Annotated in this window: 73 protein-coding genes and 3 tRNA genes; 29 read left to right on the top strand and 47 right to left on the bottom strand. The window is 55.5% G+C overall.

Annotated features, from left to right (window positions below):
- Positions 1–26 precede the first annotated feature (26 nt).
- The 19 genes from GPK89_RS11210 to GPK89_RS11120 form a co-directional block, all read right to left on the bottom strand.
- Positions 27–233, bottom strand: coding sequence for an antitoxin PHD (locus GPK89_RS11210; protein WP_215693191.1), 207 nt, complete (start codon positions 231–233; stop codon positions 27–29).
- A gap of 64 nt (positions 234–297) precedes the next feature.
- The gene (locus tag GPK89_RS11205; RefSeq protein ID WP_215693189.1) at positions 298–1,017 is read right to left on the bottom strand and encodes a CAP domain-containing protein; all 720 of its coding nucleotides are present in this window, start codon (positions 1,015–1,017) and stop codon (positions 298–300) included.
- Positions 1,018–1,086: 69 nt separating this feature from the next.
- Positions 1,087–5,964 (bottom strand): N-6 DNA methylase, encoded by a 4,878-nt coding sequence (locus tag GPK89_RS11200; RefSeq protein WP_252261648.1) that lies wholly within the window; start codon positions 5,962–5,964, stop codon positions 1,087–1,089.
- Positions 5,965–7,496: 1,532 nt separating this feature from the next.
- Positions 7,497–7,775 carry a TnpV protein gene (locus GPK89_RS11195; protein ID WP_252261647.1) on the bottom strand — a complete coding sequence of 93 codons (279 nt, stop codon included), beginning with the start codon at positions 7,773–7,775 and terminating at the stop codon, positions 7,497–7,499.
- Between the two features lie 875 nt (positions 7,776–8,650).
- Positions 8,651–9,226 carry a YodL domain-containing protein gene (locus GPK89_RS11190; RefSeq protein ID WP_215693185.1) on the bottom strand — a complete coding sequence of 192 codons (576 nt, stop codon included), beginning with the start codon at positions 9,224–9,226 and terminating at the stop codon, positions 8,651–8,653.
- A complete protein-coding gene (locus tag GPK89_RS11185; RefSeq protein WP_215693183.1) occupies positions 9,226–9,630 on the bottom strand; it encodes a DUF3846 domain-containing protein in 405 nt (134 codons plus the stop codon). The genes GPK89_RS11190 and GPK89_RS11185 overlap by 1 nt, the downstream gene beginning before the upstream one ends.
- Before the next feature lie 12 nt (positions 9,631–9,642).
- A complete protein-coding gene (locus tag GPK89_RS11180) occupies positions 9,643–10,587 on the bottom strand; it encodes a ParB/RepB/Spo0J family partition protein (RefSeq protein WP_215693181.1) in 945 nt (314 codons plus the stop codon).
- Positions 10,544–11,350, bottom strand: coding sequence for a ParA family protein (locus GPK89_RS11175; RefSeq protein WP_215693179.1), 807 nt, complete (start codon positions 11,348–11,350; stop codon positions 10,544–10,546). The genes GPK89_RS11180 and GPK89_RS11175 overlap by 44 nt, the downstream gene beginning before the upstream one ends.
- Positions 11,351–11,361: 11 nt before the next feature.
- Entirely contained in the window at positions 11,362–12,297 is a 936-nt protein-coding gene (locus GPK89_RS11170) for a DUF3991 and TOPRIM domain-containing protein (RefSeq protein WP_215693178.1), read from the bottom strand.
- 707 nt (positions 12,298–13,004) lie between these two features.
- The gene (locus GPK89_RS11165; RefSeq protein ID WP_215693176.1) at positions 13,005–13,181 is read right to left on the bottom strand and encodes a hypothetical protein; all 177 of its coding nucleotides are present in this window, start codon (positions 13,179–13,181) and stop codon (positions 13,005–13,007) included.
- A 31-nt stretch (positions 13,182–13,212) separates the two neighbouring features.
- The gene (locus tag GPK89_RS11160; RefSeq protein ID WP_215693174.1) at positions 13,213–16,059 is read right to left on the bottom strand and encodes an ATP-binding protein; all 2,847 of its coding nucleotides are present in this window, start codon (positions 16,057–16,059) and stop codon (positions 13,213–13,215) included.
- Between the two features lie 575 nt (positions 16,060–16,634).
- Positions 16,635–17,423 (bottom strand): TPM domain-containing protein, encoded by a 789-nt coding sequence (locus tag GPK89_RS11155; RefSeq protein WP_215693172.1) that lies wholly within the window; start codon positions 17,421–17,423, stop codon positions 16,635–16,637.
- A gap of 16 nt (positions 17,424–17,439) precedes the next feature.
- Positions 17,440–18,516, bottom strand: a complete 1,077-nt coding sequence (locus GPK89_RS11150) for a Trm112 family protein (protein WP_215693170.1) — start codon at positions 18,514–18,516, stop codon at positions 17,440–17,442.
- A complete protein-coding gene (locus tag GPK89_RS11145) occupies positions 18,516–19,004 on the bottom strand; it encodes a hypothetical protein (protein WP_215693168.1) in 489 nt (162 codons plus the stop codon). The genes GPK89_RS11150 and GPK89_RS11145 overlap by 1 nt, the downstream gene beginning before the upstream one ends.
- Entirely contained in the window at positions 19,004–20,326 is a 1,323-nt protein-coding gene (locus GPK89_RS11140) for an SPFH domain-containing protein (protein WP_215693166.1), read from the bottom strand. The genes GPK89_RS11145 and GPK89_RS11140 overlap by 1 nt, the downstream gene beginning before the upstream one ends.
- A 63-nt stretch (positions 20,327–20,389) precedes the next feature.
- On the bottom strand, positions 20,390–22,150 hold the full coding sequence (locus GPK89_RS11135; protein WP_215693164.1) for a zinc ribbon domain-containing protein: 1,761 nt from the start codon (positions 22,148–22,150) through the stop codon (positions 20,390–20,392).
- A 218-nt stretch (positions 22,151–22,368) separates the two neighbouring features.
- Positions 22,369–23,997 carry a hypothetical protein gene (locus tag GPK89_RS11130; RefSeq protein WP_215693162.1) on the bottom strand — a complete coding sequence of 543 codons (1,629 nt, stop codon included), beginning with the start codon at positions 23,995–23,997 and terminating at the stop codon, positions 22,369–22,371.
- A gap of 48 nt (positions 23,998–24,045) precedes the next feature.
- Complete coding sequence (locus tag GPK89_RS11125) at positions 24,046–24,774, bottom strand: hypothetical protein (protein ID WP_215693160.1); 729 nt, start codon at positions 24,772–24,774, stop codon at positions 24,046–24,048.
- 17 nt (positions 24,775–24,791) lie between these two features.
- Positions 24,792–24,998, bottom strand: a complete 207-nt coding sequence (locus GPK89_RS11120; RefSeq protein WP_215693158.1) for a hypothetical protein — start codon at positions 24,996–24,998, stop codon at positions 24,792–24,794.
- Positions 24,999–25,330: 332 nt separating this feature from the next.
- On the opposite strand from GPK89_RS11120, the gene GPK89_RS11115 reads away from it, so the two are divergent.
- The 4 genes from GPK89_RS11115 (at position 25,331) to GPK89_RS11100 (ending at position 29,388) form a co-directional block, all read left to right on the top strand.
- Positions 25,331–26,977 (top strand): hypothetical protein, encoded by a 1,647-nt coding sequence (locus GPK89_RS11115; RefSeq protein ID WP_215693156.1) that lies wholly within the window; start codon positions 25,331–25,333, stop codon positions 26,975–26,977.
- Positions 26,974–27,960 carry a sensor histidine kinase gene (locus tag GPK89_RS11110; RefSeq protein WP_215693154.1) on the top strand — a complete coding sequence of 329 codons (987 nt, stop codon included), beginning with the start codon at positions 26,974–26,976 and terminating at the stop codon, positions 27,958–27,960. The genes GPK89_RS11115 and GPK89_RS11110 overlap by 4 nt, the downstream gene beginning before the upstream one ends.
- Positions 27,938–28,567, top strand: a complete 630-nt coding sequence (locus tag GPK89_RS11105) for a response regulator transcription factor (RefSeq protein WP_215693152.1) — start codon at positions 27,938–27,940, stop codon at positions 28,565–28,567. The genes GPK89_RS11110 and GPK89_RS11105 overlap by 23 nt, the downstream gene beginning before the upstream one ends.
- Before the next feature lie 302 nt (positions 28,568–28,869).
- Positions 28,870–29,388 (top strand): flavodoxin, encoded by a 519-nt coding sequence (locus tag GPK89_RS11100; protein ID WP_215693150.1) that lies wholly within the window; start codon positions 28,870–28,872, stop codon positions 29,386–29,388.
- A 70-nt stretch (positions 29,389–29,458) separates the two neighbouring features.
- On the opposite strand, the gene GPK89_RS11095 is transcribed toward GPK89_RS11100, so the two are convergent.
- Complete coding sequence (locus tag GPK89_RS11095) at positions 29,459–30,061, bottom strand: HD domain-containing protein (RefSeq protein WP_215693148.1); 603 nt, start codon at positions 30,059–30,061, stop codon at positions 29,459–29,461.
- Between the two features lie 7 nt (positions 30,062–30,068).
- A complete protein-coding gene (locus tag GPK89_RS11090) occupies positions 30,069–30,290 on the bottom strand; it encodes a YdbC family protein (protein WP_215693147.1) in 222 nt (73 codons plus the stop codon).
- Positions 30,291–30,490: 200 nt separating this feature from the next.
- On the opposite strand from GPK89_RS11090, the gene GPK89_RS11085 reads away from it, so the two are divergent.
- The 3 genes from GPK89_RS11085 (at position 30,491) to GPK89_RS11075 (ending at position 31,098) form a co-directional block, all read left to right on the top strand.
- Positions 30,491–30,567: transfer RNA gene (locus tag GPK89_RS11085), tRNA-Asn, on the top strand.
- Positions 30,568–30,607: 40 nt separating this feature from the next.
- Positions 30,608–30,683, top strand: a tRNA-Gly gene (locus GPK89_RS11080).
- Between the two features lie 338 nt (positions 30,684–31,021).
- Positions 31,022–31,098 (top strand) — tRNA-Asn (locus tag GPK89_RS11075).
- Positions 31,099–31,181: 83 nt separating this feature from the next.
- On the opposite strand, the gene GPK89_RS11070 is transcribed toward GPK89_RS11075, so the two are convergent.
- Both GPK89_RS11070 and GPK89_RS11065 read right to left on the bottom strand, forming a co-directional pair.
- A complete protein-coding gene (locus GPK89_RS11070; RefSeq protein ID WP_215693145.1) occupies positions 31,182–31,715 on the bottom strand; it encodes a TIGR00730 family Rossman fold protein in 534 nt (177 codons plus the stop codon).
- 10 nt (positions 31,716–31,725) lie between these two features.
- Positions 31,726–32,259, bottom strand: a complete 534-nt coding sequence (locus GPK89_RS11065; protein ID WP_215693144.1) for a prolyl-tRNA synthetase associated domain-containing protein — start codon at positions 32,257–32,259, stop codon at positions 31,726–31,728.
- 277 nt (positions 32,260–32,536) lie between these two features.
- Between GPK89_RS11065 and sufC the strand changes: the two genes are divergently transcribed.
- The 8 genes from sufC (at position 32,537) to GPK89_RS11025 (ending at position 42,643) form a co-directional block, all read left to right on the top strand.
- Positions 32,537–33,295 (top strand): Fe-S cluster assembly ATPase SufC, encoded by a 759-nt coding sequence (gene sufC / locus GPK89_RS11060; protein WP_215693143.1) that lies wholly within the window; start codon positions 32,537–32,539, stop codon positions 33,293–33,295.
- Entirely contained in the window at positions 33,292–34,710 is a 1,419-nt protein-coding gene (gene sufB, locus GPK89_RS11055) for a Fe-S cluster assembly protein SufB (RefSeq protein ID WP_215693142.1), read from the top strand. Before sufC ends, sufB begins: the two co-directional genes overlap by 4 nt.
- A 181-nt stretch (positions 34,711–34,891) precedes the next feature.
- Positions 34,892–35,974, top strand: coding sequence for a SufB/SufD family protein (locus GPK89_RS11050; protein WP_215693141.1), 1,083 nt, complete (start codon positions 34,892–34,894; stop codon positions 35,972–35,974).
- Positions 35,958–37,169: an aminotransferase class V-fold PLP-dependent enzyme gene (locus GPK89_RS11045; RefSeq protein ID WP_215693140.1), complete on the top strand. Its 1,212-nt coding sequence runs from the start codon at positions 35,958–35,960 to the stop codon at positions 37,167–37,169. Before GPK89_RS11050 ends, GPK89_RS11045 begins: the two co-directional genes overlap by 17 nt.
- On the top strand, positions 37,166–37,627 hold the full coding sequence (gene sufU / locus GPK89_RS11040; RefSeq protein WP_215693138.1) for a Fe-S cluster assembly sulfur transfer protein SufU: 462 nt from the start codon (positions 37,166–37,168) through the stop codon (positions 37,625–37,627). Before GPK89_RS11045 ends, sufU begins: the two co-directional genes overlap by 4 nt.
- 185 nt (positions 37,628–37,812) lie before the next feature.
- On the top strand, positions 37,813–39,663 hold the full coding sequence (gene asnB, locus GPK89_RS11035; protein ID WP_215693136.1) for an asparagine synthase (glutamine-hydrolyzing): 1,851 nt from the start codon (positions 37,813–37,815) through the stop codon (positions 39,661–39,663).
- Positions 39,664–39,724: 61 nt separating this feature from the next.
- Complete coding sequence (locus GPK89_RS11030; RefSeq protein ID WP_215693133.1) at positions 39,725–40,951, top strand: ATP-grasp domain-containing protein; 1,227 nt, start codon at positions 39,725–39,727, stop codon at positions 40,949–40,951.
- A gap of 231 nt (positions 40,952–41,182) precedes the next feature.
- Positions 41,183–42,643: a UDP-N-acetylmuramoyl-L-alanyl-D-glutamate--2,6-diaminopimelate ligase gene (locus GPK89_RS11025; protein ID WP_215693131.1), complete on the top strand. Its 1,461-nt coding sequence runs from the start codon at positions 41,183–41,185 to the stop codon at positions 42,641–42,643.
- A 179-nt stretch (positions 42,644–42,822) separates the two neighbouring features.
- On the opposite strand, the gene GPK89_RS11020 is transcribed toward GPK89_RS11025, so the two are convergent.
- The 3 genes from GPK89_RS11020 to acpP form a co-directional block, all read right to left on the bottom strand.
- Complete coding sequence (locus GPK89_RS11020; protein ID WP_215693129.1) at positions 42,823–43,911, bottom strand: hypothetical protein; 1,089 nt, start codon at positions 43,909–43,911, stop codon at positions 42,823–42,825.
- Positions 43,912–44,060: 149 nt separating this feature from the next.
- A complete protein-coding gene (gene proS, locus GPK89_RS11015; RefSeq protein WP_215693127.1) occupies positions 44,061–45,500 on the bottom strand; it encodes a proline--tRNA ligase in 1,440 nt (479 codons plus the stop codon).
- Between the two features lie 57 nt (positions 45,501–45,557).
- A complete protein-coding gene (acpP, locus tag GPK89_RS11010; RefSeq protein WP_215693125.1) occupies positions 45,558–45,794 on the bottom strand; it encodes an acyl carrier protein in 237 nt (78 codons plus the stop codon).
- A 121-nt stretch (positions 45,795–45,915) separates the two neighbouring features.
- On the opposite strand from acpP, the gene dapF reads away from it, so the two are divergent.
- Positions 45,916–46,794, top strand: a complete 879-nt coding sequence (gene dapF / locus GPK89_RS11005) for a diaminopimelate epimerase (RefSeq protein ID WP_346344853.1) — start codon at positions 45,916–45,918, stop codon at positions 46,792–46,794.
- A gap of 52 nt (positions 46,795–46,846) precedes the next feature.
- Entirely contained in the window at positions 46,847–47,230 is a 384-nt protein-coding gene (locus tag GPK89_RS11000; RefSeq protein WP_215693121.1) for a metal-dependent transcriptional regulator, read from the top strand.
- A 54-nt stretch (positions 47,231–47,284) separates the two neighbouring features.
- On the opposite strand, the gene GPK89_RS10995 is transcribed toward GPK89_RS11000, so the two are convergent.
- Positions 47,285–48,463, bottom strand: coding sequence for a DUF6709 family protein (locus GPK89_RS10995; protein ID WP_215693119.1), 1,179 nt, complete (start codon positions 48,461–48,463; stop codon positions 47,285–47,287).
- A 125-nt stretch (positions 48,464–48,588) separates the two neighbouring features.
- Here GPK89_RS10995 and GPK89_RS10990 point away from each other — a divergent pair, with 125 nt between their 5' ends.
- Positions 48,589–48,924: a helix-turn-helix transcriptional regulator gene (locus tag GPK89_RS10990; protein ID WP_346344854.1), complete on the top strand. Its 336-nt coding sequence runs from the start codon at positions 48,589–48,591 to the stop codon at positions 48,922–48,924.
- 469 nt (positions 48,925–49,393) lie between these two features.
- Here GPK89_RS10990 and GPK89_RS10985 read toward each other — a convergent pair whose 3' ends face one another.
- The 3 genes from GPK89_RS10985 to GPK89_RS10975 form a co-directional block, all read right to left on the bottom strand.
- Positions 49,394–49,951, bottom strand: a complete 558-nt coding sequence (locus tag GPK89_RS10985; RefSeq protein ID WP_215693115.1) for a recombinase family protein — start codon at positions 49,949–49,951, stop codon at positions 49,394–49,396.
- A gap of 215 nt (positions 49,952–50,166) precedes the next feature.
- On the bottom strand, positions 50,167–50,463 hold the full coding sequence (locus tag GPK89_RS10980) for a hypothetical protein (RefSeq protein WP_215693113.1): 297 nt from the start codon (positions 50,461–50,463) through the stop codon (positions 50,167–50,169).
- A 15-nt stretch (positions 50,464–50,478) separates the two neighbouring features.
- The gene (locus GPK89_RS10975; RefSeq protein ID WP_215693112.1) at positions 50,479–50,619 is read right to left on the bottom strand and encodes a hypothetical protein; all 141 of its coding nucleotides are present in this window, start codon (positions 50,617–50,619) and stop codon (positions 50,479–50,481) included.
- Positions 50,620–50,984: 365 nt separating this feature from the next.
- Here GPK89_RS10975 and GPK89_RS10970 point away from each other — a divergent pair, with 365 nt between their 5' ends.
- Entirely contained in the window at positions 50,985–51,200 is a 216-nt protein-coding gene (locus GPK89_RS10970) for a helix-turn-helix domain-containing protein (protein WP_215693110.1), read from the top strand.
- A 65-nt stretch (positions 51,201–51,265) separates the two neighbouring features.
- Here GPK89_RS10970 and GPK89_RS10965 read toward each other — a convergent pair whose 3' ends face one another.
- The 4 genes from GPK89_RS10965 to gap form a co-directional block, all read right to left on the bottom strand.
- Positions 51,266–51,715: a hypothetical protein gene (locus GPK89_RS10965; protein ID WP_215693108.1), complete on the bottom strand. Its 450-nt coding sequence runs from the start codon at positions 51,713–51,715 to the stop codon at positions 51,266–51,268.
- Between the two features lie 379 nt (positions 51,716–52,094).
- Positions 52,095–53,363, bottom strand: a complete 1,269-nt coding sequence (locus tag GPK89_RS10960) for a DEAD/DEAH box helicase family protein (RefSeq protein ID WP_215693106.1) — start codon at positions 53,361–53,363, stop codon at positions 52,095–52,097.
- Positions 53,364–53,784: 421 nt separating this feature from the next.
- Entirely contained in the window at positions 53,785–54,690 is a 906-nt protein-coding gene (locus GPK89_RS10955; protein ID WP_215693104.1) for a tyrosine-type recombinase/integrase, read from the bottom strand.
- Positions 54,691–54,889: 199 nt separating this feature from the next.
- Complete coding sequence (gap, locus tag GPK89_RS10950) at positions 54,890–55,918, bottom strand: type I glyceraldehyde-3-phosphate dehydrogenase (RefSeq protein WP_215693102.1); 1,029 nt, start codon at positions 55,916–55,918, stop codon at positions 54,890–54,892.
- A 236-nt stretch (positions 55,919–56,154) separates the two neighbouring features.
- Between gap and GPK89_RS10945 the strand changes: the two genes are divergently transcribed.
- Positions 56,155–56,733, top strand: a complete 579-nt coding sequence (locus GPK89_RS10945) for a hypothetical protein (RefSeq protein WP_215693100.1) — start codon at positions 56,155–56,157, stop codon at positions 56,731–56,733.
- A gap of 154 nt (positions 56,734–56,887) precedes the next feature.
- Here GPK89_RS10945 and GPK89_RS10940 read toward each other — a convergent pair whose 3' ends face one another.
- Entirely contained in the window at positions 56,888–57,712 is an 825-nt protein-coding gene (locus tag GPK89_RS10940; protein ID WP_215693098.1) for a hypothetical protein, read from the bottom strand.
- Positions 57,713–57,824: 112 nt separating this feature from the next.
- Between GPK89_RS10940 and GPK89_RS10935 the strand changes: the two genes are divergently transcribed.
- Positions 57,825–58,907, top strand: coding sequence for a SpoIID/LytB domain-containing protein (locus GPK89_RS10935; RefSeq protein WP_215693096.1), 1,083 nt, complete (start codon positions 57,825–57,827; stop codon positions 58,905–58,907).
- A gap of 134 nt (positions 58,908–59,041) precedes the next feature.
- On the opposite strand, the gene GPK89_RS10930 is transcribed toward GPK89_RS10935, so the two are convergent.
- The 4 genes from GPK89_RS10930 to GPK89_RS10915 form a co-directional block, all read right to left on the bottom strand.
- Positions 59,042–60,211, bottom strand: coding sequence for a DUF4179 domain-containing protein (locus GPK89_RS10930; RefSeq protein ID WP_215693094.1), 1,170 nt, complete (start codon positions 60,209–60,211; stop codon positions 59,042–59,044).
- Positions 60,204–60,758 carry an RNA polymerase sigma factor gene (locus GPK89_RS10925; RefSeq protein WP_215693092.1) on the bottom strand — a complete coding sequence of 185 codons (555 nt, stop codon included), beginning with the start codon at positions 60,756–60,758 and terminating at the stop codon, positions 60,204–60,206. The genes GPK89_RS10930 and GPK89_RS10925 overlap by 8 nt, the downstream gene beginning before the upstream one ends.
- Positions 60,759–61,035: 277 nt before the next feature.
- Entirely contained in the window at positions 61,036–62,472 is a 1,437-nt protein-coding gene (locus GPK89_RS10920; RefSeq protein ID WP_215693090.1) for a sensor histidine kinase, read from the bottom strand.
- Positions 62,469–63,158 (bottom strand): response regulator transcription factor, encoded by a 690-nt coding sequence (locus tag GPK89_RS10915; RefSeq protein WP_215693088.1) that lies wholly within the window; start codon positions 63,156–63,158, stop codon positions 62,469–62,471. The genes GPK89_RS10920 and GPK89_RS10915 overlap by 4 nt, the downstream gene beginning before the upstream one ends.
- Positions 63,159–63,467: 309 nt before the next feature.
- On the opposite strand from GPK89_RS10915, the gene ychF reads away from it, so the two are divergent.
- Entirely contained in the window at positions 63,468–64,598 is a 1,131-nt protein-coding gene (ychF, locus tag GPK89_RS10910; RefSeq protein WP_215693086.1) for a redox-regulated ATPase YchF, read from the top strand.
- 13 nt (positions 64,599–64,611) lie between these two features.
- Entirely contained in the window at positions 64,612–65,295 is a 684-nt protein-coding gene (locus tag GPK89_RS10905; RefSeq protein WP_215693084.1) for a 5'-methylthioadenosine/adenosylhomocysteine nucleosidase, read from the top strand.
- Between the two features lie 181 nt (positions 65,296–65,476).
- On the opposite strand, the gene GPK89_RS10900 is transcribed toward GPK89_RS10905, so the two are convergent.
- On the bottom strand, positions 65,477–66,664 hold the full coding sequence (locus GPK89_RS10900) for a DEAD/DEAH box helicase (RefSeq protein WP_215693082.1): 1,188 nt from the start codon (positions 66,662–66,664) through the stop codon (positions 65,477–65,479).
- Between the two features lie 95 nt (positions 66,665–66,759).
- Positions 66,760–67,344: an RICIN domain-containing protein gene (locus GPK89_RS10895; protein ID WP_215693080.1), complete on the bottom strand. Its 585-nt coding sequence runs from the start codon at positions 67,342–67,344 to the stop codon at positions 66,760–66,762.
- Between the two features lie 254 nt (positions 67,345–67,598).
- On the opposite strand from GPK89_RS10895, the gene GPK89_RS10890 reads away from it, so the two are divergent.
- The 5 genes from GPK89_RS10890 to GPK89_RS10870 all read left to right on the top strand — a co-directional run bounded on the left by GPK89_RS10890 (position 67,599) and on the right by GPK89_RS10870 (position 73,065).
- Positions 67,599–68,003, top strand: a complete 405-nt coding sequence (locus GPK89_RS10890) for a methylglyoxal synthase (protein ID WP_215693078.1) — start codon at positions 67,599–67,601, stop codon at positions 68,001–68,003.
- A gap of 536 nt (positions 68,004–68,539) precedes the next feature.
- The gene (locus GPK89_RS10885; protein WP_215693076.1) at positions 68,540–68,920 is read left to right on the top strand and encodes a TnsA endonuclease N-terminal domain-containing protein; all 381 of its coding nucleotides are present in this window, start codon (positions 68,540–68,542) and stop codon (positions 68,918–68,920) included.
- On the top strand, positions 68,917–70,794 hold the full coding sequence (locus tag GPK89_RS10880; protein WP_215693074.1) for an integrase catalytic domain-containing protein: 1,878 nt from the start codon (positions 68,917–68,919) through the stop codon (positions 70,792–70,794). Before GPK89_RS10885 ends, GPK89_RS10880 begins: the two co-directional genes overlap by 4 nt.
- Positions 70,784–72,061, top strand: coding sequence for an ATP-binding protein (locus GPK89_RS10875; protein ID WP_215693072.1), 1,278 nt, complete (start codon positions 70,784–70,786; stop codon positions 72,059–72,061). The genes GPK89_RS10880 and GPK89_RS10875 overlap by 11 nt, the downstream gene beginning before the upstream one ends.
- Positions 72,058–73,065, top strand: a complete 1,008-nt coding sequence (locus tag GPK89_RS10870) for a TniQ family protein (protein ID WP_215693070.1) — start codon at positions 72,058–72,060, stop codon at positions 73,063–73,065. The genes GPK89_RS10875 and GPK89_RS10870 overlap by 4 nt, the downstream gene beginning before the upstream one ends.
- 8 nt (positions 73,066–73,073) lie before the next feature.
- On the opposite strand, the gene GPK89_RS10865 is transcribed toward GPK89_RS10870, so the two are convergent.
- The 6 genes from GPK89_RS10865 to GPK89_RS10840 all read right to left on the bottom strand — a co-directional run bounded on the left by GPK89_RS10865 (position 73,074) and on the right by GPK89_RS10840 (position 81,181).
- Entirely contained in the window at positions 73,074–74,030 is a 957-nt protein-coding gene (locus tag GPK89_RS10865) for a replication/maintenance protein RepL (protein ID WP_215693068.1), read from the bottom strand.
- 640 nt (positions 74,031–74,670) lie between these two features.
- The gene (locus GPK89_RS10860; protein WP_215693066.1) at positions 74,671–77,700 is read right to left on the bottom strand and encodes a CAP domain-containing protein; all 3,030 of its coding nucleotides are present in this window, start codon (positions 77,698–77,700) and stop codon (positions 74,671–74,673) included.
- A gap of 326 nt (positions 77,701–78,026) precedes the next feature.
- Positions 78,027–79,361 carry a type IV secretory system conjugative DNA transfer family protein gene (locus GPK89_RS10855; RefSeq protein ID WP_215693064.1) on the bottom strand — a complete coding sequence of 445 codons (1,335 nt, stop codon included), beginning with the start codon at positions 79,359–79,361 and terminating at the stop codon, positions 78,027–78,029.
- A 10-nt stretch (positions 79,362–79,371) separates the two neighbouring features.
- On the bottom strand, positions 79,372–80,037 hold the full coding sequence (locus GPK89_RS10850) for a plasmid recombination protein (protein ID WP_215693062.1): 666 nt from the start codon (positions 80,035–80,037) through the stop codon (positions 79,372–79,374).
- Positions 80,038–80,291: 254 nt separating this feature from the next.
- Positions 80,292–80,609 (bottom strand): hypothetical protein, encoded by a 318-nt coding sequence (locus tag GPK89_RS10845; protein WP_215693060.1) that lies wholly within the window; start codon positions 80,607–80,609, stop codon positions 80,292–80,294.
- Positions 80,609–81,181, bottom strand: a complete 573-nt coding sequence (locus GPK89_RS10840; protein ID WP_252261640.1) for a recombinase family protein — start codon at positions 81,179–81,181, stop codon at positions 80,609–80,611. The genes GPK89_RS10845 and GPK89_RS10840 overlap by 1 nt, the downstream gene beginning before the upstream one ends.
- 430 nt (positions 81,182–81,611) lie before the next feature.
- Here GPK89_RS10840 and GPK89_RS10835 point away from each other — a divergent pair, with 430 nt between their 5' ends.
- Positions 81,612–82,283: a SprT-like domain-containing protein gene (locus GPK89_RS10835; RefSeq protein ID WP_215693057.1), complete on the top strand. Its 672-nt coding sequence runs from the start codon at positions 81,612–81,614 to the stop codon at positions 82,281–82,283.
- The last annotated feature ends 459 nt before the right edge of the window (positions 82,284–82,742 follow it).

Genomic DNA, 82,742 nt, shown 5'->3' with positions numbered 1-82,742 from the left:
GGCTTGGGTGACATGAATGTTGTATTTCATCTGCGCTCCCTGCGGTGGCGCAAATCAGCCATAACATCGGCAAAGGGGCGCGTGTTCCCGGCTTCCACGTCGGCAAGACCCTCTTGCAGCTTGTCGCCCTTACCGTTTTTGGTAATAAAGACCGGCTCGTTGTAGGCATGGCAGTAAGAGGAAATGTCATTGTAGTTGTTTCTCAGATCTGCGCTGGAACGAATGTTCGGCATAGATAGCACCTCTCTTTCATACAGAAATTATATCATAATTTCTGTATGAAAACAAGTAGGAGTTTTAGTTGAAGGTGACAGTCCAGTAGGTATACTGCCCCTCGGCGGTGGAGCAAAACCAACAGGCCACACCCATGCTCGTAAAGCTGGCGTTGGTGATGTTGGCATAGTGGGCAGGACTGTTCTGCCAATAGCTGCATACGCTGCTGGCTGAGCCGATAGGACCGGCTGCGCAGATTTCGCTGCGGGTGGTCATGCCGCTGTGGTCGAACGCACCGCCCGCGACAAAACTTTCGCAGCGGGCATCTGCCGCTGCGCTCAGCCCGCCGTCCATTGCCAGCGGGGAAAGTCCCGCCGCCGCACGGATGGCGTTGATGTTCTCCTGCACGGCCCAATACGCAGAATCGGAACTGTCGATGCTCCACCATTGCTCCGTACCGGCTGCAAGGTTGAACGGCACCGCACCATAACTCATACTAACCTGTGCCGGAGTGGCGGCTACGGTTTCCTCCACCGGGGCTTGCGTGGGTTCTGCGGTGGGGACTGCCGTAGGCTCTGCTGTCGGCGCGGGCGTGGGGGCCTGTGTCGGTTCGGGTGTCGGCGCAGGGGTTGCTGTCTGCGCAGGTTCGGCGGTTGCAGCAGCTTCCACCGGCCGCGCAGTTTCTTCGGTGGCCGGTGAGATTTCCACCAGTGCAGCCGGTTCAGCCGCAAGAGTTTCATCCGCTGCCGCTGCACACCCGGACAGCGCCAATACTATGCCCAATGCAACAATAGATTTTTTCATAAAAACTACTCCTTTCATCCTTGGGGTGGTCGCGTATACGATTGGTCTTTCTGCCTTTAATCATAAAATTTATCGTTCCTCCTGTCCACGCTGTCGATTGTCGGTCTGACACTGTTGTTCCGGCTCGGTATCGGTCACAATGTCTTTGTCGTTCATGTTCAGCAGTCCCTCCAGCACCGCAAGACGCTTACTCTTTTCAGTCAGTTCCGTTGCCTGTGGAAATGACCGCTTGACTTCTTCCTCGGCGCTGGCAAGCTGCTGTTCCAACTGGATTTGCATATTGCGGGTCTTTTCAATGCTCGGTTCAATACCATTTGCCAAATTGGAAAGGCGTGTCAGATTGCCTAGCACATCAGCTCCCAGCTGAGTGCTATATGTACCAGAGCCAACCAACCTTGCATGGTATTCGTTGCCAAAAGGTAGATGTTGGATTTGCAGTTCCATACCCTTGAAATACCCGATAGGTACGGGCTTTTCGCTATTCAGTGCCAAGCCCAGCAGACCTAACAGGGCTTTCCCCGCAGGTTCTTTTTCGTAGTAAACTTTCTTTTCCAACTGGATACAGAAAACATCTTTGCCGTCCGCATCCACTACGGAGTGTTCCTTTACGGTGGCGGCGTCTACCGTGGCATTTTCAATCTGTTCTTTGCATTTTCGGATTTCAGCCGGGAAACCGATGGCAATTTTATTCTCCAGTTCATACCGTTGGCTGTCATGGGCAGCTTTCAGTGTTTTAAGACGGGTCAACTGCACGTCCAAGTCCATCTTTTCCTTGATAAGCGGATTGCCAGCCGCCAATGCTTTTACCTCGGCATAGGACAGTGCAGCCTCGTCCATATCATTGCAGCTGCGAGCAGGAGATTTTGAGGTCATGATCTGCCCGATGAATTTTTGCTTATTCTCGATAAGCTGCCACGAGTAGGCATCAAATGTACCTTCGGTGACATAACGGAAAACATAGACCTCCTTATTTTCATTGCCCTGTCGTAATATTCTGCCCTCACGCTGCTCAATATCAGATGGCCGCCACGGCACATCCAGATGGTGCAGCGCCACAAGACGCTGTTGCACATTGGTGCCAGCTCCCATTTTGGCCGTGCTGCCCATCAGCACACGAACTGCACCGCTGCGAACTTTTCCGAAAAGTTCCGTCTTGCGGGCATCGGTGTTTGCTTCATGGATGAAGGCAATTTCTGTTTCGGGGATTCCGCGTTCGATCAGCTTTGCTTTCATGTCATCGTAGACATTGAAAACGCCAGCCTTGGGCGTGGACAGATCGCAGAAAACAAGCTGCGCACTGCGTTGGGGCATGGTCTGCTCCCATATCTCATAAATTTTGCCCACACAGATATTGACCTTGCTGTCAGGATCATCGGGCAAGTCGGGGTCGATCAAGCGCTGATCCAGCGCCAATTTGCGTCCGTCGTTGGTGATCTTCAGCATATTGTCCTCATAGGGCTTTACCATTTTATTGCGGATTTTGTCGGCCCGTTCGCCCAATTCCGCTACCATCTGTTTTTGTATTTCAGAGGGCTTTAGCTGGATGTTGGTCGGCTTGCCGCCCACAAGGGCAGGGACAGGCAGTTTCAGCATATCTGCTGTTTGAATGTCAGCGCATTCCTTGAACATTGCCATAAGTTCCGGCAGATTGAAAAAACGAGCAAAGCGCGTTTTTGTGCGGTAGCCGGTTCCCTCCGGCGCAAGTTCGATGGCTGTGACGGTTTCGCCAAAGGTGGCCGCCCAACTGTCAAAGTTTGCAAGGCCGTTGCGTTCCAAGGTGTACTGCTGCAAATAGCGCTGCATGGTATACAGCTCGGTCATGCTGTTGGAAATGGGGGTGCCCGTGGCAAACGTTACGCCCCGCGCCCCGGTGATTTCATCAAGGTACTGGCACTTCATAAACAGGTCACTGGCCTTCTGGCTCTCGGTGGTGCTGATACCCGCGATGTTGTGCATCTTTGTAACGGTCATGAGGTTCTTGAAATTGTGTGCTTCATCGACCATGAGGGAGTCTGCACCCAGTTCCTCAAAAGTCACCACATCATCCCGCTTCGGGGCGTCCAGCAAATTTGACAGCTTGGTTTTCAACTGCTTTTTCTTACTTTCCAACTGCTTGACGGTCAGACGGCTGTCGCTGTTGTCCATGCTCTCCAACTGCATCTCCAGTTCGTCAATTTGCTTGCGGATAAACTCGGCTTTTCTGGCATCGGAAAGTGGAATCTTTTCAAACTGGCTGTGACCGATTACCACAATGTCATAGTTGCCGGTGGCAATTTTGGCGCAAAACCGCTTGCGGTTCGTTTTTTCAAAATCACGCTGCGTTGTGACTAAAATGTTTGCGTTGGGATACAGTTTCAGTGCTTCACTGGCAAACTGGCCTGTCAGATGGTTTGGCACGGCAACAAGCGTTTTACTGCACAGGCCCAGCCGCTTTTTTTCCATTGCGGCGGCAACCATTTCGTAAGTTTTACCCGCGCCAACCACATGGGCCAGCAAGGTGTTGTGGCCGTACAGGATGTGGGCAATGGCATTGCGCTGGTGGGGCCGCAGTGCGATTTCCGGGTTCATGCCGAAAAACTGGATGTGGCTGCCGTCGTACTCACGGGGGCGGATGCAGTTGAACTTTTCATTGTACAGCGCTACCAAACTTTCCCGGCGTTCACGGTCCTTGAAAATCCAGTCTTTAAAAGCATCTTCTATCATCCGCTGCTTGGCCTGTGCTTCTTCGGTGGCAGGACCATTGAGTTTATGCTGCTCCTTGCCGTTTTCGTCATAGATTGTATCGTAAATTTTGGTGGCCCGCAGGTTGAGTGCGTTCTCCAACAAATGATAGCCGTTGATACGTTTTGTGCCGTAGGTGTTCGTGACGCGGATATTATCGTTGCCCTGGCTCTTGTTGGAAATATACCAGTTATTCAGGTATTCATTGTAACGGACAGCTATTTTTTGTTCGCGGTAGGTTGACTGAAAAAGTTCATCGGCAAACTGCTTGATGATTTCCGGCCCGATCCATGTGACACCCAACCGAACCGTTATTTCGCCCGCCGTCAAGTCCTTGGGCTGCACCTGTTCCAACGCTTCTACATTGATGCGGAACGCCGGGTCTTGGTCGGCTGCAACATGAGCAATACGCAGCTTTTCGCGTACATTGCCGGATAAATACTCATCCGCCATAAGGTAAACAGGGCTGCCGTCCTCCTGTTTGCGGAAAGGCTCTACAAAAATAACGCCCGCCAGTTCCTTAGCAAGCGTCGCTTCATCTTTCCCGGTAAGGTGCATCATGTAGGGCATATCGACCTTGGCACGTTCCCCGATGCTCAGTGCCAGAGCGTCCGATGCCGTGTCGGCGTGGTCGGGTATCTGTGCAGAGCGAATAGTTCTCTTGGTGAACATATCCGACTTGCTGATAAAGTTTCCTTTTTCATCGACATTTTCCAGTGAACACAGCAAATAGTAGCTGCTGTCATCCCGGAAAGACAACTCCGCGCTGCGGCTGTTGATTAGGCCGTGCTTGGCGCGGAAGGCATTATACTGGCGGTTAAGCTGGGCTTGCAGACGGTGGATTTCCTCGTCCGACAAGTCCTGCAACTGCGCATCGATCAGAGAGCGGGTGGTATCGCGCAGTTCCACCAGTTTGCGGATACGCTCGGCAGAGGCTGCGTTGGGATTACACTCCCGCATGACTGCGCCTTCGCGGTAATAGATTTTATCGTCCTTTACCGTGTAGCTGAAATTACGCACAAAGGGATCGGCATCAATGTACTTGGTGTCCTCGCCGCTTTCCTCCTGTATGGAAATTTCGGCTTTTGTCAGCGTGGCGGTCAAGTGCTGCATAGCAGTGTCGATTTGCGTTTCCAGCAACGGCTTTCCGAAACGGTCCACCGCATCGGGGTCTATTGGCTGGCAGGTGGAAGTCGGGCCATACGGACCGGCGACTATCTCCATTCTGCCGCAAATCATTTCAGGGTGCTCCACAAAGTAGCGGTTCATGGTGATGCCGTTGGCATCTTCTGCAAGGTGCAGCCAAGGCTCGTCCTGCTGGCGCAGCGTATCGCGCTTTTGCAGAAAAATTACATCCGTCATAATTTTAGTGCCGCTGCCCTTGAACGCATTGTTGGGCAAGCGCACCGCACCGATCAGGTCGCAGCGCTCGGCAATGTACTTGCGGGCGCGGTCATCCTTTTTGTCCAATGTGCCGCTGGAGGTGATGAACGCCATGATGCCGCCGGTGCGCAGCTTGTCGATGCTCTTGGCAAAGAAATAGTCGTGAATGGGAAAATGCAGCCGGTTATACTGCGGGTCATTGACTTGGAAATTGCCGAAAGGGACATTGCCAATAACGCAGTCAAAATAGTTGTCGGGGAGAAGCGCATTTTCATAGCCGGTTACTTGGATATTGGCCTTTTGATATAGCTGCTTGGAGATGCGACCTGTGATGCTGTCCAATTCTACGCCGTAGAATTTGGCATCACTGCTGCCAAAATGTCCGTGTGCGAGAAATGCGCCTGTGCCCATGCTGGGTTCCAGGATTTTGCCGCCCTTTACGCCGAAGCGCTCCAGTGCGCGGTAGATGGGGTGGATAACGGTGGCGGGGGTATAAAACGCCGTCAGGGTGCTGCTGCGGGCAGCTTCATACTCAGATTCAGACAATGCTGCTTTCAGCTGGCTGTACTCGTTCGACCATGCACTTTTGTTCGGGTCGAACGCATCCGAAAGCCCGCCCCAGCCCGTGTACTGCGCTAAAATTCTCTGTTCATCCTCAAAAGCAGGGCTGCCGCCGTTCGCTACGCGCTGCTCAATTTCTTTCAGCTTTTGGATAGCGGCAATGTTGGCTGCAAACTTTTCGCGCGGTGCTGTCGGCAGGTTGTCCAGATAAGGGGCTTCATAGGTAATGGGTTCGCGGTGGTAAGGTTCATCTTCTGCCGAAAGCCGTTCTGCGTCCGCCATAACCTGCGCCACAAAGGGGTTGGGTTCTTCGATGACTTCGCCCACGATGGGTTCGGCAGTTTCTTCCGGCTGCTCTTGGCGGCTTGGAACTTCCGGGGCGGATAGTGCTGCATTTTTGGGGTTGGCCGCAAGCAGCCGCGCAAATTCTTCATGGCTGACGGCACGGCCTACCAGCGGGAAACTTTCATCCCGCAGATGAATGTTTTCTCTGCCGATTTCCTCGACGGTAAAGGGTCTGGCATCTTCCAGATAAACCGTACTGCCGATAGTTACAGGTGATTTTTCGACTTTTCTTGTAGTCGGATGATGCTTTTCAAACTCTGCTTCGGCGGTATTGATAAAATCCGAGAAGGCGCTGTTTTCAATGCCCTGCGCAGCAAGCTCGTGGTTATCTTGGAAGTAGTCGATATGGACAATGTTACCGTCAACCTCATAGCGGATTTCGTTCCGCAGAAGATTGGCATACACTTGGATCTCGTGCTCATCGTCCTCGGTGGTAGAGTAAGCAAACTCCACGCGGGTCAAGTCGGAGAAATTCGGCTCGTTTAGCCCCTCATTCTCGCAGAAATCCGCGATAGCGTGTTTTGCATGAGCGAGTGCGGCATCGTTCGCTGCACGAGCGGCTTGCTGTTCTGCTGCCCATGCCTGATAGGTAGCTTTTTCGGCATCGGTCAGATACTGGTCGTTGTAAACCAAAAGCCGTAGGCGTTGGGCAACCTCTTTCCACTTCAAAACGCGGCGATACTCGCCGTCCTCTGTACGTCGGGTGATCTCAAGATTTTTGCCCATGTGGTCAAGAAAGCCATGCCCACCATCACGGAAGATCCATGTGCCGCCGCCGATGCCGTATTCTTTTTTCAGCCAGCGGGCTTGATCTTCCTCGATAGGAAGTACCTGTGCAGAGAGATATTGCTGAATGCGAAATTTGCTATCTTCAAACCCGCCGCCTTTGCACAGTGCATCGGTAATGTCCTGCTCGGAAATATACTTGCCGGATGCGTCAATGATGGGCTTGTTCCACTTTTTGGCTTCTGCCGCAAGGTCGATATTTTTTGCTTGCTGCTCATGGCTCGGCAGCCCTGCCTTTTCAGAATCTTCGGGAGTAAGAGTAAGCTGCTCCATCTGCTGCTGCACGGGTGCTGCCTTGATGGGAACCATCAGACGCCCTTGCTCGATAAGGTCAGCAATCTTTGCGGCAACAGCATCCCATGTCAGATTGACCTGTGCTGTTTTGGTAAGATAGTTGCCCTCCCAAAGTTCAAGGTACATATCATGCCGGATAAAACCCACGGTATGGTCATCCACGAACAAATATGTATAAATTTGCTTGTAACAGTGCTTGCAAAAGGCGCTGCGCTCGGCAAGGTCGGGATGCTCATTGAAATATTCCAGAATAGCCGCATTGTCGGCACGGCTGGAGGAGTCCTTCGCCAGCAAGCCTAGAATCAGTTCATCGCTCAGCGGCGGCAAATCAGAAATGGGCACAGAAAAAGCGGAGGGCGTGGTATCGCTCTCCGCTTGGGGTTCTTGTGTTACAGGCTGTAAATCTGCTGCATCGCCAGTTCCTCGGCTTGGGCCTGCAAGGCGTTCATCCACTGCGTCCAGCCCATCGGGTCGGTCTGCCGGTTCGGGGCGGTGCTCTGCTGCATCAGCGTCTGCATCGTCTGTTCGATTTGCCGATGTACTGCGTTGTCCATCTCCACCAGATGCGGGTACAGCGTTCCCTCCAGCATCATCTCGTCGAACACCATCGGCGCGTTCTCCAGCAGGAATTTCCGCCGCAGGCTGCCGTACTTGCCGATTTCCGGCATCGGCGGCTCGTTCAGCGTCAGCGCCGGGATTTGGTAGCCGTTCACCATCATGTACTCCATTGTTGACCTCCTTGTCATCGGTAGTTTTCTCTTGCTTGCCTCCATAATAGCGGACTTTTTCGGCGCGTGCAACACTGTCGATTTCTCTCGTGATGCTGCCGATCTGCTGCATGAGAGGCCGTGCCGCCTGTTGGCAAGCGCTGCCCAAACACAGAGCAATGCGGTTTGTGTCAAACTGGTTCACAGACTCAAGGGCAGACAGGTCCAGCCGCGCAGTATCCACGCCGCACCGCAGCGCGGCCATATACAGACAGCTTTGGGTGATAAGCTGTAAAAATTGCTGCCGCTGTTCGTCCGGCTTGGCCCACTGTAAGCTGCTGCCGTCTATGGCTTTTCCCAGTGCGGTTGTGAACATGGCGCTGCGCTGGGCAACGCAGGATGTAGAGAGCATGAGTAGGGCGCTCTGGATGCTGTCGGCGTGATTATCCGCTACGATTTTATCCCAAACAGGCCGCCAGTTCTGGTCTGTAATGACCCACGGCAGCGCTTCGGGAATCTCTGCGCGGGGGATGGTATCGGAAATGTCAAACAGATACCGCAGCCGGGAAGAATTGGCGCGAGTGTCAAATACCGCGATACCGTGTGCGCCGCGCTTGACCCAGCGACCCGCATTATTATTCCAGTAAGCTATGTCGGCCACGGCTGTGGCGGTGGGGCTTTGCTCGTGAATCAAAAGCTGGTTCGGGAAACTATAATTATAAGCAATGGCCGCTGTCCGCAAAAATGCTTTCCAGCAGTCACTGCTCTCCGTGACGGCTTGCAGTTGCTTTTTGGCAAGCGCACGGATATTTTCGTATTTTGCCATAGGCTGCTCCTTATCGCTCGTGCTGTTCTGCTTTTGACGGTGTGGCATTTTCAAGTTCCGGCAACAAGTTATCTACCTGCTTATACCCAATCGGCTGAACATAAAAAGCGTGTGTCTCGTTATCTTTGTGTGTCACAATAATATCGCTGACAGAGACGGAACGCATAGTTTTGGCGTTTGGACGGTCATCCCGATTATGCCGTGAATAAATGCTGTCCAGCGTTTCCCAACGCTCCATCTGCCCCTTGTACACGAGTTCGTAGTCCTTTGCTCCGGCAGCGAGCCTAGCAGGAGAATACTCCATAAAAACAAGGTCTCGCCTGTTAGTTTGATAGATTTCATAAGGGATTTGCACTCGCTTTTCGCTGCGAAATCCCCACGGAAAATAGGTGTCTGAATCAAATTGGAGTGGCTCATCCAGTTCATCTGAGAATACAACCGGTGTCACTGGCCGCCCACAATCCAAGGAATCCAGAATTTCATCCTTGAATTTTTCCACGCTTGTGTAAGGAACGATTTCACCGATCATCCCGCCCGCACCGAGATATTCGATGTAGCCGACTACTTTATCTGTCTTTTCTTCCATTATCTTTCCAACCTTTCCCAAAAAGATAGTTTGTTCCCGTAGCGTTCATCCTGCGGGCGTACCTTTGCGGCGGGCAGTTCACCGCTTGCCATATCTTCGACTTGCGGTAGAAAAAGTAGACGGCTGTATCGGTCTGCTTGGTCTTTGGATAAGCCCACGACTTTATCACCATTTAGCCCGCAGATGAGAAATCGCCCGCGCACGGTAATTCCCTCGTCATTGACCTGTCTGTTATATTTCAGTCGGCTTTGGGCTTTGCTGCATATCAGCCCGATGCGAGGTGTGCCAAACGGTTTTAGAATTTGGCTTTCACCCTCGATTACCTCGGAAACCGCAGTCGCCGCACTGGAAAAACCCGCTTGATAAGGGCAGTAGCTGGGTTCAACAACTAATAATCTCGTCATCGGTGTCCCCCCTCATCTGCTGCCGTGCTGGTGGGCGCGGGCATAGTTTTCCAGCAGTTTTACGATAACCTGCTGCATCTGGTCGCTCGTAAATCCTTTGGGAAAATAGCGCTCAACTTTAGCAACTGGAATCATAAGCTGCGGGTCACGCGGCTTTACACTTGGCGGTTTGGCGGCCATAATATGCTGGATTTTTTCTAGTGTCAGTACGCTTTCCTTGCTGGCCTCCTTGAGTTTTTGTGCTTGTGACAGTGAGGGAGTACAGCCCTCGGATTCCATGTAAGAGAGGAAGTCCTCTTGTTCTTCGGGGGTAAGGTAGCTAAGTTCTACGGCGGGAGTGGTTTTTAGCTTGCCATCATCCACCATTTTCATAAGTTCGGGGGTGAGTTTGTTCAGACGGATGAAGCGCTCCACTTGGCGGCTACTGTCACCGGCAGTTTCGCCAATGATTTGCGTACTTCGGTTTCCAGAAAAATGTGCGCCAAGTTGGCGCACATTTTCTTTTGACGGTCTACCGAGCTTTCTGTTGATTGCCTCCAGCTTCATTTGGTAAGCCTTGGCCTTTTCGCTCGGTAGAATATGTTCCCGCTGACAGTTGCTATCAACCATCAGAATAATAGCAGTATCGTCGTCCATATCACGTACAATGCAGGGCATAGTTTCCACGCCCGCCCGCTGGCTGGCATGACAGCGGCGGTGGCCCGCTACAATTTCATACCCACCATCTTTCCGAGGGCGGACAATGGCAGGGGTCATAACGCCGTATTCTTTTATACTGTCCACCATTTTGTCCATTTCGTCATCGTCACGGACTTGAAAAGGGTGATTCCGAAAGGGATGCAGTTCCGTCAGCGGCAAAATTTGAATTTTCTCCAGCTTTGCATCCTGCCTCTCCTGCTCACTCGAAAACAGATTATCGAGCGAGGGCAGATTGATGTTGCTGCCGTACTCTCTCATTTTCCGTCACCTCCTTGGCAAGCGCTTTGTATGCCATACTGGCTGGCCCGTTGGCATCGTAGGTCAGCACGCTATGTGTACTGGCAGCGCTTTCTGCCGTGCGCGTACTGACCGGGATTTCTGCACGGTAAATTTTCAGCGCGTGACCGTAGGCGCTGCGCAAGGCAGCACATACATCTTTGGATAGGTTGGTGCGCTTGTCCACCATCGTCAGCACAATGCCGTCAATATCCAGCCGGGGATTGATACGGCGCTTTACTTGGTTGACGGATTTGAACAGGGACACCAGACCTTTGAGGGCGAAATGCTGCGCCTGCACAGGAATCAATACCCTGTCAGCCGCAACAAGCGATGCTACGGTGATGATGCCCAGCGAGGGCATACAGTCGATCAGGCAGTAATCATATTTGTCCTTGAACGGCTCCAGTGCCTGTTCCATGATTTTCTCGTGCGCCATAACGTTTACAAGGCTCACTTCCATATCAGACAGACCAATGTCGGAAGGAATGAAATCCACCTTTTCTTCATGGTGAATTACCACTTCTGGCGGCTTTTCGTCCTTGATAACGGATTCCATTAGGTCGCTGATTGTTGCGCCGTTTTCGGTGCCCTCATAGCCGAGATAGCTGCTCAAATCGCCCTGCGGGTCGGCGTCCACCAACAGCACCTTGTAGCCCATAGCCGCCAGTGCTGTGCCGAGGTTTACTGTGGTGGTCGTTTTGCCCACACCGCCTTTTTGGTTTGCAACTGCAATAGTTTTCATGTTCCGCTCCTTTACCGTTCCATGCTGATAAGTCTACGAGCCGCCAGCAGATAGTCGTTATAATCCTTGCCTATGGCCGGGGGCGCGTCCTGTACGATATATCCGCGTTCTGCAAGCTGTTTCGCAACAATTTTTGTGAAGTTTCGTCCGGGGTCGTCACGGTCAAAGCAAAGCGACACGCGCTTTACTTCGGGATGCTGCTGCAAAAAGTAGTCAATCGGCTGATGGTTCAACCCGCCCAGCGCCAAGTAGTGGACGCTGCGCCACGGGGAATCGTGTTTGTACTGCCGCAGCGTTGCGCCGGACATGGCATCAATGGGGGCTTCGTAGATTTCCACGGTATCGCAGTTTTCTGATTCGGCGGGAATCAGAAAGCCATACTGTTTTTGGCTGCCCGCGACATCTCCGCGAAAGCTGCCTTGACAGCCGCGCTGAAAAGCAGAGCGCGGTACGCCGTTTTCATCTTTGCCCACAAAAACGCAGTTGCGGTAGTTGCCGCGCGTAGTTTGGTATAGGATTCCACTACCCACACAGTAGCGCAGCACTTTCGGGCTGATGCCACGGTGCATCAGATAGGCCGTTGCAGCTTCGGCGTTCCTGTCCGCAGGCGGCAGCACAAAGGGGCGGGATGTCTGCTGCTGCACAGGTGCTGCCTTGGCCGTCTGAACAGAGACCGGCATCGGTGTCATTTCGTTCAGCAACCGTACCGCTGAGACAAAATCCATGCCCTCGACCTTTACCAGATAGTCGAGTGCATTGTTGCCACCCTTGCTCTGCGAAAACCAGTGAAACAGCCCATTTGCGGGCGTGATAACAAGGCTGCTGTGCGTCTTGGTGCAATACTCCTTGTCCGTTTTGCGAACCAGTTCGCCGGGGTGATAGGTTTGAAGATACTGCATCACGCTGATACGCCGCGCAGCTTCGATATTTTTCTGATATTTGCCCATGATGACCTCCGATTTTTGAAATAAAAAAGCACCTTGCCTGTGGACAGGTAAGATGCTTATAAGAACCGATATTCTCTTTTTCAGTTGGCTGTTTCTTCAGCCAGCTGGAGAGGGGGTGTGGGGGAGAGGAACGCGCCGCGCCCTATTCCTATAAAAAGATATAGTTTCCCCTTGGATGGTTGATATGATGTGACATAGTGGCAGAATGGCATTTCTTAAATAATAGCGGGTCGCCAAACCGTTAGATAGTAAAAAAATGTCCGCTATTGGGTACTGCCGTTTTTTATGTGCCTCTACTTTCCGAATGCGTTGTTTTTTGTCTGCCATTTTTGAAAGATTGTCCACAAAGCGAGAATGATTTCTCAACTACGTTGGTCTGCCAGATTTCCAATCGTAAGTACGTCCGAAAATCAAAAATTATATCGTGGATGGGTGCTTTTTCACTAAAAAAGGCAGGAAATAAGTTCCTTGAAATTCCTAAAAAATCCACCAAGTTCTTCTCACTTGGGCCGACTCAAAATCCGTTGGTGGTGACACCGTATGGGTTCGACCCCCATCACCGGCATTCCTTATACCTAAGCCTTTTAGCGGCTTAGGTATTTTTTGTGTGGCAGACAAGATTTAGGCTTGTCTGCCATTTTGTCTGCCACTTTTACCCCAAATGGCAGACAAAACGGATTCAATCTCCGCTGGGCTTGTCGGTTCTCTCAAGCAATTTTTTGCTTGGGAGATTTCTTTTTTTCGGGAAGTCCGCCAAGGTTGATTTTGCTGGCAACCATGTTCGCGGCTTCCATTTTGCTGTCCACGTCGATGTGGGCGTAAATGTTGGCCGTAGTGGAAAAGCTGGAATGCCCCAGCCACAGCTGTACATCGTCTGGGGTCACAAGATGCCGGCACCGTAACCTTCTGTCCGCATCAAAGGTATTTCCGCAGGGTCGGCACAAGAACGCTCATATCGATTGGCTTTGCGATATGGTCGTTCATCCCGGCGTCCAGCGCCACCTGTTTATCTTCGGAAAATGCATTTGCCGTCATAGCGACAATGGGGATATTCGCTTTTGGGGGATCGTCCATTCTACGTATCACTTTTGTCGCATCGTAGCCGTTCATCACGGGCATCTGGACGTCCATAAGAATCAACTGATAGGTTCCGTCCGCAGCTTTTTCCAGCATATCCACACATTCCACGCCGTCTTTTGCGCGATCTACCGTACAGCCTTCTTCCTGCAATAGCTCGGTGGCGATCTCCGCGTTGAGGTCGTTGTCCTCGGTCAGCAGGATCCTAGTACCGCATAGGCACTTTTGGTTCGAAGGATTGATCTCTCGTTTCGCCTGTGTTTCATCCTCGGACGCAATGCGGCAGGGAACGGTCACGGTAAACTTGGAGCCGACACCGATTTTGCTCTCCACCTCCACGGTGCCGCCCATCAGCCCGACCAGCTTTTTCACGATGCCCATCCCGATGCCGCTGCCTTCCACCTTGCTGACGGTGGACGTGCGTTCTCGTTCAAATGGCTCAAAGATACGCTCCTGGAACTCCTGCGACATGCCGATGCCGTTATCGGCAACCGTGACCACCATATCGCACCAGCCCTCTTTTTCGCCGGGCTTCTGCGCAGCATCGCAGCGGATCGTGCCGCCGTTTCCCGTGTATTTGACGGCGTTGCTGACAAGGTTTGTGCAGACCTCGGTCAGGTGCGGAACATCCGCATAGATATACGGGTGCAGCAGGTGCGTTGTCACTGTAAGCGTCTGCCCCTTGCTGTCTGCCTGATTCTGGAACATCGCAATGCAATTGCGGAAATCCTTCTCGACATCCGAAACCGAATACTCCATCTCCGTCTTATCGTTCTCGATGCGGGCAAGGTCCAGCACATTGTTCAGCAGCATCAGCAGGTTCTGTCCGCACACCTGGATGTTCTCCATGTATTTTTCCAGCTTGGCAGGCTTGTCCGAATGTCGGGCGGCAAGGTCTGCGTAGCCGATAATCGCGTTCATGGGCGTGCGGATGTCATGCGACATATTGAACAGGAAGGTGGATTTGGCGCGGTTCGCGCTCTCCGCTTTTTCCGCCGCGATCTGCAATTTTTCATTCAGCTCCTGCGTGTCGTTGGCGGCTTTCCTTGCGGCAGCTTCGGCTTTGCGCGCCTTTTGAAGCAGCTTCAGGATCATAAGTAGGATTACTGCCACAAAAATGCTGCTGACCAGCAGGACCATGAAGAAGTTGTCCCTTATAAACTCGCCAAGGGTAACCTTCCGCGCGGCGCTTTTGTACATCGCCAGCGCGCCGGTAAGCATATTGGCCGGCATCGCCTTGATCGTTTTGTTCAGGATGGACAGCAGGATGCCGTTTCCGCTGTTGACCGCAAAGCAGGATTTGGCAGGATTTGGCAGCGGAACGCTGTAAAAGTCGTATTCCTTGCTGTAATTTTCCTGGCTGCTGACCCCTGTGACAAAGCAGTCCGCCTGTCCGTCCTTGACCAGCTTTGCCGCATCCTCCGGTGTGGCGCAGTCCACGATCTCCCACTGCGGATAATAAACCGCAAGGTACCTTGTCAGGGAGAGCTTGTTTTGGGGAACGGCAACGCGGTTCGCTTGATTTTCGTTAAAGTGCTGTTTGTTCGTGACCGCCATCATATTGGAGGTCCACGTTGTGTTGGTGCAGGCAACGCGATACTCTTCCGCCAGATTGGGACTCTGGTCGAAATGGAAAACCATGTCGATCTCGCCTGATTTCAGCGCACCCAGTTCCGCTTCTTTGCTGTCATACCCGACCATCTGGAATTCCAGTTCCTGATTTCCCAGACAATCCTTGGCAAACTGAATATAGTCCGTGATTGTCCCGGTAATCTCCCCGGTGGCAGGGTCACAGGTGCTGACGCCGCTGTCACCCGTCAGAAAGCCCATCCTGATCGCACCGTGCTCTTTGAGCCACGCCTTTTCCTCTCCCGTAAGGATCGGGGTATAATCCATCGAGAAATACCTTTTATAGAGATCCGCCGTATAAAAAGGATCAGCATCCTCCAACACGCGCATCGCATTGTCCAGTTCTTCCTTGATATCCGCACGGTCTTTGTTGATTGCATAGTAGATGTCGGAGCTTCCCACGCAGGTTATAGTCGAGATGCCAAGGTCCGCCCAGAAGGATTCTTCCAGCGAAACAAAGCAGTCGATCTCATGGTTTGCCAGCTTTTGCTTCACATCCTCTTTGTTGGCGATGTTGACGTGCTGCGTTTTCAGGTCGTATTTTTCTTCCCATTCGGTCAGCATAACCTCCGGCTCGGTTCCCATCGGAACGCCGATCTTTTTGCCGTTCAGCGTTTTGTAATCGGAAGCGGAGATATCTGCGCGCGAAAGATCGGCGTAGAGGTAATCTTTTTCCTCCCCCATCGGCTCGTCCGAAAACAGCATCTCCTCGGTGCGGTCCGGCGTATAGGAAATATCGCCCATAATGTCGATTTCGCCGTTTTTGAGTTTTTCAAAGCAGTCTGACCAGTCGCAGGTCACATACTCGAGCTGCCAGCCTGTATAGCCGGATAAGGTCTGCAGCAATTCGTAGCCGTAGCCCTTTCTTATGCCCTTCTCGTTGACATAGTTGAAGGTGTCCCCAAACGAGCCGACACGGACGACCTTTGCAGGGGCGGTTTCTGCGGCAGCCTTCACAGGGAGCGCGGCTGGCAGCAACAGCAGCAGGCACAGCATCGCACAGATGCTTTTCCATGTCGGGGTCTGCATGGCTTTGCACGTTCCGGAGTTTTTCATTCTTTTCCATCTTTCTCCGCTGATTTCAGGGAGAGCATGGAAGCACCATCCCCGTCAGGTTGTCAGCAGCGTCTTTGAACAGTTTATACCTATGAGTATAATATGTATTATAGCATTGCCGCAAAATCGTTTCAAGATTTTTTTCGTTATTTCGTTATGCAGATATAGAATTATAACGAACGGTTGAGCCGGTAGGATAAGCAAGTTCTTAAAGGATACCTTATCGGCAAAGCCCCAACAAAGGATTGCGAGCAAGCATCTTTCATCTTCATTACCTGCCCTGCCGTTACCGCTTGGGAGAGCAGGTCTTTGATTTTGGCTGCGATATAATGAACGGGGGCTGTTGCACATCCCCCAAAAAAGAAAGACCGAAGTAAAAGCCCAAAAAGGGCTTTACAACTTCAGTCTTTTGCTTTAAGTTAACAGTTGTGAAAAAAGAGACTCAAAAGCAAGAACAGCATATCGAAATTTTGGAAAAAGGTCAACAGTTAAAATTTCGGATGCCAACAGAAATAAGAATATCGAAACACAACGCGCTCTATCAGGCAAGCATCCAGCTTGAGGAACTGTATGGTTTAGAATTTTCCGCCCGAGCTTCCGCCGAAGCCGTCGCTGTCGGTACTCGAGCCGCTCGAACTGTCGTCCTTGACCTTGACGGGGTCGTATTTTTCAGTCTCGGTGGTGTGGGTGTAGGTGTCCTCCACCACGGACAGGGCCAGACCCTCGGCGGGCATATAGGCGTTGGCGTGCGTCTGCTCGTTGGCAGTTTTCATCTGCGCATAGAAGATGCCGCAGACGATGCCGGCTGCAACCAGCGGGATGACAAACACAAACACCCACTTGACCCACCCCTTGGCGGGGTCGTTGCCGCTGTCCAGCGGTGCACCCTTTTCGGCATAGAAATCCAGCGTGTCAGCGCACATTTCTATGTAGGTGTCGGAGGCCTTGTAATACGATCCGTCCGAGAGCATCGGCACGATCTTATCCTCGATCTGTGCAATGCGGTAGTCGGTAAAGGCGGTCACACCGCCGCCGTAGGTGATGGTAACATAATCACGGGAATCCAGCGCAATCAGGAACAGGATGCCGCTTTTGCCGTCGCCGTAGCCAAGGTCATAGTTGCGGTACCAGTCCTTGGCAAACTCGCGCACGTTCTGCCCGCCGATGTCAGACACCGTCAGCAGGTAGACGTTGACACCGTGTCCGGCACTGGCGTCCTGTGCCTTTTGTTCCAATTCAGCGGTCGCTTCGGGTTTGAACAGCTCGTAGGTGTCCATCACCAGCGGCATTTCGGCAAACGCCGGCACGGCACAGAGCAAGCACAGCACCAGTGCCGTAAGCAGAGAAAACAGTTTCTTTTTCATACTCTGTTTCCCCCTTTCAAAGCAGGAATGCAAGCAGGATCATCAGCGGAACACTGATGCCCGCGAACCAGGCGGCTACCTTTCGCTTATCAACTGGCAGATCGCCGACCAGCTTGCCAGTCTGCCCATTCATAGCGAACAGATAGTCCTTGCCCTGCCACTTGGTGTGCAGCATCCAGACGGGCAGCAGCGCGTAGTGCTTGGCGGTGTAATCAATGCTGATGTTCTCGCTCAGGGTGCTTACACTGTTGTAGCCGGTAATGCTGGCCGAAAGCTCGCTGCTGACCGAATTCTGCATACGGCTGTGGGCGCGGGCCTGGCAGGTGTCGGCGTCCTCGTCGTATTTGTCGGCCATATAGCCCGGCAGGAATGCTGTCGAGAAGGGCTGGAAGGCGCGGTAGTCATACGGCTCAATGGCGTCCATGTGGCCGTTGGGCATCTTGGTCGAGCCGTCCACCGGAACGCCCATGAACTGCGTGGTACCGGCGCGGCGGACATCATAGTGCTTGGTCGTGGTGATGACGTAATCGCCGCTGCGGTGGCTGGAGCTGGTCGTGGCTTCATATAGGCCCGAGCCGGAGGCGTTGGCATCGAACAGCCAGAACGGGACATACACGCCCTTGATCTCCTCGATATGGTTCTGCGAGGAGAAGGCATTGGGCAGGAAACGCTTCCCGCGATAGTATTTTTTCAGCGCGGCCTTGGCGGCGTTCTTATCCAGCACAAACGGCAGGACAAGCTCAGGCCGCTGCATACCGCTGAACTGCCCCGCAATGACCGTTGGGTTGCCGCAGTACGGGCAGCTTGTCGCGGCGGTCGTCTCGTCACAGATCAGTTCTGCGCCGCAGGACGGGCAGGAATAGCTGCGCAGCCCGGCGGCCTCGTTTTCGCTCCAGACGGAGTCGGGCGGCGGTGCCTGTTTACTCTGTGCCGCGGTTTCGGCAGCGGCTTCTTTTTCAGCATAGAGCGCTTCGATCTCAGCAGTATCGTAGCTGCTGCCGCAGAAGTCACACACCAGCTTTCCGCTGGCACCGTCAAAGTGAAGCGGACCGGTACAGGCAGGGCATTGGTAGTTGGTAAGCTGCGTTGCCATTATGCGTCACCTCTCTTTCCTTCGGTTTGCAGCTGCCCTGCCAGATCCTCCAAAAAATCACGCAGGGCGCTGCGCGTATTGCCATCGGCATCCAGATAACGGTAGATGATCTCGTCATCCGGGGCTTTGTAAATCAGGCAAACGCTATTTAACGTTTCATCGGTAATAAATAAGCCAGGAGAATTTTTCTTTTCGTCCGGCAGGCTTTCCAGCCCCAGCTTTTCTGCCAGAGCCAGGGCTTCTTGCCAATGGGTGTCCTCAACAGGGATATTTTCCAGTTCCACCCATTCATCACCCTTGTAATTGCAGCTGAAAAGGCAGCCGCCAGCCGGGTCGTTTCTTATGCTGAACCCATAGGTGTCGTCATAGCACATACCGGAATAACTGATGCTGATACCGGTCAGTGTGCCGGGCGGTGCTTTTTTACAGCCGGACATTGTCAGAAAAGCGGCTGCGGCGCAAAGCACCGCAGCAATTTTTTTGCGCATCACTGGCCAAACGGCTTACCGCACTCCGGGCAGAACTTGGGCGGATGGGCCGGGTCAACCGGGGTCCAACCACACTGGCTGCACTTGGCGGGGGCCGGTGCTGGCTTGGGGTTGCCGCAGTTGCAGCAGAACTTACCGGTGTTGGAGGTGCCGCAGCTGCATACCCAGCTGCCGGCTGCGGGTGTCGGGGCAGGCTTGGGGCTGCCGCAGTTGGCGCAGAATTTTCCGGTGTTGCCGGTCTGGCCGCAGCTGCAGGTCCAGCCTGCGGGAGCGGCTGCCGGGGCCGGGGCGGGCTGTGCGGCGGCCTGCTGCTGGGCGCCCATCTGGTACAGGTTCTGGGCGTTCATACCGCCCGCCGCACCGGCCATATTCATGCCCATAAAGGCCATGGCGGGGCCTGCGCCCTGATTGCCGGCTGCGGTCTGCATGGCGCTGGCCTGTGCGCCGACAAGATGCGCAGCGGCGCGGGTCGGGTCCATAAAGGCTGCGTTGCGCTGCATTTCCTTGAGCATCTGCTCGTCTTCCTCGCTGGCCTTCACGCTGGAAACACCGAAGGATACGATCTCAATGCCGCGCAGCTTGCCCCACTTGGCAGAGAGCACTTCGTTGAGGGCCTCGGCAAGCTCCATCGTATGGCCGGGCAGTGCGGAATAGCGGATGCCCATATCGCTGATCTTGGCAAAGGCGGGCTGCAGGGCGGTCATCAGCTCGGATTTCAGCTGCCCGTCGATTTCATCGCGGGTGTAGCCTTCTTCCACATTTCCGCAGACATTGGTGTAGAACAAAATGGGGTTGGTGATGCGGTAGCTGTACTCACCGAAGCAGCGGATGGCAATGTCGATGTCGATGCCGGCGCGCTGATCCACCACGCGGAAGGGCACCGGGCTGGGCGTGCCGTATTTGTTGCCCACCAGCTCCTTGGTGTTGAAGTAGTAGATACGCTGATCCATCGGGGCCTCGCCGCCGAAGGTAAAGCGCTTGCCGATGTTCTGGAACACTGCGCCGATCGAGTCGGACAGGTCGCCGCTGAAGAGCGAGGGGGCGCTGCCGGTATCGTAGGTGTACTCACCCGGCTCGGCGCACATATCCACGACCTTGCCCTGCTCGACGATCATGGCACACTGGCCGTCGGCAACGGCCACGATCGAGCCGTTTGTAATGATGTTGTCGCTGCCCTTTGTGTTGGCGCTGCGTCCGCTCTGGCGTTTCCAGCCGCGGGTAGCCAACAGGTCAGCCGGCATGGCTTCACAATAAAAGTATTCCTTCCACTGGTCGGCCATAACGCCGCCAGCAGCGCCCATTGCAGCTCTGATAAGTCCCATAATGATCCTCCTATGTCAGGGGCGGGCAGGGCCCGCCCCATTTTGTACAGATAAATCAAGTCGTTATTTGTTGGCCAAGGCGGCCTTGTACTCCTCATAGCGGGGCGGCAGCTCTTCGAGCTCCTCGTTCCACTCGGTGCCGTCCAGCCTCATGTAGAAGCTGACCGCACAGGCCGTACCGTCCTCGCCCTCGTAGTCATACATGAACAGCGAGATGCTGTCGTCATACGGGTACAGGTTGAACTTATACGCATCGCTCTCGGTTATGTTCTGGTCAAGCACCCAGTCGTAGCCGTCCAGGATAGGCTCGATATGGTCATCATAGACATTGACCCACATCGTGATGACCGGGTCATCGGGCATACCGTCACGGTAAACCTCAAAGTAGTGGCTGCCGTCCTCGCTCTCACCGATGTAGCCCCAGCAATCGTAGGTGTCGGTGTCAAAGTAGTCGCGGTTCGGTACATTCTTGTAGTTTTCCATCCGGAACCAGCCGTACCAGTTGGTGTTGCCCAAATCAGCGTAGGTGTTGCCGTCGTCGTAGGTGTAGGGCGGGTCAGGCTCATCCGGGCCGTCGGTGCTGTCGATCAAGCCGTCGCCGTCATATTCGTCATCGCCGCCGTCCAGCAAATCGGGGTCAACTTCAGGCTTGGTGTCGCTGCGCTTAAAGACCATGGTCATACCGTCATACTCAATGGTCAGCAGGTCACCCTCGCGGGTGTAGGTCATGGCCGGGGTATCGGGGTCGGTCAGCGCGTAGAAGTTGCCGTCCTTCCATTGGAAGGTGACAAAATCCTCCATGTAGGTTTCGCCGGTGCCGTCCGCACGCAGCTCAATGTAGAAGTCCTCCATATCGACGAGGGCAAGCTCCTCCTTGGAGAGGGTGTACTCGCTGTCGGAGGCGGATTCCAGCACATAGATGCCCACATCGATATCGCTGCCTGCGGTGGTGCCCTGGGTCATGTTGTCACCGTCCAGAGGCTGCTGCATGGTGCTGCCGGACTTGACGAAGTAGAGCGTCACGCCCTGTCCCTGTACATCGTTCAGGGTCAGAATTTCGTCTTGCAGGGTGCCGGTGCAGCTCAGGCCGCCGCAATCCAGCTGGAAGGCCCCGCCGTTCAGCGTCCACTTGCCATAGGACTTGGTGCCGTCCACCGTTACAACGCACTTGCCCTTGTCATTTAGGTCCATCAGGAACCCGCTGCCGAAAGCATCCTCGACCTGCGTCACGGAGCCACCAACCTCGGCGTAGGCTGCTTCCCAGGTGCCCTGATTCGGGTCACTGGCGTTCGGCTTGCCGGTGCGGATGGAGCCGCTGATCATTGTTACGATGATCATAAGCAGGAATACCACCGGGATGGCGATCAGGATTATCCGCTTGGGGGACATTGGTGCGCGGGGGCGCTTGGGCTTGCCGCCGGGGGCCACATTGCCGTAAGGGTTACCGCCCGTGCCGCCGGGTGGCGGCGGCGTGACAGCATGGGGAGCATCCGGGGGTGTGTTTCTGGCGTAAAGCGGTGCGCCTGCGCCGGTCTGCGGCGGTGTGCCGGGCGCATTGCCTGCGTAAGGATTCGCTGCGTTCGTCTGGGGCTGCGGGGCGGCAGGTGCGCCGCCTGCATAGGGATTGCCGCCGCTTGCCTGCGGCTGCGGGGGCGTCTGTACAGGCTGCGGGGGTTGCGGCACAGCCTGGGTAGGCTGAACCGGGGGCTGGGGCACAGCTGCGGGCTGTGCGGCGGGCTGCGGTACGGATACTTTTGCACCGCAATTCTCGCAGAATTTAGTACCGGGCTTTAACTCGGCACCACATTGCGTACATGTTGCCATAGTGTCTGCCTCCTTTTATAAAGTAATATTTTAGCGCAATACCGCATAATTCTAAGTGCCGATACGGCGAGCGAGGTGCGGCAGCTGCTAAGCCAAAAGCGCAGATAATACTGGATGTCTTATCAAGCATTTTGGCAACGCAGATGCCGTACCGCAGCCGCCGAAGCGGTGCTTAAGCCGCTAGGCGGGAATTGTGCGATGTTGCCTTAGAACCTTGCTTATTCCTGTGTCATTTCAAACCATACAGATTCCTGCTGCGGCAGGTTCAGAAGTGATTCCCCACCGATGTGCATTACATTGACGCCGCCGTAATCAGCGGGCATCATAGCCAGCGTTTCGCGCTGTGTACGCCCTGAATCCATACGGAACAGCGAAACGGAGCAGATCCAGCCGCGGTCATCCATACCAAGGTAGGAGATGCTGCTGTCCCATGTGGCCGGAATCCTCTGGCCGTTGGTGTATGCGCCGGTATAGAAGTTCGGCTGATCCTCGCAGATTTCAAACCAGGTGCCGGTCTCCTCACTCACAAAGGAGCCGACCATGCTCGGGATGCTCAGCGGGGCAGTGTTCCAGACAGCCTCCATCAGGTTGAATTTTTCGTTATCGCGGGAAACGCCGTACACGGTCGTGTACTCGGCTCCGTACTCCGCATCGTAGGCCGTGCCGGTCTCAAACCGGACAATTCCGTTGATGCCGAAGAGCGGACCGCCGTTGACCATGGTGCCGCACTGTGCGCCGCTGATGACATCAATGTATTCGACATTGCCGTTCTCGGTCAGAAGGAAAACATAGGGGGCGTAGTCCTGCCCGATGCTGGTCATCAGCATCTTTATATAGTCGCCGTAGCAGCCGCTGACCGCAAACTCGGTCTTGTCGCCCAACTCGTACCATTCCTTCATGGTCTGATAGGTCATAGCGCCGTCAGGGGTAACATAGTCGGTCAGGGCGCGTACCGTAACCTCTCCTGCGGCAGTCACATCGCAGGTAAACCATTCATCCTGCCCGTGCAGGATCTGGCCGCTGGCCTGCCGCTTGTCGGGGTAAACATCTATGTCCGTCCACATCATGCCAGCCCCGGCAAGGGTGTACATCGGCACGGTGACGATAAGACCGCCTGTGTAGTAGGGGTAGACGGCAAAGTAGGTAAATACATCGCTCAGCCCGTTCAGGCTCTGTGTGCGCATCTTGCAAAGCTCGGATGCGTAGGTGGGGTCGTCGCTGCCGTAGTAGGTATCGAAATGCTGGGCCACGGCGCGCTGCAGTGCTTTTAAGGTCAGGTCGTTGTCGGTGTAGCCAAGGTACTCGAGCATTTCGATGTTGGAAAGTTCCTTGCCGGTTTCAAAGTTATAGTGGTAGGTGCCTACATCGCGGTTGTACATTGTGTCAACGCTTGTGATCTGCAGGCTCAATACCGGGCCGGTCCAGGTGCTTATCCAGATGATGTAGCTTGTGTCGATAAAATCATTGCGGGAGCGGGCGTCCTCGGCGCGCTCTACCAGATAGCCGAAGCGGTAGCCGATCATCTCGTTGATGTTCTTTGCGCCCTCGGTGTCATCATCGATCTGCGGGACCTCGTAAAAGTAGGTGTCCTTGTTTCCGTTTGGGTCGGTGTAGCTGAATTCCACATCATACAGCGTAGCGATGCGGGAATCATCAAACCTGCGGGATGGCTGCGGCTTTTGCGGGGTCTCCTCCGTAGCTTCCACATTTTCAGCGGAGGTCTCGCTCACAGCACTTGCGGCCGGTTCGGTCGATTCGGTCGGCTCGGGCCGCTTGCTGTCCTGTGCGCAGCCTGCCGCCGACAGCAGCATCGCCGCCGCCAATAGTACGGCACAGCGTCTTTTCATGGTTGGTTCACCCGCCTTTCGGTTGAGAGTGCAGTAACCTGCCTGTGCTTAGCCAAAGGTGATGCTGTTCAGCACGGTGTCGCCCTCGGTGCCGGGGTCAATGTCCACACCGGAGATCTTGATGGCCAGCCAGCCGCCGGTGGGCATCTCGCCGTAGTATTCCGTCCACCACATACCTACGTTTTTGTAGGTGCGTCCGGCCATCTCCACGCCGCCGATGGTGCGCGGGGTAAGCTCCTCCACGTTTTCAAAGTTGTCGTAATAGTAGTTGATCTTGTCCAGACCGCTTTTCAGTTCAAAGGTTATGCGCGGGTCACCGGAGAAGATATGGCTGGGGTCATCGGTCGGGAACAGCTTGAGATCCCCGAAACTGGTCGAGGCGGACTTGTACCAGCCCTGGTCGGGGCAGGTCACGTTGAGCACCAGCGTAAAGTCCGTGCCGAATGCCTCCAGGGTCTGGGTGTTCAGGCCAGCGGCCGATGGATAATCGGGATTGTCCGCGGGAGCGGAAGCAGGGGCCGGTTCGGCGGTGGCTTCCGGCTCCGGCTCTGCAGCAGGCTCCGATGCAGGTTCGGATGCAGGCTCGGATGCCGCGTCGGTCTTGGGTTCTGCCGGGGTCTCCGTCTGGGGTTCAACGGCGGGTTCGGCGGCCTGCGCTTTCAGGTCGGATAAGCCGGAATTGACCTCTTGGGTTACATCTCCCTTGGAGCAACCGGCCAAAGCCATAAGCATCATGGCTGCCAATGCGGCAGCGAGCGTTCGTTGTACTTTTTTCATAGCTGTCCTCCTTTTGGTCATAAAGTGTCCATCATAGCACTCAGATAGGCAGGCGAGACGGAAGCGTAGACGAAATCATCGACAATGTGATCCTTTTTTGCCAGGCACACGGCGGTGGCCAGTTCGGGATATTCGGCCTCATCCACAAGCAGTACCGTTTTGCAGTGCGGGCATACATCCCGCAGGTCGTTTGCCAGCAGCAGTCTGTCCTGCAGGAACGGCATAGCTTTACAATATCCTTTGTCTTAGGGCCAGCGTTTTGCACCTGGAAGTCCGGCCTGCCCTGTTTCAGTGCCATTGTCAATGCGCTCGTCATCACAGAGTATTGCGCGTCCAAAACGATCCTCCGCACGGCGCAGCCCTCCTTCCCTGCAAAGAATACGATTTGTCACCTTCATCATACAAGAATCGGACGATTTTTGCCCCCACCATTTGGATAGTTTTTTGATCTTTTCTCCGCTTTTTTTCAGCACTATTGCAAAAAAGTGCAGATTGCGTCATAATGATATTGGAAAGAAACTGACGGGTGATCTCCCCTTTGGAAAGGACAGGCGCTATGACAAAGGTACGGCTTGGGAATCTGTGTTTAGCCGCTGCGGTTGCAGGGGTGATTCTCTGCGCTGTCCTGATGCGGGCATTTTATATGCCGTATTCCGGCTTTTGGCGCACGGTGCTGTATAATATTCTGATCTTTTCCTGGGCGGTATCGGTCTGGTGGCGTATCCTGCATGCACAGACCCGCCGCTGCCTGCTGGGCGCTGCCGCCCTGATGCTGTTTTGGCTGGATATCCGCCTGATCCGCTATGACTTTGCCCAGACACCGGAGATGCTGCGGCGATTGTGGTATGCGTACTATATCCCGATGCTGCTGATTCCGACCCTTGCACTTTATACGCTTTTCTTTTTGGATCGGGGGCAGTCCGCCCCGCTGTACAAGTACCGGTACATGATTTTTGTATTCCCGGTGGTGCTGTTCAGCCTCGTGCTGACAAACGACTGCCATCAGCTTGCGTTTGCGTTCCCACCCGGGCAGGAGGTACTGGGCAGCCCCGATTACACCTATCGGTTCGTATATTACCTCTGTCTTCTGTGGATATTTTCCTGTGCCGTGTTCACGGTGGTGTACCTTGTACGGCGCTGCCGTATTCCGCATACAAAGCGCATCCTCTGGCTGCCGCTTGTGCCGATTTTTTTTGCCACGCTCTATGCTTTACTGTACAAGCATATTTTGAATGTGCCGTGGATGCACGCTATCGCCGGTGATATGACCGTGGTGCAATGCCTTACCTTTACAGCGACCTTTGAGGCGTGCATCCGGTGCGGGCTTATCCAATCCAACATGGGATATGCCACGCTGTTTGAGGTATCCATGGCCAAGGGTCTGATCACGGACCGGGCGTTTGTGCCTGTGCAATGCTCCATGCAGGCAGCGCCGCTCCGCGAGGAGCAGCTGCGTCAGGCGCTCACCGGCAGTGTCCAGTTGGACGCCACGACCCAGCTTCACGGCCACCCGATCCGGAAAGGGTATGTTTTCTGGCAGGAGGACATCACCGAATTGGTGGCACTGCTGGAGCAGCTGCGCCTCACGCAGGAGGAATTGCATGACATCGGGGACATCATACAGGCGGAAACAGCCCAGAAGGCACAATGGCTGAAGCTGAGCGAGCAGAACCGGCTGTATGACAAAATCGAGACCGTCACAGCCCGCCAGCTGGCACGGATACAGGAATACCTGATTGCACTCAAAGCCACAGACGATGTCGATGCCGCCCGCCGGCTGCTGAAGCACATCGTCATTTTGGGGACCTATATCAAGCGGCGCAGCAACCTTGTTTTTGTCTGCGACAAGGCGGAGGACATCGACACCACGGAGCTGCGGCTGAGCCTGTTTGAATCGGCCGAGAGCCTGCGCCTGAGTGACATACGCTGCGCCGTGCAGATTGCCGACACAGCAAAGATTTCCCCCGCGTCCGCCGTGGCGATCTATGACGCCTTTGAAGCCATCATAGAAGCGACTCTGCCGGGATTGCAGGAGATCCTTTTCTGCGCCGAGCATACGGCGCAGGGCTGGGGGCTGCGCTGCAGCGTTCAATGCACCGATGCGCCCGCTGCGCTGCCCGGCCTGCCGCAGATGCAACTTGAACGGGATGATGACGGGCTTTTGTATTTCACAATGTTTCCGGCAGAAGGAGGCAGCCTATGATTTCCCGAATCTCCCGCAATGCTGTCAAGGAAGGCTTTGACACGCTGCCGGCGGCCATCTGCTACTTTGACCGCAACGGTCTGCTTCGCCTGATCAATCACAGGATGCAGGAAATCTCCGCAGTCCTCTGCGGCCGGGATCTGCAGACCCTTACGGACCTGGAGCAGGCGCTGCACAGTCCCGGCGGCGGTGTGCGGCTGCGAGATGAGGCCGCCCGCATCTACGCATTCCCGGACGGAACGGTATATCATTTCACGGTGCGCCCTGTTCAGGACAAATACGGCATACCGTACACCGAGGTGATGGCCACCGATGTCACCCAGCTGGCTGCATTGCATGCTGCACTGCAGCAGGAAAACGAGCGCCTTGCCGATGCGAACCGCCGCGCAAAGCGCTTATATGACAATATGCCCGACATTGTGCGGGAGGAAGAAATCCTGAAGATGAAGATGCGAGTGCATGACGACATCGGCCATACCCTGCTTGCCGCACGGCGCGCACTGCGGCATGAACATGATCTTGCCCGGATCAAGAGCGAAGCTGCAAAGTGGGAAAGTTCCATTTCCCTGCTATGCCGCACCCGGCAGGAGAATGCTGCTGAGGACCCGCTGAGCTATATGCAAAGGCGGGCGGCTGTTCTGGGCGCAGCCGTACAGCTGCGCGGTGCATACCCTCCGGCACGCGCCACCCGCGAGCTCTACGCACTGATCCTGCGGGAGTGTACCTCCAACGCTGTGCGGCATGCGGGCGCCACGGAATTGTACGCCGACTCCGAGCATCGGCCGCAGGAATGGCACCTTTGCATCACGAACAACGGCGCACCGCCCAAGGCGAAGATAAAGGAAGGCGGCGGGCTTTCCTCACTCCGCCGCCGTATTGAAAAAGCAGAGGGTACAGTAACCGTACACTCCCTGCCTGTGTTTGTTCTGGAAGTCACCCTGCCCGATAAGGAGAGCACTTATGATACGCGTTATGATCGTTGAGGACCAAAAGCTGGTCCGGAGCCTGCTTGAAAGCTATATTCAGAACGAGGACGGGTATCAGCTTGCTGTGTCTATCCCCGGCGCTGCAGAGGCTCCGATCCTGTGCGATACCGAGGACATCGACCTTGTGCTGATGGATGTGCAGACCGAACACCGCGAAAACGGTCTGGCCGCCGCCAAAAAGATACGAAAAGCGCACCCGGAAATCAAGATCGTGGTGGCGACCTCGCTTATTGACACACAGGTTTTAGCCCGCGCCAAGGCCGTGGGCGCGGACAGCCTGTGGTATAAGGACGGCGATGAAGGGACCCTGATGCAGGTCGTGCGCCGCACGATGGCGGGGGAGCATATCTTCCCCGATGCACCGCCCAGCGTGGAGATCGGCACCGCCATGAGCGCAGAGTTCACCAAAGGCGAGATGAAGGTCTTGCGCTGTCTTGTGCGCGGGCTGTCCTATAACGAGATTGCAAAAGAACTCGGCATCGAGCCATCCACCGTGAAGTACCACGTCATCAATATGCTGCAAAAGACAAACTTAGAGAATAAGCTCCAACTTGCCATCGCCGCCACCGAAGCCAAATTGGTGGTGGAGTTGGCAGAGGAGTAATTTATATTCCGGTTATCCCTTTTACTCAGGTAGAAATGGCAACCAGCAGCGAAACCAGGCGTTCAAACAAATTCATGTTTCTACGGTTACCACTTTACCTTGTCACCCGCGCCGTAACGCTCGGCCTGGCCGCCCACAAGAAAAACCGTTCCTGATACCGCATAAAAACAGCGCCGCGCAGGCTTTTTCGGGCCTGCGCGGCGTTTTGTCTGCCGGGGCGTAAAATTTTGCATTTACCCCTTGCACTTAAAGTTGCCTTTCATGGTATACTGTCGTATAGAATTCAACGGAGGTGCTGTTTTATGTCTAAAATTCTGGTTGCTTATTTCTCCCGCGCGGGCGAAAACTACTTTGGCGGCGCAATCAAAAGCGTGGCCGTCGGCAATACCGAGATCTGCGCCGACCTTATCAAGCAGGCTTTCCCCGACGCCGACCTGTTCAAAATTGAAATGGCAGCGCCTTACGCGGACAACTACCGCAAATGCGTCAGCCAGGTCACCGCAGACATGATGCTGCACAAGCGCCCGGCGCTGACCGCCCTGCCCGAGAGCATTGCGGCCTACGACGCCATTGTGCTGGGCTACCCCAACTACTGCGGCACCATCCCCATGGCGGTGGCGACCTTTTTGGAGGCGTTCGACTTTACCGGCAAAAAGCTGCTGCCCTACTGCACCAACGAGGGCAGCGGCATGGGCCGCAGCGAGAAAGACCTGCGCAAGCTCTGCCCCACAGCAGTAATTGCCCCGGGCCTTGCCATCACCGGCAGCGCGGCGGCGCAGTCCCAAGCCGCGCTGGTCGGGTGGATGCAGGAAAATTTGTAACCTCCCTGCGGGGCGTCGGGGGACGCCGCAAAAAAACCAGGGCACAGACTGCATCGTCTGTGCCCTGGTTTTATTTGTTTTTCGGGTGACCGTTTTCTACTTCGCTGGTGCCCTGCTCCATCAGGTAGGTGGCGGTCAGGTCCGCAATGTGCAGCTTGACCGCCAGCGGGTAGGTGTTGTAGGCTTCGCTGACAGCAAAGCAGCCGCCGCGCGCGGCATCGTCAAAGCCGCCCATGTGCCAGCGGATGGCAATAGCCTCGGCGGTTTTTAGCCGCATAAAATGCTCGATGAGGTAGACACTCTTCTCGCCGTGGCCGTAGGGCAGCTGATCCGCCACCTGGTAAAACGGGACCTTCTCCCACTGGCCGGTGGCGTCGTTTTTGACATTGCGGGTGCTGACCTTATAGAAGTTTGCCTTGCACAGGTCGTGCAGCAGGCCGCAGATGGCGTAGCTCTCGGCGTTCTCGCCCTCGGTGTAGAAGTGCTGCATCATTGCGTTGTACACGTTGATGCTGTGCATGACCAGGCCGCACTTGCACGCGCCGTGGAACCGGGTGGAGGCAGGCGCGGTGAAAAAGTCGGTGGTTTCCAGCCAGTTCAGCAGCCGGTCCGCACCGGGGCGGGTGATGTTTTTGTTGTAGATCTCCACAAATTCAGCGTGGTAGTCCTGCATACGAACCTCACAGTTCCATGTCGTCCAGAATGCCCTTCAGCGTTTTCAGCTCATCCTCGGTCAGGCTGATTCCCTTTGCCATGCGGCTGCCGTCCGGGGACCAGTCGCGGATATCGTACTTCGGCGGGTTGCCGTTCCAGCTGACCATATTCAGCTGACGCTCCCAGCCGCGGGCGTTGGTGGAAAGAACGGCGATGCGTTCGGTAACTTCATAGGTAAATTCTGCCATGATACAGACTCCTTTTATAAATGATGTTGCAAGCTCCATCATAGACGATTCTGCCCAAAAATGCAAGTGTAAAATCTGCCTGCCCCGCCGGGTCCGCTGCGCAAAAAGTTTTTTGCAAAAAAATTGGCAAAACCTGTTGACAAACGCCCCGTAGATGGCTATAATAATTAGCGTCGCCTGACGGCGGCGCAAAGCGTTATTGCCCCATAGCTCAGTTGGTTAGAGCACCTGACTGTTAATCAGGGTGTCGTCCGTTCAAGTCGGACTGGGGCAGCCAACAAAAAAATCACCGAACAAATTTTCGGTGATTTTTTTATGCGGCCGTAGCTCATCTGGTAGAGCGCCACCTTGCCAAGGTGGAGGTAGCGAGTTCGAGCCTCGTCGGCCGCTCCAAACAGAACCGGTTGAAACGAAAGTTTCAGCCGGTTTTTTGCTTTTCTTCATAAAAACGCTAAAGCATTGCATTTTCTACCCTGGTGGTGCGGTATAATCAGGAGAACTGCTATGCGTACCATCCTTCCCATCAACGACGGTTGCCCCTCGCCTTTCCCAAGGGTGAGCGCCCGGCTTACTAAAATCAAAAAGTAAGCTCCTTTGCGGGCCGGTGCAGGCATTGGCCCCCTATAACGGCTCGCGAGATCCTACGATATTTTTCAACTTTTTCGGTTTTGCTATTGACAATGGCTTTTGATACCGCTATAATAATAAAGTCGTCTGACAAAGCTGAATATTGCCCCATAGCTCAGTTGGTTAGAGCACCTGACTGTTAATCAGGGTGTCGTCCGTTCAAGTCGGACTGGGGCAGCCATTGACCTTGAAGCGTATGCTTCAAGGTTTTTGTTTTATGTGCAGCGAAACGCCGGGGCGGATATTCCCATCCGCCCCGGCTGTTTATGCCTGTAAAATTGTCTTGATTTCCGCTAAATTATCCGCAAAGCTGATTCCCTGCTGGCGTTCGGGGCTGGAAAGCCCCATGGCAATCATGTGATCCAGCAGCGCTTTCAGACTGTCATAGTAGCCGTTCAGGTTGTAGAGGATGCAGGGTGCGTCCAGCTGCTTGAGGGAAACTTTTGACATGATCTCGGCGATTTCTTCCAGCGTGCCGGTGCCGCCGGGGAAAGCAATGAACGCATCGCCCAGCTCGATCATCTTTGCCTTGCGTTCGGTCATATCTTTTGTGACGAACAACTCGGTCAGATCATCGTACAAAAGGCCCTGATCTACAAAAAACTGCGGTTCCACGCCGGTGGCTTTGCCGCCTGCGTCCAATACGCTTTTGGCCAGTTCGCCCATCAGGCCGCAGGCAGAGCCGCCGTAGATAAGTGCGTTGCCGCTCTCGCCGATCCAGCGGCCCAGTTCCCGCACGGCCTGGGCCAGGCGCGGGTCATTTCCCTCGTTCGCACCGAGGTATACCGTAATATTCATCATCGTCTCCTTACAGCTTTACCTTTATAAAGTCATGCTCCATGGCAGGCAGCACCTTTTCCACCAAATCTTTCGTGCGCAGCCGCAGGCTGGATGTGTTGATGCAGGGGTGGCAGCCCACATACTCGCTGTTCAGCACGTCCTCGTCGATGAGCAGCTGGACACGGTGGTCGGTATCGTTGGCAAGGCCCAGCACGCTGACCGAACCCGGCGTGATATTCAAAAACTTTTCCATATACTCCGCCTTGGCAAAGGACAGCCGGGCCGAGCCGATCTGCGCGGACAAGTCCTTGGTGTGGAACACCTTGGTATCCGGGATCATCAGCAGGTAAAATTTTGTCTCCTGCCGGTTGCACAAAAACAGGTTCTTGCAGATGACCGCGTGCAGCGTTTGGTCAATTTCCTGGCAGACCTCCATCGTCATGGCGGGCGCATGGTCGACGCGCTCATACTCGACGCCCAGACGATCCAGCAGGTCATAGGTGCGTATCTCTTTTCCCAGTCGGCCCGCCGTATCCGCCGGTCGGCCCTTTTGCAGTTCCATAACAGTACCCCCTTTACACCGCCCATTATAGCAGGTTTGATACAGAATGGAAAGAGGGGCAGCCGCCGTCAGACTGAGGGCCGAGTATGCCCGGCCCCTACAAATGCGGTGGATTTTGCCCGAAAATTGGCCGATTTGGGTGTTCTGTGTCAATTTCTTGCGCTGCCCTCTTGCAATCCCTATAAAAATAGTATAGTATAGTTCGGTAGAGCAAAACTATCTGGGCAGGGCCGCTGTGCCCTGACGCCCGGTTATACCACTTGGAGGTGTTTTTTCCATGAGCAGCCCGCTGCTGGAAGTCAAAGATTTACAGGTCATCGTCGGTGAGGAAAACAAAGTCCTTCTCGACGGTTTGAACCTTACGGTGAACGCCGGCGAGACCCATGTCCTGATGGGTCACAACGGTGCCGGCAAGTCCACCCTGATGAGCGCCCTGATGGGCGACCCCCGCTATACTGTCACCCGCGGCCAGATCATCTTCCGCGGCCAGGATATCACTCACGAGACCGCCGATGTGCGCGCCCGCGCCGGTATGTTCCTGTCCTTCCAGACGCCGGAGGAGATCCCCGGCATCACGCTGGAGAGCTTCCTGCGCACCGCCGCCGGTGCTGTGACCGGCAAGCCTGTTAAGGTCATGAAGTTCCGCCACGAGATGGCCGCCCAGATGGAGGCCCTGAACATGGATCCGTCCTACGCCGACCGTTACCTGAACGTCGGCTTCTCCGGCGGTGAGAAGAAGAAGGCCGAGATCTTGCAGCTGCTCATGCTCAAGCCCGCTCTGGCCCTGCTGGACGAGACGGACTCCGGCCTGGATGTGGACGCGGTCAAGACCGTGGCAAGCGGCATCAAGGCGTACCACAACGCTGACAACGCCCTCATCATCATCACCCACAACGCCAAGATTTTGGAAGGCTTGCAGGTCGATTACGTCCATGTGCTGGACGACGCCCGCATCGTGCGCACCGGTGACGGCAGTCTGGTCAATGAGATCATTGAGGAAGGCTTTACCGCCCTGAAGGAGGACGAAGCGAAATGAGAGCCTTCGAGACTGAAAAGACCGAAGTTGCCGAAATCGACCGCAGTGTCTACGACATTAAGGACAAGGTCAACGCGGCGTTTGAGGTCAACTCCGGCCTGACGGCAGAGATCGTCGAGAAGATTTCCGAGGAAAAGCACGACCCCGAGTGGATGCGCGAGTTCCGCCTGAAAGCGCTGGAAACCTACAACAAAATGTCCATCCCCAACTGGGGTCCCTCCCTGGAAGGGCTGGACATGAGCAACATCGTCACCTACGTGCGTCCCAACACCGAGATGCGCGGCAAGTGGAGCGATGTGCCCGAGGATATCAAGAACACGTTTGAGCGCCTAGGCATCCCCCAGGCCGAGCGTTCGAGCCTTGCGGGCGTCGGTGCGCAGTACGACTCCGAGGTCGTCTATCACAACGTCAAGGAGGAAGTCGCCGCCCAGGGTGTTATTTACACCGACATGGAGAGTGCCCTGACTGGCCCCTACGCCGACATGGTGAAGGAGCACTTCATGAAGTGCGTGCCCCCCACTGACCACAAGTTTGCGGCGCTGCACGGCGCTGTGTGGAGCGGCGGTTCGTTTGTGTACGTTCCTGCGGGCGTACACGTGGATATCCCGCTGCAGTCCTACTTCCGCCTGAACGCCCCCGGTGCCGGCCAGTTTGAGCACACTCTTATCATCGTCGATAAGGGCGCCTACCTGCACTTTATCGAGGGCTGCTCTGCCCCGAAGTACAACGTGGCCAACCTGCACGCAGGCTGCGTCGAGATTTTCGTCGGCGAGGGTGCCCGCGTGCGCTACTCGACCATCGAGAACTGGTCGAAGAATATGTACAACCTGAACACCAAACGCGCCAAGGTCGAAAAGGGCGGCACCATCGAGTGGGTCTCCGGCTCCTTCGGCTCCCACACCGGCTGCCTGTACCCGATGAGCATTTTGCAGGGTGAGGGTGCCCGCATGGAGTTTACCGGCATCACCTTTGCGGGTGCCGGGCAGGACCTGGACACCGGTGCCAAGGTCGTACACGCCGCGCCCCACACCACGAGCCATATCTCCACCAAGAGTATCGCCCGCGACGGCGGCGTGTCGAACTTCCGTTCTTCCGTGGTCGTTCTGCCCAATGCCGCGGGGAGCAAGTCCAGCGTGAGCTGTGAATCCCTGATGCTGGACGACCGCAGCCGTTCCGACACGATCCCGGCCATGGATATCCGCTGCGACGCCGTGGATGTCGGCCACGAGGCCAAGATCGGCCGCATCAGCGAGGAGGCCATCTTCTACCTGATGAGCCGCGGCATGACCGAGGAGGACGCCCGCGCCCTGATCGTCGGCGGCTTTGCCGAGCCCATCGCCAAGGAGCTGCCGCTGGAATACGCGGTGGAGATGAACAACCTGATTCATCTGGAGATGAAGGGAAGCATTGGCTGATCGTGGAGCCTTCCCCTGAGGGGGGAAGGTGGCCGAGGCCCCGCCCGAGGCCGGATGAGGGGCAGCGTTCCCCGTGCAACCCGGTAACGGGCTGCTGCGGTAAGTCTGCCCCTCATCAGTCCGCTTCGCGGGCAGCTTCCCCCGAGGGGGAAGCCTTAGCATTGAGTTTAAGGTGATATATATGACTACAACCATGAACCGCCTGCCGGTTGCCACTTGGAACCCGTTGGGCGTGAATTATGCACCGGCGTCGGCGGCACTGCCCACTGTACCCGCTGACGGCTGGGCCAAGGCGGAGATCCTCTCCCCTGCCCTGCCTGCCGGTGTGACCGCCCGCGCCGAAGCCGATTTCGGCGATTTTGCCGCCAGCGGCATGGGCGCGGAGACCGACACCTGGCTGGCCGAGAATGCCAACCTGGTCAATCATCTGGCCGTTTCCGGCACAGCTGACGCCCCTATCGTGTTTGAAAACACGCTGGACGCCGCCCACCCCCACGCGCTGACCTACCTGACCATCGACGCCGCCGAGGGCAGCAGCCTGACCGTCGTGCAGGTCGTGCGCGGCGATGCCGAGAACGGTGTTTCCGCCAGCCTGACCCGCATCCGCGCTGCCGAAAACGCCCATGTAACTTTGGTGCAGGTGCAGCTGCTGGGCAACCGCGCCCGCCGCTGGAACGCTGTTGCCATTGAGCAGGGCAAATCTGCCCGCGTCGAGCAGGTGCGCATCGAGCTGGGCGGCTGTGTCGTCGCCTGCGGTGCCCGCACCCTGCTGAACCACAACAAGTGCGAGTACGACCTGGACGCCGTCTATTTCGGCCACGGGAACGATGTGCTCGACTTCAACGATGTCTCCGTCCACACTGGCAGGGACACCCTGTGCGAGATGCACACCGCCGGTGTGCTGACCGGCAGCGCCGATAAAATTCTGCGCGGCACGGTGGATTTTCAGCGTGGTGCCAAGCGCGGCGTCGGCCACGAGAGCGAGGACGTGCTGCTGTTCAGCCCCAACGCCCGCAACCGTACCGCGCCCCTCATCCTCTGCGGTGAGGAGGAAGTCGAAGGCCAGCACGCCGCGTCCGTGGGCCGCCTGGACGAGAGCAAGCTGTATTATCTGCGCTCCCGCGGGTTGAGCGAGGCGCAGGCCCGCCGCCTGATGGTGGACGCCCGCTTTGCCCCGGCCATCGACAAGATCCCGCTGGAATCTTTGCAGGACGAAGTACGTGAAAATGTTGCAGGGAGGCTGAACGATGAACTGGACGGCTGATTTCCCCATTCTGGCTGCCGACGAGAACGGCAAGCGCCTTGTCTATCTGGACAGCGCCGCCACCACCCAGCACCCCACCCAGGTTCTGAACGCGGTGGTCAACTATTATAATAAAGAGAACGCAAACCCCCACCGCGGCGTCTATGAGCTGGCCATGCGTGCCACCGACGCCCACGAGGGTGCCCGCCATACCGTGGCGCAGTTCTTTAATGCCGAGGACGACGAAATTGTGTTCACCCAGAACACGACGGAGAGCCTGAACCTTGTCGCGTACAGCTACGGCATGAATTTCCTGCACGAAGGCGACGAAATCGTCATTTCCGTGGCCGAGCATCACTCCAACATGGTACCTTGGCAGCGCGTGGCGAAGGCCACCGGCGCAAAGCTCGTTTATATGTATCCCGGCGAGAACGGCCGCCTGACGACCGAGGAGCTGGACAAGAAAATCACCAGCAAAACCAAGGTTGTCGCCGTGGCGATGGTCTCCAACGTCCTGGGCCTGCGCGCCCCCGTGGAGGAGATTGTCAAGCGTGCCCATGCCGTGGGTGCCGTCGTCGTGCTGGACTGCGCCCAGAGCGCCCCCCACACACCGGTGGATGTCAAAAAGCTGAACGTGGATTTTGCGGCCTGCTCTGCCCACAAGCTGTATGCGCCGATGGGCGTGGGTGCCCTGTACGCCCGCGCCGAGCTGCTGGAAAAGATGCCGCCGTTCCTGTCCGGCGGCGATATGATCGCCGCCGTGCATGAGAGCGGTGCCACCTGGGCCGACGGTCCCCGCAAGTTTGAGGCCGGCACCCGCAACGTCGGCGGTGAGGTCGGCTTTGCCGCCGCCATCGACTACATGAACGGCATCGGCTGGCAGGCCATGGAAGCCCACGAGCATATGCTGCTGGACCGTATGCTGGCCGGTATGCGTGCCATGCCGTGGCTGACCGTCTACGGCGAGCCGGTGGCCGAGGGCCGTTACGGCGTCGTCAGCTTCAACGTCAACGAGGTACACCCCCACGACGTGGCGACGATTCTGGATGCGGGCGGCGTGGCCGTGCGCGCCGGGCATCACTGCGCCCAGCCCTTGATGGAATTCCTGGGCATCGGCAGCTGCTGCCGCGCCAGCGTGGCGATCTACAACACGCCCGAGGACGTGGACGCCCTGCTGGAAAATCTTGAAAATGTCAGAAAGGTGATGGGCCTGTGAACCTGAACGAACTGTATACCCAGATCATTACCGAGAACAGCCGCAGCAAGGAGAACCGCCACCCGGTCGAGGGGGCGACCCACAGCCTGGAGGGCGTGAACCCCAGCTGCGGCGACGATATCACGCTGCAGCTGCGCGTGAAAGACGGCAAAATTGAGGACGCCGGTTTCATTGGCTCCGGCTGCGCGATCTCCCAGGCGTCGGCTTCGCTGATGATTGACCTGGTCAAGGGCCGCACCGTCGAGGATGCGCACCGCCTCATCAGCCTGTATTTCCAGATGATCAAGGGCAAGATCACGCCGGAGGAGCTGGACGATTTGGAGGATGTTGCCGCTTTGCAGGGCATCGCCCACGTCCCCGCCCGTGTCAAGTGCGCCGTGCTGGCATGGCACACCCTGGAAGAAGCGCTGGACGGCGAAGGCAAGACCGATAAGGTTACGACCGAGGATAAAGAGTAATTGTAATGCAGGGGCTTTGCTACCTCGCCCCTGCCACTCACATAACCCTCGCAAGGGCGCAGCATTCTGCTGCGTCCTTTTTTCTTTACGACCACTTTTCTTTTTCTCTATTCTGTGGTACAATATACAAATATATAAGTTAAAATTTATCATTGTGCCTATATAGAGAGAAAGGGAAATTTACCATGTGTGGTTTTGTTGGCTTTACCGGTCTGCGTGAACAGCGCGAGGCCATCCTGCACAAAATGGCGGATCGCATCATCCACCGCGGTCCCGATATGGAAGGCTACCACATCAGCGGCGATGACCCGCGCACGGCCATTGCGCTGGGTTTCCGCCGCCTGAGCATCATTGACCTGGCCGCGGGCAAGCAGCCGATGTACAACGAGGACGGCACCGTTGTCTGCGTGTTCAACGGCGAAATTTACAACTTCATGGATCTGCGTACCGAATTACAGGCCAAGGGCCATATCTTCAAGACCCACTGCGACACCGAGGTCATCATCCACGGCTATGAGGAATACGGCACGGCACTGGCTGCCAAGCTGCGCGGTATGTTTGCCTTTGTCGTGTGGGATACGAAAGCCAACGAAATGTACGGTGCACGGGATATTTTCGGCATAAAGCCGTTCTATTACACCCAAACCGACGCGGGCGAACTGCTGTTTGGCAGCGAGATCAAGAGCCTGCTGGAGCACCCCGGTTTCCGCCGCGAGGTCAACGCCGAGGCACTGCGCCCCTACCTGACCTTCCAGTACAGCGCCATGAACGAGACGTTCTTCAAGGGCACCTACAAACTGCCCCCCGCCCACTGGTTCACTTACAAAGACGGCCGGATGCAGATTGAGCGCTACTGGGATGCGGATTTCCGCCACCCCACCACCCTTTCCTACGAGCAGTGCGCCGACCAGATCGACGCCCGCGTGCGGGAGAGCGTGGCCGCCCACCGCATCAGCGATGTCAAGGTCGGTTCGTTCCTGTCCGGCGGCGTCGATTCCAGCTATATCACGGCCTGCCTGATGCCCGACGAGACGTTTTCCGTCGGCTTTGCCAGCCCCGACGGCACGCATAAGTTTGACGAGACGACCGAGGCGGGCGAGCTTTCCCAAAAGCTCGGCATCAAGAACTACCGCGAAATGCTGACGAAGGAACAGTGCCTCGACGCTTTTGCGGACATCCAGTACCACATGGACGAGCCGCAGTCCAACCCGTCCAGCGTGCCGCTCTACTTCCTGTGCCAGCTGGCCCGTCAGCACGTCACGGTCGTGCTCTCCGGCGAGGGCGCGGACGAAATCTACGCAGGCTACGAGTGGTACGCCGACACGCCGCTGATGCAGAAGTACAAGCACGTGCCCGCACCGCTGCGCCATCTGGCCAGCGACGTGAGCCAGCACCTGCCCTACTTCAAGGGCCACGACTTCATCATCAAGGGCAGCGGACGCCCCGAGGATTGGTTCATCGGCCAGGCCCACGTCTTTGAGGAGAAGGACGCCTACGATATTCTGAAGCCGAAGTACCGCGTCGGCCCCACGGCCCGCGAGGTCGCCGCGCCGATCTACGACCGCGTGAAAGATTTGAGCGAGCTGGAAAAGAAGCAGTACCTCGACCTGAATCTCTGGCTGCCCGGCGATATTCTGCTGAAGGCCGACAAAATGAGTATGGCCCACAGCTTGGAACTGCGCGTGCCCTACCTCGACCGCGAGGTCCTGCGCGAGGCCGAGTGCTACCCCGACAGCTACAAGCTGCGCGGCGACACAAAGGCCGTGCTGCGCACCGCCGCCAACAAGACCCTGCCCGACGCCTGGGCCAACCGCACGAAAAAAGGCTTCCCGGTGCCCATTGCCAAGTGGCTCGAGGATCCGGAGTTTTCCGCCAAGGTGCGCAAGAGCTTTACCAGCGATGTGGCCGCAGAGTATTTCGACCAGGACAAACTGGTGGCGATGCTGGGCGACCCCAAGCACGAGCGCCGCAAAATCTGGACCGCCTACACGTTCTTAACGTGGCATGAGCAGTTCTTTGAGAAGTTTGACGCATGAATCTTATGAGCCTTCCCCCGAGGGGGAAGCCTATTTTAGAAAATTGGAGATGTACTTTCCCATGTCCGACATTATCCCTGTATTCCTTGGTGCAGACCTGAACTGCTATAACTTTGCCCGCGCCTTCCATGAGGCCTACGGCGTCGAGAGCTACGCCTACGGCCGCTACCCGATGGCCCCGACCAAGTATTCCAAGATCGTACACTTTACCACCGTGCCCGATATGGACAACGAGGACACGATGCTGCGCATTTTACACGATTTCGCCGCGCAGCATAAGGGCAAGCGGCTGTATCTGTTCGGCTGCACCGACGACTATGCCGCTATGATCATCCGCCGCAAGGCCGAGCTGACCGAGTATATCGCCCCCGGCCCCGCCGCTGACCTGTACGGCTCCATCCAGAAAAAGGCCGAATTTTATGAAGTCTGCGAGAAGTTCGGCATCCCCTACCCGGATTCCAAAATCCTGTCCGCGCCGGTGGACGCCGCTGAGCTGACCGAGGATAAGCTGGGCTTCGCCTACCCCATCATCGTCAAGCCGTCGTCCAGCGTTGACTACTGGAAGCACCCCTTTGACACGATGAAGAAGGTCTACACCGCCGCCACCCCCGCCGAGGCCGCCGAGATCGTGAAAACCATTTACGCCAGCGGCTACCCGGACCGGATGGTGCTGCAAAAGATGGTGCCGGGCGGCGATGACCATATGCGCGTGCTGACCGCATTCTCTGACGAGAACGGCAAGGTCCGCGCTATGTGCTTGGGCCACACGATGGTCGAGGAGCACACCCCCCACGGTCTGGGCAACCACGCCGCCATCGTCAGCGAGGACACGACCTCCCTGCCGCTGGTAGAGAACATCCGCAATATGCTGGAAGCCTGCCACTACACCGGTTTTTCCAACTTTGACATCAAGTACAGCGGCACCCCCGGCGACTACCGCGTGTTTGAGATCAACCTGCGTCAGGGCCGCAGCAACTACTATGTCACGGCCACCGGCATGAACATTGCCAAGCTGGTCGTGGAAAAGTGGAGTGACGGCGGCACCGACTGCGTGCTGAACAAGAACGAGGTGTTCTGGCACCATGTGCCCGCGCAGGTGGCTTTCACCTACACTGAGGACAAGGACCTTGTCGCCCGCGCCAAGGCGCTGAAAGCCCAGCACAAGGAGGCATGCAGCCTGCTGTACAAGCCGGATCTGCTATGGAACCCGGTCCGCTACGCCTGCGTGCTGGAACAGTTGAGAAGGCAGTTCAAGAAGTTTAAGAAGTATTACCCCGTACAGAAGTAAGGGAAAAGGCTTCTCCCTTTAGGGAGAAGCTGTCCGCGAAGCGGACTGATGAGGGGCACGTCTGCCGATGCACCCCGTAAGCGGGCGGCCACGATACCCCGCCCCTCATCCGGCCTCGCAGGCTCGGCCACCTTCAGTCTACGCGCCAAGAGCCGCCTACGGCGGTTGCGCTCCGACACGCGCCTGCGGGCGCAGCCCCTCAGGGGAAGGCTTTTAAGAAGGATGTTTTTCATGAAACTCAACGACCTTATCAAACATATCCCCCACACCGGCACATCCGACATGGATATCACCGCCATCATCTACGACTCCCGCAAGGCGGCGGCCGGTTCCCTGTTCGTCTGCCTGGTGGGTGCGTGGCTGGACGGTCATACCTACGCCGCCATCGCCTATCAAAACGGCTGCCGTGCCTTTTTGGTGGAGCACACGCTGGATCTGCCTGCCGACGCTGTGCAGATCGTCACCGACGATACCCGCGCGGCGCTGGCCGTCATCGGTGCAGATTTCTACGGCAACCCCGCCGATGAGCTGCACCTGATTGGCATTACCGGCACGAAGGGCAAGACCACCACGGCCCTGCTGACCGCTGCCATCATGACCGAGGCAGGGCTGCCCTGCGCCTACATCGGTTCCAACGGCGTGGACATTGCAGGCCAGCACGAGGCCACCGCCAACACGACGCCGGAGAGCCTGGAACTGCACCGCCTGTTCCGCAAAATGCTGGACGTGGGCGTACACCACTGCGTGCTGGAAGTCAGCAGTCAGGCCCTGCGCCACCACCGCGTGGACGGTGTTCCCTTTGAGGTCGTGGCCTTCACGAATTTGTCCGAAGATCACATCGGCCCCGGCGAGCACCCGGATTTTGAGGATTACAAATGCGCCAAGCGCCGTCTGTTTGCCGAATACAACGCCCGCACGATGGTTTATAACGTCGATGACCCATACAGCGATTTCATGCGCGAGGGTTTCCAGGGCGAGCAGGTCAGCTTCGGCATCAAGGCCGAGGCCGACTACCGCGGCGTGATGCTGGCGCAGTACCGCAACCGTATGGCGCTGGGCATTGATTTCGTCTGCCGCTGCGCCGGGCAGAGCACCCACATCGAGGTCATGTCCCCCGGTGCGTTCAGTGCGTCGGACGCACTGTGCGCCATCGCCATATGCGGCGCGTTCGGCGTAACGCCCGCCCAGGCCTCTGCCACGCTGGCCCACACCCCCGTGCAGGGCCGTTTTGAGGTCGTGCAGGGTCTGCCCGGGCGCACCTTCATCGTGGATTACAGTCACAACGGCCTGGCCCTGACCAGCGCATTAAAGACGCTGCGGGCCTACAATCCGCACCGCCTGATTTGTGTGTTCGGCTCGGTGGGCGGGCGCACCCAGGTCCGCCGCAAGGAACTGGCAGACGCATCCAGTGCCTATGCGGATTACAGCATCATCACCAGCGACAACCCGGACAACGAGCCGCCGGAGGATGTCATCCGCGACATTGCCGCCCATATGGCCCCCGGCGCGCCCTACACCTGCATCACCGACCGCCGCGAGGCCATCTACGCCGCCGTCAGGATGGCTGAGGAAGGCGACATCGTCCTGTTTGCAGGTAAAGGTCACGAGGATTACCAGCTCATCCACGGCAAAAAAGAACATTTCGTCGAGCGGGATATCATCAAAGAAGCCTGCGCAGAGTTGAAAAAGTAAGCCTACAAAGCAACAGCGGCCCACACTTCGGGATACGAAGCGTGGACCGCTGTTTCTTTGTAGGGGCCGGGCATGCCCGGCCCGCATGTATACGGCAGACGAGCAATAATGGGACAGTTGCGGGCCGCACATGTGCGGCCCCTACAACTCTACGAAAATGTAATCGTGCAATTTTTCAATTACGCCCCCGCTCTCGGCACAAACAATGCGGCGGCTAAATAAGCAAAATACAATGCCATACATACCCCGCCCTGCCAGCGCTTGAGCTTGTGTTTGCACAGCGGCGGCAGAAGCAGCACCAGCGCCATGGCGGCGCAGACCGGCACCTCGTAACTGCGGAACTGCGCACCCACGGGCAGCTTGTGGCGGTACATCAGGCTTGAAATCGGCAGCGCCAGCGTCAGGTTCAAAATAGCGCTGTTCAACAGCTGGATGGGCAGCGAGTCCGGCGGGTAGTAGCGGCACCGCACAGTGAACCTCTTCCAGACCGACCCCAGGGGGTGCTCCAGGGCTTCGGCCAGCAGAGGCAGGCAGAATCCAAAGCTGATGAGCGACGCCGCCCACAGGGCCTGTATCGTGCCGGTGAGGTTTGCCAGCGTGGTGGCGCTGTACACCAGCGCCATAGCCCCGCCCGCCAGCAGCGCCAGCCCGCCAATAACGCCCGCCAGGTTCTTGAGCGAGTTCCGCACGCTCATGACCGGGAATGCCATCGTGTGGGCCGTGTAGCCGTACTCCTTCGTGGCCAGGCGCGAGCTGGGCACGGCATCCGAGGTGGACACCGCCTCGATCGTTTCACCATAGGTAAAGTTGTGCTGGAACGCAATGCTCATCAAAATAAACAACACAAACAGCAGCATCAACAGGCCGGTGCCGGTGTAGCTCAATTCGCCGTCCCGCACAAACACCGCCAGCACCCCGCAGGCGGCCAGCAGCAACAGGCATTTGCGGCAAAACTCGTCCCGATCCGCCGTGGCATACCGGCGACGATTCAGCAGGCAGACGGCCAGCGCCAGCCCCAGGTTGGCAACGGCGCCCGCCAGCGCGGTGCCAACGGCCAGCGCCGTGACCGACATACCGGCCGCCAGAAATGCCAGCATCAGCTGCGGCAGCGCCAGGCAGAACGGTGCAACCGTGCCGCCCACGACCCACATGGGCAGTCCCAGCAGGGCGCAGCACCAAGTGGTGCACCGTCCCGCCAGCCGGCTGCCCACCGCCGTGAGCAGCAGACCGAGGGCGTAAACGAATAATGTTGTGAGTAGAATGGACATAAGACACCCAGAAAGAGAAAAGAGAAGAGAGAACCAAGAAGAAAGAAGTGAGTTTGGCAAAGAGCGCGGCAGCGCTGTCCTTTTCCTTTTCTTTCTTCGTTCTTATCTGACCAAAAAAGGGAACGCTTCGCAGCGTTCCCTTTTTTGTCTTAGTACGCTACGCCCCAGACGACCATCTTTTGGGCGGGCTTGCCGCAGACCGGGCAAACGTCGCTCAAGTGCTCCTGGGCAAAGGGCATACAACGGCTGGACAGACCAGCCTCGCTCTTCATGGCTTCCTCGCAGGCCAGGTCGCCGCACCACATCGTCTTGATGAAGCCGGTGTGCTCCTTGGCGATCTGCTTGACCTCGTCCATCGTGGTGGCGCTGTAGGTGCGGTTCTCGCGGTTCTGCAGGGCACGCTCGTACAGGTCCTTCGCCAGAGCGTCCATGGCGGCGGGGATGGCGGTGGCCAACTCCTCAAACTTCACGAACTGCTTCTCGCGGGTATCGCGGCGAACCAGCACACACTGGCCGTTTTCGATATCGCGGGGGCCGACTTCCAGACGCACAGGCACGCCCTTCATCTCCCACTGGGCAAACTTCCAGCCGGGTTGCTTGTCGCTGTCATCCAGCTTGACGCGGGCATAGCGGCCGATCTCGGCGGCCAGCTCACGGCATTTGTCCAGCACGCCGGGCTTGTGGGCGGCGACCGGCACGATCACGACCTGGATGGGCGCGATGGCCGGGGGCAGGATCAGGCCGTCGTCGTCGCCGTGGGTCATGATGATGGCACCGATCAGGCGGGTGGACGCGCCCCAGGAGGTCTGGAACGGATACTGCAGGGTGTTGTCGCGGCCGGTGAAGGTCACGTCGTAGGCGCGGCTGAACTTATCGCCAAAGTAGTGGCTCGTGCCGCTCTGCAGGGCCTTGCCGTCCTTCATCATGGCCTCGATGGTGTAGGTGGCCTCGGCACCCGCAAACTTCTCTTTATCGGTCTTGCGGCCCTTGACGACCGGGATGCACAGGTCATGCTCGGCAAAGTCGGCGTAGCAGTTCAGCTGCTGCTCGGTCTCGGCCTTGGCCTCGTCGGCGGTCTCATGGATGGTGTGGCCCTCCTGCCACCAGAACTCACGGGTGCGCAGGAAGGGGCGGGTGGATTTTTCCCAGCGGACGACGCTGCACCACTGGTTGTACAGCATGGGCAGGTCGCGGTAGGAGTGCAGCACATGGCTGAAATGGTCGCAGAACATCGTCTCGCTGGTGGGGCGCACCGCAAGGCGCTCTTCCAGCGGGTCACTGCCGCCGGCCGTGACCCAGGCGACCTCGGGGGCGAAGCCGTTGACCAGCTCGCCCTCCTTCTTCAGCAGGCTCTCGGGGATGAGCACGGGCATGGCCACGTTCTCATGGCCGGTGGCCTTGAAGCGGGCGTCCAGGTTTTTCTGGATGTTCTCCCAGATGGCGTAGCCATAGGGGCGCAGCACCACGAAACCCTTGACGCTGGAATACTCGACCAGCTCGGCCTTGGTGCAGATATCGGTATACCACTGGGCGAAATCGACCTCCTGTGCGGTGATCGCTTCGACCATTTTTTTCTTATCGTTTGCCATTTCCTGTTAATCCTCACACAAATTCTAAACTTGTCCGCGGCAGCAGCGCCGCAAGCATTACATACGGTCTTCCAGGTAATTTACCACGTCACCGACGGTGTGGAAATTCTCGATATCCTCGTCGGGGATCTCAACGCCGAACTCATCGGACAGGACGGTGATCATATCGATAACATCCAGGCTGTCCGCGCCGAAATCGTTGACGATGTCGCTGTCGGGGGTGATCTTCTCAGGATCGACTTCCAGCTGTTCTGCCAGATAGCCACGGATGCGGCTGAAAACTTCGGAATCCATAATTTAACTCCTTTATAAACACAGATATACATTTAATATATAGCGTATCTGCGGCTGAATGTCAAGGGGGTAAGTGTTAAATTTTATGCAAGCTGCATACGATGGGCCGGGAGGTGGGCATGTGGAACTGAATTTTACCAAAATGCAGGCCGCCGGCAACGATTATATCTACCTGGACTGCCGCACCGCCGGGCTGCCGCCAAACGCCGCCGCGCTGGCCGTGGCGCTGTCCCGACGGCATTTTTCCGTGGGGGCCGATGGGGTCATTTTTATCTGTCCCCCGCTGCTGGCGGACGGCGACGCCGCGATGCGGATGTTCAACGCCGACGGCAGCGAGGGGGCCATGTGCGGCAACGGTGTACGCTGTGTAGCGGAATTTTTATACACCCACGGCGTCCGGCGGGACTGCATCCGCATCGACACGCCCAACGCCGGGCGGCGCACGCTGCGTCACGTGGGCGCGGGGTTATGGCAGGTGGAGATGGGGCATTTCTCGGCGCTGGGGGCTGACGTGGGCACCGCCGACCTGGGCGGCGGGCCGCTGCTGGATGTGCCGCTCTGCACGGGCGGGCGCAGCTGGCGTGTCAACTGCGTGGCCGTGGGCAACCCGCACTGCGTTGTTTTTGTGGGTGATGTCCCGCCCGAGGGGGCTGACCTGGCCCTGTATGGCCGGGCACTGGAACACCACCCGGCGTTCCCCGGGGGCATCAACGTGGAGTTCGCGCGGCAGATCAGCCCCACAGCCTTCGCCGTGACAGTCTGGGAGCGCGGCAGCGGGGCCACGCTCTCCTGCGGGACCGGGGCCTGCGCCGTGGCGGCCTCCGCTGTGCTGACCGGCCGCAGCGGACGCGGCGTGCCGATTTTGGTGCAGATGCCCGGCGGCACACTGGAAGTACGCATTCTGAAGGATGATACCGCGCTTTTACTTGGTGAAGCCGCGGCAGCATTTACCGGAACTGTATGGATTCAGCCTTGCAAACTGCCGCGCGGTGTGGTATGATAGATGCAATAACAATTTGAACAATATTTCAGTTCGGAAGGGGGCTGCGCCCATGAATATTCACGAATCCGCAGAGGATTATCTCGAAAAAATTCTGATGCTGCAGGAACAGAAGGGTTCTGTGCGCTCGATCGATATTGCGGTGGCGATGGGCTTTTCCAAGCCGAGCGTCAGTGTCGCCATGAAAAACCTGCGTGAGAACGGCTATATTTCGATGGATGCCGACGGTTTTATCAAGCTGGAAGCGCCGGGCATGGAAATTGCCCAGCGCATCTATGGCCGCCACCGCAAGCTGACGGCGTTCTTCGTCGCGCTGGGCGTTGACCCGGATGTTGCCGCGAAGGACGCCTGCAAGGTCGAGCACGACCTGAGCGAGGAGACCTACAGCAAGATGATCGCCTTTGCGGAGAAAGCCGAAAAAGAAGCGCAGAAGTAAATTTTGCCCAAAAAATTGCCCGATGGCATCAAGTGCCATCGGGCAATTTTTACTTTAGGTATACAGCGGCTTGCTCTCCGGCTCCTGCGCGGGCTCGGTCGGCTCGGCTGCGGGGGCAGCTGGGGCGTGGCGGGCAGTGATGACCGCCTGGTGGAACGCCGCCGGGTTGGCGCGATACTTGCGCTCAATGTCCTGGTCGTAGCCGATCAGCGCATCCGGGTAGGTGCGGGCCATCTGCTGCAAAATTTCCTGCGCTTCGTCCTCATTGCGGACGTAGATATCGTGGCAGGCACGTTTCTCCTTTGCGCCGAAAACGCGCACCATCAGCTCTTTTCTCACGGTCAGGATGCCGTAAGCTTTGTGGCGCACTGTGTACTGGTAGGCCCAGACCACGTCGTCACCGGCCAGCACCCAGGAATTGCCGCCCTTGTCGTACATCAGCCAGCTGCGGTTCATGCGGACCTTGCCATCCTGCATCGTGTCCTCGTAGAAGCGGTCGAGCGCCTGCTCGGTGGCCTGCGGGTCGTCCGAAGCCTTGATGTAGTTGCGAATCTGCTTCTGGAAGCCACCGGTCAGGGAATGAACCACGAACCAGATTGCCAGCACCACCAGCAGAACGCCGATGACGCCCATAAAACCATACACAAACGTGTCCTGGCCGTCGATTTCGCCGTCGGTCAGCACCAGCGGAAGGGCTGTGCAGTCGTCAAACAGACCGATATCATCATAGCTAAAACCGGCGTCAATGAAGTAATCTTCCCACAGCTGCCGGGTCTCATCATCCATGGGCTGCAGCGTGCCGCGCACCGACACGTAGGAGCCGTCCCACTCATAACTGCCGTCCTCGTCATCGATAAGCCGCTCGGTATCGGCAACGACCGCCTCGGCGTCGCTGATTTTGGGCTTGGGCACTTCCACACCGATGTAGACGGTGGCGTCGGGGGTGTTGACCGGCATGATGTACTCGCGGGCGCTGACCTTGTCCGGCCTGCCGCTCTCGCTCACGACGGTCTCGGCGTAGTAGTCAATCAGGGTGTCAATGTCCGCTTCGAGATACTGTCCTTGCAGGGAAAGGACGTCATAGTCATCCAGCGGCGCGAAATAGGTCGGCCCAGCGATCATTTTTGCGATGCCAGGCCCGAACACCACGCCGATGAAAATGGCCGCCACAGCCAGGACGATGATGGCCCACAGCTTGCCGACCAGGGTTTTCTGCTTCAGGGATTGCAGCATAGATACTTTCCTCCATTCTTTTGTATACAGGGCTCGTTACCATTGTAACAAATAGCAGGTTCGGCGTCAACCGGTTGCGCGGAATTGTGCACCGTTTTTTGACGATCTGCGTGAAGATTTTCCCCTTGCGGTTTGTTTATTATTCTGCTGTACACTTGAATGGACGTGATGGCTTGATTTCTGACAACATCAAAAGGCTACGTGAAAACATGGGGCTCTCGCAGGCGGCGCTGGCCCGCAAGCTGGGGGTAACGCGCGCCAGCGTCAATGCGTGGGAAATGGAGTTATCCTCCCCCACAGCAGTCTACCTTGTGGAAATGGCACAGCTGTTCCACACAACTACCGATGACATCCTCGGCCTGGAAAGCGAAGAAAAAATCAGCCTGCGCGGTATGAACGAACAGGAAAAGCGCCTCGTCTACGACTTGGTCGACTATATCAGCGGGCACCACAAACCATAACCCCGTCCCGGGCGCACACACAGGTGCGCCCCTACATCCGCTAATAACAAAAACCGCCCCTTCCGGTTTGACCCGGAAGGGGCGGTTTCAGCTATTCAATTCGCAGTTAAGCTACTCGCAGATTACAGCTCAGCGAAGTACTTAATGGTGCGGACCATCTGAGAGGTGTAGGAGTTCTCGTTGTCGTACCAAGAAACGACCTGAACCTGATAGGTGTTTCATCAATTATTATCGCTGTATAGCTGTTTTTATGCCCTTTTGGTGGCTGTATGCCTTCTTTTTTCGTAGAGAAATTTCACAACAATTGTCATAGTTGGAAAACTTCTTTATTTCTTTATTTAGGTGTTGACCTTCGTAGCAGGATTCTTGCTTTTTCTACCCTCTTTCTATTGCTTTATTGCGGCTTTCCAGCCTGTTTTATATACTCCCTCTAACGCCGCTGCGCGGCGCTGAGAGGGGCTGTAACGGTTTATGCGGTGGTATGCTGACGAATCATCTTATCAAGCGTAGGACGCGAAATTCCAAGCGTTTTGGCAAGCTGCGCCTTGTTCAATTCGCGGTTCAAATAGCGCTGATACTGTGCGGCGAAATCGTCCGCCTTGACCTCTTTGCGGCCTTTGAACTTGCCTTGTGCTTTTGCAATAGCGATACCCTCGCGCTGGCGTTCCAAGAGGTTGCAGCGCTCAAACTCATTGATTGCACCAATCATTGTAAGCATCAATCGTCCTGTTGGGGTGCTGGTATCGATGTTCTCTTTATTACTGACAAGATGCACGCCCTTTGCCTGTAGTTGCTCCACCAGCTTCAAGAGGTCGGCAGTAGAACGCGCTAAGCGGCTGAAATCGTGAATGTAAATCGTGTCACCCTCACGCGCAAAATCAATCATTGCTTGCAGCTGCGGACGGTTTGTATCTTTTGCAGATACCTTTTCCGTAAACCATTTGTCCACATCGTACTTTTTCAGCGCTTCAATCTGGCGGGCTTCGTTTTGCTCAACAGTAGACACACGAACATAGGCGATTTTCATTTTTACGTTCTCCCTTCGCTTTCTACTATTATTATACCATAGTAAAAGTCCCATAGTCTGGACTTCATTTACGTTTTGTAAAACAATTTGAAAACCAACTCTATTTTTACGTTTTTGTGGCTTTTGGCGGCGTAAAGATAGGGTATACTCTAAATTTACATCAAGAGCAAAAGAAACGGCGCTCACCTCTGTTTTAGGGGTAAGCGCCGTTTCCGTTAGCCTTGTCCTTTTTCCATCGCCCGCATCATAGCGTCTATTTCTTCTGCGGACAGCCCCATATCATCACCGTATTCATCGGCAATATCATTGACCTGCTTGTCCCACTCGCTGCCCTTGCCGCTATGGTAATCAGACTTTGTGCTTGTGCTGGATTCACTCGAACTGCTACTTGAATAGGTACTCTTTGACGTTGCTGTTGATGTGGATGTTGGGGTAGAATCGCCTGTACACCCAGCAAGTGCAACAGCCAATATAGCCGTACCTATCACTAACATTACATTTACCTTTTTCATGTTTAACACTCCTTTTTAGCCAAACAACATACCAAAAAGACCCAATACCAAAAGCAGAACAGCACCAACAACAATCAAAGTTCCACAGCCCTCTGCCGTTTGCTGGCCTCCAAACATAAGGCAGCATACAATCAAAATTAGCAGGAATACAACCATTTTATAGTCTCCTCATAAATTCGGGAAGTAATACCATCTGCAATTTGAGCAAAGGTAATGGTCTACGCCGTCTTTCGTTACACAGTAGGTTGCTGCGGTTTTCTTTTTACACGTTTCGCACTTATACCCGTCACTGGCTGATACAGCGCGTACACTGTCCTCTTTTGCACCGCAGGCGGCCATCGCAAACGCGATTGTCAGTGCTAACACAATCCCTAGCGCTTTTTTCATTTTAACGCTCCTTCTTTTTACTCGATTCATTTGCTTATATTAGAACTTATAAGTTCTAATATAAGCATCTTACCACAGAAACGTGTTATCGTCAATAGTACCGAACAATACTAATCTTTGGGGAGTGATTTTGTTTGTATTTGCGGCGGCTGCGTGACTTGCGTGAAGATAGCGACCTTTCCCAAACGGCTATTGCAAGCCTTCTGCATATTCAACAGACGGTTTACTCACGCTATGAGCGCGGCTTTCAGACCATCCCTTTAGAGCATCTATTGGCGCTTGCAGACTATTATAAAGTCTCCATTGATTACATTTTGGAAAGAACAGATAATCCCATTATAAACCAATAGCATATACAAAAAAGAGGGGGCGCATTGCTGCGTCCCCTTTCCTCTATCATTCACTTTATAATAAATCATGCTGCGGGCTTTTCCTCTTTTTCTACATTGCTCGTAGGCATTTGTACCGCATTACTTGCCGCTTTCTTGCTTTCTACATACTTTTTGTAGCCTACGCTGTAATTTTCCATGAACCACTGACGGATTTTGCCCATATTATACGTTCTGACGGTGCGACCATTCTTGTTGATGTGCGTTTCCTTGTTCTCGCGCATCTCTTTGAGTTTCGCCGCGTCAGCGGTCAAACCGTTTACCTCAAAGTAGGTCTGCATCTGGCTTACAGTAATGTGGTTGTACTTATCTTCGCGCTTACCGAAAGTCTCAATCGTTGCCGTGGGGTTATCCCGCTTAGCTGCCAGCAGGGTTTTATAAGCCTTAGAGCCAACCTTGCGGGTCTGCGGCAAGTAGTTAGCTTCAACCTTAATGGTGTTGCTGACGAAATCGAACCAAATCTTCTGCTGAGCCATAATAAACCTCTTTCTTCCACTGTATGCCGTGGACGCTGTTTATGTGGGAGTTTTTGTGTTTTTGTTTTATCTCCCTTCGATGTTTATATTATAGCACAGCCCACCTTATAGGTACATTTATAATCCTATCAAGTTTCAAAAGTGGCATACACTATATATAGTTTTATCGTTATACCGCTATATGTTACCACAAAATTCAACGACCCCCGGCGGTTTATTTTTTATCCGCCGAGGGTCATGTATTTTATATATTATTGTTGCACACAAATCCTATATATAGGGGATATATTAGAGGATTCCACTCATTTGCTCTATTTCAAAAGCACACCACTAGACAAGCGCCGCACACTAGGGCAGGCATTAGGACAACCGTGCTTTATCAGTCCTCAACACTATCTAGCGGCACAATCACATCATAGTTTTTTGTCCCCATGCGGTGCGTCAAAATCGTGCAGCCATTCTCACATAGCGCCTTTTTCAGCGTAGGCCAGCCCACTTTATGTGATTGACTATCTTTCAGCCCAACGACCTGCACTAACGCTGCCTTTTGCTCTACATCAAGCGGCTTATTAAAGAAGTCATTGATGCGGCGGTCTGTCAAATCTATATAGCGCGTGTCTGGCGTAAGTACATACAGATTTTCAATGTCATTTCTGATACGTCCACGCGCCTGTACTTGTGCGCTCTTGTTTGCTGAGTGTACGACCACATTCGGCACAGGGGTGTAGATATTTATAGCCGTTTCCATGCTTTTGTTGATAAATAGTACATCAACATTTTCTGGAAACTCATTCGTTTCTATAATATCGTTCCTTATTTTTAGTTGTTCCGCCGTCATAGGATTGTCTGTGTTATTTACGCTCCACACGGACGCACAGCGCAACCCAGCCGTTTCACATTCCTTTTGGAACTTCTTTATATCCGTAATGTGCGCCGCGTAAAATAGCGTTTTCTGGCCCTCTGGCAGCTTTTTGATCAAGCCGTCCACATGGCTATAGGGCACTGTGTTCTGCGCTGTATAATGTCTAATATTCGGTGCAATCTCCATATAGGTGAACGGCACATCTTGCCATTCTGCCCATGTTTCAATGTCGTAAGGTGTGGCGCTCATGCCCACAACAATAGTAGACGGATTCACGGCGGCGCGAGACAACGCCATCATAGCATGATAGTTATTGCAGCGTTCTTTTAGCAGCGCATCAACTTCACTACTTGTTAAATAGGGATAGTTTGTTTTGATTATGCCGCGCTCATAGGGAATAGGCCAGTGAATGTTGTGGAACTCGTCAGCAATAATCAAATCAAACTGGTTTAAGAAGTCTGGATTGCGGCGCACCTCAACGCCCAATTTAGCATAGGTAATTACAACAGTTCTATTTGCATCAAAACCATCAAACCGCCTACCGCCGTTATCAATGATGTTATCATAGCAGCGGGCCTTGTCTGGGTGTTTTGCCACAATGCTGTGTCGTCCTGCGCAAGTATCAATCAAATACAGCACTCTGTTAAACTGCGGTTTACTGCCTAAAATCTCGTAGGGAAGTTTGTTGACCGCATACTCTGTCTTACCGCAACCGCATGGGGCTTCAATCACGTTAAATTCATTTTGTACATATTCCCCTCTGATTGCGTCTGAAAGGTACAGCATTTCTTGCTGATTGTTGCTAAATCCTAATAACTTCTACGATGTTTTCATCATATTATTACTCCTTTTCATACTTTTCTACGACGTAAATAGAGAATCTCGTAGAAACGTGTGTAATTTTAAATTTTTCCAGCTATCTGTGAAAAATTATGCGCGATGCGCATAATTTTTTACGATAGCTCGCTGAATCTTAGAAGATGTTTTCTTTTCTCATCTTCTATAAATATTATATCATAGCATCGTTCTTTTTTCAATAAATTGTCTCCGCAAATTTGTTCTATTCAATTATTTAATGCGTCAATCTTTCAGATTGCCGCACCTTTCCGCGCATAGAAAAAGTCAGCCAGAATTTTCAACAACTGGCTGACTATCTGTTTACCTATCGATAGAATTTTCTAAGATATTGTAGAATCTGCCTACTATTTTACAGCCGCATTAAAGGACTGTGCTTGTTTCCCTCTTGAAGTATTGAATCGTCTTTCATGCCGCGCAAATAGCGCTGTGTGATGGCTATATTCTCATGGCCCATCAAGCGGCTAAGGGTATAGAGGTCAATTCCATCTTTCAACTGTAGCTGTGCAAAAGTGTGGCGGCAAGTGTGCGGACTGGCGCGTACCGACCTATCTACCTTTGCTGCTCTTGACGCATTACGCACGATTTTAGCAACGGATTCATGGGTCAGTTTCTTCCCTGTCTTGCTTAAAAACGTATACCCCTGCGGCGGCAATTTGCCCGCAAAATAGCTTTCTCTTGCTCTCTGGTATCGTATCATACACTTAGACAAAAACGGCGATTTAGGCACTACACGCTCTTTATCGCCCTTGCCGTGAATCAACATATAATCCTCGCGCACTTTATCATCTGTAAGGCTCATCAGTTCCGCACAGCGTATACCAGAATCAAATAGCGCGGCAAGTATCGCCCGATTGCGCACCGAAAGATAATCCGCGCCGCTATAATAGTCCAGCATCTTTTTAATGTCTGTTAGGGTGAAGGTGTTGATAATTACGCGCGGTTCTTTTACATTCTTTACTTTTGCAAGGGGCGATTCGTCTATATATTCTTCTTCCACGCAGTAGTTGAAAAAGCTGCGGTAGGCTTTCAGCAAGTCATTGATATAGGCGGGTTTTCTCTTGTCCTTTTCCTTTAGGATAATAAAATTCTTGATATGAATGGGCCGCACTTTCTCTACCTCTTGAACATCACACACTTCATCAAGGTAGCGATTCCAGTAAAGAATTTGTTTACGATAGTTGTCTATTGTTTTCTCAGACAAGCGGCGCACTTTGCAGCTAAAAACATATTCGGTGCAAGCATCAGCGAGTAACATTAAAAAAGCCCCTTTCAACTGCCATACAGCAGCCAAAAGGGGCTTAAATCGTACTATAACATCTATCGTAGTTGAACTACGATTTTTTTCAACAATTGTCGTAGCAAAACTGAGTTTTGCACGGCGCGGCGGTTAAGCGGCGCGGCCAACTGCTGATTGGATGTCTATTTTAGTGCGATACTTCGCAGAAATCTTTCGATTACAGCTCAGCGAAGTACTTAATGGTGCGGACCATCTGAGAGGTGTAGGAGTTCTCGTTGTCGTACCAAGAAACGACCTGAACCTGATAGGTGTCGTCGTCGATCTTAGCGACCATGGTCTGGGTAGCATCGAACAGGGAGCCATAGCGCATACCGATAACATCGGAAGAGACGATCGGATCCTCGTTGTAGCCGAAGCTCTCAGAAGAAGCAGCCTTCATAGCGGCGTTGATAGCCTCCTTGGTGACGTCCTTGCCCTTGACAACGGCAACCAGGATGGTGGTGGAGCCGGTGGGGACGGGAACACGCTGAGCAGAGCCAATCAGCTTGCCGTTCAGCTCGGGGATGACCAGGCCGATGGCCTTGGCAGCGCCGGTGGAGTTAGGAACGATGTTCTGAGCACCAGCACGAGCGCGGCGCAGGTCACCCTTGCGCTGCGGGCCGTCCAGGATCATCTGGTCGCCGGTGTAAGCATGAACGGTGGTCATGATGCCGGAGACGATGGGGAAGGCCTTGTTCAGGGTGTCGGCCATGGGGGCCAGGCAGTTGGTGGTGCAGGAAGCAGCGGAGATGACCTGATCGTCAGCGGTCAGGGTCTTCTCGTTGACGGAGTAGACGATGGTCTTCAGGTCGTTGCCGGCGGGAGCAGAGATAACGACCTTGCGGGCGCCAGCCTGGATGTGAGCCTCAGCCTTAGCCTTGCTGGTGTAGAAGCCGGTGCACTCCAGAACGACGTCGATGCCCAGCTCGCCCCAGGGGCAATCCTTAGCATCCTTAATTGCGTAGATGGTGATCTTCTTGCCGTCGACGACGATGTAATCCTCGCCAGCCTCAACGGTGTGCTTGTTCTCGCCGATCTTGCCCAGGAAAGAACCCTGTGCAGTGTCGTACTTCAGCAGGTGAGCCAGCATAGCGGGGCTGGTCAGATCGTTGATGGCGACAACTTCGTAGCCGTCAGCCTCAAACATCTGACGGAAAGCCAGACGGCCGATACGGCCAAAACCATTGATAGCAACTTTAACAGCCATAGTGAAATCCTCCCAAGATTTGTCTTTTTCACCTTATGAGCGGTTCCCCGCTCGTCGGTATGATACTATTGTACCCTATTTTTCACAATTCTGCAAGGGGGTCTGTTATTCTTTTAACACGATTTTTCAAAAAATCCACAGAAATTTTGAAATCCCAGCCATTTCCAGCCCGGTTTGGGGGTCGGTTGGGGCAGACTAAGGGTAAATTTCGCACCGGATGGGGAGAGGTGAGTGCTATGTCATTTTTCGGCCCGACGCGGGCGGCGCTGGCGGCGGCTGCGGCCCGCGGGGCGGATATTATACCCTCACTGCGGCTGGTGTTGACTGCCGAGGCCTTGACTGCGCCCCCGCCCGCCCATGCGCTGGAGCTGAACGCAGAATTGGACGCGCTGTGTGCCGCCGCGCGGGAGCTGGCCGCCTACCGCGCCGGGTGGCTGTATTTCTGCGGCACAGATGCCCCGCTGCCCGCCGCCGTGCCCCGCGGGCTTTTGCAGGGCACGGTGCTGACGTTTTTGCGCGGGGTGCTGCGCAGCGAGGGCCGGGCCGTGGTGCGGCTGCTGCCCCAGGGTGACAGCGCCGTGCTGGCCTTGCAGGGCGGCAGCCCCGCGCGGATGCCCGGCGACCTGCCCGCGCTTTTGCACCGCTGCGGGCCGTATGTGACCGCTGCCGGGGCGCGGTACGCCGCAGCGGTGCGGCTGGCACTCTCCCCCACCCTGCCGCTGACGCCGCCGCCCGATGCGGATGCACTGGTATTGGACCGATACAGCCCTCCCCGGGTGTATTTGCAGGTTTTTTGTGTGGAGGATGTGGAATAGTGGCCGCGCAAAAAGCCCCTCAGGCCTCACAGGCTCGGCCAGCTCCCCCCGGATGGGGAGCCTTCTGCGCGGGCTTTGCCCGCGTGAAAGCCTCCCCTTACAGGGGAGGCAGCCGAGCGCCAGCGATGGTCGGAGGGGCTTTGCAGCTTTTCCTTTATTCCATTTCTTTCCCGCAGGCTTCCCACGCACAAAACAGTCCGCACAGGCCAAACAACCCAATACCCAATCCTGCCGCCAAGTCGGGCAGGGTCAGCATATTGTGGGCTGCTTCAAACAGGGTCTGGGTCAGTTCCAGCCCGGTGCAGAGCAGATATGTCCCAGTGCCCGCCGCGTACAGCGTGTGGCCGCAGGGCAGCCCCGGCACAAGGAACACTTTGATCAACACCACGGCAAACAGCAGCGCTGCTGCCGCGCTGAGCACCCGCAGCGCGCAGGGCATACGGTAGACCGACGCGGGCGTGAACTGGAACCGCCAAATCAATTTCCACAAAAAATAGAGCGGCACCGTGCCGGCAAACAGCGAGCTGCCCAGCTTTTGCTGCCGCATCCCAAAGCCCTTGAACGCCCGGCCGCCGTAATACAGCAGCCATGCGCCGCACAAAACCGGCAGCAATAAATCGGCCCAGGCCGCCCAGGTCGGGTAGTCGGTGGAGAACATTTCCGGGTACTGCACCGCGTATTTTGCCACCGGCCCCATGGCCACGCCGCTTGTGACCAGCGCCGCCCCGGCCAGCACCATACACAGCCCCAGCGGCGGGCAGGTGTCCTGCAAACCGGTCGGCTGGTTTGCCGCGCGGCGGGCGGGCAGGTAGGGCAGCACCAGCGCCGCCAGCCAGGGGATGTACCGCAGCCAGACCGAGCCCGCCGTGGCAAAGCCGGTTTCGGCGTCGGACCAGAGCAGCAGGCCGGCCAGGTGCAGCCCCGCCATAGCAAAACCCAGGGCCAGCACCACAATGGCGTTGGGATGTTTATTTTTCATGAAAGTTCCTCATTTCATACAGGGCGCGGCCGCCGCATATATATAGGACAAGCCGCGCGGGATATTCCTATTGTACCGCCCTGCGCCGCAAATTGCAAGGAGGGCACGCCCCTTGAAAAAAACATTTCGCCGGGCCGTAGTGTTCGGCCTGCTGGCCCTTGCCGCGCCCTTTGCCGCCCTGCCGCTGGCCAAGCCCGCCACCACCGATTTACAGAGCACCACCCCGCCGCCCGAGGTTCTGCCCGAGCCTGCCGCCACGCCGCTGCCAGTGTACACCGCCGCCCCCATGCAGCGCAACTTTAACGCATCTGCGCCCATTTTGATTTGTGACGCTGGGGAGGACGCTTCGGTTTCCGTGCAGGATTTTCTCATCGGCACAGCCGCCTGTGAGCTGCCGCCCGACTGGCCCGACGACGCGATTTTAGCCCAGATGGTGGCCGCCCACAGCTACGCGCTGAGCCTGGGCGGCGCGGCGTTCAGCTGCAACAGCGCCCAGTGCGCGGGCTGGACGACGGCCGAGGTGCTGCGGGCGCGGTGGGGCGGCGAATTTTCTACGTATTATAGTAGGCTAGCCGCGCTGGCAGACGAAGCCGCCGGGGCGGTGCTCTGCTGGGAGAGATCCCCCGCCGCTGCGTGCTACCACAGCATCAGCGCCGGGCAGACCGAGGCAAGCCAGAACGTCTGGCTGACCGCCGTGCCGTACTTACAGGGGGTGTCGTCGCCCTGGGACGCCGACGCGCCGGGGTTTGAGACTGCCGTCACGTACAGTGCCGAGCAGGTGTACAGCGTCCTGCTGGCGCTGGGGCTGGATGCCGACGAGATACCAAACGCCCCCGCCGATTGGTTCGGCGGGGGCGTATCGGACGCAGCGGGCTATGTGGCGCAGATGCCGCTCTGCGGGCAGGTGTTCGCCGGGACAAAGCTGCGCAACGCGTTCAGCCTGCGATCCGCGGCGTTCACGGTGGCGTATGATCCCGGGGAGAATGCGTTTGTTTTTACGACCCACGGCTATGGCCACGGCGTCGGGTTGAGCCAGTACGGTGCAAAGGCCATGGCCGAGGACGGCAAGGATTGGCGGGAAATTTTGGAGTGGTACTTTCCGGGGTGTGAGGTGGTGGAGCAACCCCCTGCCTTCCCCCCTTGGGCTGCGCCCGCAGGCGCGTGTCGGAGCGCAACCGCCGAAGGCGGCTCTTAGCGCGTAGACTGGAAGGTGGCCCCGCAGGGCCGGATGAGGGGCGTGCGTGTCGTCATTGCCCCATAGGACTCAATCGGGCAAGGCCGCCCCTCATCAGTCCGCTTCGCGGACAGCTTCCCCCGAGGGGGAAGCCTTTACGGCAGCTCCACGGTAAAGGTCGTCAGCTCTGCATCGGTGTCAAAATCGTAGACCTTTACCGTCAGGCTGCGGCAGTTTTCCGGCACGGCAGCAAAGTAGTCATAGCTGGCCTTGGTGCATTGTTCCGGGTGGTCGAAGTCCGCCGGGTCGGCCGTCCATGCGCCGTCCGTCCACCAGCCGCCCTCGCCGCGCTCGTGCCCCAGCTCCGTGCCATCCTCGGTGAACAGCCTCACATTCACCCAATGCTGTTCCGCCGGGAAGCTCAGCAGCACTTTGGTCGCGGCGGGCGTGGCCGTGACGCTTTGCAGGGTGATGCCGTTTTGTTCCACGGGCGTTTCCATCGTGCGCACGCCCGCATCGCTGACCTCGGGAATGGTAAAGGTCAGTGTGTAGCTGCCGGGCAGCGGGGTCTGGTCTGCGTAGTCATAGTGCCAATAACTCTGGCCATCGGTTTCGAGAATACTCTTGTTGCAGGCCACGAGGTCGGACAGCGTCAGCGTTGCCGTGTGCCCGGCCAAATCATCGGGTGCAAGGAACAGCTCATAATTGATGCCCGTGACAAAGGTGCGGTCATCGCGTTTTTCAAAGGAAACAGCGCCGTTCAATTCCGTGCCGTTATCCAGCACCAGCGTGCCGTACTGCCCGCCGCCGTTCTGCAGCGCCTTTTCAACGGCATCCTCGCTGGGGCCGATGGCGTTGAACCCGGCCAGACTATCGTCCTCGGCGGTCAGCATCAGGCTGATGCGCAGCCAGTCGCCATCGTTAAACACCTGCCCCAGCGTCAGGGTGTAGGGCGTGTCGGCGCTCTCTGCGGTGGCCTCCACCGTCTCGGCGTATTTATTCAGCTGCTCGCTGTGCAACGAGGTGTAGTCCTCCTGCCCGCCGCGGTTCAGCCAGCTGAACAGGCTGCCCACCACAGGCAGCTGTTCGGCCACGGCGGGGGCGGCAAAGTTGACGCTGCCCAGCCCCACGGCCATGCAGGCTGCGGCTGCTGCGGCCACCCGCCCCCATGGAAAACGGCGCTTGACGGTCTTTTTTGCCTGTGGCAGCTTGGCGCAGGCCGCGTCCAGCACGCGGGCAAATTCATCATCGGTCAGCGGGGCGGCGGGCATCGGCTGCTCATTCAGCGTTTTCAACAAATCGGCATCAAAATTTTTGTTACGCATGGGTGTACACTCCCTTCTCGGTCAGTTGGCGGCGCAGGCGGTCACGCCCGCGGCTCAGGCGGGTGTTGACGCTCTCAACACTCATATCTAGCGCGGCGGCGATCTCCCTGCCGGATTGCAGCAGATAATACTTGCGCAGAAAGATGTCCCGGTCCGGCGGTTCCATGGCGGCCACCAGCGCCCCGACAAGGTCGGCGGCATCGGCGGTAGCGCGGTCAAACTCAGCCAGCTCGCCGAGCGTTTCGGCCAGGCCGTCGTCCAGCGTCACCGTCTCGCGGCGGCGCAGGGCGTTGTAGCGGTCGATGCCCTTGTTGCGCGCCGTGACAATGAGCCACGGCCGCAGCGGCGTGGCGGTGCACTCCAGCTTGGCCGCATTGCGCCAGAGCGAAACAAAGACATCGGCTATGCATTCCTCCCGGTCGCAGGGATTCTGCGGCAGGATGCGGTTCAGCACCGCCTTTACCAGCGGCGCGTAGGCAAGCATGGCTGCCTCCAGGCCCTCCTCCGGCTGTGTTTGCAGCAATCGGGTCAATTCCCGGTCCTTCATGGGTGGTTCCTCCTTTTTGTGGGTTCTGACTATATAGACCCGGGCGGGAGGAGAAATCTTACAGATTTACTAAAAATGCCTTCCCCTGAGGGGGAAGGTGGCCCCGCAGGGCCGGATGAGGGGCGAGTTCGCTGCGATTGCCCGTTCCCGGGTTGCCGTGGCACACCTGCCCCTCATCAGTCAGCGGGCGGGGCCGCTGACAGCTTCCCCCGAGGGGGAAGCCTTTCCCGCGTACAAAAAAACAGACGCCGTTTTCACAGCGTCTGTAGGTTTTGCTTTACTGCCCTGCCGGCAGCGTGAACACGAACCGGCACCATTTGCCTTCCTCACTCTCGGCGTGGATCTGGCCGCCGGACAGGTTTATCAAAATCTTGCAGATGTGCAGTCCCAGGCCGCTGCCGCGGGTGTTCATGCCGCGGGAGCGATCCTCCTTGTAGAACCGCTCAAACACAAAGGGCAGGGCCTCCGGCGCAATGCCCGCGCCGGTATTCTCAATACGCACCTCCACCATGTTGCCGTGGCGCTCGGCGGCAAAGCTGATGGTGCCGCCCGCCGGGGTGAACTTGATGGCATTGTCTACGATGTTATACACGACCTGATGCACAAAATCCGGGTCGGCATAGATCGGCAGCGGGTCGCCGCCCAGCCCCTGTATGTCGATTTTGCCGTCCTCAATGCGCTGCTCGTCGGACAGCACCACGTCGGTGACAGTTTTCCACAGATCGTAAGTCTGGGCGTGGATAGGCACCTCGCCCGCCTCGAGCTTGGTGATGTCCAGCATATTCTGCACCAGCCGTGCCAGGCGGCCTGTCTCCTGCGAGACGATCCCCAGGTAATGCTTGGTTTCTTCCTGCGGAATCGTGCCGTCCAACATACCGTCGATGAAGCCCTTGATGGTCGTCATCGGGGTACGCAGCTCGTGGGCAATGTTGCCCATGAACTGCCCGCGGGAATTGTCGATGGTTTGCAGCCGCGCGGCCATATTATTAAAAGTAGTCGCAAAGTCGGCCAGCTCCACACAACCGTCCACCGGGGCGCGGGCCGTGAAGTCGCCGCTGCCCAGCCGCCGCGCAGCCTCGCTGATATCCTCGATTGGCCCGGTGATGCGCCGTGCCAGCACCCAACACAGGATGCTGCACAAAATCAGAATGACCGCCGCCGAGATGCCGAACATCGCCAGCATATCGCTCATGTAACCGCCCAGCGCTGCCATGGGGCTGGCGGCAAACAGGTAGCCGTCCTGCCCGCCCACTGTGATACGCCGCCCGGCCGTGTAATACTTGGCGCGGTAAACACCGCCCAGCGTGCCGGTCTCAAAGATGTCGCGGCCCTCGTTCAGGTCGTCTATGTACTCGGTTGGCACGCTGCCGCCGGTGAAAGCGTCGTCGCCGGTGTGCAGTAAAATGTTGCCGCCGCCGTCCGCAATGAAAATCAGCGCCCCGGACGCCGTGTTGAACAGTTCAAACCCACTGTGGGCGCGCTCCATAAGATCGTCATCCTGCAAAGGCTTTGTGACGATGGAGCCTTCGTCGGCAAACCGCTCACTCAATGCGGTCGCGCCGTTGAGCACATCGGTCAGCGAACTTTTGCGCTCGCTGATGAAGTACGCCGCCGAGAGTGCTGTCTGGATGGCGCACATCACGCTCAGCCCCAGCACAAGCACGGCGGCAATGGTGGCAAAAAATTCGCGGCTGATCGTGTTGCGGCGGCTCATTCCTTGACCTCGAACTTATAGCCGACGCCCCAGACGGTTTTCAGGCTCCACTGCTCGGAGGCACCCTCCAGCTTTTCGCGCAGGCGCTTGACATGGACGTCGATGGTGCGGGAGTCGCCGTAATACTCAAAGCCCCACACCTCGTCCAGCAGCTGGTCGCGGGTGTACACGCGGTTGGGGTGGCCCGCCAGGCAGGCCAGCAGTTCCAGCTCCTTGGGCGGGGCCTCGACGACTTTGCCCTTGACTTTCAGCTCGTAGCGGTTCATATCGAGGTGCAGGTTGTCGAAGTCGTAGACGCCCTTGTTTTCTTCCTCCTTGGCGGAGGAGCGGCGCAGCACGGCCTTGATGCGGGCCGTGACCTCTTTTGCGTCAAAGGGCTTGACGATATAGTCATCAGCGCCCAGTTCCAGGCCCAGCACCTTGTCATACGTCTCGCCTTTGGCGGTCAGCATGATGATGGGGGTGTTGTCCTTGGCACGGATTTTACGACAGACCTCCCAGCCGTCCATCACCGGCATCATGACGTCCAGCAGCACCAGATCGGGGTGCAGCTTGTCGAACTCGGCCAGGGCGGCCGCGCCGTCATGGACCATCGTTACGTTGTAGCCTTCCTTGACCAGGTACAGGCGGAGCAGTTCGCAGATATTTTTATCGTCATCGACGACCAGAATTTTCTCATTTGCCATCTTGGTTTCCTCCCTAAGCCGCCAGGCGGCAGTTTATAAGGTTATTATACCGCATAATTGTGGACAAAAAAAGAACAGATGACCGTCTTTGTGCAAATTTTTCGTGGCAGAACAAATTTATATGGTATGCCCCCCTGCCGGGCGTTCTCAATAGCGATTTGGCTGCGCCGCCAGAAATCACCAAAAGCCGCCACAAGCCCGTTGAAAGCGGTGCATTTCTGTGTTATAATTTAAATAGTATGTCATGATTCAGGGGCAACACCCCCCGCGCGATAAAAAGCAACGACAACAAAGGAGATATAGAACATCATGAAATTGGGCATCGTCGGCCTTCCAAATGTGGGCAAATCCACCCTTTTCAACGCGCTGACCAGCACGCAGAACGCGCAGGCAGCCAACTACCCTTTCTGCACCATCGAGCCGAACTCCGGCATCGTGCCGGTGCCGGATCCGCGGCTGGACAAGCTGGCCGAGATCTGGCAGACCGATAAAAAGACGCCTGCCATCGTTGAGTTTGTCGACATTGCAGGTCTGGTCAAGGGTGCCAGCCAGGGCGCGGGCCTGGGCAACAAGTTCCTGGGCCACATCCGCGAGTGTGACGCCATCGTCCATGTCGTGCGCTGCTTTGATGATGACAACATCATCCACGTCGTCGAGGACGTCAACAAACCCGAGAGCGTTGACCCCATCCGCGACATTGATGCCATCGACCTGGAACTGATTCTGGCCGACCTGGAAGTCGTCAGCAACCGCCTGGGCCGCCAGCAGAAAGCCGCCAAGACCGGCAACAAGGCTGCCGCGGCGGAGGCCGCCTGGCTGGCCGACCTGGCCGCCTGGCTTGAGGGCGGCAAGCCCGCCCGCAGCTTTGCCTTTGACGAGAGCGACGATGCCGTGAAGGCCACCCGCAAGGAGCTGGGCCTGCTCTCCGCAAAGCCGGTCATCTACGCCTGCAATGTGGGTGAGGACGACCTGCTGGGCGGCCTCGACGAGAACCCCTACTATCCTCTGGTCGCCGCCCGCGCCAAGGAGGAAAACGCCCAGGCTATCCCCATCTGCGCCAAGACCGAGGAGGACATTGCCGGTTCCACGCAGGAGGAAAAAATCGCGTTCCTGCAGGAAATGGGCATCGAGTCCACGGGTCTCGACAAGCTCATCAAGGCCAGCTATGAGCTGCTGGGCCTCATCAGCTTTTTGACGGACGGCAAAAAGGAGTGCCGCGCCTGGACCATCAAGCGCGGCACCAAGGCCCCGCAGGCTGCCGGTAAGATTCACAGCGACTTCGAGCGCGGCTTCATCCGCGCCCAGGTCATTGCCTACAAGGATCTGGAGGACGCCGACTTCAACTACGCCGCCGTCAAGGCCAAGGGCCTGCAGCGCACCGAGGGCAAGGAATACGTCGTGAACGACGGCGATGTCATCGAGTTTTTGTTTAATGTATAAGGAGAATCCGACCATGATTATCGGCATTATGGGCGCCATGCCCGACGAAGTGGACCAACTGTGTGCCCGGCTGGAGAATGTGACCAGGGAGACCTACGCCGGGGTGGAGTACCACTGCGGCACCTTGCAGGGCAAGCAGGTCGTTGTCTGCTGCGCAGGCATGGGCAAGGCCAACGCCGCGTCCACCGTGCAGGTGCTGTGCACGAAATATGGCATTGACAAGTTGATTTTCAGCGGCATTGCGGGCAACATGACCAGCAAAATCGGCATCGGCGACGTCTGCATCGGTGAGACGGTCGTCTACCACGACGCCGAGCTGAGTATGATTGCCCAGAGCGCACCGTTCCAGACCGAGTACCACGGCGACCCTGCGCTGGTCAGGGCCGCGCTGGACGCCTGTGCTGCCTGCGGCGTGAAGGCTATTGCGGGCAAGATCGCCACCGGCGACACCTTCGTCGGCGACGCCGAGACGAAAAAAGTCATTGAGGAAAAGTGTCATCCCGACTGTGTCGAGATGGAGGGCGCGGCGGTCAGCCAGGTGGCGGGCCGCAACGGCGTGCCCTGCGTGATTCTGCGTGCCATGAGCGACAACGCCGACGAGAGCGGCTATGAGGTGCTGGTGGTCAAGCAGTTCAGCATCACTGAGTACGTTAAGACGGCAACGGAAATCGTCGCGCGGATGATCGAGAGCGTGTAAGGTTCTACAAAAAATGCACCTGCCTGTGTGGAATAGGCAGGTGCGTTTTTTGTTGTAGGGGGGGCGGCGTCCTCGACGCCCCGCGGAAGGGCAAGGCCCCTCTCTACAATGCCAAAGATAAAGGGGCTATCCCCCTCACGTTGCGGGCCGGGCATACCCGATCCCTACGGCTTTTCTTTCCTCAAAAATACGCCTTGATCTGGAACTTATCCTCCTGCCTGGCCTCTTCCACCTTCAGATGCTCGTGGTTGAAGTCAAACTTCACGGCCTTGCAGTCGTCGGTGTTGCGGGTCAGGCGCAGCAGCTGATCCACACGCTTCTGCTCCTCTTTCGTGTAGAACAGATAGCTTGCGCCCTGCTTGCGGGCGCGGCCCGTGCGGCCAATGCGGTGGGTGTAGTGCTCGTTTTCCTCGGGCACATCGTAGTTGATGACCGCATCCACGTCGGAAACGTCGATGCCGCGGGCGGCCACATCAGTGGCGACCAGCACATCGATTTCCCCGGCCTTGAACCGCGTCATGATGCGGTTGCGCTCGGCCTGGGACAAATCGCCGTGCAGACAGTCCACGTTGAAATTCAGCCGGGCCAGCTGGTTGGCCAGCATACCGGTGTTGTACTTGGTGTTGCAGAAGATCATGACCCGCTTGTAGCCCTCGTCAATGATGATCTGGGCGGCGTCGGCCAGCTTGTCGCGGCCGGTGGTCAGCAGCTTGTACTGGGCAATTTTCGGGCTGGAATCCTCCACCGGCTGCACGCTGACCTCAGCGGCGTTGTGCTGGTAGAGCCAGCCAATGTCCAGCACCTCACGGCTGATGGTGGCCGAGAACATCGACAAGCTCTCGCGGTGCTTCATCAGGTCGATGATGTACTTGACGTCCTTGTAGAAGCCCATGTTCAGCATCTCGTCGGCCTCGTCCAGCACGACGGTCTTGACGTCGGACACATCAATGGCGTGGTGGCGGTAGTGATCCATCAGGCGGCCCGGCGTGGCAACAACGATCTGGCAGCCCTGCTTGAGTTGACGCTGCTGCTTGTCCATGCCCGCGCCGCCGTAGACGCAGACGATTTTGATGGCAGGCAGAAACTGCGCCAGGTTTTGCAGGTCCTGGGCGATCTGCTGGGCCAGCTCACGCGTGGGGCTTAGGATGACGGCCTGCGGCTTGAGGCTGCCGGGGTCAACCTTGGACAGGATGGGGATACCGAACGCCACGGTTTTGCCGGTCCCCGTGGGGGCCTTGGCAATCATATCGTGCCCGCCCAGCATCAGCGGAATGGCCTTTTCCTGAATTTCGGTCATATCGGTAAAGCCCATCGCCTGCGTAGCGCGGATGATCTCGGGCGAAACATTGGTAAGTTCGGTAAACTGCATGGTTGGTACTGCCTTTCGGTTTTTCTTTTTATTATAACAACATTTTTCCGTTCCCGCAACAGAAAAAAAGCTTCCCCCGCAGGGGAAGGCTTTTCTCACTTGTTCTTACTTGTCCGCCGGGCGGCTTTGCCGGACGTTTTCTTCTCCGTCTGGGTGCGGGTCGCCTTGGGGGCGGCTTTCCTGGTGCCGGGCTTCGGGGCCGGTGGTTCCTTGTCCAGCAGGCGCGCGGGCACGGGATCCAGCTTCCACAGCTGGTTCTCGCCAAACACATCCTGCCAGATCTGGGCCTGGGTGCCGTTGTCCACGCGCATACCCACCAGGTCAATGACCTTGTCGGCCAGGACATTGCGCAGCTTCACCTTGCCGCCGCCTGCGTCCACAAGCTGCCAGCGCTGGCCCGCCCCGGCGGTCTGGCTCCACTGGTGGACCCAGGTGCCGTTGCACACGCCGGACATGGCCAGGTCCATGACCTTGCCGGTAAAGCGGTTCTTGATGCGGTACTCGCCCTCGCCTGCTTCCACAAACTGCCACTGCTGCCAGGGCTGGCCCTCGTAGCTCCACAGGCGGATGGACGCGCCGTTCTCGGTGTTGAAATCAGCCACTTCCAGCACACGGCCGTTGGCGGCGGCAATGGTGTAGTACGCATCCGGGCGGATGACGGTCTGGGCAGATTTCTTCATGGTTGAGCCTCCTTTTAGACAGAATACGATACAATGTTCTGTCCGTTTTTTTCATTATAGCACAACTGCGCCGCGCGGTTTCACCAAATTTTTGTTGCCGTCTTTAGCTATTACGCCAATATTTGTAAGGACATCGCGCAATTTTTGGCAATTTTTGCGGCCACGGCACTTGCAATTTTTATTCATACGTTATATTATATAGTATATGCTTGTTGTTCAGCCGCGCGGCGGCTTGTAGAGGGAGAGTTTCAGCCATGAGAATTGCCTTGATTGCCCACGATTCCCGCAAGGAATTGATGGCCCAGTTCTGCACGGCCTACGTGCGCATTTTGTCGGAGAATGACCTGGTCGCCACCGGCGTGACCGGCAAGATCGTCCATGACGCCACCGGCCTGCCGGTGCGCACGCTGTACCCGGGCGGGCGCGGCGGTGCCGAGCAGATTGCCGCCATGATCGGCTGCGGCGAGGTCGATATGCTGCTGTTCTTCCGTGACCCGGTGGGTGCCAAGCCCGGCGAACCCAACGACATGACGCTGCTGCGCCTGTGCGATATGCACACCATCCCGGTTGCCACCAACATTGCCACCGCCGAGGTCCTCATCCACGGCCTGGAGCGCGGCGACCTGGCCTGGATCGAATTGCAGCGCGGGAGAAAATAAAATAGCAACGCTGACATAGGGCAAAACAATCCGTCCAAAAAGGCAGAATGTTGAGTAAAATAGGATTAGGCCCCAGCGCTCCGCGCCGGGGCCCCTTTTCTTTCCCGAATCGATTTCAGATTATATGTTTCCCGTCGTTTCTCCGCCGATTTTTCAGAATATAATCAGAAAAAAATCTGAGAAAATGCGCTGCGAGCGGAACGGAGTGGAGCGAGCCTCGTTGAAAAAATTTTGGAAAATGGCTTTGCCTTTCCGGAATTTTTCAAGTGCCTCTCCATATAGTATATTTTATCGATTTTGGAAGAAATGAGAAAACGGCTTTGCCCCACAACACAGATTTGCACGTTGCATCACTGTGTTGTTGGGGCAAGGCCGTTTTCCTATTTTGCGAAAAGGCACACTCATTTTCCATTTTTCGCGAGAAATCTGCATTTTCGTTCGATTTTTCAAAAAACAGGAAATTTTCTGTGCCCTATGGGGCAAAGATATTTTCCTTTTTGGCTGTTCAAACTCTAGCCCCAGAAAGGGGCGCTATCATGCGCAAGCAAATCCAAAAAGAGCGTTGTACAAAAATCAAACTAGAAAAATGTCCACGCGTCTGCTGTCTGTACGATAAGGTACAGCTTGCCGCTGCGCGGATGCTCAACGCTGACCCGTCCGTGATTCATATTCAGTGCAATATCCCGCTCTCACTTGACGAAATTCCAGCCGACGACCTCAATCTGCCGAGCGAAACCTACACGACGGATTTTGTAATCCATTTTGCGGACGGCAAAGCCGCCGTCCGTGAAGCTGTTTTCCGCTCACATCTAAGCCGCCCATCTGTCGCGGAACGATTGGAATTATCCCGCCGATACTGGCATCAGCAAGGCATTGACGACTGGGGCATTATTATCGACAAGGAGCGTGTACCATGAGGCAGAATGATTTGCTTAAATCCGACACAGGTGACCATCTGCGGGTCTTGCTCTACAGCGACCAGCAATCCTACGTCGTCAACTGTCAACGCTGCAAAATGCCTTTTCCAATCTCAACGCCGAGCCTTTTACAGATGGAAAAAATGCCGCAGGATATGTACCGTTTACTCGCTCTCGACGAAGACGTTTCAGACCGCCAGCGCCAACAACGTGACCGCCGCGCCGAACTGATTGCACCGCTTTTGGCCGAGGAATGTATCTGCGACAAATCCTATCGCAACAGGGTCTTGCGCGAGATTGTCTCCGTCAATTCCGTCTCACGCAAAACAGTCCTGCAATACCTTTGGCTGTACTGGGTTTACCAGTCCAAAAATGCGTTACTGCCCTCCGAAAAATCCAACGCCGAGAAACGTCCTTTATCAACAGACGAAAAAGCCATCCGCTGGGCGCTCAACAAATTTTATTACACTCCACAAAAGCAAAGTTTGCAGACCTCTTACAAAATGATGCTGCGGTCAAAATATTGTGATGCCAAAGGCAAATTGAAACAAGACTATCCCTCGTTCTGGCAGTTTCGTTATTTTTTCCGCCAGCACCGTGACCCCATCAGTGAAAGCATCAGCCGCGAGGGTATCAAGGCATACCAGCGCAACCACCGTCCATTTGTTGGGGCTGTCAGCGACTATGCGGGCACGATTGGCACATACATGACAGATGCCACCGTTGCGGACATCTACATCGTTAGCCGCCTGTCTCGTCGTCCTATCGGCAGACCTGTTATCTACACAATGGTCGATGCGTACAGCCGTCTGATTACCGGTGTGTATGTTGGCTTAGAGGGTGGACAATACGCTCTGCGTTTGCTACTGCAAAACACCTTTGCAGACAAGGTTTCTTTCTGCCGTCAGCACGGCCTAGAAATTGACCCGCAGGACTGGCCGAGCCGCCATCTGCCGACCAAAATTACGACTGACCGAGGGAGCGAGTTTCTCGGCGGCCCGCTGGAGAACCTTTGCGAGAGTTATGGAATCGAAATCGAGAATCTGCCCTCTTATCGGCCCGACTTAAAAGGTGTGGTTGAAAAATTGTTTGATTTAATACAGTGCGCCTACAAACCGTTACTGAAAGGCAAAGGCGTTGTTGAATCCGACACACAGGAGCGCGGCGCTCCCGATTATCGCAGACAAGGCACACTGGATTTGGAACAATTTACTGCCATCGTTCTCCGCTGTGTCCTTTTTTACAACTCTCAATATATCCAAACAGGCTTTATCCGCACTCCTAATATGGCAAGCGCTGGCATCATGCCCACCGCTGCTGCCATCTGGTCGTTTTGCTTGGCACAAGATGATTGCCCTGTGTCAGTTGCCAGTGACCCCCATTTGCTTTACGCGCTACTCCCCCGCGCGGATGGAAAAATCACACAACGCGGGCTTGAACTATTTAATTTGCGTTTTTCAAACTGCACTTTTAAAAAGCGTTTCGTAACTGCCGGGCTGAATGGCCGGGAACTTGTCAAAGTCGCATATAGTCCAGATTGTCTTGACACCGTTTATCTATATGAAGACGGCGACTATATGCCATTCACGCTGTCGCAAAAAATGTATCTCGGAAAATCCCTCGCCGAAATCGCGGATATGCAGCAATCCGAGAAAAGCGAGAGCGCAAATTGGAAACGGCAGGAATTGCAAGCCCAAATTGATTTGATGAATGACATAATGCAGATTGCCGACAGCGCCGAGCGCGGCATCAGCGACAAGGGTAAAATCAGCCCGCAGATACAGCGCGGACGGACGATTGCACGGGCGCAGGAACATATGTCCATGATTGATTTGCTGACTGCCGAGCAAAAGGAGAACTTTAATGAACGCTGAATATACAACAAGCCTTTTATACCCCGGCAATCCATACGTCGAAGCCTTGCCGCCTATGCTCGCAGGGCAAGAGCTAATCCGAGCATTGGCATCCGTGCCGTTGTGCAGCACCAGTGACCGAGACCGCAGCACCGGGGAGCGTCTGCAACTTTTGTCCGCACTCTATGAGTTTTACCAGCCCTTAACGATGACACTAGACCTATATTGCGAGGTCTACAACGCCATGCAGCACTGCTATGGGCAGTACACGCCGCAGCGGGAGGCCGCTGCGTTCCAGCAGGGCTACGCCGCTATGCAGGGCAAGGCTGTTGCCGCATCTATTGGTGGCGGCAATTCTTTTTCGGTTGTTGGTGTGTCTGGGCTGGGCAAGTCAACGGCATTGCAGCGGGTTCTATCTCTATTTCCGCAAATCATTCACCACGAGCGCTACAACGGGCAAATGCTTTGCTGTCAGCAAATTCCCTATCTGGTCGTACAGACCCCGCACGACGGCTCTGTCAAGGCAATGATACTGGACATATATTTGCAGTTGGACGCTCTGTTGGGCACAAGCTACCAGCACTACGCATTGGCACACAAACTGACCTTGGATGTGCTAGTGAGCCAGCTTAATCAAATCGTCCGCGTCAATCATGTCGGTCTTTTGGTGATTGATGAATTGCAGAATATCGCCTACCGAAAAAACGGTATCCGTTTTATCAATTTTCTTGTCCAGTTAATCAACGGCGCGGGTGTCAGCATTTGTATGGTCGGAACGCCCCGTGTGCTGCAAGTGTTACAGCAGGAGTTTCGTTCCGCTCGCCGCACGACTGGGCTGATATATGACAGGCTGCCCGACGACAAGGAATTTGCCCTGTTGCTGCACGGCCTATGGCATTATCAGTACACCCGCTTTGCAACGGATTTGACCCCCGAAATGCAAAGCTGGCTGTATCGCAAGACGCAGGGCATCCCGGACGTACTAGTTAAACTGTTGTACAACGCACAAAAGCTGTGCATCTTGGACGGGCGAGAAAAACTTGATTTTGAAGTTTTTGAAAGTGCGTATTTAAAGAACTTGGGCATGGTATCTGACTATATGGCAGAGCTTGCAACAGTCCGCGTTCCCCGCCCGCAAAGAGAAGTGAAACACTCCCCGGCAGCGATCCGCTCACCCGAAGCCGCCTCTCCCCACGATTTGCGGGGAACGCTACGCGCTGCTAAAAAGAGCGGCAGACCGCCGTTAGAAGTGTACAGCGAGTACATCAAAGGCGAGGTCGAGTTATGATTCCATTTTTTCCCGCGCCTTACCCAGACGAGCTATGGTACAGCGTCATTTGCCGCTATCATATCCGCAGCGGCAATCCATCGGTCAAGTATTCCATCCGCGAATTGTACGGTACAAATCATATCAACGTGCCTGTCGAGTTATGCGGGGCGCTCTCTCCGTTGCTTGAGGCAATTCCAACAAAAGCCCTCACCACCAAAGACATTATTATGCAGCACACACTTTACCCTTATTATACCCGCTTCTTTTCCACCAACCGCAAAAAAAGTGCCTATATGCTGGCGTTGAACGGCAATCGCCATGCAGGGCAGCATATAGGCATCTACCAGAGCAGCAGCATGGACGCGCGGCGGCTGCGCTACTGCCCCGAATGCTTTGACGAGGATATTGCAGCTTATGGCGAGCCGTACTGGCATCGGCTGCACCAGATACCCGGTATAGCCGTCTGCCCCCGGCACGGCTGCTGGCTGGCTGACACCGAAGTCACACTGACCGGGCACAGGCACAATCTGCTGTTTCCCGCCCTGCCGGACTGCCACCTGCTCCCCACGCCGGACACCACGCCCACCGCAGCGCAAAAGACCTTTGCTGCGTTGATGCAGGACGCATTGACCGCGCCGTATGATTTCCACGGCGGCGGCGGTTATCGAGCCATCATCAAGCGAGCCTTGCGCAATCGCGGCTATGCGTCAGTGACAGGCGGCAGGATTTACGCCGCCAGAATCGCAGAGGTGGTCAACGCTTTTTACGGCGGAAATTTTGAAAGTGTAGATTCAAATGAGATTTACGGTGTCGCGTCCAACAATCGCACGGTATCTGTCCGCAAGATTTTACAGCTTGCTTGTTTCTTGGGGCTGTCACTTACTGACCTGCTTGCCCCGCCACCAGAGGACAACACTCTCGTGGAAATCCGGGAAATGTATCAGCAGGGCGTCAGTATGTACCATATCGCCCAATTGTACGGCACAGACCGTAAGACGATTGCCCGTTGGGTCAAGCCTTAAATGCAGCCTTACGGTTTCTTTGGCGAGGTAGGCAGCCCCACCGGAATGAATGGTTTTCCGTCGTTGTAGGGGGAAAGCACCCGAAATCGGTAGCGTTTCAACTTGGCCTCATTTTCTGCTTGTACCCCCGTATAGCGGCGCTCTAACACTTTCTGTTTCCGCTTATTTCCATTGGCAACCACGAGGGGGTTAATCATCCAGTTACAGTTACAATATCGTATTATCAGATTCCGTTTTTTTAACTTTTTAACAGCACGATTGACAGTCGGAACAGATACTCTCACCTCGTCAGCAATCACCGTTAGTGGCCTATTATAAGTGCCGCCACCTTTTGATTTGTTTATATCCATCATGTGGAGCAAAACTCTCAATTCGTTTTCGCTCAATCCTGCAATCGCTCCAAAAAACACATCGTAGATTTTCCAGAATTGCGTATTCCCATCAAGAAACATCAACTCGTCGTCGCACTCTGGCGGCAGCGGGAGTTCTTCCGCCGTGACTGGATTTTTCAAGACATACTTTCCCACAACCAATGCAGCACCCGTCCGCTCACTGACGTACTTATCGTACTCGGCCATCAATAGTGCAATCTGCGTCTGATTACCCATTGCCAGCATACGCGGGTTCAACATCCACACGCCCTGCCCTATGCCGATAATCAGCCGCTTGCTTTCCATCTTTTTTATGGCGCTCGCAACGGTATCTCTTGTGCAGGAAAGTTCCTTTCTAAGCTCCGGCAGGGTACACGCTATATGGTTTGTTTTAGGGTCTGTGCGGTGCAGCAGATTTGCCACAACCTTGCTCTCCACCGTGCCATACCCTAGCAGCGCCGCGAAAAAATCCTTGCTGGCTTGCCAAAAATGCGTCTCTCCGCGCGTGATGGACTGCGGGGCATCAATACCCGTGTAGACCTCGCCCGTTTCCAGGTTGATTGCAGTATATGTGGTTTTGACTGTTTTAGGCATAATTTTACCGTTCCATTTGATATATTGTGTGCTTGTTTGTGATAGATAAAACTATCATATTTTCGTTTTCACCATTTTATTTTTATCGAATTATCGCTGTATTTTAGAAATTCCCGTTTTGCCTTTCTTATTATAATATTAGCACCTTTTCCCCCTAGTACACACTTTATGGGTAAGCGCCTTTTTCCTTTTCCCTTATAGGGGAGATTCTGTTTAATATTATTATATCGCACCAGAAATATTGCTTGCAACCGTTTTAGCGGCAATTACTGCATGGGTACGCTGCTTGTTTATAGCGTCTGTTCAACCCAGCAACGGGTCGATAGGGGCAAGGTTTCTCTGTCCTTTGTGTGAAAAAATGGGCTTGGTAGCTACGCTCACGCCACACCGATAGCCGGGCGGCAGCGGCAAACCATCTATTATTACAGCGACAAAGGTCAGCAATCAATTTAAGGCAAGCAACAACTTTCCTACCCACGAATGTTTTGCGCAGTAGCAACTTGGGTGGGGGTGGTTGCTTTCCGGCAAGTGATCGCTGTGGGGGGGAGTGTTACTTTCCCATGCGCAAAACATAACATCTACCCTATACAATAAAAAGACCGGGGCTGTTGTAGCTCCGGCCTTGTAGATGGGATTTACTTTATTCTGCTGCGGTCTCCGTGGTTGCAGAGTCCGTGACAACTACAGCGGCAATCTCCACCGGGGCGGAAGTGTCACTGGCGGCAGATTGGGTGTCCGTGTTGTAGTCCGGGTCACGGACGAAAATCTGGATGCCGAAAACGCGGCCATTGTACTCTTTCAGTGCGCAGACCATGCCGTTTGCATCGGGGTTCATAATGGCGGCAAGATGTCCCTCGGACTGCGTCCAGAGGTAGAACATATGCCCCTTGCCGAAAATGCCTGCATCATTTGCAGCGTTCTCGCCCCACGCCAAATCTTGCTTATCGCCAAGAGCCGTAGCTGCGCCGCTTCCGTCTGGGCGAACGTGCGGGTTGCCCCACTTTCCGCCGTAGTCTCCGTAAGTAATATAGTTCTGCACAAGTTCTTCAACGCGAATATCTGCCGCATACTGCAAATCGTCGCGGTAAGCAAGTGTGCTAAGATTATATTTCGTGCGCAGACCGTTGGTCTGCTCAAAGATGTCCTGCTCCCACTCTTTCTGGTTGTAGTTGGCATTCAGGTCGCAACGGCTGCAAAAACTGTTGCCAGACGAGTAATCATGCCCCAGCGCGGCAATTTCCTCGGTCTTGGTCTCGTTGCAGACAGTGCAAGTAAACGTCTTCACGCCCTTGCCGTCGCAGGTGGCCTCGGTGGTAATCTTTCCGGCATCCCATGCGTGGTTGCCGGTTGCGGGCAGGTCTTTGACGTGTTCCGTCGTGCCGCAAGTCTTGCAGGTGCGGTCAACGCTGCCCGCCTTGCCGCAGGTGGCCGGGGTGGTGGTCTCGTTCCAATCGTGGCCCGTGGCCTCGATGGTCTCCGCCTTGGTCTTGTTGCAGACGGTGCAGGTGTACAACTTCTCGCCTGCCTCGGTGCAGGTAGCAGCTTTAGTCACAACGCCGTCGTTCCACTGGTGGTCTTCGGTAACAGGCAGTTCTTTAACAAGCTTGGTATCGTTGCAGCGCTGGCAGACATTTTCCACCTTGCCTGCGTCCTTGCAGGTGGCCGGGGTGATGACTTCTTTATAGTCGTGGCCCAGCGCGTCGGTGTAGTTGTCCTTGTAGGATTTTTCGGCGTTCTGGTTGCAGGTGTGCAGCGTGTAGCCCTGCTCGGTGCAGGTGGGGTCAACCACAGTCACCGTAAATGTGTACTTCTTCGCCGGGATGGTCTCGGTGTAGGTGTGGGTCGGGTCGTTTTCGCAGGTAAAGGTCATTTCGCCGTCGCTCTCGTAGGTCGGCTCTTTGGTGATTTTACCCGCATCCCATTTGTGACCCAGCTTTGCAATGGTCTCAGTTTTGGTATGGCTGGTATCATTTTTGCAAGTGTAGGTTTTAACACCGTCTTCCGTGCAGGTCGGCTTAGTAGTAACCTCCCCGTCGTTCCAGTTGTGTCCAAGCGCAGGGATAGCCTCGGTCTTGGTGTGGTTTCCATCGTTCTTGCAGGTGTAGGTCTTCACGCCGTCGGCCTCGCAGGTCGGCTTAGTCGTGACAACGCCGTCATCCCAGTCGTGGCCAAGCGCGGCAACGGCTTCCGTCTTGGTTTCTGTGCAACTGTCGTTCGTACATTTAAAGGTTTTCTCGCCCTCGGTTTCGCAGGTCGGCGCGGTGGTAATCGTACCGTCATCCCACTTGTGACCCAGCGCAGGGATGGCTTCGGTCTTGGTGTGGCTGGCATCGCGCTTACAAATGTAAGTCAACACGCCCTCTGCGGTACAGGTCGCCGGGGTCGTGACCGTGCCATTATCCCAGTCGTGGCCCAACGCTGCAACAGCCTCGGTCTTGGTCTCGGCGCAGCCATCGTTGGTGCATTTAAAGGTTTTCTCACCCTCGGTCTCACAGGTCGGCGCGGTGGTGATTGTGCCGTCATCCCACTTGTGCCCCAGCGCAGGGATGGTCTCGGTCTTCGTTGCGCCGTCGCGGGTGCAGGTGTAGGTCATCACACCCTCTGTCGTGCAGGTTGCCGGAGTCGTGACAACGCCGTTGTCGTAATCATGGCCGAGGGCGGCAGTGTAGTCGCGCTTCTCGGTCAGGTTCTTGTCCTGGTCGCAGATGTAGACGGTGTAGCCCTGCTCGGTGCAGGTCGGAGCGACGGTCTGGCCCTTGTGCCATGTCTTATCCAACACCGGAATGTCCTCGGTGCGGGTCTCGCCGCAAACCGTGCAGGTAAAGGTCTTGACGCCCTTCGCGTAAATCGTTGCGGCCTTGGTGACAACACCGCCATCCCAGCTGTGGGGCAGCTTGGCGGTGTACTCGCCCTTGTAGGTCAGGCCGGGAACCTCGTTGCACTCGTAAATCGTGTAGCCCTCGGACGTGCAGGTCGGCGCAACGACCTCTTTGATATGGTAGGTTTTATCCAGCTCCGGCGTTTCCTCGGTGCGGGTCTCGCCGCAGTTTTTGCAAGTGTAAGTAATTGCACCCTTTTCGTAGTAGGTGGCTTGCTTGGTGACAACGCCCGTGCCCCAGTCGTGGCCGTTGGGGGCAACGTAGTTGTCGTTGTAGTTCATACCGCCCCACTCTTGGCAGATGTGCTCGTCATAGCCCGCCGTCGTGCAGCTTGCGGGGTGCTTGCGGACGACGTAAGTGTAGGTGATGGGTTTCGGCGTAGCCGTGGGTGCAGGAGCAGCAGCCTGTGCAGGTGCTTTGGCCGTATTGGTCGTTTTACCGGACTGACTGCCCTTGTTGGAGCCGGAATTGTTTTTGCCGCTGTTGGCATTGCCGCTCTGCGAGCCGGAAGACAAGCCGCCGTTATCGGTGCTGCCCTGCTCGCTCTTGCTGTCGGTGGATTCTGCTGTCGATTCCGCCGGGGCGGGCGTAGCCGTGGGGGCAGGGGTTGCAGTCGGTGTGGGCGTGGCGGTAGGCGTTTCAGCCTCCGAGCTAGCCGCCTCGCTCTGGCTGGTGGACGACGTATCTGCTGTGTCTGCCTTGGATTTGGAGCCACAGGCAGTTGCACTCAACGCGACGGTTGCCGCCATAGCCACAGCGACAACGCTCTTGGCACAAGACTTTCTTCGCATCGTTGACATACTCCTTTGATTTTCGGCGGGAGATAGAGCTTATCCTTACGGAGTGTACACTCCGTAAGGGAAGAGGCGCCTCTTCCGCGATTTTCTTTTTTAATTGCCATAACATAGCAACTTATAAGAAATATATCATACTTTGGCCGGTTTTGCAACACTTTTGAGGCATTGACGCAAGAAAATTACGGTTTGATTTTACTTCAAAAAGTTGCTGATTTGAGTGGCAGCAATATTTTTATCACAAAGGGCAAGACGTTTGGTGAGGGCGCGGGCCTCCCGGTAAGTGATCCGCTAACGGAGAGACGGCAGCTTTCCCCGCGCCCCTATTTGAAATAGAAATTTTTCCGCAAACGGATTGCACCATCATCACAGATAACAAACAAATCCTGCTCCAAATGCGCAAGGTCGGCGGGCTTGATTATTGGCTGGGGCTTGGCATTAGAATCTGTTTCCAGTGGAGACCGCTTGTCACCTATCATTTTTGAAAAATACTCCTGCGTTTCGGTGTCCTTGCAGCCGAGCAAGACGGTAAACTTAAAATTACCGAGCATTGCTTTCCGCTCATCCTTTCCGTAAATCATATCAAGGTCGGCCAGCGATTGCGTCAGCACCATTATACGGATATGGCGTTTGCGGAGCTTACGCAGGGCCTCGGTGATTTGCAATTTCCCAAAAGACGCGAACTCGTCCAAGCAAAACAGAATCATTTGTGTATGCTCTTTTGGACGCGAGGAAAAATACTCCATCGACTGCGCCGTGATGATACGCAGCAGGTCTCCGTAGATTTTCAGCTTTTCGTCGGGAATGTAGATATAGATGCTGTTGGTTTCCAGTGTGGCCGGACTGATGGATGGCTCATAGCTGGCAGTTTTTCTAAGTGCATTTTTAATTTTGTCATTTGTGGCAAATAATTTTAGCGCATCGTCTGCCGCCTGTTTGCAGCCTGCTGTGTTTTGCTCACTCGCTCCGACAAAGGAACTGATATACATATTGGCAATTTTGTTCTTTTGCTGTGCAATATCGTTTAGCAAGCTACGCCAGTCATGGCCTAGGAAATACTCGCAGATTTCGACAAAGCCCCAGCCCATGCCATAATAGCAAATCAACGCCGCCGTTATCATTTTGCGGCCATTTTTTGCAAAAAATATGCCCGCCTCGCTGTCATTGGCTTTGTCTGGCAATAACAGGTAAGCAAGCTGCTCCAGCCGCTCCTGGCGTTCGCTCTCGTCCGGGGCAGCGTCAATGGATGCGAACACATCATAAGGCACACAGTCTTTGGCCGTTGGGTCAAAAATAATTTTGTTGGGCATGCCCACATTGGCGGATATGTCGCCGGATATATCCACGACAAGGGCAGTGCCCTGCCAACTCCTTAATGTTGGAATCAGCAGGGCACTTGTCTTGCCAGTGCCGGACGGGCCCATCACGATAATGTGCCCCTCGTCTGGCTCCGGCGAGTACGCCAACAGACCATATTTTTTCCCCAGCAGCACGCCTCGCGCTTTGGGGGCTGGCCGATAGACAATATTTTTTCGCGCAAATGGATTGGGCAGGTGGTTGGCCTGTCCGTGCAGATAGACCAGCACGAGTAGCACAACGGCCAGAATCGCTATTGTGCCGTACAGATAACAGTCGATAAGTAACACGGCCTGTTTCATGGTGTATTCCTCAAAAATGTAGTTCTTGTTCGACCCTTGGCCCGCCGAAATCAAGCTCTGGACGCTCGGTTTCCTGCTCATATTCCTGCTCACGTTCAGCCTTGAGTTCTGCGACGGTTCGATTACCGCCCTGTGCGCGGGTCACGCCAGTCATAACGTGGGCATCCTCTAGGCCGTGTTCGTCTAAGTAGCGTTGCAAATCCGGGTGAAAATTGCGAAGCTCTCGACGGTCTAATACGTCATTGGCGCACACCTTATATCCCTCCTCGTGTTTTTTGTCCTCGACCACAGGCACAAAACAAAAATGCAGATGCGGTTGACCGCCCTCGTCATCGTGGACGACAGCCTGTATGACGTTTTCCTCGCCGTATCGATTTTCGAGAAAATCATAGACGGCTAGAAAAAAATCGTCGAACTGTTCCTGTTCTAAGTCCTGCGGTGCGGTTACAACCCAGCCCGCCATGACCTTAACATCGTTACGGCCATAGACGTACAGTTGGCTTAACCGCTCTTGGAAATAGTCGTAATCGCTCATGCCCCTGTCGGGCGACAGCACATAGTCCTGCCGCAGCCGCACCGGGTCAATGTCCGGGTTGCTAGAATGAGCGATTTGCCTTAGGTTGTGGCGCAGTTGATTGTAGACTGCGCCCGCCGTAAATTTTGTTACGCTCGCCACGTCGCGTTGCTCCTTTCTCGCGCTTGCCGCGCGCCCTTAAATCTGCCGGAGCTTGCGGGATGTCTATTGCAGCTGTAATCTGCAATACAAGGTATGGCAGTTTCCCCGGAAACTCCCACCGCCCTTGCGGGCTTACCTTGCCAGAGGGGCGTGACCCCTCTGGGCTCCCCGCTGCCGACAAGACCCTCTTGCCGTCAGTGGGGGCTGCGGCCCCCATCAGAACGACTTCCCGCCGTTCCTGCCCCTTGGGATTCTCAACGATGCAATTCAGCGCAGATGTATTGCTGCATCTCCTGCAACACGCACTCGTAAGCCGCCATCTGCACATCCTGCGCAGATAGCTGGCTTATGTCGTATGCGCGGGCCATATGTATCGTGCAAACTTTATCTGGCTTTTCCGTCGGGTCACAGATGACCCGAACGTGCGCTGTACGCATCCCGTCTACGGTTTCAATGTGAGCAAAGCCGTCATAACATGACACCTGTGTACTGTCCTGCTTTGATTTTTTGCGGCGATACCAACGGACGGTGTGGGGATAAAATTTAATATCCAATACAGTAATCTTTTTCATTATTGGTTTCTCCTTTTTCGATTCTCGCGTTGTAGTGTGCTGCGCGAGATACCTGTCATTTTGGTAACTTCCTTGTAGCTGTGATTTTCAAGTAGGCAAATCGCATGGTCGATTTGTTCACGAGAAAACTTAGGCGGGCGGCCATCCCGAAAACCTGTCCGACTGCGAGCGGCGGTCTTGCCTGTTTGTGTGCGCTCAATTATCAATGAGCGTTCAAATTCTGCGAATGCCAGTAGCATCGTCACCATCAATCGCCCCATTGGGCTGTTGTCAATCACGCCCATATTTAGGATGTGGACTGCCGCGCCTTTGCCGCGCAGATAATCCACATAACCCAGCCCCTCTTTGGCTGTCCTACAAAAGCGGTCTAATTTGCAGACGACGAGCGTATCACCCGTTTCCAACTGCTCACAGATTTTTGCGAACTCTGGTCGCTCTGACGCGCCGGAGGCCACCTCACGAACGATAACAGCCGTGGGATACTTTTCTAGTATCTCCGCCGTCTGCTCGTCTAGTGACGTTCCCGGCGCTTGACCTTTGGTCGATACACGAACGTACCCGTAGACCCTCAATAAAACCAACTCCTTTTGAACCTATCTTTTGGAGCGGGATAAACCCGCTTGTCAGTTGGAAGATTTCAAAGCATCGGAAGTTTGAACTTTTGATGCTTTTTTCTTTCCAAATGTACTATACCTACATTGCGCATCAAAAGCGCTTTAAAAATCTAGGAATACGAAAATTTCACATTTTAAATAAGGAACGCCGCTGCGGCGGGACGAGGAAGCGTGGCCCTGCCGCTCAAAAAAGTATATAAGCCCCCAGCCCTAAGTCAACAGACTTTCGCGGCATATTCTCGCACGTTGCGGGGAGTGCTGCGATATTCCACGTTCTGTTGACACCGGGTTGGGGGCTTTACTTTTTCTTTTCGCCGGCAGGGGTCAATCTGCTAACCACTTCTGCGGGGATTAAAAGTAAACTTTTAAAAGCGAAAGGAAAACGAAAATGAAACAAACGATTAAAACAAGCCGCGTGGCTGGACAACTCGAAAAAATGTTTCGACTTCTCAACAATCACTTTTTTGATGGCGCGTTGCCGGAAGTTGTTATCAGCCTCAAAAAGACCGTTGGAGCATACGGACATTTTACCTGCGGCAAGGTCTGGCAGGCGGGCGATGAGCGGCGGTATGAAATCAACATCAGTTCGCCCACGCTCAACCGCCCAATCGAGGAAACCTGTGCCACGCTTTTGCATGAGATGTGCCACCTTGCCTGCGCAGTTGGTTACGGCTCAAAAATCCTTGATGCGGACGGAAACCCCGAACCCATCAAGGACACCAGCAATAACGGCGTGTATCACAACAAAAGATTTAAGTCAATGGCCGAGGCGCACGGGCTGGAAGTGGAGCACCACCCCAAATACGGTTGGACAATTACCAGCCCCGGAGTTGACCTGTTGGATTTCATCGAGCAACAGGGCTGGCAGGACTTGCAGATGGTCGAGGGTGTTTCCCTGCTGGATGTGCTCGGAACGCTCCCCAAGGGCGGGAGCAGAACCAAAAAGCCCAGTAGCACCCGCAAATACATTTGCCCCAAATGTGGCAATAGCTGCCGAGCAACGAAGGCAATCAACATAATCTGCGGTGACTGCATGGACAAAATGATAGTCGCCGAGTAATTCCCCACAAACAGAGAAAATGGTCGAGTGAGAGTAGACCAAGATTTTATTATATAAGGGGTATACTTGATGTGTTACGATTTCTATTCTTGTCCGTTTGAACCAGATATTTGCATCCCGCCATGTGGAGACCATGAAGAATGCAAAAACTGCGAATGGATAAAAATCGTCAAACTCAAAAATTATAAGTGTACATATAATAGTTACAGTTTTGACCCTATTATTGACACTCCCTCTATCGTATGTTACTATGACATAGGGCAAAACAGTTCCGCCAAAAAGGCAGAATGTTGAGCAGAACAGGATTAGGCCCCGGCGCTCCGCGCCGGGGCCCCTTTTCTTCCCCGAATCGATTTCAGATTATAAACAACTCCGTCGTTTCTCCGCCACTTTTTCAGAATATAATCAGAAAAAAATCTGAGAAAATGCGCTGCGAGCGGAACGGAGTGGAGCGAGCCT

It is taken from the genome of Gemmiger formicilis (genome assembly GCF_018784445.1).
Classification (GTDB): Bacteria; Bacillota; Clostridia; order Oscillospirales; family Ruminococcaceae; genus Gemmiger.
This window is presented reverse-complemented; position numbering and strand designations above follow the sequence as displayed.

What these genes read in the sequence shown, in the direction of transcription:
- GPK89_RS10885 (WP_215693076.1), top strand. Translation starts at nt 68,540, where the DNA reads ATGCGCAAGCAAATCCAAAAAGAGCGTTGTACAAAAATCAAACTAGAA.
- GPK89_RS10900 (WP_215693082.1), bottom strand. Translation starts at nt 66,664, where the DNA reads ATGCAGTTTACCGAACTTACCAATGTTTCGCCCGAGATCATCCGCGCT.
- GPK89_RS11155 (WP_215693172.1), bottom strand. Translation starts at nt 17,423, where the DNA reads ATGAAAAAGAAACTGTTTTCTCTGCTTACGGCACTGGTGCTGTGCTTG.
- GPK89_RS11100 (WP_215693150.1), top strand. Translation starts at nt 28,870, where the DNA reads ATGTCTAAAATTCTGGTTGCTTATTTCTCCCGCGCGGGCGAAAACTAC.
- asnB (WP_215693136.1), top strand. Translation starts at nt 37,813, where the DNA reads ATGTGTGGTTTTGTTGGCTTTACCGGTCTGCGTGAACAGCGCGAGGCC.
- GPK89_RS11070 (WP_215693145.1), bottom strand. Translation starts at nt 31,715, where the DNA reads ATGAATATTACGGTATACCTCGGTGCGAACGAGGGAAATGACCCGCGC.
- GPK89_RS11205 (WP_215693189.1), bottom strand. Translation starts at nt 1,017, where the DNA reads ATGAAAAAATCTATTGTTGCATTGGGCATAGTATTGGCGCTGTCCGGG.
- GPK89_RS10865 (WP_215693068.1), bottom strand. Translation starts at nt 74,030, where the DNA reads ATGCCTAAAACAGTCAAAACCACATATACTGCAATCAACCTGGAAACG.
- GPK89_RS10940 (WP_215693098.1), bottom strand. Translation starts at nt 57,712, where the DNA reads ATGAAAAATAAACATCCCAACGCCATTGTGGTGCTGGCCCTGGGTTTT.
- GPK89_RS10920 (WP_215693090.1), bottom strand. Translation starts at nt 62,472, where the DNA reads ATGAGCCGCCGCAACACGATCAGCCGCGAATTTTTTGCCACCATTGCC.
- GPK89_RS10985 (WP_215693115.1), bottom strand. Translation starts at nt 49,951, where the DNA reads ATGAAAATCGCCTATGTTCGTGTGTCTACTGTTGAGCAAAACGAAGCC.
- proS (WP_215693127.1), bottom strand. Translation starts at nt 45,500, where the DNA reads ATGGCAAACGATAAGAAAAAAATGGTCGAAGCGATCACCGCACAGGAG.
- GPK89_RS11210 (WP_215693191.1), bottom strand. Translation starts at nt 233, where the DNA reads ATGCCGAACATTCGTTCCAGCGCAGATCTGAGAAACAACTACAATGAC.
- GPK89_RS11115 (WP_215693156.1), top strand. Translation starts at nt 25,331, where the DNA reads ATGACAAAGGTACGGCTTGGGAATCTGTGTTTAGCCGCTGCGGTTGCA.
- GPK89_RS11045 (WP_215693140.1), top strand. Translation starts at nt 35,958, where the DNA reads ATGAACTGGACGGCTGATTTCCCCATTCTGGCTGCCGACGAGAACGGC.
- GPK89_RS10855 (WP_215693064.1), bottom strand. Translation starts at nt 79,361, where the DNA reads ATGAAACAGGCCGTGTTACTTATCGACTGTTATCTGTACGGCACAATA.
- GPK89_RS11140 (WP_215693166.1), bottom strand. Translation starts at nt 20,326, where the DNA reads ATGGGACTTATCAGAGCTGCAATGGGCGCTGCTGGCGGCGTTATGGCC.
- GPK89_RS11185 (WP_215693183.1), bottom strand. Translation starts at nt 9,630, where the DNA reads ATGACGAGATTATTAGTTGTTGAACCCAGCTACTGCCCTTATCAAGCG.
- GPK89_RS10925 (WP_215693092.1), bottom strand. Translation starts at nt 60,758, where the DNA reads ATGAAGGACCGGGAATTGACCCGATTGCTGCAAACACAGCCGGAGGAG.
- GPK89_RS10845 (WP_215693060.1), bottom strand. Translation starts at nt 80,609, where the DNA reads ATGAAAAAGATTACTGTATTGGATATTAAATTTTATCCCCACACCGTC.
- gap (WP_215693102.1), bottom strand. Translation starts at nt 55,918, where the DNA reads ATGGCTGTTAAAGTTGCTATCAATGGTTTTGGCCGTATCGGCCGTCTG.
- GPK89_RS10860 (WP_215693066.1), bottom strand. Translation starts at nt 77,700, where the DNA reads ATGCGAAGAAAGTCTTGTGCCAAGAGCGTTGTCGCTGTGGCTATGGCG.
- GPK89_RS11020 (WP_215693129.1), bottom strand. Translation starts at nt 43,911, where the DNA reads ATGTCCATTCTACTCACAACATTATTCGTTTACGCCCTCGGTCTGCTG.
- sufC (WP_215693143.1), top strand. Translation starts at nt 32,537, where the DNA reads ATGAGCAGCCCGCTGCTGGAAGTCAAAGATTTACAGGTCATCGTCGGT.
- GPK89_RS11150 (WP_215693170.1), bottom strand. Translation starts at nt 18,516, where the DNA reads ATGGCAACGCAGCTTACCAACTACCAATGCCCTGCCTGTACCGGTCCG.
- GPK89_RS11130 (WP_215693162.1), bottom strand. Translation starts at nt 23,997, where the DNA reads ATGAAAAGACGCTGTGCCGTACTATTGGCGGCGGCGATGCTGCTGTCG.
- GPK89_RS10995 (WP_215693119.1), bottom strand. Translation starts at nt 48,463, where the DNA reads ATGCTGCAATCCCTGAAGCAGAAAACCCTGGTCGGCAAGCTGTGGGCC.
- GPK89_RS11000 (WP_215693121.1), top strand. Translation starts at nt 46,847, where the DNA reads ATGAATATTCACGAATCCGCAGAGGATTATCTCGAAAAAATTCTGATG.
- GPK89_RS10975 (WP_215693112.1), bottom strand. Translation starts at nt 50,619, where the DNA reads ATGGTTGTATTCCTGCTAATTTTGATTGTATGCTGCCTTATGTTTGGA.
- GPK89_RS11110 (WP_215693154.1), top strand. Translation starts at nt 26,974, where the DNA reads ATGATTTCCCGAATCTCCCGCAATGCTGTCAAGGAAGGCTTTGACACG.
- GPK89_RS11145 (WP_215693168.1), bottom strand. Translation starts at nt 19,004, where the DNA reads ATGCGCAAAAAAATTGCTGCGGTGCTTTGCGCCGCAGCCGCTTTTCTG.
- GPK89_RS10880 (WP_215693074.1), top strand. Translation starts at nt 68,917, where the DNA reads ATGAGGCAGAATGATTTGCTTAAATCCGACACAGGTGACCATCTGCGG.
- GPK89_RS10960 (WP_215693106.1), bottom strand. Translation starts at nt 53,363, where the DNA reads ATGCTGTACCTTTCAGACGCAATCAGAGGGGAATATGTACAAAATGAA.
- GPK89_RS10945 (WP_215693100.1), top strand. Translation starts at nt 56,155, where the DNA reads ATGTCATTTTTCGGCCCGACGCGGGCGGCGCTGGCGGCGGCTGCGGCC.
- GPK89_RS11180 (WP_215693181.1), bottom strand. Translation starts at nt 10,587, where the DNA reads ATGAGAGAGTACGGCAGCAACATCAATCTGCCCTCGCTCGATAATCTG.
- GPK89_RS10875 (WP_215693072.1), top strand. Translation starts at nt 70,784, where the DNA reads ATGAACGCTGAATATACAACAAGCCTTTTATACCCCGGCAATCCATAC.
- GPK89_RS11105 (WP_215693152.1), top strand. Translation starts at nt 27,938, where the DNA reads ATGATACGCGTTATGATCGTTGAGGACCAAAAGCTGGTCCGGAGCCTG.
- GPK89_RS11190 (WP_215693185.1), bottom strand. Translation starts at nt 9,226, where the DNA reads ATGGAAGAAAAGACAGATAAAGTAGTCGGCTACATCGAATATCTCGGT.
- GPK89_RS11120 (WP_215693158.1), bottom strand. Translation starts at nt 24,998, where the DNA reads ATGCCGTTCCTGCAGGACAGACTGCTGCTGGCAAACGACCTGCGGGAT.
- ychF (WP_215693086.1), top strand. Translation starts at nt 63,468, where the DNA reads ATGAAATTGGGCATCGTCGGCCTTCCAAATGTGGGCAAATCCACCCTT.
- GPK89_RS10965 (WP_215693108.1), bottom strand. Translation starts at nt 51,715, where the DNA reads ATGGCTCAGCAGAAGATTTGGTTCGATTTCGTCAGCAACACCATTAAG.
- GPK89_RS11195 (WP_252261647.1), bottom strand. Translation starts at nt 7,775, where the DNA reads ATGCCGGAAATCGGCAAGTACGGCAGCCTGCGGCGGAAATTCCTGCTG.
- GPK89_RS10870 (WP_215693070.1), top strand. Translation starts at nt 72,058, where the DNA reads ATGATTCCATTTTTTCCCGCGCCTTACCCAGACGAGCTATGGTACAGC.
- GPK89_RS11050 (WP_215693141.1), top strand. Translation starts at nt 34,892, where the DNA reads ATGACTACAACCATGAACCGCCTGCCGGTTGCCACTTGGAACCCGTTG.
- GPK89_RS11065 (WP_215693144.1), bottom strand. Translation starts at nt 32,259, where the DNA reads ATGGAACTGCAAAAGGGCCGACCGGCGGATACGGCGGGCCGACTGGGA.
- GPK89_RS11090 (WP_215693147.1), bottom strand. Translation starts at nt 30,290, where the DNA reads ATGGCAGAATTTACCTATGAAGTTACCGAACGCATCGCCGTTCTTTCC.
- GPK89_RS10890 (WP_215693078.1), top strand. Translation starts at nt 67,599, where the DNA reads ATGAGAATTGCCTTGATTGCCCACGATTCCCGCAAGGAATTGATGGCC.
- GPK89_RS10835 (WP_215693057.1), top strand. Translation starts at nt 81,612, where the DNA reads ATGAAACAAACGATTAAAACAAGCCGCGTGGCTGGACAACTCGAAAAA.
- GPK89_RS10895 (WP_215693080.1), bottom strand. Translation starts at nt 67,344, where the DNA reads ATGAAGAAATCTGCCCAGACCGTCATCCGCCCGGATGCGTACTACACC.
- GPK89_RS11200 (WP_252261648.1), bottom strand. Translation starts at nt 5,964, where the DNA reads ATGGCGGACGCAGAACGGCTTTCGGCAGAAGATGAACCTTACCACCGC.
- GPK89_RS11160 (WP_215693174.1), bottom strand. Translation starts at nt 16,059, where the DNA reads ATGAAAAACTCCGGAACGTGCAAAGCCATGCAGACCCCGACATGGAAA.
- GPK89_RS10955 (WP_215693104.1), bottom strand. Translation starts at nt 54,690, where the DNA reads ATGTTACTCGCTGATGCTTGCACCGAATATGTTTTTAGCTGCAAAGTG.
- GPK89_RS10905 (WP_215693084.1), top strand. Translation starts at nt 64,612, where the DNA reads ATGATTATCGGCATTATGGGCGCCATGCCCGACGAAGTGGACCAACTG.
- GPK89_RS10930 (WP_215693094.1), bottom strand. Translation starts at nt 60,211, where the DNA reads ATGCGTAACAAAAATTTTGATGCCGATTTGTTGAAAACGCTGAATGAG.
- GPK89_RS10915 (WP_215693088.1), bottom strand. Translation starts at nt 63,158, where the DNA reads ATGGCAAATGAGAAAATTCTGGTCGTCGATGACGATAAAAATATCTGC.
- GPK89_RS11175 (WP_215693179.1), bottom strand. Translation starts at nt 11,350, where the DNA reads ATGAAAACTATTGCAGTTGCAAACCAAAAAGGCGGTGTGGGCAAAACG.
- GPK89_RS11025 (WP_215693131.1), top strand. Translation starts at nt 41,183, where the DNA reads ATGAAACTCAACGACCTTATCAAACATATCCCCCACACCGGCACATCC.
- GPK89_RS11125 (WP_215693160.1), bottom strand. Translation starts at nt 24,774, where the DNA reads ATGAAAAAAGTACAACGAACGCTCGCTGCCGCATTGGCAGCCATGATG.
- GPK89_RS11170 (WP_215693178.1), bottom strand. Translation starts at nt 12,297, where the DNA reads ATGGGCAAATATCAGAAAAATATCGAAGCTGCGCGGCGTATCAGCGTG.
- GPK89_RS11095 (WP_215693148.1), bottom strand. Translation starts at nt 30,061, where the DNA reads ATGCAGGACTACCACGCTGAATTTGTGGAGATCTACAACAAAAACATC.
- GPK89_RS10980 (WP_215693113.1), bottom strand. Translation starts at nt 50,463, where the DNA reads ATGAAAAAGGTAAATGTAATGTTAGTGATAGGTACGGCTATATTGGCT.
- sufB (WP_215693142.1), top strand. Translation starts at nt 33,292, where the DNA reads ATGAGAGCCTTCGAGACTGAAAAGACCGAAGTTGCCGAAATCGACCGC.
- GPK89_RS11030 (WP_215693133.1), top strand. Translation starts at nt 39,725, where the DNA reads ATGTCCGACATTATCCCTGTATTCCTTGGTGCAGACCTGAACTGCTAT.
- GPK89_RS11135 (WP_215693164.1), bottom strand. Translation starts at nt 22,150, where the DNA reads ATGGCAACATGTACGCAATGTGGTGCCGAGTTAAAGCCCGGTACTAAA.
- acpP (WP_215693125.1), bottom strand. Translation starts at nt 45,794, where the DNA reads ATGGATTCCGAAGTTTTCAGCCGCATCCGTGGCTATCTGGCAGAACAG.